This is a genomic window from Rhizorhabdus wittichii, from assembly GCF_017607425.1.
In the GTDB taxonomy this organism is placed as follows: Bacteria; Pseudomonadota; Alphaproteobacteria; order Sphingomonadales; family Sphingomonadaceae; genus Rhizorhabdus; species Rhizorhabdus wittichii.
In genome coordinates this window covers 5,421,251-5,530,488 of sequence record NZ_CP059319.1, presented here as the reverse complement: position 1 = coordinate 5,530,488, position 109,238 = coordinate 5,421,251, and the positions used below count along the sequence as shown (strand labels likewise).

Genomic DNA, 109,238 nt, shown 5'->3' with positions numbered 1-109,238 from the left:
ATCCTGGTCGCGCGCTGAGAATAAAAGAAAAACGGCGCCAGGTTACCAGACCTGACGCCGTCTCCCGCGGGTGCCGGGCGGTGGGAATGGCCGGCGCCCGAAGCCCTATTTGCCGAACGCCGCCGCACCGGTGAGGGTGGGGCCGCCATTGGTGCTGTTGATCGAGTAGCTCAACCCCACATGGCTCGCGCCGGGGCCGGCCAGGAAGCCCGTGATATAGGCCCCGCAGCCGGTGGACGAGCAGACCGGCCCGCCCGCCGCGACCGGAATGTTGTTGGCCTGGAAGCCCATATTGGCCTGCACCCCCATCTGGCTCTGCGCCGGATTGGCGACGCCGCCGTTGGTGGCGACGTCATAGGTGTGGCCGCCGATCGATACGTGCAGGTCGACGCCCACCGTCGGCGTCGCGCCGAAGGCCACCGCCGCGCTGCCGGTCAGCGAGCCGGGATCAAGCGACCCGTCGCTGATCGTCGGCTTGGTCGCGCCGACCAGGGCATAGCTGGCGGTGCCGCTGGTCGGCAGGTTGGTGGCCGGCGCACCATAGACATAGTGCATCCCCTGCTTGTCGGTGCGGTTGAGGACGCTGCTGTCGAAATATTTGCCGGCCGTGGCGCCGCCGGCCCAGCGCGTCCAGCCGATCACGCCGGCGACGCTGCCCGTCTCGAACCCGCTGTTGGTGCCGATCTCGGGCGATTCCTGCGTGTTCGTCGTCCACACATATTTCACCAGCTTGCCGCTGTCGTCGATCGTGGTCGTCGTCTTGTCGCGCAGGTCGATGCCCAGCCTGTCGCCGGCATAGGCGATCATCTGCCCGGTCCTCTCATTGCCCGTGACCGGCGCGGTCGGGGTCGTCGGGCCGGTGGGCGTGGTCGGAATCGTTGGCAGCACCAGCGTCAGGTTGGCGAGCAGCGGCGCGATCGCGTCGAAGGTGCCGGTCGCCGCGAGCAGGTTCAGCGCGTCGCGGATCAGCTGGATGGTCGGGGCCGGCACACCCGCGAACAGGCCGTTGTCGATCGCCAGGTTGATATATTGGCGGATCAGGTCGACCGTGATCCCGCTGAAGCCGTTCGGATTGCCGCCGCCCTTGAGGAAATCGATATAGGCCTGGAGCGCGGTGGCATAGCCGGGCAGCACCACCGGACCGGTGCCGGGATCGGTGCCCGGATTGGTTCCTCCGGGCGGCACGAACACGCCGGTGCCGCCGTTCGCCAGATATTGCGCATAGGCGTCGAACACCGACCGGTTGGCCTGCGCGATCGCGTCGACCAGCCCGCTCGACTGCAGGAAGGCGAAATAGGCGTTGATCACGTCCTGCGTCGCGCCGGTGAAATTGGCCGGCGCGCCGCCGCCCTTGATGAAGGCGATATAGGCGTTGACGACGTCGAGATAGCTCTTGGTGAAGTCGGTCGCCGCCCCGCCCGAGGACAGGAAGTCGAGATAGGCGTCGGCCAGCGCCCGGTTCTGCGCCGACAGGCCCTGCAACGTCCCCGTCGAGGAGAGATAGGCGAGGTAGCTGTTCACCGCCGCCTGGTTCGCCCCGGTGAAGCTCGCCGGGGAAGCGCCGGTGCGCAGCAAGTCGATATATTGGTTGATCAGCGCGGCATAGGTCGCCTTGAACTGATCGCCCGCGCCGCCGTTCGCCAGATAGGCGAGATAGGTCTGGATGATGCCGGGCTCGGCCCCCGCGAACAGCTGCCCGCCATAGGCCGACTGGAGCTGCGCCGCGAAATCGACCAGGGTCGCGACATCACCCGCCGGAAAAGCCTTCACAGCCGGATTGGTGGCCGAGGCCTCGACGTTGCGCGCCGCCTGCACGACGTCGCCCGACGCGCCGACCGCGGCCAGCGCCTCGCCCAGGTTGACGGGCACGCCGGCCGCTGCCGCCTGCGCCGTGTCGCCGGCCGGCTCGACCGCGTCGCTCGCCGCCGTCCGCGACGCGGCCGGGGCGGGATCGGCCTGGTTGGCGAAGATGCGCGAGGTGCCGCCGCCGGCCTGCCCCTGCCAGGCCGAGCCGCGGGTATAGACCTTGGTCTGGCCGTCGCTCTGGATCGCGACGTTGCCGCCCAGCGCATGGCCGGTGAAGCCGTCGCCGGTGACGGTGAAGGAGCCCGAGGGCGAAACGCCGGTCAGCCGCGCGGTGGCGCCGCCCGGAAGCCGCACATTGGTGCTCGAAGCGCCCGACTGCGTCGCGACGGTGACGCTGCCCGCGAGCACGGTGACGTCATCGCCGTCGATCCGTACCGCGCCGCCGCCGACCAGCGAGACGATGCTGCCATTGTCGGTCATGATCTGGGTGGTGCCGCCGCTGGTGCGGACCTCCTGCCCCGCCGCCAGCGTCGCGCCGGCCAGCGCGGGATCGTCGGAGAAGAGCAGCTTGCCCGCCATGGCGGGGGTGGCGAGGCCGGCGATCGACGCCGAGGCGAGGAGCCCGAGCGAAAGCCGGGCGAAGATAGTGGTGCTGGTCATGTTCAATTCCCCCGGAACTCGAAGCGGACGCCGAGGCTGGCGGTCCAACGCTTGAAGTCGTACAGCGCTATATTGCTGAAATTACGCGTGTAAGTGACACGCGGGCGGAGGTAGACCGATCCGGTCAGCAGATATTTGAGGCCGATCGAGGCGTCGATCTGCTCGTCCCTGCGCTTCTTGAGGAACAGCGGATCGGCGTCGTCGTAGCGGCGCAGTTCTCCCGAGACGCCGCCGACCACGTTGAGCCCCGGCGCGATCGAATATTCGAAGCCGAGATTGGCGTTGACGAAGCCGTTGGAGAACTGATCGCCCGCGTTGCGGCGCGCCTCCTCCTTGCCGCCCGACACGCTGGCGACGAGGACGCGGTCGGCATAGGAGACCGCCAGCGCATAGCGGTCGGCGTCGCGCAGCGGGTCCCTGTCATAGTCGAAGCGATAGAGCTGCGCGCCAACGCTGAGCGCCGCGCCATTGCCCATCAGGTGGGTATACTGGCCGATCGCGCCATAGGCAGTGCGATAGCCGTCATGGCCCAGCCAGAATTTCTGGGCCTGGCCCGACAGCGACAGCACGTCGCGGCTGGCGAAGCTGTAGGAAGCGCCGACCGTGCCGGTCAGGCTCGCCTGGTCGAAGGTGCGGTCGCCGATATTGTCGCGCCAGGTGCCGAGCAGGCTGCCGAACACGCGCATCTGGCGACTGGCCGGGGTGGCGACGCTGACGCCGCCCTGCAGGTCGTAATATTGCTTGTCGATCCGCCGCGCCGCGCCGCCCAGCGTGCCCGGGCCGAGGCCGGCGAACAGCGGGATGGTGATCGTCGACAGGTTGGTCGCACTGTTGATGTTGCTGTCATGGCCGGCCGAGGCGTCGAGGAAGCCCGATACGTCGGTGCTCCCGCCGGCGACCTCCCGGTCGAAGCGGCGGACGATGCCGTCGAAGCGCTGCCGCACCGGATCGGGCAGGGTCGGGTCCTGGACGACGGTGTTGAACTGGGCGCGCGCGGTGTCGACGTCGCCGCCCAGCGCATAGGCGCGGGCCAGCTCGGCGCGGGCCTGGCTGTTGCTCGGCTGGACCGACAGCACGCGCTGGAAGGCGAGGATCGCCTCGCCCGCGCGGCCGCTGTCGGCGGCGGCGAGGCCCAGCGCATAGTCATAGTCCGGATCGCCGGCGCGGGTCGCGACGAGCGGCGCCAGCATGTCATAGGCCTGCGCGGCCTTGCCCTGTTGCTGAAGGGCGAGCGCGCCCTTCACGGTTTCGTCCATGGCCGCCGACGCCGGCGCGCAGGCCAGCGCGACCGCCATCGCCGCGGCGGCGGAAAAGCAGATGCTACGTGTCACGATATCTCCCCTGTTACCCCGGCGCAGGCTCTGCCACGGACCGTCCGATTTGCTCCCTGACGTTTCCTGACATGCGCTGGCGGCGGCCCGTGCGCGCGCCTATGGAGAGGGGGTGATGCGACCGCGCTTCCTCCTCGCCGCGCTCGCGGGGGCGCTGCTGTCGGCGGCTCCCGCCGCTGCCGAGACGCGCGCGGTGCTGGTCGGCGTCTCGCATTTCTCCGATCCGCGCCTCGCCGCCTTCGCCCTGCCCGGCGCGGCCCGCGACGTCGAGCGGATGGCCGGCGCGCTCGCGACGCTGGGGGTCGATCGGGCGGCGCTGACGATGCTGACCGGCGACGGCGCCACCCTCGCCGCGATCCGCGCGGCGCTCGACCGGCTGGCCGCCGCGTCGGCCGCCGGCGACCGCGCCGTCATCTTCCTGTCGGGGCACGGCACCCAGGCCCCGGCCAGGACCGCCGACCTGATCGAGCCCGACGGCAAGGACGAGCTGTTCCTCGCCGCCGATGCCGGCGCCTGGGACCCGCGCAGCCGCACGGTGCCCGGCGCGCTGGTCGACGACGAGATCGGCCGCCGCATCGGCGAGCTGCGCGCGCGCGGCGTCGACGTGTGGATGGTGATCGACAGTTGCACCGGCGGCGGGCTGCTGCGCGGGTCGGGCACGCCCAAGGCGATCCCGCCCGCCCGGCTCGGCATCCCGGCCGGCGCGCCCCTGCGCGGCGCGGTCGATCCGTCGGGCTTCGTCGACGGCGGGCTGGCGGGCGGCGGGCGGCTCGTTGCCTTCGCCGCCGCCGGGCCGGGCGCGATCGCCTGGGACGACGGCGACGGCGGCGCCTTCACCACCGCGCTGGCCCGCGCGATCGCCCCCGATCGTCCCGCCAGCTTCGCCGCGCTCGCCGCCGGCATCAGCGGCAGCCCGCGCCGGGGCGGGACGATCGGCGCCTTCTGGACGGCGGGCGACCTGTCGGCGCCGTTGCTGTTCGACGGACGATCGCCCGACATGGTCGACTTCGCCCGCGCGCTGCCGCCACTGCCCTTCGCCACCACGCTGGCGATCGACCGCGCCGGGGCCTGCAAGGCGGACGGCGGCAACCGGCCGCGATCGGACGGCGGCGGCGACCTGACCCTGCTGCTGCATTGCGACCATGTCCGCGTCGACATGGCCGAACCGCCGCAACCGCTCCGCATCGAGGCCTGGTATCGCGACGCGGCGGGCGGCTACACCAGCCTCGCCCCGCCGCTCGGCCTGGTCGTGGCGCCGGGCCGCTGGGCCAATGTCGGCTTCACCTTCGTCACCCGCGACCCCGGCACCGGCCGCGAGCTGCCGAAGGGCGAGGAGACGCTGGTGCTGATCGCGCGCGACACGGACGGCAAGGCGATCGGCGCGCGGCTGCTCCGGTTCCGGGCCGCCTGACCGCCCCTCTCAATGCGGCAGGATGATCCCCAGCTCGCGCTCGATCTCGCCACGCGCCAGCAGGCCCGATTGCTCGACGCCCTTGGCGATGATCAGCAGGATCACCTGTTCGGGCGCGGAGATCAGCGTCGGAAAGTGGCCGTGCAGGCTCTGGTCGAGCGCGCGGGCGAACATCGATATCCGGTCGCGCAGCGTCATCTCGGCCGGCAGGGCCACCGATCGGCTGAAGGCGCACCAGCGCTGCGCCGTGAACAGAATCGCAGCGTCGATCGTCGCCGATGCATCGTCATCGCGCGATCCGGATTTTCTGCGGAAGGGCCACATCACCGGCCCAGCATGGCATGGTTCGAAGGGGTCGATGGTGATCCAGTTCACAAGCCGGGGCCGAACCGGGCTCATCCGCCGATCAGTTGCTGAGCACCACCACCCGGGTCGGCACCCGCCCGGCATTGCCGAGCATCACCCGATAGTCGGCGGGGCGCGGCGGCGACCAGCGGCACAGCGGATAATAGGCGTTGCCGCGTTCGTCGCAGACGGTGCGCCCGCGCTGGTCGGCGACGCTCAGGTGCAGGTCGGCGTCGCCGTCGCCGATCGCCGAGACGAAGGCCGGCTCGGCCCCGCGCGTCCGCACCGTCCAGCCGACGCTCTCGCCGGCCGGCAGCATCTGCCGGAACTGGAGCGGGCCGCTGCCCCAGCTTCCGCCGACGATGCCCTTGGGCCGCGCCCGGGCCAGCGCCTCCACCTCGGCGGCGACGCCCGCGTCGCCGGGCGCCATCAGCCGCGCCTCCTCCGCCAGCGCGGCGGCGATCGGCGATCGGTCGGGCAACCCCTCGCGCGCGACCAGCCGGCCGCCCTGAAGCTCCGCCTCGCGCAGGCCGCTCGCCGCGACGATCCGCGCCGCCGTCAGCATCTCGCGCGCGTCGCCGCTGCGCCGCGCATGATCGGCCAGCTTGAGGCCGAGCGCCGCGTCCTCGATCGCCGACGGCGCGGCGGCGCCGATCAGCAGCAGGGCGGCAAGGATGCGCAGGCGCTTCATGATCCCGGTCTATAATGGCCGCGCCCGGCAGGCCAGCGCGATGGCCTGAATTTATCTGACGGCCCGAAGCGTCCCGCTTTCCTTTCCCCGGCGGGCTGGCATGATGACGCCATGGGGCAAGAAGACGACATCATGATCGAACAGAGCTTCCGCAGCCTGTTCCTGGGCCGATCCGCGCTGATCCTGGAGGACGAGACCGAAGTCGCCGAGCTGCTGGCGACGGCGCTCGGCCGTGCCGGCTTCGCGCGGGTCGACGTGGTCGCCACCGGCACCGACGCGGTCGACCGGGCGAGCGCCGATCCGTTCGACGTGCTGATCCTCGACCGGCAGACGCCCGAGCTCGACGGGCTCGGCGCGCTCGGGCGGATCCGTTCCGAAGGCGGCCGATCGACCCGCGCCCCGGCGCTGTTCCTGACCGCGCTGGGATCGGAGCGCCACCGGATCGAGGGGCTGGCGGGCGGCGGCGACGACTATGCGGTCAAGCCGCTGTCGGAGATCGAGCTGCTCGCCCGGCTCGCCGCACTGCTGCGGCGGCGCGAATGGGACGGCGCCTCGCCGGCCGGGACCGAGCTGGTCTGCGGGCCGCTCAGGATCGACGCGGGGACGATGACGGCGTCGTTGTGCGGCACCCTGCTCGACCTGACGGCGCGCGAATTCTCGATCCTGTCGCTGCTCGCGCGCAACATCGGCCTGCCGGTGACGCGGTCGATGCTGTGGTCGGTCTGCTGGTCGACCTATAATTTCGTGCCCGCCAATTTCGCCAACACCATCGACGTCCATGTCTCGCGCCTGCGCCGCAAGCTCGAGGCGGCGGGCACCGACCTTCCCGCCAGCCTCAGCCCGCTGATCGTCGCGGTGCGGAGCCAGGGCCTGATGCTGCGGCGGCTGGACGCGCCCGCTTGAGACCATTGCACCTTTCCGCCAAGACGGCGCTGCTGCTGGGGGTCTTCTCGGTGCTGGCGCTGGCGCTCAGCCTCCTCGGCCTCGCCATGGTCGATCGCGACGCCCGCCGCATCGCCGCCGCCGAGGCGGCCCAGCATGATTATGAAGCGCTCGACGAGAAGCTGCCGGGGATGATGGCCGACCCCGCCGCCCAACCGCTGCTCGCCTCGGCGGTCGGCGAGATCGGCCAATATGCCGGGCGCACCGGCCAGCCCCGCATCGCCCTGTTCCGGGACGCCGACGGGCGGGTCCGCGGCACCTGGGCCCGCTGGCCCGGCGGGGTGCGCCCGTGGCGCGAAGGCTATGTCGCCGCCCGCGCGCCCGACGGGCATGGCGAGCTGATCGGCGTCGAGCGGCGGCTTCCGGGCGGCGCGGCATTGCTGATCGCCCGGCCGGTCGCCTCGGCGAGCGCGCTGCGCCGGTCGCTGGGGCTGTGGGGCGGCGGCATCGTGCTGGTGCTGATGGGACTGTCGATCGCGACCGCGCTGATCGTCGGCGGGCAGACCGCCGCGCGCATCCGCCGCCTCAACCGGGTCTGCGACCGGGTTGGCGAGGGCGACGTCAAGGCGCGGATCGCCGATCCCGGCCCGCCCGACGAGATCGGCGTCCTCGCCCGCCACATGAACGGCATGCTCGGCGAGCTCGAACGCCGCATCCACGGCCTGCGCGCGGCGTCGGACCATATCGCCCACGACCTGCGCACCCCGCTCGCCCGGGTGCGCGCGCGGCTGTCGACGATGGAGGATGCCGCCGATCCCGCTATCGCGACGCAGGCGGCGCGGGCGGCGGCCGAGCTCGACCGGCTGATGGCCGCGTTCAACGCGCTGCTCGAACTGCGCGAGATCGAATCCGACGTCAGCTCGCCGCCCGAGCTGTTCGACATCGCCCGCGCCGTCGAGGACGCGGTCGACCTCTACGAAGCCGTCGCCGAGGACGAGAAGCAGGTGCGGATCACCCGCGCGGTCACCGCCGGCCCGTTCGTCGGCGATCGCGAGTTGGTGATCCGGGCGCTCGCCAACCTGATCGAGAATGCGTTGAAGGTGTCGCCGCCGGGCGCGACCATCGCCGTCGCCGCGCAGGACGCGCGCCGGGACGGCGAGCCGGCGCTCGAACTGGCCGTCACCGATGAGGGGCCGGGCTTCCCCGAGCAGGAGGAGCCCGCGGAGCCCCGCTCGACGCTGGGCGGCCACGGTCTCGGCCTGGTCATCGTCCGCGCCATAGCCGAACGCCATCGCGGCGAGGTCCGCGTCGAGAACGGCGCGCGCGGGGCGCGGGTCACGCTGCTGCTGCGCACACCGCGCCTGCTCGCCGGCTATGAATAGCGGCCGGCCGGTGCCGCGGGCGGACATGCCGAGCCCGTTCGTTTATCGGCGGTTCAGCTAGGCCGGTTTAGCTTTCGCGCGCTAGACTTTACGAATGGAGGGAAACAACCATGCGTCTTGTCCGAACCGCGATGCTTGCTGGCCTGGCATCCGCGGCGCTTGCCGGAGCGGCCTTCGCCGCCGGCGACGACAGCAAGGTGATGCTGATCGCGATGCCCGACGGATCGGTCCAGCATGTCCGCTATCAGGGCGACGTCGCCCCGCAGGTCGTGCTGGTCGCCGCCCCCGCGCCGGTCAGCCTGTTCGACGTGGCGTTCGGCCCCGACTCGCCCTTTGCCGAGATGGACCGCATGTCGGCGATGATGGAGGCCCGCGCCCAGGCGATGATGCAGCAGGCCGCCGCGATGCAGGCGCAAATGCCAGCGGCCGCCGTCGATGGCGGGCCCGGCATCGTCATGACCAACGCGCAGGGCGAGCCGGTCGGCGTGATGCACTACAGCTTCGTGTCGAGCACGACGTCGGCCGACGGCTGCACCCGGACGGTCAGCTACAGCTCCGACGGCGCGTCCGCCGCCGGCCAGGCGGCCGACCAGCCCAAGGTGATCCGGACCAGCTCGGGAAGCTGCGGCTCGGCCGTTCCCGCGCCCAGCCCGGTGACGCCGACCGGCAGCGCCCCCAAGGCGAAGCCCGCGCCGAAGATCATCCCGGTCAGCGTGCCGGCCGAGCTGAAGGCATTCACCCCGTCCCGGACCTGATCCGCCCGGATCGGATGTCGACGAAAGGCCCCGGAGGATGCTCCGGGGCCTTTCCGCTTTTTGCGGCATGCACTGGCCTTTGCCCGCCGCACCGGCTATCGGGCGCGCATCCGAACAAGGCTTGAGGGATTATGGGTTTTCGCTGTGGCATCGTGGGGCTTCCGAACGTCGGCAAGTCCACCCTCTTCAACGCACTGACCGAGACCGCCGCGGCGCAGGCGGCCAACTATCCCTTCTGCACGATCGAGCCGAACATCGGCCAGGTCGCGGTGCCCGATCCGCGGCTCTACGAGATCGCCAGGATCGGCGGATCGGCCAAGATCATCGAGACGCAGCTCGCCTTCGTCGACATCGCCGGGCTGGTGCGCGGCGCGTCGAAGGGCGAAGGGCTGGGCAACCAGTTCCTCGCCAACATCCGCGAGGTCGACGCGATCGTCCATGTGCTGCGCTGCTTCGAGGACGGCGACGTCACCCATGTCGAGGGCAAGGTCGACCCGATCGCCGATGCCGAGACGGTCGAGACCGAGCTGATGCTGTCCGACCTCGAAAGCCTGGAGAAGCGCGTCCCCGCCTTCGCCAAGAAGGCCGCGCAGGGCGACAAGGAGTCCAAGGCCGCCGCCTCGGTGCTCGGCCAGGCGCTCGACCTGCTGCGCGACGGCAAGCCCGCCCGGCTGACCCAGCCCAGGGACGACGACGAGGCCCGCATCTTCGCCCAGGCACAGCTGCTCACCTCCAAGCCCGTCCTCTACGTCTGCAACGTCGACGAGGGCGCGGCGGCCGAGGGCAACGCCCTGTCGGCCCGCGTGTTCGAGAAGGCGAAGGCCGAGGGCGCCAAGGCGGTGATCGTCTCGGCCGCGATCGAGGCGGAGATCGTCACGCTCGACCCCGCCGACCGCGCCGACTTCCTGTCCGACCTCGGCCTCAAGGAGACCGGCCTCGCCCGCGTGATCCGCGCCGGCTACGAACTGCTCGACCTGATCACCTTCTTCACCGTCGGCCCGAAGGAAGCGCGCGCCTGGACGGTCGAGAAGGGATCGAAGGCGCCGCAAGCGGCCGGCGTGATCCATAGCGATTTCGAGCGCGGCTTCATCCGCGCCGAGACGATGGCCTATGCCGACTATGTCGCGCTGGGCGGCGAGGCCGCCGCGCGCGAGGCGGGCAAGCTCCGGTCGGAAGGCAAGGACTATGTCGTCCATGACGGCGACATCATGCTGTTCCGCTTCAATGTATAGACATTAGACGAAGATCCGTCATGCCGGCCTCCGCCGGCTTGACGCGAAAGCAGGAATGACCGGATGCGCTATTTCGAGGATTATCAGGAAGGCCAGGTCGAGCGCTTCGGCGCCTATCCGGTGACCCGCGAGGAGGTGATCGAATTCGCCTCCAAATATGATCCGCAGCCCTTCCATCTCGACGACGAAGCCGCCGCGCAGAGCGCGATCTTCGGCCGGCTGGCGGCGAGCGGCTGGCATAGCTGCGCGATGCTGATGCGCATGCTGACCGACCACTGGACCGAAGACGGCTATTTCTCGCTCGGCGGGACCGGCGTCGACGAGCTGCGGTGGACCAAGCCGGTCTATCCGGGCGATACGCTGAGCATCGAGGCGGAGGTGCTGTCGAAGAGCACGCCGCGCTCGCGCCCGACCATGGGCTTCGTCACCTTCCGGCTGACCGTGTTCAACCAGCATGGCGACGTCGTCATGACCCTGAAGGTCACCAACATCCAGCATCGCCGGCCCGCCGCCTGACGCGCGTTCTGGATGGAATGCGGATGCCTACCGGCCTAGGGAGACCAGGCGAGAGAGGGAGGGAACCGCATGGGCGGCGGAGAGGCTGACGATAATGCGCGCATGTTGATACGGACGATCAGGCTCAGCTTTGATGGATCGGGCCGTTCTCGACGAACGGAAGTCGTGTATTGGTACATCGCCACCGCACTGGTCGGCACCACATTCACTTTCGCTGCGACAACCGCGCTGCCATGGAAAGCAGGCCTCGTGGTCAGTGATCTCCTGCAAGCCATCTTATTTATCCCAGGGTTCGCGCTATTCGCCCGTCGTTTGCACGATCAGGATCGTTCCGGCTGGTGGGCGCTGCTCCTTCTGCTCCCCATCGCATTGAGCCTGCCCGATCATATCAGGATGCTCGCCCTCGAGCCCGCGGATTGGTTGGCCGCCGAAAGACAACCCGATGCCACGATCTGGGCCGCGATGCTGGCCGGTCTGATAATATTGGTGCTGTTGCTTTTGCCGGGAACCGTCGGCCCCAACCGGTTCGGTGACGATCCTCGACAAGCCGCTGCCGACTAACGGGACGTTGGTCGAGGGTCAGCCCCGGCCCGCCTGACGGCTGCGTCTATTTGCCGATCCGCGCGATGATGGCGTTCACGCCCGCGCTGATTCCGCCGGCCATGTCGCCCTTCCGAAAGCGCGGCAGGATCGTGTCGCGGATGATCGTCGCGCAGACCGGATCGCTGAGCGCTTTCTCCAGGCCGTAGCCCACCTCGATCCGCACCTTCCGCTCGTTCGGCGCGACGATCAGCAGCACGCCGTCGTCGATGCCCTTGCGGCCCACTCCCCAGCTTCGTCCGACCCTAGTCCCGAAATCCTCGATCCGCTGGCCGCGCAGGCTGGGCACTGTCAGCACAACGAACTGATGGCCCGTGGTCGCCTCCAATCGAGCGAGCCGCCGATCGATGTCGCGGGCGACGGCGGGCGGCAGCAAGCGGGCCTCGTCGGTCACCCGTCCCGTCTGCGCCGGCAGCGGCGGTCCCGCTTCCCACCAATGGGCTGCCGTCGCAGGCATGGGGTCCGCGACCAGAAGCAGCGCCGCGCACGACAGCGCGAGCCGCTTCATCCGAACAACCGGGGCAGCAGCGTCGCCAGCCGCCGTTTCGTCGCGGCGGGCCAGGCGGAAGGCGCCGTGATCACCGCGCCGTCGAGCGCATGGTCGCAGCCCTGCGGGCAATGGGTGCCGCCTTGCGTCCCGGCCGCGACCGCCTCCACCAGCGCCTGGGCGCGGGCGACATTGGCCTCCATGATCGCGATCACCGAGGCGACGTCGACATGGGTGTCCGACCAGGCGTCGTCGTCGGTCACCATCGCGACGCTGGCATAGCAAAGCTCGGCCTCGCGGGCGAGGCGCGCCTCGGGCAGGCCGGTCATGCCGACGACGTCGCACCCCCAGCCCTTGTGCAGCAACGATTCAGCGCGGGTCGAGAATTGCGGCCCTTCGATCACCAACATCGTGCCGCCGATCCTGTAGGGCCCGCCTTCTTCCGCCAGCGCGCCGGCCACGACCACGCCGAGGCGCGAGCAGGTCGGGTGGCCGAAGGCGGCGTGGGCGACGATGCCGTCGCCGAAGAAGCTGCGCCCGCCACGGATCGTGCGGTCGACATATTGGTCGACCAGCACGAAGCTGCCCGGCGGCACGTCCCCGTGGAAGCCGCCGACCGCCGACACCGCCAATATCTCGGTGCAACCCGCCGCCTTCAGCGCGGCGATATTGGCGCGGTAGTTGACCTCATGCGGGGCGATGCGGTGGCCCCGGCCGTGGCGCGGCAGGAACGCCACCTCGCGGCCCGCGATCGTGCCGAGCAGCAGCGCGTCCGACGGCGGGCCCCAGGCGGTGTCGACCGCGATCCATTCGCCGTCCGACAGCGCCGGCATCCGATAGAGCCCGCTGCCGCCGATCAGGCCGAGACGGTTGCTGGTCATGCGCCGGTCGTTCCCCTCATATAGGAAAAGGGCCGCCCGGTCGCCCGGACGGCCCCTTTTCGTTCATCGAACCGATCCGGCTCAGTGCTTGATGCCCGCCCAGATGTTCCGGTAGGACAGAAAGGCCAGGATCGTGGCGATCAGCAGGAAGCCGAGGACCGCGACGCCGGTGGCGTGACGCTTCTCCAGCTTCGGTTCCGCCGTCCAGATCAGGAAGGCCGAGACGTCCTTGGCCATCTGGTCGACGGTCGACTTGGTGCCGTCGGCATAGGTGACCTGCCCGTCGGCCGCGAGGGGCGGCGGCATCGCGAGGTTCAGGTTCGCGAAGTACGGGTTGTAGTGCAGGCTGGCCGGGGTCTTGGCATCCGGGAAGTGCTTGAGCAGTTCCGCGGGCTGGTCCTGATAGCCGGTCAGCAGCGAGTAGATATAGGCACCGCCGTCATGGCGCGCCTTGCTCATCAGCGACAGGTCCGGCGGCAGCGCGTTGTTGTTCGCGGCGCGGGCGGCGACCTCGTTCGCATAGGGCGCCGGGATCTTGTCGGCCGGGGTGCCCTTGCGGGTCGCGGGCTCGCCGGTCTCCGGGTTGATCGAGGGAACCTCGGTCGCCCAGTTCTTGGCGATCGCCTTCACCTCGGGATCGGTGAAGCCCAGGTCCTTCAGGTCACGGAAGGCGACCTGGTGGAGCGAATGGCAGGCCGAGCAGACTTCCTTGTACACCTGGAAGCCGCGCTGGAGCTGCTGGCGGTCGAACTTGCCGAGCGGACCATCCGACGCGAAGGAAACCTCCTTCGGGTGCAGGTGGAATTCATGCTCGACGGTCTTGGCCGGCGGCTCGCTGATGTAGGCGACGGCGCCCGTCACCAGCGAGAACAGCAGGACGAAGACGAAGCCGAGGCCGGCGAGGAATGCGATGGGACGAACCATTGTCTCTATATCCCCCTTAGGCCGCGGCGTTGCCGTGCTTTTCCAGCACCGCTTCGGTGATCGAGTTCGGCAGCGGCAGCGGACGCTCCATGCGCGAGACGATCGGAAGGATGATCAGGAAGTGCGCGAAATAATAGGCCGCGGCGAGCTGGCTGATCATGACGTAGGGCTCCTCGGCCGGCGAACCGCCGCAATAGCCGAGGATCAGGACGTCGATGACGAGCAGCCAGAAGAACTTCTTGAACGCCGGACGATAATTGCCCGAGCGGACCGGCGACTTGTCGAGCCACGGCAGGAAGAAGAGCAGGATGATCGAACCGAACATGGCGATCACGCCCCACAGCTTGGCCGGGAGGATGAAGTCGACGGTGAAGGCGCGCAGGATCGCGTAGAACGGCCAGAAATACCATTCGGGAACGATGTGCGCCGGCGTCGAGAGCGGGTTGGCGGCGATATAGTTGTCCGGGTGGCCCATCGCGTTCGGCGCGAAGAACAGCACCGCGCAATAAAGGATCAGGAACACGCCCAGCCCGAAACCGTCCTTGGCGGTGTAGTAGGGGTGGAACGGAACCGTGTCCTGCGGACCCTTCACGTCGATGCCGGTCGGGTTGCTCGAACCGGGGATGTGCAGCGCCCAGATGTGCAGGATGATGACGCCCGCGATCACGAACGGCAGCAGATAGTGCAGCGAGAAGAAGCGGTTCAGCGCGGCGTTGTCGGGGGCGAAGCCGCCGAGCAGCCAGGTCTGGATCGGGGTGCCGATGACCGGGATCGCGCCGAACAGGCCGGTGATCACCTTGGCGCCCCAGAAGCTCATCTGGCCCCACGGAAGCACATAGCCCATGAAGGCGGTGGCCATCATCAGCAGGAAGATCACGAGGCCGAGCAGCCACACCATCTCGCGCGGGGCCTTGTACGATCCGTAGAAGAGGCCGCGGAAGATGTGCAGATAGACGACGATGAAGAAGAAGCTCGCGCCGTTGGCGTGCGCGTAGCGCAGCATCCAGCCCGAGTTCACGTCGCGCATGATGTGCTCGACCGAGTCGAAGGCGACGAGGCCGTTGGCCGCATAATGCATCGCCAGCACGATGCCGGTGACGATCTGGATCGCCAGCGCCGCGCCCGAGAGCACGCCGAAGTTCCAGAAATAGTTGAGGTTGCGCGGCACCGGATAACCGGCGCCGACCGCGTTGTAGACCAGACGCGGCAGAGGCAGCCGGCTGTCGATCCACCGCATCAGCGGATGCTTAGGCTCGTAGTGATTTGCCCAGGGGAAGCTCATGTCTGTCTACCTCAGCCGACTTGGACGACGGTATCGGATTTGAAGGCGTATTTCGGCACTTCGAGATTCTTCGGCGCCGGGCCTTTGCGGATGCGCGCCGCGGTGTCGTAGGACGAACCGTGGCACGGGCAGAAATAACCGCCGAACTCGCCCCTGATCTCGCCTTCGCCGGCGCCCAGCGGCACGCAGCCGAGATGGGTGCAGACGCCCATGGTGATGAGCCATTGCTTCTTGCCGTCGACGGTGCGCTGCTCGAGCGTCTGCGGGTCGCGCAGCGTGCTCGGGTCGACCTTGTCCGCCGCCGCGATCTCGGCGCCCGTCAGGTGACGGACGAAGAGCGGCTGCTTGCGGAAGATCGTCTTGATCGCCTGGCCTTCCTTGATCGCCGAGATATCGACCTCGATCGAAGCCAGCGCGAGCACGTCGGCCGAGGGATTCATCTGGTTGATCAGGGGCAGCAGCACCGTGGCCGCGCCGACGCCGGCGAAGCTCACCGCCGCGAGATTGATGAAGTCACGGCGACGAACGCCGTCGCCGGCCCCTTCGCCGGGCGTTTCAGTAGTTTCGAGCGTCGCCATTCCGGAACCTTTGCGCTGCCACGATTTCGGCGCCTGCGCCAAAGGGTCCGACAAACAGCCTTTCCCCCCACGCATGCGCGGCCGCCCGCAAAATCCCCGGCGGCTGCGCGCTGATAGCGCCGCTTTGTCGGCTTTGCCAATCCCATTTTCCGATTATTGCGGCATTGCGATACATTAGCCTATCAGCGGGGTGATGCGGATCGCCCTTCACCAGCCCGATATTGCCGGAAATGTGGGCACGATCCTGCGCATGGCCGCCTGCTTCGGCGTTCCCGTCGACATCATCGAGCCGTGCGGCTTCCCCTTTTCCGAGCGTGGCCTGCGCCGCGCGGGCATGGACTATGCCGAGGCCGCCGAGATCAGCCGCCACGCCGACTGGGCAGCATTCGAATCCCGCGCGGCGGGCCGGATCGTGCTGCTCACCACCGCCGCCGATTTGACCTTGGACAAGGCCGGCTTCCTGCCCGACGACATAGTGCTGCTCGGGTCGGAAGGCGCCGGCGTGCCGCGCCCGGTGCATGACCGGGCCGACCTGCGCGTGCGCATTCCGATGCGGCCGGGCTTCCGGTCCTTGAATGTGGCGGTCTCGGCTGGCATCGCGCTCGCCGAGGCGCTGAGGCAGACCGGAGGATGGCCCCAATGACATTGCAGCTCGATGCGCAGCAGACGGCGGCGCGCGCATGGTTCGAATCGCTGCGCGACCGAATCTGCGCCGCGTTCGAGGCGATCGAGGCCGAGGCGGGCAGCGACGCCCGATTCGGCTACACCCCCTGGAACCGCGACGACGACCCCGCCGGCGCGGGCGGCGGCGGCGTCCGCGGCCTGATGAAGGGCCGCGTGTTCGAGAAGGTCGGCGTCAACGTCTCGACCGTCGGCGGCGCCTTCCAGCCGGAGTTCGCCAAGACGATCCACGGCGCGGGCGAGGACAATCCCGGCTTCTTCGCGACCGGCATCAGCCTGGTCGCGCACATGGCCAGCCCGCACGTTCCCGCCGTCCACATGAACACCCGCTTCCTGACCACGACGAAGCGCTGGTTCGGCGGCGGCGCGGACCTCAACCCGCCGATCCCCTACGACGCCGACACCGAGGCGTTCCACGCCCGGCTGAAAGCGGCCTGCGATCCGCACGGCGCCGACTATTATGATCGCTTCAAGGCCTGGGCGGACGATTATTTCTGGATTCCGCACCGCCAGGTCCATCGCGGCGTCGGCGGCATCTTCTACGACCATCTCGACGTCGAGGACGATGCCGGGTTCGACGCCCATTTCGCCTTCACCCGCGACGTCGGCGAGGCGTTCCTCGACATCTTCCCGAAGATCGTCCGCGCGCGCATGGACCAGCCCGCGAGCGCCGAGGACCGCCGGCGCATGCTCAACTTCCGCGGCCGCTATGCCGAGTTCAACCTTGTCTACGACCGCGGCACGTTGTTCGGCCTCAAGACCGGCGGCAACATCGACGCTATCCTGATGAGCCTGCCCCCGGAGGCGACGTGGGAATGATGATGGGGGGAACGATCCGATGCCGCTGACCGACGTCCCCTCGGAGATGGTGGCGACCGTCGTCACCTCGCTGGAGATGCTCGAGCGTCCCCGGCCGAGGCCGGCGCCCAACGCGCCCTTCCGCCTGGCGCGGTGGAAGACGCCGTCGACCGACAAATATCGCGCGCTGTTCCGCCGCATCGGCGAACCATGGCTGTGGTTCTCGCGGCTGGTGATGGCGGACGGGGAGCTGGCCGCGATCATCGGCGACCCGGAGGTCGAGATCCACGCGGTCGAGGATCGGCACGGGATCGAGATCGGGTTGCTCGAACTCGATTTCCGCCAGCCCGGCGAGGCCGAGATCGCCTTTTTCGGCCTCATCCCCGAACTGGCCGGCAAGGGACACGGCAACTGGCTGATGGCGCAGGCCCTGGCGCTCGGCTGGCGCAAGGACGTGAAGCGGATGTGGGTGCATAGCTGCACGCTCGACCATCCCGGCGCGCTCGGCTTCTATCGCCGCCACGGCTTCGTGCCCTTTGCCCGCGCGGTCGAGACCTTCGCGGACCCGCGCCTGGCCGGCATCCTGCCGCGCGAGGCCGCGCCGCACGTCCCGCTGCTCGATCAGCGCGGGGCGAGCGTCCGGTAGACCAGCGCCAGATAGACCGCGAGGCCCATCGACAGCAGCGCTTCGAGCGCGGCGTTGGCGACCATCTGGATCGCCGAGGCGAGGCCGATGTCGCCGATGCCGAGCTTGAGCAGCTCGGTCAGCGATCCGACCACGAACATCTCGATCATCGCCAGCACGATGCTGAGGAACAGCAGCAGCAGCCAGACGCCGAGCAGCCGCAGCACATTGGCCCGGCCGAGCGCCCAGGCCCGCCGGATCGCGTCGATCGCGCCGAGCGGCTCGACCGCGATCACCGTCGGCAGCAGCAGCAGGCGCAGCCACAGCAGGCCGATCGGGATCATGATCAGGACGAGGAGCTGGCTGGCGATCACCGGCGAGCGGGGATCGGCCTTGAAGGTGACCGCGCCCAGCGTCGCCGCGACGACGATCGCGAGCATCACCGCGAGGATGGCGACGCCGAGCAGCAGCATCGCCGCCAGCGCGGTCGGCAGCCGCCGCAGCCCCGCCGACAGCGCTTCGCCGACGCTGATCCCCGGCGCGATGACCAGCAGCGACACGACGAGATTGCCGAGCAGCATCAGCAGGCCGCCCGGCACGACCAGCAGCGCCTGCCACGACGGCACGGCCTCGGCCGCGCCGCGCATCGACATCAGCGCCTGCATGCCGACGTCGAACAGGAGCTGCGCCGGGCCATAGACCGCCAGCGCGACGGGGATGAGCAGCCCGCTCTCCCGGCGCAGGAAGGCGATCGTTTCTTCCCAGACCGTTCCCAGCGAGAAAGCCGTCATTCGATGGTTACTCCACACCCCGTCCGCGCCCCCTATCCGCCGGGCGGGTCGAGCGCAATCGCGCAACACTTGATCCGGCGCCGAAAGCGGCAATATGCGAAGGCATGACCGTGGACGACGACATCGAATGGCGGGTGACCCCCGGCCTCTCCCCCTATGCCGAGACGGTGGCGGAGATGGAGGCGCGCGCCGCCGCGATCCGCGCCGGCGAGGCGCGCGAGCTGATCTGGCTGCTCGAGCACCCCCCGCTCTACACCGCCGGCACCAGCGCCGAGGCGGACGAGCTGCTGCTGCCCGATCGCTTCCCGGTGTTCCGATCGGGGCGCGGCGGGCGCTACACCTATCACGGTCCCGGCCAGCGGGTCGGCTATGTGCTGCTCGATCTCGACAGGCGCGGGCGCGACGTGCGCTGCTTCGTCGCGGCGATCGAGAATTGGGTGATCGCGACGCTGGGCGATTTCGGCATCGCCGGCCGCAGCGAGCCGGGCCGGGTCGGCATCTGGACCGGCCACGGCCCCGACGAGGCGAAGATCGGCGCGATCGGCGTCCGGGTCCGCCGCTGGGTCAGCTTCCACGGCTTCTCGCTCAACGTCGATCCGGACCTGTCGCATTTCTCGGGGATCGTGCCGTGCGGGCTGGGCGAATTCGCCGTGACCAGCATGGCGCGGCTGGGCATCCCGGCCGAGATGGCGGCGGTCGACGCCGCGCTGCGCCGCCACTTCCCGGCGATGCTGGCGGGCCTGCGTTGCTCGACGCGATCTGACAAGGACTCTTGAGCGCCCGAGTCGTTGGCTATATCCTGCTCGCCGAGAGCCTGTATGCGGGGAGTAATCATGAAGCGTTCGATCCACCTCCTTCTCGTCGGCAGCCTGGCGATGGCTGCGGCGGGACTGTCGTCCTGCGGCAAGAAGGACAGCGGCGGCGAGACCAATATCGTCGAAATGAACGCCAGCGACGGATCGATGAACGACATGACCGCCGTCGAGAGCGCGACGCTCGACCAGGCGGGCGCAGCGGCAGCGGCCGACAACGGCGCCACCGGGGACAATGCCGCCAACGCGATGTGATCGATCAAGTGGCGGGGGGATGTTCGAGCACTGTCGGGCGGGCGGTTCTCTGAGGTTCGGGAGAGAAAGCATGGTTCGATGGTTGGTTTCGGGAATGGCGGCGATGCTGGCGGTGGGCCAGGCCGCCCCCGCTTCCGCCTATCTTTTCTGGGTGCAGCCCAATTTCACGGGCGGCCCGGTCACGGGTGACGAGGCCGGCCTCGGCCAGCCGATGCCCAAGGCGACGCCGGCGGAGCTCAAGGCGCATATGCTGTGGAACATGCGCGCCGGGCTCAACGTCGCGGCGCTGCAATGCCAGTTCTCGCCGATCCTGCTGACGGTGCCCAATTACAACGACCTGCTGTCGAAGAACGCGGCCGAGCTCAACGACGCCTACAAGACGCTCGGCGGCTACTTCAAACGGACCGGCGGCAAGACGTGGCAGAAGACGTTCGACGGCTATACCACCAGGACCTACAACAGCTTCTCGACCATGCACGCGCAGCTCGGCTTCTGCGAGACGGCGAGCGCGATCGGCCGCGAGGCCCGCAAGCTCGGCCGCGGCAAGCTGACCCAGCTCGCGATCGACCGGATGCGCGAATTCCGCAACAGCCTGATCCCGGCCGGCGACATGATCCACGCTCGCCGCCAGCTCTACGTGCCGATCCAGCCCGTCTCGATGGACAAGGCCTGCTGGACCAAGAAGGACCAGTTCAAGGCCGCCTGCGCCCCGCCGCCGGTGCAGCAGGCCAGCGCCCCCAACGGACGCGCGGGCTGAGATCATCGGACGGAACCGTCATCCCGGCGAAAGCCGGGATGATCATGTCAGCGAATCCCCACCACCTTGTGGGTCTGGGTCGACAGCCGCCAGCGGGGATGGTCCATCACATAGGCGATCGCCGCCGCGCGCGCTTCGTCGAGCTGGGCACCGTCCATCGGCTGGAGCAGGAAATGCTCGAAATCCCAGCCCTCCAGCGCGGCCGGGTCGATCCCCGGCTGCGGCCAGACCAGCTTGAGCTCGTTGCCCCGGCGCAGGACGATGTCGGTGCCCGCCTTGGGGCTGACGCAGATCCAGTCGATTCCGGCCGGCGCCGGCTGGGTGCCGTTGGTCTCGACCGCGGTCTCGAAGCCGCGCGCCTTGAGCGCGGCGACCAGCGCATCGTCGACCTGGAGCAGCGGCTCGCCCCCCGTCATGACGATGAAGGCGCCGGCCAGGTCGCCCCATAGCGCGATCGCCTTGTCGGCCAGCGCGTCGGCATGGGGGTAGCGCCCGCCATTGTCGCCATCGAGGCCGACGAAATCGGTGTCGCAGAAGCGGCACTGCGCATCGGCGCGGTCCTCTTCCCGCCCGCTCCAGAGATTGCACCCCGCAAAGCGCAGGAAGACCGCGCGCCGGCCGACCTGCACCCCTTCCCCCTGCAGGGTCAGGAACATCTCCTTCACGGCATAGCCGGCCATCAGGCGTAGACCGTCGGATCGGCCAGCCCGGCATCGGCGAAGCCCTTGGAGCGCAGCCGGCAGCTGTCGCACAGGCCGCAATGCTTGCCGTCCGGCGTCGGATCGTAGCAGGACCAGCTCATCCCCGCGTCGAGGCCGAGCCGCGCCGCCTCCTGCGCGATGTCGGCCTTAGTCATGTGCTGGAGCGGCGCATGGATGGTGAAGCCCTGCCCCTCCACGCCCATCTTCGTCGCGAGATCGGCGAGATGCTGGAAGGCGGCGATGAACTCCGGCCGGCAATCGGGATAGCCCGAATAGTCGAGCGCGTTGACGCCGAGGAAGATGTCGCGCGCACCGGTCGCCTCGGCGAAGCCCAGCGCCAGCGACAGGAAGATGGTGTTGCGCGCGGGGACGTAGGTCGACGGGATGCCCGGCATCACGCCGTCCTTCGGCACGTCGATGTCGTCGGTCAGCGACGAGCCGCCGAAGGCGCGCAGATTGAGCGGCAGGGTGACGTGCCGGTCGACGCCGAGCGCCGCCGCGACCCGCTTCGCGGCCTCCAGCTCGACCCGGTGGCGTTGGTTGTAGTCGATCGTCAGCGCGGCGAGCGCGAATCCCTGCTCGCGCGCGATGCCGCCGGAAACCATCGAATCGAGGCCGCCCGACAGCAGCACGATCGCGCGGCGGCCTTCCCTGTTCGCAATGTCAGACATGTCCCTGCGCATAGAGCCTGATCGTCAGCGGTGGAAGCGCAAACGCTTCCACCGCTGACGTGAATCAGGCTCTCATCATATGTCGAGTCCTTGATTCACGTTTCAGACTCAACCTGAAACGATCAAGGTCTTGGCCATTTTCGCCGCACGCGAAAGCCGGCCCGAGCGCCCCGAAAAACAAGCGTGGAATTCGCCGCCGATCCTTTATGATCGTCGCCGGTCGGGGAGGGCCGAGGGGAACGCCATGACCTATTGCGTCGGGATAATGCTCCGTGAGGGGCTGATCATGATCGCCGATACCCGCACCAATGCGGGGATCGACAATATCTCCACCTATCGGAAGCTCCACATCCTGGCCGAGAGCGAGGGCCGGCTCGTCGTCGCTGCAAGCGCGGGCAACCTGTCGGTGACCCAGCTCGTCCTCGGCATGCTGGCCGAGGGCCTGCCCGCGACCAATCCCGACGAGGGGCCCCGTCGGATCGAGGACATGCCGAGCATGTTCCAGGCCGCGCAGCTCGTCGGCGAGGCGGTGATGGCCGCCGGCGCCCAGCTCAAGCCCGCGCTTTACGCGGCGGGCGTGTCGTCGGGCATATCGCTGCTGCTCGGCGGGCGGATCGGCGGCGGGCCGCTCAAGCTGTTCCTGATCTACGATGCCGGCAACTTCATCGAGTGCCAGCGCGACAGCCCGTTCTTCCAGATCGGAGCCTGCCAGTACGGCAAGCCGATCCTCGACCGCGCGATGAACTATGACAGCACCCTCGACGAGGCGGTGAAGGTCGGCCTGCTGTCGTTCGATTCGACGATCCGATCCGACCTGTCGGTCGGCCTGCCGTTCGACCTGATGGTGATGCGCGCCGATCCCAAGACCCCCGTGATCCGGCGCCGGATCGAGGAGGACGATCCCTATTTCCGCAACCTGTCGGCCCGCTGGTCCATGCTGCTCAACGAATCGCGCGCCGCGATCCCCGACCCGCCCTTCCTGAACGGCGACGCCTCGGTGGTCGAGCTGAAGGCGACGGAACGATAAAAAAGAGGGCCGCCCGAGAGCGGCCCAGTGAGGCTATGCAGCCTGCTAAGGGAGGAAAGTGTGCCCAAAAGGGGAAGGCACGCGACTCATCTACCTCGGCAGGGTTAAACAAAGCATTAACCAGAGCCCGTTACTCACAACGGTTTTTCGATTTTCCGAAGTGCTTTTCCCGTTCATGCCTTGTTGGCACTTGAACATCGCCGAAGCAGCAAGCAAGCGCAAAGGCACTGGGCGTCACCCATCTTGTCCGCGGGGGCCGTAGGCGCCCACCAAGCCGGCGAGCAGGATCATCCCTACGAGGGCAGAGATGGCAACGCCTCCCCAGAGACCACGCTGGTAGAGAGCGTGGGCAACATAGGGAGCGGCATATATCAGGCCGACGAATACGATAAGCGTAACGAGGCGACGCAAAAGAATCATAGACAGAATCTATAGCCTTAGATCGTTCAAGGCCACTGGCGTATATGCGCCATCTCAGAATGATACCGAGGCAACAGCACTCGGTCTCCATCGAGGGACAAAGAAGCCGATGGAGAATTGCATTTGAAAGCCGAAAATCGGAGGATACAAGAGTGCGACACAAGTGGAGTATAGTGACTTGCAACCGACGAACTGGCTAAACATCACGAAATTCCTGTTTCGCAATCCTGCCAGATTCGGAGTGCTGGCCGGCAAGGTCACTGCTCGTGTCGCTGACGGCGCAAAAAATGAAGCAACCGACTCGTCTATCGGGTGGATCGAGCGCAATTCGCAGGATGCAGCTGCCATCGCTCTCACCATCGCACCGGAGCTATGGGAAGAGGCGGGGGCGTTTGCGGCCACGATGAATGCGCGCGGCACGGCCATCGTCGACAAGCTTCCGTTCAAGATCGGAGGTGGGGGAGATTACCGCTTTCTATACTGGCTTGTCCGACTGTATCAGCCCCGCGTGGTGGTTGAGACCGGTGTAGCTGCAGGCTGGACATCCCAGGCAATATTGTCAGCACTACACAAAAACGGCCAGGGCGAGTTGCACAGTTCCGACTTCCCGTATTTTCGGGTCAGTGATCCTGAAAAATACATCGGCTGCGTCGTGGATGCCGAACTAAAGCAGAAATGGAATCTCCATCTTGATGGAGATGCCAAAGCCCTTCCAAAGATTCTCGAAGCGGCCCCCGAGATCGACATCTTCCATTACGACAGCGACAAATCCTATAGCGGCCGGGCTACAGCAATTTCTCTCATTCGTCCGCATCTTCGGGCCGGTGGCCTTATCGTGATGGATGACATCGTCGATAATTCATGGTTCCAGGATTATGTAGAACGCGAGAAATTGCCGTTCACTATCATCGGAAAGCGTGTCGGGGTGATCGGCACGATCGCCAAACCCTCTGCCGGATAGAGCAGCCTGAAGCTCTTACTTCGGCCTCTTCCCAAAACAACGCATAACCAGCCGGCATGCATGCCGGCCTGGGGGATTCGACTTTCGGCGAATCGCTCGCCGTCCGGTCAGCGCTGGCGGGCCGCGGTCTGGCCGCCGCAGGCGCCGATCCGGCGGGCCTCGACGATATAGTCGAACGGCGCGTTGCGGGAGATGCCCTGGGTCTGGATCACGGCGGTCCGCGGCGTTTCCACCCGTACCGTCGTCCGTCCCCAGCCAGTCCGCTGGCAGCTATAATGGACGGTCGAGCTCTTCGGGCCGTTGGCGATCACGAAGCGCGAGCAGCCGGGCTGGTCATGCTCGACCTGCACCAGGGCTACCGGATCGGCGACGCAGACCTGGCGAGGGGCGCGGCCCTTGACGTCGAGCTGCCACAGGCCGGTTTCGAGCTGCTGGAGCGCGGTCAGCGACAGCGGCGCGGCCGAACCGCCGGGCGGCGACGCCGGATCGGCCATCGCCGCCGGCATCGTCGCGCCCGCCATCAGCACCATCACGCCACACCGCCACGCCCAAGCCATCATCTGCCCTCACGCCCTGTCAGGCGCCCCCGATCCCCCGATCGCCGTCGCCAGACCATCGCCCTTCGACCAACCGTCGATACATCAAGACCGGCGAAACCGATTCCTGAAGAATACTGTGTTCTTGTGGCAGGAATACGGAGACCCCCGCCGATCCGTTGCAAATCCGCTCAGATCGAATCGAGCGCCAGGGAAAAGCGCCTGGCGCAGAATTCGCAATCGACATGAATCTCGCCCCCCTCGTCGGCCATCTCGGCGCGCTCGTCGGGGGCGAAGCGGCCGATGACCGTGCGGATGTGCGCGGGGTCGCAGCGGCATCCGCGCGCGAGCGCGACGCCGGGATAGGTGCGGACCTCGTCCTCGTTGAACAGCCGCCACAGGATCGTCTCGATCGGCAGGTCGGGATCGGCCAGTTCGTCGGCCGTCACCGTCTGCGCCAGTGCCTGGACATGCTCCCATTCGGGATGGTCGAGCCGGGCATGGATGCGATCGCGGCCTTCCTCGCCCTCGGGCAGGTGCTGGACGAGCAGCCCGCCCGCGACGTGGCGGCCGTCGGGCAGCCGGCGGCTGGCGAGGCGGACGAGGCTCGGCAATTGTTCCGACTGGCCGAAATAGGCCTCGGCCGCCTCGGCGAGCGAACCGCCCTCGAGCGGCACGATGCCCTGATAGCGCTCGCCGGTGACGGCCTGGTCGAAGGTGATCGCCAGATAGCCGCGCCCGAACAGCGCGAACAGCGAGGGGTCCGCCGGAATCTCGGCCAGCCGCTCGGGATCGTGGCGGATATAGCCGCGCACCTCGCCGTTGCGGTAATCGGCGACCATCAGCTCGATCGCGCCGCCCTCGGCCTGCGCCTGCAGGGTGAGCTGGCCCTCCTCATGCTTGAGGGTGGAGCCGAGCAGCGCGGCGAGGACGATCGCCTCGGCCAGCAGCTTCTCGACCACCGGCGGATAGCCATGCGCGCCGAGCACGGCGTCGAGCGCCGGCCCCAGCCGGACGATCCGGCCGCGGGCATGACGTTCGGGAATGGCGAAGCCGACGGCGGTGTCGAGGATATGTATTTCGGAAGCCACGTGATTGTCCCATCGTCATCCGGACTGGTTCGCGGATGCCGAAACAAGGTCAGCATGACGGACGGCTATTTCAAGTCCGCCCGTCCGCCCGTCCGCCCGTCCGGATTCAGCCGAGCCTGCCCAGGCACCAGAGCAGCACCGCCTTCTGGGCGTGAAGGCGGTTCTCCGCCTCGTCCCAGATCAGCGAGCGCGGCCCGTCGATCACCGCGTCGACCACCTCCTCGCCGCGATGCGCGGGCAGGCAGTGGAGGAAGGCGGCGTCGGGCGCCGCCTGCGCCATCCGCGCCTCGTCGACCTGGAACGGCATCATCGCCGCCAGCTTCTCCTCGGCATGCGCCTGTCCCATCGAGATCCAGGTGTCGGTGACGACGACGTCGGCGCCGCGCACCACCTCGGCCGGATCGCGCGACAGCAGGATATCGCCGCCGCGCGCGCGCGCCTCCGCCAGCACTTCGGCGTCGGGATCATATCCCTCCGGGCAGCCGATCCGCACCGGGAAGCCGAGCAGGCTGCCCGCCTCGACGATCGAGTGGAGGACGTTGTTGCCGTCGCCGAGCCACGCCCAGCCGAGCCCCTCGACGCGCCCCTTATGCTCGAGGATCGTCTGTAGGTCGGCCATGATCTGGCAGGGATGCGACCGGTCGGTCAGCCCGTTGATCACCGGCACGTCGGCATATCGGGCGAGGTCGACCGCCTTCCGATGGTCGTCGGTGCGGATCATGATCGCGTCGACATAGCGGCTGAGCACGCGCGCGGTGTCGGCGATCGTCTCGCCGCGGCCGAGCTGCATGCTGCCCGCATCCATCACGATCGTCGTGCCGCCGAGCTGGCGCATCGCCATGTCGAACGACACGCGCGTCCGCGTCGAATTCTTCTCGAAGATCATCGCCAGCGTGTGGCCGGCGAGCGGCGCGTCGCGGTCGGGGGCGCCCTTGGGCAGGCCCGCCCGCGCCTTCTTCCGAGACACCGCTTCGTCGAGCATCAGCCGGACGCCGGCGGCGCCGGCATCGGCGAGGTCCAGGAAGCTCCGCGTCACGCCGAGGGCTCGTAGGTCCGCGCGCCGGCCGAGAGCTTCTCGATGCACTCGGCGATGTGGCTTTCCTCGATCACCAGCGGCGGCAGGATGCGGACGACATTCTCGCCCGCCGCCACCGTCAGCAGCCCGTGATGGTCGCGCAGATGCGCGACGAAGGCGCGCGCCTCGACCGCGTCCTTCAGCTTGATGCCGATCATCAGGCCGAGGCCGCGGACGCTGTCGAACACGCCGTCATGGTTGGGGATGAGCTGCTCGATCGCCTGGCGCAGTCGATCGCCGGTCGCGCGAACATTGGCGAGGAACTCGTCGTTGACCGCGACCTTGAACACCGCCTCGCCCGCCGCCATGGCGAGCGGATTGCCGCCATAGGTCGAGCCATGGGTGCCGAACACCATGCCCTTGGCTGCTTCCTCGGTGGCGAGGCAGGCGCCCAGCGGGAAGCCGCCGGCGATGCCCTTGGCCACCGCCATGATGTCCGGCGTGATGCCGTACTGCTCATGCGCGAAGAAGGTGCCGGTCCGGCAATAGCCGCACTGCACCTCGTCGAGGATCAGCAGCAGCCCCTGCTCGTCGCAGATCTGGCGCAGGCCCTTGAGGAATTCGGGCTTCGACGGGGTCATGCCGCCCTCGCCCTGCACCGGCTCGACCAGGAAGCCGGCGGTGGTGGCGTCGACCGCCGCCCGCGCCGCTTCGAGATCGTTGAACGGCACCACCTGGAAACCCGGCAGCAGCGGCTCGAAGCCGTCGCGCATCTTAGGCTGGCTGGTGGCCGAGATCGTGCCCAGCGTCCGCCCGTGGAAGGCGTTCGAGAAGCTGATGATCTTGGTCCGCTCCGGGCTGCCGTTGACATAATGGTAGCGGCGCGCGGTCTTGATCGCGCACTCGACCGCCTCGGCGCCCGAATTGGTGAAGAACACCGTGTCGGCGAAGGTCTTGTCGACCAGCTTCTGGGCGAAAGCCTCGCCCTGCGGGCTGCCGTAGAGATTCGAGGTGTGCATCAGCGTCGCCGCCTGGTCGGCGATCGCCTTGACCAGATCGGGATGACCATGGCCGAGGATGTTGACCGCGATGCCGCTGGCGAAGTCCAGATAGCGCTCGCCGCGCTCGCCGATCAGGTAGCAGCCTTCGCCTCGTACCGGACGCACGCCGCACCGCGGATAAACCGGCATGAGCGGGGTGATGGTCATGGCAAAAACTCCCTTTCCTTCCAAATCGGTGATCGAACTCCGAAACGCAAAAAGGCGGCCCTCCCGGCCGCCTGTCGGAGAGCGCATATAGTGATGTGGGCCGATGCTCGTCAAACGCTTCGTCGCGGACCGGCGGCGGGGCGCCCGGCGCGGCCATTGACGCGAATCCGCGAGACCGGTCTAACCGCGCCCATGGAGCCATCCCCGAACCACATCGAATGGCGCGGCGCGTTCACCAATGACGAGGTCAACGCGCTTCACGCCGAATGCTTCGACCACCGCCCGTTCGACGACGACTGGTGGTCGCAGGTCAACCGCTTCAGCCTCGGCTGGGCCTCCCTGCGCCACGCGGGCGCGCTGATCGGCTTCGTCAACGTCGCGTGGGACGGCGGCGTCCATGCCTTCATCCTCGACACCATGGTATCGACGGCGTTCCGGCGGCGCGGACTGGCAAAGATGCTGATCGACGAAGCGGTCGCCCAGGCGAAGCGGACCGGCTGCGAATGGCTGCACGTCGACTTCGACCCGCACCTGCGCCCCTTCTATTTCGAGGCCTGCGGCTTCACGCCGACCGACGCCGGGCTGGTCCCGCTGCGATAGGACCGCCTCAGCGGCGCAGCACCAGCTCACCGGTGCGCGGATCGACCAAGGTCACATTCTCCAGCGCCTGGAACCGCCATTCGCCGGCGCGGCGGGTGGCCACCACCATGATCAGCGTGTCGACAGGGTGCGGCCCCGCCGGATGGGCGGCGCCGGCGTTGAGGCGCGACCAGAAATGCAGGATCGCCGCGTCGTCCGAGATCGGATCGACGTCGGGCGCGTCGATCTCCAGGGTCGAATCGCTGTAGACCGACGCGTGGATGCCCGCATGGCCGGCGACGATCTGCTCGACGCCGCGCCAATAGGTGCCGAAGCGGTTCACGAAGGTCGCGTCGGCGTGGAACAGCCGGCCGAACGCGACCATGTCGTGCGCGTTCCACGCCGCCTCGAAGCGTCGGGTGAGATCGGCGGGCGTCATCGCGCATCCTTCGGGCCGGTTGCTCATGCTCCCTTCTTATCGGCGCCCATCGGGAAATTCCAACCGCTCGCATCAGCCGGCGGAGCCTTGCGCGGGGAAAGCTCGTTCGCTTCCGGTCCCATGAGAGAGGAATGATGGACAAGGCTCATCCCGATCATCACGGCGGCGGCCGATGACGGCCGGCGACGCTTCGCGGACGGGCGGCTGCCTGTGCGGACGAATCCGCTATCGGCTGGCGAGCGCGCCGTTCGATCCCGGCTATTGCCATTGCCGCATGTGCCAGCGCTTCGGCGGCGCGCCGGTGATGGCCTTCGCCTCGGTGCCGCTGGTCGATTTCCATGTCGAGGCGGGCGATCCGGTCCGCTACCGATCGTCGGAGATCGGCGAGCGCTGGTTCTGCCGCGACTGCGGCAGCTCGCTCGCCATGCGGGTCGATCGCGCGCCCAGGCTGATCGACGTCACCATGGCGACTCTCGACGATCCGACCTGGCTGCCGCCCGCCTTCCATATCTGGCGCGAGAGCCGGATCGGCTGGTTCGACACGATCGACGCGCTGCCCCGGCACGAACGCGAACGGCCCCGGGCCGTCGCGCCGAGTCCCGCCGTCGCCGGGCTGCCGCTTCCTTCCTGACGCCGGTCGGGCGGGGGCGGCGCGCATTTCGGAGGCTGATTTTCTTGCCGCGTCGGGCCTCGCCCGCTAAGGGCCGCCGGTCATGCAGTATGTCAGCACCAGGGGCTCGGCCCCGCGCCTCGGATTCGAAGACGTCACGCTCGCGGGACTCGCGGCGGACGGCGGCCTCTATGTGCCCGAACAATGGCCGGTCTTCTCGACCGCCGAGATCGCGGCGCTGCGCGGCCTGTCCTATGTCGACACCGCCGTCGCGGTGATGAAGTCGTTCGTCGCCGGCGCGCTCGACGATGCCGAGCTGAAGGAGCTGTGCGAGGCCGCCTATGGCCGCTTCGCCCATGCCGCGGTGGTGCCGCTCAAGCAGCTCGACCATCGGCAGTGGCTGATGGAGCTGTTCCACGGACCCACCCTCGCCTTCAAGGACGTCGCGCTCCAGCTGCTCGGCCTGCTGTTCGAGCGCTTCCTGGCGAAGCGCGACACCCACCTGACCGTGATCGGCGCGACCAGCGGCGACACCGGCTCGGCCGCGATCGACGCGCTGGCCGGCCGCGCCAAGGTCGACATCTTCATGCTCCACCCCAAGGGCCGCGTGTCCGAGGTGCAGCGCCGGCAGATGACGACCGTGCTGGCCCCCAACGTCCACAACATCGCGATCGAGGGCAGCTTCGACGACGCCCAGGCGCTGGTGAAGGCGATGTTCGCCGACGCCGACTTCGCCGGGCGCTTCAACCTGTCGGCGGTCAATTCGATCAACTGGGCCCGGCTGATGGCGCAGGTGGTCTATTATTTCTACGCCGCCGTCCGCCTCGGCGCGCCCGACCGCCCGGTCGCCTTCTCGGTCCCGACCGGCAATTTCGGCGACGTGTTCGCGGGCTATGTCGCGGCCAGGATGGGCCTGCCGGTCGCGCGGCTGATCGTCGCCACCAACGTCAACGACATCCTCCACCGCGCGCTGTCGGCCGGCGACTATTCGGTCGGCACGGTGACGCCGACCGCGGCGCCGTCGATGGACATCCAGGTCAGCTCCAATTTCGAGCGGCTGCTGTTCGACCTGCACGGCCGCGACGGCGCCGCGACGGCGGCGACGATGAAGGGGTTCGAGGCGAGCAAGCGGCTCGACATCCCCGCGACGATGCGGGCCGAGGCGGCCGGGCTGTTCTCGAGCGCCCGGATCGACGCCGACCGGATGCAGATCGCGATGCGCTGGGCGCATGACCGCGCGGTCGAGACGATCGACCCGCACAGCGCGATCGGCCTCGCCGCCGCGCAGGACAGCGACCTCGATCCGTCGATCCCGATCGTCACCCTCGCCACTGCGCACCCCGCCAAGTGTCGGCGACGCGGTCGAACGCGCCACCGGCACCTGCCCGACCCCTGCCCGCCCGATCGGCGAGCTGTTCGAGCGGCAGGAGCGCTACGCCGTCCTTCCCGCAGAGATCGGCGCGATCGAGGGCTTCGTCGCCGAACAGGCCGCGACGGCGGCCTGACGCCCATGACCGGCCCGCATCTCCACCGGCTGGCCAACGGCTTCACCATCGCCGCCGATCCGATGGCGGGGGTCGAGACGATCGCGATCGGCCTGCACGTCGACTGCGGCGCCCGGCACGAGGAGGCGCGGGCCAACGGCCTCGCCCACCTGTTCGAGCATATGGTGTTCAAGGGCGCGGGCGGGCGCAGCGCGCGGGAAATTTCCGAGGCGGTCGAGAATGTCGGCGGCTATCTCAACGCCTATACCTCGCGCGACCAGACCGCGTTCCAGGCGCGGCTGCTCGCCGAGCATCTCGACCTCGGCATCGAGCTGATCGGCGACCTGATCCGCAAGCCGCATTTCGATGCCGGCGACCTCGCCCGCGAGAAGGACGTGGTGCTGCAGGAACTGGGCGAGGCGCGCGACCTGCCCGACGACATCATCAACGATCATTTCCATTCGACCGCCTGGCCGGGACAGGCGTTCGGCCGACCGGTGCTGGGCGGCGAGGAGACGATCGCCGCGATCGCGGTCGACGATCTCCACGCCTGGACGCGCAAGCATTACCGGCCCGAGAACATGGTGCTGGCGGCGGCGGGCAAGATCGACGTCGACCGGCTGGTCGCGCTGGCCGAGGCGCGCTTCGGCGACATGGAGCCGGCCCCCCGCCCGGTCGCCGAGCTGGCCGCCTATCGCGGCGGCACCTTCGTCGAGCGCCGCCGGCTGGAATCGGCGCACATCCTGTTCGGCTACGAAGGCGTCAGCTATTTCGACCCGTCCTATTATCCGCTGCTGCTGTTCAGCCAGGCGGCGGGCGAAGGCAGCTCGTCGCGGCTGTTCCAGTCGATCCGCGAGGAACGCGGCCTCGCCTATTCGGTCGGCACCTCGGTCGCCGCCTGGCGCGACACCGGCATGCTGACCGTCTATCTCGCCACCGCGCGGCGCGAGGCGCAGAACGCGACCGACCTGTCGCGCGCGCTGCTGCGCGACGTGGCGGCGACCCTCACCCCGGTCGAGCTCGACCGCGCCAAGGCGCAGATCCGCGCGACCATCCTGATGGCGCTCGAATCGGTCCAGGGCCGCGCCGACCGGCTAGGCTTCCAGACGCTGGTCCACGGCGCGCCGATCGAGCCGGCGACGATCGTCGCCCGGATCGACGCCTGCACCCTCGACGAGGCCCGCGCCGCCGGCGCCCGCCTGCTCGAAGGCCCCGAGACGCTGGCGACGGTGGGCCCCGCGCTCAAGGCGGCGGCGTGACGCGCGACGTTCGTTCCCAAAGGCGTCATCCCAGCGAAAGCTGGGATCTCACTTCTTTCCGGCGACAGGAAGAAGGCAGGGAGATTCCAGCTTTCGCTGGAATGACGAACCAGGGCTGAGCGAAAGATCATGAACCTCACCACCCTGATCGCCGAGCCCTGGGCCGATTACGGCCTGGTCGATTCCGGCCATGGCCGGAAGCTCGAACGCTATGGCCGCTTCCGCTTCATCCGGCCCGAGCCGCAGGCGATGTGGGCGCCCGCCTCGCCCAACTGGGAGGCGGACGGCGACTTCATCGGCGCATCGGACGAGGACGGCGGCGGCCAGTGGCACCTGTCGCGCGACGTGCCGCGCGGCGGCTGGCACCTGCGCTGGGAAGAGGTGCGCTTCACCGCGCAGAACACTCCCTTCCGCCACCTCGCCTTCTTTCCCGACATGGCGCCGCAATGGGCATGGATGCGCGACCGGACGGCCGAGGGCGACGAGGTGATGAACCTGTTCGGCTATACCGGGGTCGGCACCCTCGCGCTGGCCGCCAGGGGCGCGCGGATGACCCATGTCGACGCATCGAAGAAGTCGGTCGAGGCGGCCAAGGCCAACGCCTTCCTGTCGGACATGGCCGACCGGCCGATCCGCTGGATGGTCGACGACGCCGCCAAGTTCACCGCGCGCGAGGTGCGGCGCGGGCGGCGCTATGACGGCATCTTCCTCGACCCGCCGAAGTTCGGGCGCGGCCCCAATGGCGAGACCTGGCGGCTGGAGGAGGGCCTGCCCGGCCTGATCGCCGATTGCCGCGGGCTGCTCGATGACCGGTCGAAGTTCCTCGTCCTGACCGTCTACGCGATCCGCATGTCGGCGCTGGCGATCGGCGAACTGCTCCGCCAGGCGATGGCCGACCTCGGCGGCGCCGTCGAGGTCGGCGAGATGGCGGTGCGGGAGGAGGAACGCGGCCTCTTGCTGCCGACGGCGATCTTCGCGCGGTGGTCGCGGGACTGATCCACGACTGACATCATCTGCGGGCTCTGGCATGCTCCCGTCATCACCATAGCGAGTGAACGATGCTGCACCACGCCAGAAGCATTCTAGCCTGCCTCACGCTGATATTGGCAGCCTCCGCAAGCGCTTCGGCCTATAAGGATCTCCAGCGCCTTATCGAGGGGCGGGCGCAGCAATATACCGAACGACGTCCCGCGCTGGAGCAACGTACCCAGCAATCGGCCGCGATTGCGGTTCGATCGATCCAGACCATCGAGCCATCAGCAGCGCAGGCACTGGATACGGCACTCGCGGACACCCGCCAGCTCTCCTATCTATACGGCCGCTATCAGACGCTCTGGGCGCTGCGCCAGCATATGGAAAAGAAGCCGCCGCTGGCCGCCAGCGAGGTGTGGCTGCAACGGCAGGTCGCGGCCATCAAGGCGAAGATGGCCGCTGCGGACTCGGCGGAGAACGATGTGCGGCGGACCGCCCCCGGCAAGGACGTGCCGCTGATCACATGGGTGGGTGCTATCGAACGCCTGGCCCAGGACCGAGGCTATAACGAAGGAGCCGTCGCCGAACTGAGCCTGATCAATGAAGATCTCCGCGCTTATTACGCGGCGCGCGCCGAAGAGCATGAGAGGGCGGTCCGCCTGCGCACCGCGCTATTGATCGCACTTGCGGCGACGCTGTCCAGCCAGCAGGCGGAAACGCGCGATCTGGGCGTGGATTCGGTGGCCAACGGCGTAACGATATGCCCCGACGGAACCTATGTCGGCGGCAAGACCTGCAACATGACTCCCAACGGGCGATATGTCGGCGGCACTCCGCAAATGACGCCCAACGGTGATTATGTGGGAGGCAAGCCTCGGATAGCCCCGGATGGCAGCTATGTCGGAGGATCGGGCAAGGTTACCATGTGCCCGGACGGAACCTATGTCGGCGGCGCCTGCAAGATGACACCAAGAGGAACTTATGTCGGCAATTGATCCGGCCCGCTTCCCCCGCGCATTGGATCATTGACGGTGCCCCTGACCCACCAGCGCCTCGATCGCCTCCGCCACATCGCCGATCCGGGCGGCATCGTCGAGGTAGGCGGGACGGCGGTGCGCGAGGGGGAATGCAGGCTGTTGCTGGCGATGCCCATCTTCGCGCGGTGGTTACGAGACTGATTGCCTCTCGAGCAAAAGCCTAATGTCGAGCTTTTTGAGAAGCCGTTCCGCACCCATTGGCAACGATCGGTTCCAGGCTTCTCCGCTGGTCTCCATTGCAAGCGACCTCCACGCTATGGTCGCCCACCTCCATCCGACAATTGCTCGGCATATGGGCCGTCATATATTCGAAGCCATAGCTCCGCGTCACACCCTCGCGCGTGAAGGTCACACAGATCACGCCTTCTCGTCCCTTTGCGGATGCCAGGCCGACGAACTGGCCAGGCGACAATCTGGCGACCCGTTTCGCGTCACCGGCGAAATCGACCGAAACGTCGGACAAAGATTCAGCGGACCGGTTATGAAGCGTCACCGATTTGGGAGAGATGTCCTTGCAGGCCGTCAGCAATAGACCGATCAGCGAAATCGCCAGGGCGCGCGTGGCGATCATTGGATTTCCCTTCCCGCAGATCATGGAACCCTTCAGCGATCCTCGTCGAACTGGCGTATGATCGCCGCCAGCAAAGGCAATCCAAGGAAGAAGAACCAGAACGCCCAACCGGGAGGCCCTTTATCGACACCGGATGGCGGATCACCCGGAAAACAACTCGGCGCCCAATAGGAAAAATAGACCAGCACGAATACCCAAAACAAGGTCCAGCGAAGGGTCTTCATTTTTGATTGCCTTCAGCATCCAAAGTCATGGAACCGAGGTGTCGCTCGTCCCACTCGCTTTCGGGATCGGCCAGAAACTATTTCCTTCGTTCGGCAGATAGGAGGTCTCACGCTTGCCAAACTTTGGATCGTCATCCGCACCACCATTATGCAGCCATGCCGGTGGCCCTTCATGGGGGAAATTAAAGGCTCGGATGAGCTTTTTCGTCTCGGTGTCGAAGCAAAGCGTCTGCGAACCGCTGATCCCCATGCCTCGCAACCCCACACAGGTTTCGTTCGGGAAATCGACTATACTCGGCCATGTATCGAGATAATAATCCTCATCGCTCATCGGAAACTGACTCTTCCTCGACAGCGTCACCGATCGCGATATTATGTCATTATCGCTGAGAAGGCCTTGTTTATATTCATTACACAAAGACTCCTTCCGATGACGTCCATATAACTCGTAAAATTGCCAGATATTGCCGAACGCCAGACAGAGAGCGATGATAACGATCCATCGCTTCGATCCCCATGCCTCACCCTTCTTCGGGAAGATCATGCCGTCTTCCTATTCCCCCGCATCCGGCCCGGACATTCAGGCCGATCCGGGAAAATATCAAGAACAAAATATAAACACCTGCGGATCGACCGCTACTCGGCAAGCGCCTCGATCGCCTCCGCCATCGCGACGTCGCGGTGCGACAGGCCGCCCGCGTCATGGGTGGTCAGCAGGATGTCGACCCGGTTCCAGACGTTCGACCATTCGGGATGATGGTCGTGTTTCTCGGCATAGAGCGCGACCCGGGTCATGAAGGCGAAGGCCGCGGAGAAATCGGGGAAGGTGAAGCTGCGGCTGATCGCATCGCGGCCGTCGTCATAATCCCAGTCGGGCAGGGCATCGAGCGCGTCGGCGCGCTCCTCGTCGGTGAGGGGTTCGATCGACATGGCATCCTCCGCTGGCGCGATCCGTTTCTGCTCTTTATGTCGGCCGAAGATGAACGAAGGTCAAACCCTGGCGCCCGGCGCCGACCGGATCGAGGCGATCGCGCGCGCGACGATCGCGAAGCTGCCGCCGGCCTTCGCCCGCCACCTGGGCGACGTCGTCCTGAAGATCGAGGAATTCGCCGACGACGCCACCCTCGACGAGATGGGGATCGAGAACCCGTTCGAGCTGACCGGCCTCTACACCGGCCTGCCGATCGGCGCGAAGTCGGTCGACCATTCGGGGACGATGCCCGACATGATCCACCTGTTCCGCCGCGCGATCCTCGACGAATGGGTCGAGACCGGCGTCACGCTGGAGGCGCTGGTCGCGCATGTCGTGATCCACGAGATCGGCCATCATTTCGGTCTGTCCGACGCCGACATGCACGCGCTCGAGGAGATGGCCGGCTGATGGCCGCACGGCTGGCGTTCGACCGGGTCGCCTGCCTGCGCGGCGACCGGCTGCTGTTCGAGGGGCTGAGCTTCGCCCTGGAAGCCGGCGGCGCGGCGCTGCTGACCGGCCCCAACGGCGCGGGCAAGTCGAGCCTGATGCGGATCGCGGCGGGCCTGCTCCCCGCCTCGGCCGGCGCGGTGGCGCGCGAGGGCGGGGTCGCCTTCGCCGGAGAGGCCGCCGCGCTCGATCCGCGCCTGCCGCTGGCCCAGGCGCTCGGCTTCTGGGCGAAGCTCGACGGTGCCTCGCCGGCCGATGTCGACGCCGCGCTCGACCGGATGGCGATCGCCAATCTCGCGCCGGTGCCGGTCCGCCTGTTCTCGACCGGCCAGCGCAAGCGCGCCGCGATCGCCCGGGTGATCGCCGGCCGGGCGGCGATCTGGCTGCTCGACGAGCCCGGCAACGGCCTCGACGCCGCTTCGATCGACCGGCTCGCCGAGGCGATGGCCGCGCACCGGGCGGCGGGCGGGATCGTCGTCGTCGCGACGCACCAGCCACTGGCGCTGCCCGGCGCGGTCGAGATCGCGTTGGGGATGCGCGCATGAGCGCCTGGGCCGCGATCGTCCTGCGCGACGTCCGCCTCGCCTATCAGGGCGGCGGGGCGCTGCTGCCGCTGATCTTCTTCCTGCTGGTCGCGACGCTGTTCCCCTTCGCGGTCGGGCCCGACGGCGCGCTGCTGGCGAAGGTCGGCGGCGGCGCGCTGTGGATGGCGGCGCTGCTCGCGGCGCTGCTGCCGGTCGACCGGCTGGTCGCGCCCGATGCCGAGAGCGGCGTGCTCGACCAATATGCGGTGCGCGGCCTGTCGGACGAGGGCGTCGCCGCCGCCAAGATCGCCGCCCACTGGCTGGGCTTCGGCCCGCCGCTGATGATCGCCGCCCTGCCCGCCTCGGCGCTGCTCAAGCTCGACGGCGCGACGCTTGGCCGGCTGGAGCTGGGCCTCGCCATCGGCACCCCCGCGCTCGCCGCGCTGGGCGTGATGACGAGCGCGCTGACCCTCGGCCTGCGCGGCGCGGGGGCGCTGGCGGGGCTCGTCATGCTGCCCCTCGCGGTGCCGCTGCTGATCTTCGGCGCGGGCGCGCTGGGACCGGACGGCATGGGCGCGCTCAAGCTGCTCGGCGCCACCGCGCTGGTCCTCACCGCGCTGGCGCCCTTTGCCGCCGGGGCGGCGCTGCGGGCAAGTCGGGACTAAGCCGGCCTGGGCGCCCACGGTGCTCATCATGCTGAACTTGCTTCAGTATCGGGAGACGCAACGCTGCGCGTCTTGCTCCGACGTTGCGTTTCTGGATCCCGGATCAAGTCCGGGATGACGAAAAGTCAGGCCCCCGCGCCGCCCATCTGCGTCAGCACGAACGCATAGGCCTCCGCATCCTCGCGCAGCGATTCGTAGCGGCCCGACTTGCCGCCATGCCCCGCGCCCATGTTGATCTTGAGCAGCAGCAGATGGTCGTCGGTCTTGGTCGCGCGCAGCCGGGCCGCCCATTTGGCGGGCTCCCAATAGGTGACGCGCGGATCGTTGAGGCCGCCGGTGATCAGCATCGGCGGATAGGGTTTCGCCGCGACATTGTCATAGGGGCTGTAGCTGCGGATCAGCTCGAACGCCGCCTTGTCGGTGATCGGATTGCCCCATTCGGGCCATTCGCCCGGCGTCAGCGGCAGGCTTTCGTCCTGCATCGTGTTGAGCACGTCGACGAAGGGCACGTCGGCGACCACCGCGCCCCATAGCTCGGGATCGGTGTTGGCGACCACGCCCATCAGCTCGCCGCCCGCCGAGCCGCCGTTGATCGCGATCTTGCCGGCGCGGGTGAGGCCCGCCGCGATCAGCCCCTTCGCCGCGTCGGAGAAATCGTGGAAGGTGTTCCAGCGCTGCTCGGCCTTGCCCTGCAGATACCAGTCATAGCCGAGGTCGTCGCCGCCGCGGATATGGGCGATCGCATAGGCCCAGCCGCGATCGACCATCGACAGCCGCACGGTCGAGAAGCCCGGCGGGATCGCATGGCCATAGGCGCCATAGGCATAGAGGAACAACTTGCCCGACCCGTCCTTCGGGAAGCCCTTGCGATAGACCACCGACACCGGGATCGCCTTGCCGTCGCGCGCAGGGACCATCAGCCGCTCGGTCGCGTAGAGCGACGGATCACAGCCCGACGGAATCTCCTGGACCTTGAGCGTCGTCAGCGTCCGTGCGGCGGGATCATAGTCGAACACCGTCTGCGGCGTGACCATCGACGCATAGCTCAGCCGATAGGCGGCCGGGTCATATTCGGGGTTGCTGCCGAGGCCGGCAGTGTAGCTCGCCTCCGGAAAGGCGATGCGGTGCTCGGCGCCGTCATAGCCGCGCAGGCGGACCTGATCGAGCCCGTCGACCCGTTCGGTCAGCACCAGATGCCTGGCGAAGGCGGTCAGCCCGCGAATGTAGACGCGGTCCGAACCGGCGATCACCGTCTCCCACCGGCCCGGATCGGCCGGATCGGCGCGCGCCACGCGAAAGTTCACATGGTCGTCGTTGGTCAGGATCCAGAGCGACCCATGCGCGCTGTCGACCGTATATTCGCGCTTCACCTGCCGCGCGCTGACCAGCAGCGGCGCGGCGCCCGGATCGTCGGCGGGGACGAGGCGGACCTCGCTCGTCTGGTTGTCGCCGGTGGCGATGACGATCCAGCGCTCGTCCTGGGTCTTGCCGACGCCGACGTTGAAGCCGAGCTCCTCGGTCTCCTCGTACAGCGTCCGGTCGGTCGCGGGGTCGCTGCCGAGGATGTGGAGCCGCGCGCGATAGGTGCGCCAATTGTCGTTGACCTCGGTGTAGGCGAGGCTGCGCGAGTCATTGCCCCAGGCGACCGCGCCGTTGGCGACCGTCGTGACCGTCTCGATGTCCTGCCCGGTGGCGAGGTCGCGGATGCGCAGCTCGAACCGCTCGGCGCCGCTGCGGTCGGCCGACCAGGCGGCGAGCCGGCCGTCGGGGCTGACGCTCAGCACCTGCAGGCGGAAATAGTCGACCGTCGCGGCCTCGGCCGGCTCGTCGAGGATCACCGTCCCGGTGACATCGGCATCGGCGCCGGCGGGCTTGCGATACCAGAGGCGATATTGGCCGCCCGGCTTGTAGGCCCACCAGTAGAGCCAGTCGCCGTCCCTCTGGGGGACGCTGGCGTCGTCCTCCTTGAGGCGGCCCTTCATCTCGGCGAACAGCGTCTCGACCAGCGCCGCGTGCGGCTGCATCGCCGCCTCGAAATAGGCGTTCTCCTCGCGCAGATAGGCGAGGACGTCGGGATCGTCGACGGTCGGATATTTCGGGTCCTTGAGCCAGGCCCAGGGATCGTCGATCGTGCGGCCGTGGCGGCTATAGCTGTGCGGACGGCGGGCCGCGACGGGCGGCGCAGGCAGGTCGTGGGTCATTTCCGGAACCTCGGGGATCAGGCGGGAAGCAGGCGGCGATCAGGCGGGCAGCAGCGCCACGAGCAGCGCGCGTTCGGCCTCCTGCAGCTCCTGGAGCTGGCCCTGCGCCTCGGCGATCGCGGCCTCGCTGGCCGAATCGCCGGCATCGACCGCCGCCTCGCGCCGCCGGTCGAGCTCGGCGAGCGCGTCGGCGACCGGCAGGCGGGCGATATCGGCGTTGCTATAGGCCTGCTGCCCGGCGACCCAGGCCTCGCTGCCCTCGGGCGCGGAGCGGCCCGCTTCGATCGCGGCGCGCGCCTTCTCGACCTCGGCGCGGAACGCCGCGTCGGCGCTGCGCGCGCCGGCGACGATCTGGGCGATGTCGGCCGAGGGCGCCGGCGGCGCGGGCGTGGCCGGCGGCGCCGGGGGCACCGCCTCCGCCTGCATCACCTCCCGCTCGATCGGGCGCGGCACCAGCGACGGATAGCCGGTCCGCGTGTCGGCGCAGCCGGCCAGGCCCGCGAGCCCGACGAGGCCGGCGAACCCCGCAAGGCCGATGCGACCGACGCGACCAGCGCGACCGACGGGGCCCGCGCCGAAGATAGGAAAGGCAGGGAAAAGGCGGCTTTTCATGGTCAAGCTCTAGGCCCGCGATAAAATCTGCGCAACGGGGTTGCGTCCGGCGCGATCCCCGACTAGATGCCCCCCTCACAGCGCGCCCGTAGCTCAGCTGGATAGAGCATCAGACTACGAATCTGAGGGTCGGACGTTCGAATCGTTCCGGGCGCGCCAACGGATTACTGCGGAAAAGCAGGCGGAAGCCGGGTCAAAAATGATCCGGCTTTTTCGTGTCAGCAATCACCGAGTAATCACCAAACTGTCTTTCGCGCATTCCGAGTCACGGCTAGCGCTTCGCCATTGGAGGGCCGCAATGGGCCTGAGCTGAACCCGGCGAACGACAACTGGAAAGCCAATCTGTGCGAGCTTCAATCAGAAGCAGTCACCTCTTTCTTCTGAGCTTCGAGCAAACTTAGCTCAGACGGTCCATTGCGGACCCGATCCGACTCGACTCTTACGCATGTTCAGGCATGCTGCGGCAACTTAGGGGGGCCTATGATCGACGCCGCGAGTCCACTCAAAACTAGTGGGATAACGATATGGACCGAAGGGGACGTGTTGGTTCTCAAATACGGCGTCCTATACTACGGCTTCCTGGGGACAAAACGCGTTCCTGCTGCAAACATCACCGCCCTAAACTGGCGAGAGCCGGGCGACTGGCTGGCAGGTTTCCTTGAAATATCGATTTTAGGCGAACAACCGCCATCGCCCATGGCTAGCCCAAACGTGCAAAATCAAAACCGGCTTAAGTACGAGCGTGCGGACCAACCTAAGTTTGTTGCACTGAAAGAATGGATCGAGGCTAGAATGGCCAAACCACAGGGTGGCCAACCAGCAGCTTCGTCGATTGCAGATGAGCTTGGCAAGCTGGCGGCGCTGCTCCGGGACGGCGTCATCACGCAAGACGAGTTCGACCAGCAAAAGGCGAAGCTACTCGCTTAACGCTGTGAGAGGGGGGGCATATGCAACTGCTGATGATCTTTGCGGCCGCCCTGATCAGCGCAGCCAGTGCGGATGTTTCGGTGGCCATGTGACATGCTGCGATGGCACTGCAAGCCCGAGTTACGGCTGCTGAAGCTCGGCAGAATTATCGCGCTGACCATCGCGCTAGGATTCTATTCTCCTGCCGTGGCAGAATGTGACCTCGGCGAGGTGGTGGGCTGGACTCTCATCGCTGAAAAGACGGTCGAGGGCTACGTGGAGGACGGCAAAAGGGACGATTCATACGAGGGTTGTGACTTCGATCGTGTCCTCATCTTCACCGACAATACGGCAGTTCGCTGCGCCGAATACGAATACAGCTACGCCTACCGGCCAACAGCGTACATCTTCGCCAATGGCAGCCTCTTGAAGGCCTGCATCGACGATGATTGGATCGACATATGGCCGCTCAGATAGGGGGACAAGGTGCATGTGGTGGCACGTTGCATGCGAAGCCCTACTAACAGGGCGCTGCCTGGAACTTCAATACGATGGCTTTTCACGCATCGTTGAGGTCCATGCGGTGGGAACGACGAACGAAGGCCATCCGATCATGCGCTGTTGGCAGGTGCGTGGTGGAAGCGCGAGTGGCGAAGCGGTGGGCTGGAAGTTATTTCGTCTCGACGAGGCACGCGGCGGCATCATTGCTGACGAATGCAGCCAGGCACCTCGGATCGGGTATAAGCGAGGTGATCGCCATATAGCGTTCATACGCTGCCAGATCTAAGCTGCCACAGTCGCAAGGCCCGGCAGGTAAGGCCGGTTCGTTGTTGGTCGCACAATCCGACCAGTGACCGGAGCAGGTCATCGTTCCCCCGAACGACGACGCGCGCGCTGATCTTCGTAGGCTGCCATCAAGTCAGGCTCGGCCAATAGCAATTGCCTCTTCGCCTGTTCCCGGAAGGTCTCGACGATTCGCCGGATCGTAATGCGACGAGCACCATCCGGCATGCGTGACCAGCCTTCTTCGCCCATCATGCGGCCGATCATGTCCTTTGCCGGACGCCCCGCCATATACACGAACCGCGCATATTGATCTGCCGACATTCGCTGCCGGCCAATGATTCTATCTGGCTTCGACAGCCGGACATCGAGCCGGCGAACCTCATTCATCACCGGGTCTTTACGTTCCTCGCTCACCCAGACGGGCGAAAGGATGTCAGGACCGGCGGCATTGCCACGTTCGATCGGATCGCCCCATAGATTCATCCGGGGCGGTATCTCATCCGACAGACCAGGCACGCGCGATTTGATGGTGTCCATCAGAGTGTCAGTCTCGCGCATATAGGGATCGAGTGCCGAATTCGTCTGAGTGACGATGTTCGGCACCGCAGCCGACGCCGCGAGATTCTTTGCATAGCGTCCAAGATAGCGATCAGGATCGCTCAACGCCTCGAACGCCGAGGCCGCCGGATCGAGGGTCGGCATCGTCGAAACATTGCGCGCGATGGCGAGCGCCAAGCTGGTGCCAATATTCTGGCGCTCTTCGTCCGTCATATATTCGCCGAACGTGGCGAAGTCGGCGGCCGTCGACAGGATACGTGCGAAAGGATCGATCCGCTGATAGCTATACCACCTGTCGCCGACCTTGACGGAGAATGGTTGCCAACCCGTATTCCGCAAGGCCTCACGCTCACGCGGATCGGTAGGGCCAGAACCGGAGAGCCTCCCATCGAGAGCCCAGGCTGTCGCTAGAGCGGCAAGTCCCGAACCCATGGACACGCGCGCCACCGCTTGATCTCGCGCCATACCGCCCTTCTGCATGGCCTCGCGAAACTCTTTCAGCACCGGGGCGGCGGGGCTGCGTTCGGTCGCATATTTCAACAGGTTTAGCGGGGTACGGACAAAGGGTAGAAACAACTTCATCGGCCCCTTGTTGGCAAGCATCTGGATTTGCACGCCGGGACCCTTGAGCGGTGTCCGCCGTCAGCGCCAATGGCACAGATTTGAGGTTGTGATGTAAGGAGGATTTGGGCTTCGTCGTAGTGACGAAGGAACGAAGATGAAGCCCAAATCCTCAAGCGTAAAATCGGCCCGCAAACCCAAGGCGTCGGCCGAACAGGTGGTGAAGGATATCCGGCGCGCGACACGCCGGCATTTCTCGGCGGAGGACAAGATCCGCGTGGTTCTGGAGGGCTTGCGCGGCGATGACAGCATCGCGGAGCTGTGCCGCAAGGAGGGCATTGCCCAGGGCTTGTATTATACTTGGTCAAAGGAGTTCATGGAGGCCGGGAAGCGTCGGCTGGCGGGCGACACCGCCCGTGCCGCGACGAGCGGCGAGGTACAGGATCTGCGCCGTGAGGCGCGTGCCCTGAAGGAGGCCGTCGCCGACCTCACGCTCGAAAACCGGCTGCTGAAAAAAAGCATGATCGCGGATGGGGGAGACCCCGAATGAGGTATCCGGGATCCGAGAAGCTGGAGATCATCCGCATCGTCGAGCAGTCGCACCTGCCGGCGAAGCGGACCCTCGACCAGTTGGGCGTCGCGCGGCGGACCTTCTACCGATGGTATGATCGCTATCTCGAAGGCGGCCCCGAGGCGCTGGAGGATCGTCCTTCCGCGCCGAGCCGGGTCTGGAACCGCCTCCCCGGCGCCATTCAGGACCAGATCGTCGAGATGGCACTGGAGCAGTCCGATCTGTCGCCCCGCGAACTGGCGGTGCGCTTCACCGATGAGAAGGACTATTTCGTCTCGGAATCAACGGTCTACCGCCTGCTCAAGGCGCATGACCTGATCACCAGCCCGGCCTTCGTCGTGGTCAAGGCGGCCGACGAGTTCCATCGCAAGACCAGCCGCCCGAACGAGATGTGGCAGACCGATTTCACCTACTTCAAGATCATCGGCTGGGGATGGATGTACCTCTCCACCGTGCTCGACGATTTCTCGCGCTACATCATCGCCTGGAAGCTGTGCACCACGATGCGGGCCGAGGACGTGACCGACACGCTGCAACTCGCGCTCGAAGCCTCAGGCTGCGACCACGCCACCGTCAGGCACAAACCAAAGCTGCTCAGCGACAACGGACCGAGCTACATCGCCGGCGAACTCGCCGACTGGATCAAAGCCCATGACATGAGCCATGTTCGCGGCGCTCCGCTACATCCCCAGACCCAGGGCAAGATCGAGCGCTGGCACCAGACCCTGAAAAACCGCATCCTGCTGGAGCACTACTTCCTGCCTGGCGATCTCGAACGGCAGGTCGAGGCCTTCGTCGAGCATTATAACCATCGCCGCTATCACGAGAGCCTCGACAACGTGACACCGGCCGACGCCTATTTCGGCAGGGCCGCCGCCATTATCGAACGGAGGAAACGCATCAAGCGAAAGACCATCGAACAGCGACGCTTGCTTCACCGCAAGCTCGCCGCCTAAACATCAACCCCAGACGAGGCCCGATCTCCTCTTCTCTGCGCAACCATCTGCGCCAAATGTCCCGACGACGGACACCTTGAGCGGGGCTTGAAACGTCTGATACTGTGCCGCCTTCACCGCCTTATCGATCATCGCATCGGTGGGATTGTCGCGAAGTTCCGCAAATCTCTTCTGCCTTGAAGCAGCCGAGCCGGGTAGTGAGAAAGCATGGCGTGCAGCCAACGCATTGATCTCCCCCCGATATGCGATGCTCTTGAAGAACTCGTCTTCTGCCATGAGGGCGCGCGTAGGCGTGCGGATGATACTGCCGATCTTGCCGGGAATTGCTCGGTATTGCTGTGCCTCCACCTGAGAAACGCCGTCAGTCGGCTCGCCAGTCATAAATGCCCTGCGCGCTAAGCGCAGGCCGTCCCTGGCTCCCTCGATCATGCCGACCGCGCGTGCGCCCACGTCGCGGAACAGCATCTTATCGTCGGATCTCGTCACTTTGCCGACAGCGGCGGTCGCAGCATGTTCGGGCAGCGACCACAAAGCCGTCAGCAGATTTGACCCTATGTTGGTAGCGTGCGTGCGCGGCCCTGATAAGAGGGCGTTGATCCAATACTCCTTCGCCACGTCCCAAGCTCCGGGCTTGATCACCTTGCGGGCGAACTCGTTCTTCGCGGCGGGCGTTTCTTCCAGATCCAGGATACGCTGCGCCACGTCTTCGATCTTGTCCCGGCCGCCGCCGCCTTCGATCACAGCCTTAAGCATTCGGCCTTTTGCAAGCGCCCCCTCCGCCCCCATGCGAAATTGCGCCAACGCCCGCCCGGCTTCCGCCGTGGCACCCGAGACCTGTTCTTGGATCGCGGCGTGACGCAGCAGGCCCGCGCGAAATGCTGCCAGCTCCTCGTCAGTGCCGCCCTGAGCCTTCCGCGCCAATTCCACTAGCTCATCGCCAGACTTGGCCAGGATGGCTCGCGCTGCAAGGGCTTGCTCTGCATTCAGTGCCTGCCCGCGCCGCCGCTTCAGCAGGTCGTCCGGCGTCATGTTTAATTCTTCCGCGAGCGCCTTCGTCTCGGCTTGAGCGATCTTCCCGCGCCGTGCTGCGTCGAAGCCGCCGAAGCGATTATCAACCGTCTGAAGCGCGCGGGAAATGTCGAGAGACGACCCGAGCTTATCCACTCGGATATTGCCCACCTTCCCGCCGATCGACGGCAAGTCCTCAAAGGCCGTTGCTGGGGGCTGGTTGGCATCCAGATCGGCCATGGTGGCAGGTTCACCAACGTCTTCAACAAGGGGGCGTCCCTCTTGCTCGGCGCGTTCAATCTCATTCCGGCTGCGCTGGGCCACACGGTAGGCATCCAGAGCTTCGTAATCGTCTGGGTGAAAGATACGGCCAGAACCACCCCTATGGGTGAGGTCCAGCGCATCGAGGAACTGAGCTGCCGATGGCGGTTCGTCGAGATCAGGAAAATAGCCCTGTTCCCATGCCCCGATTGCAGCATCGTCAATCGACATACCGTCATCGCGTACAAGCTTTCCGAGAAAGCCTTCCGACTTCGCGAACTCAATGCCCCTCGGCTTGTTGTCGATACCCAGATGCGCGAGTTCCCCACGATCATCGCGGATGCCGCCTTTCGTGCGTAGCCAACCCAGGAGATCAAGCGGATCACGGCGTTTCGGACCGGCACCGCCTATCTGGTAGCTCGGAAGCACCTCGCGCTCGTTCGGGGCCTTGATCAACTGGCGCGAACCCGGATTGGCGCGCATCGCTTCATCAAGCGACTCGATCTCATTGCGCGGGATCGGCAGTAGGGAGCCGGGATCAGTGCCCCGCGCGACATCCGCCATAGCTTCCGGCGACGGGCGCTCAGCCATTGGTGTCGGACGAGGCGACAAGGGGGGCTCGTCCAGCACGAAGCCAGCCGGGGCGGTCGGCGGGGCGCCATCGAGGACGAAGCCATGAGGCGCCTCGGGGCCGTTGGCTGTGACGGGAGCCATGCCCTCCGCCTCCATGGCAGCATCTCGCGCAGGAGATGCCCCCGAAATAACGGCGCCACGATTATTATCGATCTCGACATTCCCGGCCTGCTCGACAGCATCAGCCGCCAGGTCGTCGGCCCGGCTACCGCGTTCGGTCAGAAAGCGGCGAACCCCGCGAAAACCCTTTCCGACGCCCTCCGCCCCGAGGCCAAGCAAAGGAGCCGCAACGGCACCAATACCCGCGCCTAGCGCTGCGTCGGGCAGACGATCGACTACGCCGCCTTCACCAGCACCGGCGCCGGCCAACGCCCCTTCAATGCCGCCGGAGACGGATAGCCGAGCGGCTACCGCTCTACGCGCCGCCGCCTCCGCAGCCGCTCGCGTGCCGCCTTCTAGCAGAACCTTGCGTGCGGCGGCGGCCCCAACGCCTTCGACCGATATGCCCGGCGCGACAAGGCCACTCGCCACCTGTCCGCCAAATCGGGCGTAGGGATGGTTTTCCTCGTCATAGCCGATGACCGACCTGTTCTGATCGATATTCTGCCACAGCAGGTCACCAAATCTTTGATCAGGATTGTCCCAGATATTGGGACGCCCCTCCGTCCCACCCAGCGTGTCGACGACCGCGCCCAGCTCGTCGAGCATGTTGATCGGATCACCAATGCCACGCATAGCCGCACCGGCTGCACCATCGCCAGGATCAGTCAGGATGCGCGGGGCCTCAGCATATTCAAGCTGATCGGTCGGCTGCACCCCACTGTTGCGCTTGGCGATGCGAGCCCTGGCGTCGTCCATGTCGATCGAGAAGCCATTGGCCTTGGCGAAAGATGCCAGATCTTCCGCAGTGCTTTTTGGATCAGCGAATAGATCGACATAACGCTTTGCCACTTCAGGCTTGAGGCCTTGGAACGGCGTCGGCTCATCCGGGAAATATGCGATCCCCTTTCCGTCAGATGCCTCCTGCGGGGTTGCCCACGGCGATGGCGGAGCAGACACGCGGAGAGGCGCATCCAGTTCATATTCGGAAGGCAGTTCGTCGACCTCAAAGCCGGGCGGCGGTGTCGTCAACCCGAGCGTTCCCGTTCTGCGAGGCGCATCCAACTCAAAGCCTGGAGGGGGCGTCGCCATTACCGCACTGGCTCCCACCGGGCGCCGTTCCAGCGTACCTTTGCTCCGGTCTGCTTATTGGTAGCTGTCTGTCCCACCACAGGCCCGGTAGCTGCTGTTACGGGACGGGGCTGCGGCTGGGCTTGGGGGGTCGGCATAGCCGTCGGAGTGGGCAGGCCAGCAGTTGCGCCCAGCCCAATGCCCCGATCTACCGCATCAATCGATTTATAGGTGTTGAAAGCGTCTGCTTCGGCCGGGGTCAACTTCTGCCCAGTCGCGATCTTGTGCAGGATTTGCCCGATCACCTTCGATGGCGTCGGCCTGCTATCATCAGCCCGGCTACGAGCGTCGATCATGTTCTGGCCACGACGACGGTCGGCGGAATCCATGTTCTGTCCACGCGCAATCAAATTGCGGCGCTGGCCTCGGTCATAAATCCTGTCATCGGTTTCACGATCAGCGCGTGCGTTGTCGAGTTTATCGTCACTGATGTCCCATTCCAGCCGCTTCCGACCGCGAAGCTCAGCGAAATATTTATCGGCCTCCATTGCGTTTAGGCGCTGCGTCTCGACCCAATCCGGGTCGAACTGCTCCGGAGCGTCCAGGCTATCGGTATCTAGCCCAAACTGCCGGAGCTGTTGGCGCGCTCTGGACTTCGCCATTTCCCAAGATGCCTGATCTTTCGCCGTCGCGAGCAGCTTCAACTGCGCAGCGTTCACCTTGTCTGCAAGTTCCAGCCGGTCGCTATCGAACTTCAGCGCATCAATACGCATTTTCATAGCCGTTGCCGCATCGGCTTTTGCCAGACGAGTGAAAGCATCGGGCTGTGAATTGGCCGCACTCATTGGCCCAGACGGCAACGTGACGCCATTGAGAGGTGGCGGAAGGGTGATCTCTCCAGATGCTCCCGGGCTTGCAGTCGCTCCCACCAGCGAATTGTTGACCGGCTTGTCGGCCGCCGGGGAACCATAACGGGAAATGATATAATCGCTTTGGGCGCGCCGCGTCTGCTCATCTCGCGCCGCAGATCGGGCTTTGACGTAAAGGTCTGGGTCTCGATCGAGCAACTGCTGGGCGGCATCCTCGTCGTCGGGATTAGCGAGGTAGTTCGACAGCGCTTTTCGCTTCCGTGCCACGGCAAACGACTTCCCCGCCTCGCCGATAGCGTTCCCAAGCCTCGCACTGCTATCGGTGAGAAGATTCCAGTTGATGTCGAATGCCATCGGCGTGACCTTCCTAATGAAGCACAGGAAAAAGGGGCGCAGTTTCGGGCGTGCAGAGTTGGCGCGCCAACTCGGTCCAGCCTGCGGGACTGTTCACCCACAGACGATCGTCCGCATTGAGCAATAGAAACGCCCGCTCCGCATCGTCGAAGGATGCAGAGCAGTGACCAGCCAATGCTTTGATGAAATAATGCTGGGCAATTGCTTCGACAAAGCGAAAACCCGCCCCAAAATCTAGGGACGGATGCATATATGCTTCAATCGCGGTGGGGTCGGGCTGGGACGCAGAAATACTCTCGCTGTTAGCGAGTTCCGTCATCAGAGTGTGATCGGTGCGTTGCACGTCTATGGCCGCCGATTGTGATGCTAGGTCGGGGCGCTGGCGACGTGCCGAGCGAAAGAGGCTGAGCCTCGTTGCTGGTCTATATCACGACCGGTCATACTGCGCAAAGACTTTGGTATTCTGGTACCTGCGCTGCTCAGCAGCAGCCGCTTTGGTACCGGCGAGCAAATGTTATCGAGTGCTATGGTCGCTGATCATCCTCATCCCACATCACGCTTGGCCCGGTTCATCGATTGCGGGGAGGCGACTCACTCACACCGATGCCATGGCATCCCACCGACAGGGATGACCCACGAAGGAGGATGCCATGGCATCTGTATCGGCCGCCTCGGCGGCACCTTCCGTCCGAGTATGGAAAAACCAAGGTGACCAAATGCCTGACTGGCTTTCCAGCGCATTGATCGGTGCGCGAGAGCCCAACGGCACGTATCTCATCTCCACAGCCCTTGGCCGCCAGCGAGTACATCGCGGAGATGTTGTGATTGAGCATGATGGTAAGGTCTTTTCCTGTTCGCCATCGGATGCGGACGAGCGAATGCGCGAACTTCAGCAGCGTGTCCGAACGTCGCCGCGACCGGTCCAGCTAATCGGCCCGGGCAAATCCCTAGCTCCATTCCTCCCCCGCCGGAGAACAGCCATGAACGACGCGTCCAAACGCACCTATGCCCCGGTTCGCGGAACACCGCCGAGCATCGAGTTTATCCATGTTGATGACCTCAAGGTGGACATGGATTACCAGCGATCGATCGAAAATCACGCGTCTCGGCGCCTAATCGCCTCGATTGCCGCGAACTGGGATTGGCGACTTTGCACGCCGCTCGCCGTATCTAGGCGCGGTGACGAACGATATGTCCTGGATGGTCAACATCGGCTTGCCGCAGCCAAGATGCGGGGCGATCTTCCACACCTTCCATGCTCGGTTGCCAATTACGGAGGGCCAGCGGATGAGGCGGCGATGTTTGTTGCAGCTAATCGCGCTCGTCGAGCTATCAATCGCCTAGACGACTTTCATGCTGCCTTGGTTGCCGGCGATGAGGATGCCCTTGAAGTGCGTAAGGCAATCGAGGCTGCTGGGTTGAAGGTGGCACGGCAGACCGGGTCACAATCGTGGCTTCCCGGTGAGGTGGCCTTCACCAGCAGCGTTCAGAAAGTCATCGGAAAGCACGGCGAGGACATCGTGATCGAAGCGCTCACCGCGATAGCGCTTGCTTTCAAGGGCGAGGTTCTGAGCAACGGCGCGTCAATCTTCCTCGGCCTAACCCGTATCCTAATCTCGCCGCCGGATGGGCTCGACCGGCAGCGTTTATATGGAGCACTCACCCGCCATTCGATGAAGGACTGGGGCGGATACGTGCAAGGTATTAAGGGCGGCGATCTTCGGGCGCAGACAATGCGAGCTGCGATCATGAAAGCCTATGCCGACGCGAAACCCATAGCTCGCTGAAGCCAACTGGCGAGCCGGGGCGGCTCGCTTCGGTTCGCCAGCGCCGGCTGGAGGAGATGGGCGCGACGGTGTGGTGATCCCGACGCACTAAGCGCTGTCTAATTACGCGGCTTCTTGAACAGAACCCAAGTGCAGAAGGCGCGACGATCTTTCATCCGCTCCTTCGCAAAATCACGAATGACTTGCTCTGCAATGGCGATGTCCAGCGACACTTCTGATTTGGTTAGCCGGATGTAGGGATCGTAGTCCGCGCTATGGCGCTTTTCTTGCATCGTCACAAAGGCATTCCCAAAATCCTCGATCGCTTTTGGAAATAGACCCATTGTATGCCTGTCCGAGCACGCGTTCTTAGCAAACCCGTGCTCGAGTGCCCGGTAAACCTGCCGCCATGCATTAACGCCCCGCGATGCGCCTGAGCCGCCTAGCATTGTATCCGCGCAAGTGCGGGCGAGCGAATGGAACAGCGCGTAGTACGTGGTGCTAGCGGCGCGTCGGAGATTTGCCTGGGAAGGTTTGCCCTTCCCGGCATCTGTCAAGACCTTGGCGGTCGAGATCAGATCAAGCGGCTGCAGCCTGTAGCTTCTTCTGATCAGCCACAGATCGGAAGGCTATAATCGGAAAAGCCGGTTCATCTGCCTCTTCAAGAGTCGACCGCATATACCGAGCTAAACTTGCAGCTTTCGCGACATCCAGCGTCTTATTGAAGACTATCGTGACGTTGAATACGCGCTCGCCATCAGCGGCTACGCCATCGGTGATGGATACCGTCTCGATCTGCCCAGCGGCAAAACGATTACGGATCGCCTGCTCAAGTGCTGCCTTTAAATCGAGTGTCATCGCCCTATCTCAGCTCAGTAAGGCTAAGATAGTGCGTGAGCGCGCAATCTTCAACGGATTACGCGCCGGTGGAGCGTAATCCGAGACTTTCATTTTGTCAACGGTCGCAGGCAAGTTTCCGTAACGCTCGATGGCGAAGTCGGTTCGTACCATCGCGCACGACAGGTCAATATCGTCGACGAAGCACTGGACGACCTTTCGTCCATATCGGTCCAAATCGATCTGCCGGCATGCGACCGTTTTCCCGGCTGTCAGAGCGCGTAGATGATCGCGGGCGGCGAAGGGGGCGCCTGGAGTACATTGACGCTCTGGACGGCACGCGCCCGGCATTTCCGGGGCGTCGATCGCATATAGCCGCATCGAGCGCCCAGAGGCGCCGCACCGGATAGCGTCCCCGTCGTGGTGGTAGGGATTCGGACAAGGGAATAGGTCGAGAGGAGTATCTGCAGAATGTCGTGGAACCCTATCTCCCATCTCCGCACAGCCCACGATACCGAGCCCGAGCGCGCCCAACATACGAGGCCCCCCGTCAGAGATTTTGGTACGGGCGGATCATCAGGGCTGATTGGCGACGATGATCTCAACAACGGGCGCTGTGAGCGTCACGGCGGCCACGAAAATGCAAAATGCGACACCATTTGCAATTAAATGCTGCACCCGCTTTCTCTCTTCTGGGCTGTCGTCCTCTTCAATCGCTTCGAGCATGCCTGCACTGATACGGCCACGCGCATACATTGCTACGCACGCGCTAAGGATCGTGGACGCGATTGGTGGGACCGAGGCTCGCTGTTCAAGATATACCACCGCGCCGCAGACCAATAGCATTTCCGCTATCCGGAAAATTGCATCGCTTGTGGCCACGGCCCATCGCTGCTGCTCGGCACGATACTCTCGTGACGGTTTCGACGCATCAGGCAAAAACCACTTCAGCATTCAGCAAGTTTCGTCATGACCTTTGGGTTCCGGGCCATCATACGGGCAACGGCCTGCTTGGCGTTGAAGGTTTCACCAGTGGGCCGAGCTTCGCGGGTCGTGCGCTGGGATTTAGGAGGGATCATCAGGGCTCACTCTTTTGAGGCAATGGCTTGGTACAGGCCGTGCAAACCGGCTGAAAGGCGCGACGCAGCGTCCTTCAGCTCAGGATCGGTCCCAACAAAGGGATGATCCGCGACATAGCGGTCAAACATTTCCGCAACGATATGGGCAGTGTGCAGCGCTTCATGGCGGTGGAAGGCGTCCAACGGTTCGGCGCTAACCTGGTCGCTCGTCATGGAAGCTTCTCTCGAAGGATGGCGCGCACAGCTTCTGGCCGCGTAAGCTTGTCCGGCTGCCTTTCAATCCAGGCATCCAGCGACGCGAGCTGATCGGGTTGCAACCGCACCTGAATCGGAGTGCCTTTGCCGGTTGGGGCGGGACCGCGACGTTTCTGTGGTTGCAAGGTTTCTTGACTGTTCATAGAAACCGTGGTATCACAATAGCGAGCCGAGGGGAAGGTAGTAGCTCCCCACCCGGCTCTGACCAACAACGATCGATAGGAGATCGATATGGCTATCCATGATTTTACGCCCTCGCGGCGTTCGATACTAGGCGTCATCGCCACGGCGCCAATTATAGCGGCTCCGGCGGCAGCCAGTGCGATGGTGCCATCTGCCGGTATCAGCGCGCTCATCGAGCGGCATCGCATGCTGCGCGAGCAATCTCGCGTTTGGGGTGAAACTGTCCATGATGTGATTATGGATCGTTACGAGGCGGCGGTCGCGGCCATCCCCCATCAGACCACGAAGGCTAATTTCATGGGCTTTCATGAGACGACCGAAAGACAGTCGGCCGTGAGACTGGCTAGGGAGCTGGTAAATGGCGGCGGCGATGACTTCGACGGGCTTCGAAATAACGATGCCTACATGGTCCCGCAGCGAGAACTCGTCGAATTGGCGAACCTCCGCGACAAGGAGGTTGAACGTCTCCGGCATATGCACGGAGTGCCTGAGCTTCGCGAATATGAAGATCGCATTGGCGACGAAATTTATGATGCGCTCATGGCCGTAATTCTCGCAGAGGTCCACACGGCCGATGAGTTGGTAGCAAAGATCGAGTTCGCTCGCGATAATGACGAATGGGACAGGGAGTCTCTCCAAAACGCGCTGATCGCCGATATTCGACGCATCATGCCGCCCGCCCTCCAGCGTGAGGGAGGGCAGTAACATGACCGCTGCGATAATTCCATTCCCGGCCAAGGGAACCAACAGGGAAGAAACGCAGAGGGAGCACAGCATTGCCCTCTATCGTGCCGACATCGAGCGCTACCGCATGGCGATCGACATCAACACCGATCTTTTGAAGGCGTGCGAGAGCCGGTTGGCGCAACTGCTTGCCAAGGATGTGACCGCCAAACGTCAGCAGCCTAAGAACGGGAGGCGCTGATGGGTACCACCGAAACCACCCGCCGCTCCGCTCTCGGCATCCTTGCCACCGGCCCGCTCGCTATGCTCCCCGCACTGGCAGTGATGTCGTGCAGCCAGAAAGTCGAAGCCGGATTGATCAGCCCCGACGTGAGCAGCCGACTTGCCGCGTATCGCGAAGCCCAACGGGAGATGCAGCGATATTCCGCCGAGATTGCGACGCCGACTAGCGACGCATTCAAGAGGGCGGCGGGAGCTATCCCGCACCACAGGACGGCCAACAGCTTCGAGAACTTCGATGGTGGCCGAACGGCACTATCGACAAAAGACCCGGCCTCTGTCTCGATGGCTCGTAAGATCGTTGCCGACAACCTGTCATGGGCCGAGCGCGATCATGATTACATCGCCACCCTGAAAGATCTGATCGAAGCCGCCGATTGCCGCGATAGCGAGAGGGAGCGGCTCAGAGCCGAATGCGCCTTGGATTCAGTCCTTCAGCGGGAGGAGGAGCTAGGTGACCAGTGTTATGATGCGTTGATCGCGTTCATGAAAACACCCGCTCAGTCGATCCACGACGTGCTCGCGAAGATGGAGATCACCGAGGAGGAGGGGCGCTGGAAAGCGGCCAAGGATGATCTCATGGCCGACGTCATGCGCTTGGCAGGGAGGGCCTGACAATGCGCGATACCCTCACCCTGATGGCTCTGCTTGAAGAGGCTAAGCAGGATCTGGCGCGCTTCAAGGCCGCCGGCCCCGATCCAAGAGCGGTATTTCGGTCAACGCCGGGCTGCACGATCGGATGCGGCGCCTGCGACATCAAGTGCGCCATCCTCACCGGAAGGGTCTGCGCACTCAATGACGAGTTGGACGACGCTGTCATGACGCCCGCGCTGGCCTCGCTCGGTTCGTTCCACGTAGCCTACGAAGGGAATGCGTGACCACGACGAGAGAGCCCCTGAATAGCCTTGGACATATCTAGCCATCTGCCCCGGCCATCGTGCCGGGGTTTTTGTTGGTAGCTTTGCCATGAGACTAGGCGACCTGAGCTGGCCACTCGAAAATCGTCAGCTCACTGTGGTCGTCCAATGGAAGTACCACCTTCCAACGCCGGAAGCCGACATATTCGGACCAGTCGGGTTCTGGAAGATCCACTCCGTCGAGGCTAATCCTAGCGATTGCACCGTGCCAGATACCGATAATACCCCGCTCGCCTGACGAGATGAACATATCTCCACGCCGCTCAGACTCGACTTGAGGGCTGTAAGCGCTGTCCATGTCGACCTTGAATACGACCGGCTGTTTGCTTCGCAACCATCGAGAGGCAGTATTGGTCATAGCATCGATCGAGAAAGGGAATTGGCCCCCTAACGACATGTATACCCGAGTTTCATTTATATCGGCGACGAGTATCGGGTATGTTATTCCGTTAATACGGTGCAGCATGACAGCCCCCGGCTCGGCGCCGTCTATAGATTGAAGTTCGATCGCATCGATCGGGTAAAACATTGGACACCCCCGTGATTTGCCAAAGAGGTAGCATGTCGGGAGAGAAATAGCGGCGCGCATTTCCTCCAATCTGGAGGATTCTATTCGCCTACCTGGTTCCGGCGCCCCATTTCCTCGACGATGGCCTGTCTCGCATCTGTTTCCATCTCGGTGCCGACCTCGGCCGCAAAACGTTGCACCGTGGCGCAGAACTCCCTGTTGATGCCCAACGTCTCGATCGCATCGAAAAGCCCTTCCGGGCAATATGTCAGCACCTCTCCCAGCAAGTTTTCCAAGGGACGCGGCCAGTTGTTCATCAACGCTGCCAATTCGATCCTAGCAAGCTCTTCAGCGGAAAGGCCATCCTGGGCGGCGATGCCGGTCAGACGCTCGTCAAAGCTGTCGAGCAACAAGGATTTTCGGAGGGCAAGCGCTTCGTCCCGCCAAGCCCATAATGCCGCGTTGATACTGTTGATGACCGGTGTGGTAAGAGCCTCAAGCTGGGCGCGGTCCGCCGGTGTCAGCGTCATATCCCCTCCCTTTTCTGTCGCCGTATTTGCGCCAGCAACGCACGCAGTTCGGTCATCTCGCGAGACCGCAAACCGTGCTTGAAGGCGTTCTTATTGCCCTTGGGCGCTCCGGCTTTTCCGCCGTGAATGCGACACCGCCTTTTCCCTCTCATTGCCGGGCACTGGCAAGCTGTGCCTCGCCGGGTTTTCGCCAAGCAACGCGGGACCGATCGCATCGCATGCAGGCCCATAAGATTGACCGAGACTTTTTCCATTCTCACCCCCGGTTTGTACAGTTTCAGCGACGACAGCCTGTCCGCCGCGATTGTCGATGTAATTGTGGACGTGGCGCACTACCTGCTCACCGCCCCGCGCCACTCTGGCGAGCGTTTCCAGCGTGGACCGCGAGTTGGCCTGAGCTTTCAGGGCAAGCCGCATATATCGCTCGAACGCCTCTGGATGCTGGCCCATGCTGAGCCCGGCGCGACGGGTCAGCTCGGTAAAGATAGCATCGAGGGATGATGCCTGCGTCATGAGGAGCGCCATCGGCCCTTCCATGCCCACGGAGCCGGCGCCAGCCGTGGCGATCATCGTGTCCGCATTTTCCTTCAAGACACGCGCCGAATGCATCGGATCGAACTCGATCCCATCGAGGCCAGCGGCACCCCAGGCACCGGCTATCAACGCGTGGCGTAGATATGGCCGGTCGACGAGCTCTGCCTTGTATTGATCGATGGCTTGACCGGCGGCCACTTCGACCTTGGCGTTTGGCTTCGATTGCCCCGTCATACGCCGAGCCCCCTTCCTTGTTCGAAGCCCGCCACGGCGGGGTCTTCCTCGTCCATCCAAACAGGGCGATTTGCTCCACCTTGATTTTCACCCGGCGCGCTGCTCCGCTCCACCCCCCACCCCCTATAAGGGGTGGTGGTGGAGCAGGTTTCGGGGCGGATTTGCTCCACCTTGCTCCGCTCCACCTTTTGAGGTGGAGCAACATCATCGGCAGGGCGACCAACACGGACGAACTTGACCGGTTTGCGCCGGTCGTCCTTGCCCTCCTCGGCGATCAGCGCCCCATTCGCCACCCACGTCTTCAGCATGGCGCCGATCCGCTTCTTGTCCGCCTTGCTCTCGCTATCGAGGCCCAGCACCTCGGCCACCGCATAGCCGGCCCACTGTCCGCCGTCAGCGCCAATGGCACAGATTTGAGGTTGTGATGTAAGGAGGATTTGGGCTTCGTCGTAGTGACGAAGGAACGAAGATGAAGCCCAAATCCTCAAGCGTAAAATCGGCCCGCAAACCCAAGGCGTCGGCCGAACAGGTGGTGAAGGATATCCGGCGCGCGACACGCCGGCATTTCTCGGCGGAGGACAAGATCCGCGTGGTTCTGGAGGGCTTGCGCGGCGATGACAGCATCGCGGAGCTGTGCCGCAAGGAGGGCATTGCCCAGGGCTTGTATTATACTTGGTCAAAGGAGTTCATGGAGGCCGGGAAGCGTCGGCTGGCGGGCGACACCGCCCGTGCCGCGACGAGCGGCGAGGTACAGGATCTGCGCCGTGAGGCGCGTGCCCTGAAGGAGGCCGTCGCCGACCTCACGCTCGAAAACCGGCTGCTGAAAAAAAGCATGATCGCGGATGGGGGAGACCCCGAATGAGGTATCCGGGATCCGAGAAGCTGGAGATCATCCGCATCGTCGAGCAGTCGCACCTGCCGGCGAAGCGGACCCTCGACCAGTTGGGCGTCGCGCGGCGGACCTTCTACCGATGGTATGATCGCTATCTCGAAGGCGGCCCCGAGGCGCTGGAGGATCGTCCTTCCGCGCCGAGCCGGGTCTGGAACCGCCTCCCCGGCGCCATTCAGGACCAGATCGTCGAGATGGCACTGGAGCAGTCCGATCTGTCGCCCCGCGAACTGGCGGTGCGCTTCACCGATGAGAAGGACTATTTCGTCTCGGAATCAACGGTCTACCGCCTGCTCAAGGCGCATGACCTGATCACCAGCCCGGCCTTCGTCGTGGTCAAGGCGGCCGACGAGTTCCATCGCAAGACCAGCCGCCCGAACGAGATGTGGCAGACCGATTTCACCTACTTCAAGATCATCGGCTGGGGATGGATGTACCTCTCCACCGTGCTCGACGATTTCTCGCGCTACATCATCGCCTGGAAGCTGTGCACCACGATGCGGGCCGAGGACGTGACCGACACGCTGCAACTCGCGCTCGAAGCCTCAGGCTGCGACCACGCCACCGTCAGGCACAAACCAAAGCTGCTCAGCGACAACGGACCGAGCTACATCGCCGGCGAACTCGCCGACTGGATCAAAGCCCATGACATGAGCCATGTTCGCGGCGCTCCGCTACATCCCCAGACCCAGGGCAAGATCGAGCGCTGGCACCAGACCCTGAAAAACCGCATCCTGCTGGAGCACTACTTCCTGCCTGGCGATCTCGAACGGCAGGTCGAGGCCTTCGTCGAGCATTATAACCATCGCCGCTATCACGAGAGCCTCGACAACGTGACACCGGCCGACGCCTATTTCGGCAGGGCCGCCGCCATTATCGAACGGAGGAAACGCATCAAGCGAAAGACCATCGAACAGCGACGCTTGCTTCACCGCAAGCTCGCCGCCTAAACATCAACCCCAGACGAGGCCCGATCTCCTCTTCTCTGCGCAACCATCTGCGCCAAATGTCCCGACGACGGACAGTCGTCAGGCCGACCGATCCGCCCCAACGCGGCGCGCGTACCCAGAAATGCCTTGCTTCCCTCATCGGCACCGAGCAGCGCGGTATCGACCGGGCCGGGCGCGATCGCATTGACCCGGATGCCGCGCGGTCCCAGTTCCTGGGCCAGCGTGCGGGTGATCGCATCGATCCCCGCTTTGCTCGCCGCATAGACCGACTGGCCCGCCACGGGTTGGGTCGCGAGCACCGAACCGATGTTGAGGATCGTCCCTCCCGTTTCGGGGAAGAGCCGCAATGCCCGCCCGGTGCAGAACAGCGCCGCGCGGAGATTAACGTCGAGCACCGCGCCGATCCCATCCCACTCCAGATCGCCGACCCCACCCGCTCCACCGACGCCCGCATTGTTGACGAGCAAATCGATCCGGCCGTGGCGCGCGGCTATCAGATCGAACAGGGCAATGATTTCGTCCGGCCGGCGGATGTCGACGCGGATGGCCTCCGCTCTTCCACCGGTCGCTTCAATGTCCTGAACGGTCGCCGCCGCACCGGCTTCGTCGCTGGAGAAGGTCAGCACCACCGTCATCGATGGAGAGAGGCGACGCGCGATGGCTGCGCCGATTCCCTTGCTTCCGCCGATTACGACGGCGACCCTGGCTTGAGTCATAGAAGTCTTTCCTTCTGAAGAATGGGGACATGCGGCGCGCTCTTCCCAAGCGCGTGATCCGCCATATACTGAATGCAGTTTACGCAATGCAGCGGACCCGACGGCCTGGCGGCCCGGTCCTTCATCGGGGAATATGGGTGGGTGTCGTAGACCGGATTGCCGCTACCGAGGGAGCCGATCGGATCAGGGAAAGCGGTAATATCAGCGCCCAAGTCCACGCTCTTGTTCTCGAGCATGTCCAGCGCGGTGATCTCGCGCCGGACGAAAAGCTGGTCGACATCAACCTGGCCAAGCGCCTCAACATATCGCGCATGCCGGTCCGCGAAGCGCTCGTTCGCCTCGTCAACGAAGGCTATCTGGTGGGCACGAGCCGCGGCTTCGCGCTGGCACAACTCGATGCCCGCGCAATCGCGGACATCTTTGAAATTCGTCGCCTGATCGAGCCCCATGCGGCGGCGCTTGTCGCCAGCGCCATCGATGCCGCAGGCCTCGCCGAACTGGATGAAAGTTTCGCCTTGTTCGAAGGTTCGCGCCCTGGCGGCAAGCTGGACGAGATGCGCCGGGGCCTGACCGATTTCCGACTCGTCTGGACGCGCTACATCTCCAATTCCCGGCTGGCAGCGACGATATCCCGCTTCGCCGACCACTGCCAGATCGTACGCGCGGCGGCCCTCCACGATGGACCGACCCAAGCGCTGGTCGGTCGATTGATCGGCAATCTGCTGGAGAGTTTCCGCGCCCACGATCCTGCGGCCGCGCATCGCGCGATCACGGTCCTGCTCGACGAGTCCGAACGTCATCTCGCTTAGTGCATCGCCGCCACGACAGCACGCGTCTGTTCGGCAGTCTCGATGCGCGGCATCGGTACCCCGGCGGCGCCCGCGTCGGACACCAAGGAGTTCGATCGCCACCGGGTGAGGGATCGCGCGAAAGGGGCCAATGAGGGTGTCATCCGCATGCAGTCCTTGTCTCAACGCCACTACAAATTCCTGTCGGAAGAGGATCAGGGCCGCAGACCGGCCCGCTCCAGGAGCGGCAGAACCCGGTCGCAGAAATGGGGAAGCTCATAGGCATAGTTGACGAAGGACAGCGCGATGCCCCGGCAGCCGGTGGCGGCGATAGCAATGAGTTGGTCGGCGATCTGTGCCGGCGTGCCGACCAGCGGGGCGGTGCCTGCCCCGCCCGCGAAACGCTGGCGGTAGCGCTGATATTCGTCGGCGCTCGTATGGCGCGCCTTGTCCCGCATATGGTTGTCGACCGCGATCTCGTCGATCTGCTCGACGGTGACGCGCCGATAATAGTCCTCGGCTTCGGCGGCACTGCCCCGGCAGACGACATGGGCGGTGGTGAACAACCCGACCGATCGACCTGCCGCAGCAACAGTCTCGGCCTCCCGCACCTGCCGGGCAAGGTCTGCCGCGTCGATATAGACCGTGAAGAGCCGGTCGCAGCGCGACAGCGCGAATTGACGCCCGCGCGCGCTGAAGGCGGCATTGATCACCGGCGGGCGTGGCGCCTGCACGCTTGCGGGACGCGAAACGGCGCCGTTCAGCGTGTAGAAGCGGCCATGGTGATCGATCGGCCCGGAGGCCGTGTAGAGCCGCTCGATGACGTCGAGCCACTCCTCCGCCATGGCATAGCCATCGGCGTCGAGCGCGATACCGAACATCGCGAATTCCTCGGGGTTCCAACCGCACACAATGTTCAGCCCGGCCCGGCCATGCGCGACATGATCGACCGTCGCGAGTGCCTTGGCGACGTAGAGCGGATGGAGCACCGGTACGTGAACGGTCATCAGCACCCCGATGCGCTTGGTCACAGCGGCCAGCGCGGCCGCCCATGTGAAGGTTTCGAATGACCATTCGCGGGCCCGGATCTCACCCCCGAAACCGCGCCAGCGCGCAATGGGAAGCAGGAAGTCGAGACCGGCCCGGTCGGCGATCCGGGCCGCTGTCAGGCAATCGTCCCAACGCGCCTGCCAGCGCTCGGGCACGGTCGCGAGCGACAGGCCGCCATCGGCATTGCTGGCGAAGGTCCCGATCTTGAACCCCGTGCCGTCGATCAACGGGTTGGGCTTGATCATGCTGGCTCCCTTCGATCGGCACGGGGCACGGTTCGGCGATCCGCCGCGTGCAGCGGATCGCCGTTCCCATTCGGTGGCGGGGATGAAACGATGCGCGGCTTCACCCGCCTCGTTCGGGCGTTCGACTAGAGCGATTTCTAGGCAGATGGAAACATCTGCCGGCTCGGAAATCGCGGTAAAACAACAACCTAGATCGGCCGATCCGATGCAATCGGATCATGAACCGCTCTAGAAGCGATAACGCGCCGTAAAACCATATTCGCGCGGCGCGCCGACGGTGTTGCCCGCAAAGCCGACCGTCCCGACCGCCGCGACACTCTGGTCATACTTGCGGTCAAACAGGTTTTTGATCCACAGCGACAGCGACAGATTTTCGTTCGGCGCCCATTCTTCGGTCAGGTTGACGACGTAGAAATGCGGTTCCTTGTAGAGGTTGCCAGGCTCGACATAATAGCCGTCATTATAGACCAGGTTCGCATTGGTCGTGAACATACCCACCGAAGTCTCCAGCATGTGGTTCACATAGGCGGTGCTGGTGAACTTCGGCGCGAAGGACAGGTAATTGCCCTTCGCATTGGGGATCGGCGTCGGCACCAGCGGACCGACTCCGAAGCCTTGCGGATAGGTATAGCCGGGCGCGTTGGCGAAATCGGTGAACTTGGCGTCGAGCACCTCGCCCACGAAACCGATCGAGAGCGACTTCACCGGCTGGTAGATGAACTCGAAGTCGATGCCCTTGATCCGCGCGGCACCGGCGTTGAGCGTGCGGAGCTGGCCGTTCACATAGGTCTGCTGCTGTAGATTGGCGTAGTCATACCAGAAGGCCGCGAGATTGGCGCGGAAGTGGCGGTCGAACAGGTCGCTCTTCAGACCCACTTCATAGGCATCGATCTTTTCCGGATCGAGCGGGGGGTTCGCCGCCGCCGTGAAGCCACTGGCGTTGTTCGCGTTGAATGTGCCGGCCTGAAAGCCACGGTTGTAGGAAGCATAAACCTTGACCGTCTCGGTCACGTCGTGATCAAGCGCGATGCGCCACGTCGGTTTGCCATATTTGGCGGTCTGGCTACCCACCGTGAAGGGCAGGACACGTGGCGGATTGGTGCTCGGACCAGAGACCTGGCCAAAGCCGTTGATCTTCTTGGTGTCATGCGTGTAGCGCGCGCCGAGCGTCAGATGGGTATCGGGCAGAACAGTGGCGGTCGCTTGGGCAAAGCCTGCGAAGGAGGTCGCAGTCGGCTGCGAATAGACCTGATAGGCATCGCCCAGCGGAACGCCGAACGGCAGCGCGAAAGTCGGGAAAGGCGCGCCGAACTGGAACGGGGCGGTGTCGCCGCTCTGCCGAAGGAAGAAGCCGCCGACCGTCCACACCAGCTTTGAATCGCTGGGCGATGAAAGCTGCAGTTCCTGGGTGATCACACGATCGCTGGAGATGACGATGACCGGCAGAAAGCGGTCGGGGCCACCGTCGAAATCGACATTGGTCGTGTTCTTGTTCCAGCGCACCGCGGATATGCTGAGGAAATTCGCCCAGCCGAAATCCGAGTCGAGGCGGACGAAACCGCCATAGTCCTTCACCGTGTGGAAGGCGCTGCTGTCCTGGTTGGTGTCATAGAAGCCGGGAATGATCTGTTGGGTGTTGGTTACTTGATTCCACAGCTGAACGCCCTTCGCGGGGCGGATGGTACCGCCGGCATCACCCCGCACGCGGGAGAAGTCAGCGCCGATGCGGATCTGGGTCGCGTCCGACAGATTGAACAACAGCTTGCCGCGCACCGCGTAGATGCTGCGCTTGTGGGCATCCTTGCCGGTTGCCTGACTCTTGCCATAGCCGTCCATCTGGTCGTCTGTGATAGCCGCAATCGACGCGGCGAGCTTGTCGGTGATCGGCCCGGTCAGATAGACGCTGCCCACCGCATGTTGGTAATTGCCGTAGCTGGCACTGAACTCACCGCCGAGGTCGAACTTCGGGTCCTTGGTGCGGAACTGGATGACGCCACCAGTCGCGTTACGGCCGAACAACGTGCCTTGGGGCCCCTTGTCGACTTCAAGGCTCTCGATGTCGCCGAAACCCTGCAGCGCGCTGCTCGGGAAAGGCATGTAGACGCCATCGACGAAAGTCGCCACCTCGGCGGTGGTACCGGTGCTCACCTGCTGCGAACCGACCCCGCGCAGATAGTAGAGCTGGTTGGCGGCCGACGAACTGATCTGGAAACCCGGCACCGCGAGCGGCAGGTCATTGGTGTTGCTGATCCCCATCTGCCGGAGTTGGGTACTGCTGAGCGCCTGGATCGATATCGGTACCTTCTGGGCCGATTCCTCGCGTTTCTGCGCGGTCACGACGATCTCGGCGATACCGCCCTCATTGTCGGCTGCCGCCTGCGCCCAAACCGCCGTCGGCGCCGCCAGCGCCAGCGCGACGGCCGTCATCACCCAGCCGTTGCTTCCGAAAGATCCGCTCATGTCGTGCCCCCTTCCCTATCTCTCCGCGTGCGGCTTCATCCGACCATGGTCCGTCCCGATCTCTTCTGGGGTTCCGGTCCACCGCCATTGAAACTGTATTCTGTTTGATCCATCGGCAGGCGGCGACAACATCATGGCCGCAAACAATGATCGATGACTGCAACCATCACCGGCCCGAGGCGGACGGGAAGACCGGGTAAAGATCGAGCAACAGGAGTAACACCGGCGCCACCACGAACAGCCCGGCGCAGGCATAGAGCGCCGGTCGCGAGGATCAGGCAGCCGAGTGCGGCCAACGGCAGGACGATGCAGGCGGCGAGCGGCGCCCAGAAACGATCAATGCGCGCCAGCCGCCGCGCCGGAATTCCCACGGAACCGATCCAGCCTGGCGTTCATGCAAGTGGCCTCCACCCACCACGGGCGCCATCCGAGGGTGGATGGCGATGCCTCCAGTTTCTAGCGCCCCGGCGCAACGACTGGTCCTCCCGCGCACTCATGCGGTTTCGCTATCCCGCCAGGTCGTTGCGGCGAGGGGATAGGCTTATCGCGCGCGATAGACTTATTTGGGCATTCGCCATCCATCCGAATGGGAGCAGAGCCATGCCCAGCCGCTTTCGCGCCGCGACCTGCCTGTTGGCGATCACCGTCCCGATCATAGCCGCTTCCGCGCCGATCCATGTGCCTGTTGCACCGGCGCTCGAGACGGTCAAAGCCTTCGAGGATTTCAAGCTGATCGGCATCGCCGTATCGCGTGACGGTCGCATATTCGCGAGCGCCCCTGCCGCCACCGTCGGCGACAGAGTGATCGAGGTCGATGCCCGGACGAGCGCCGTCCAGTCATATCCCGACGAAACATGGCGCAAGCCTGATGCCGATGGCCGCGATCCCTGGTTCGCGCCACAGGCGCTCTGGATCGACGACGCCGACGACCTTTGGGTGCTGGACTCCGGACGACCGACCCTGCCCACCTCGGCGCCGACAGGCGCCCCCAAGCTGGTCCGCTTCGATCTTGGCTCGAACAAGGCCGTCCGCACCTATCGCTTCGACGGGGTCGTCGCTCCCGACGATTCCCTGAACGACGTCCGCATCGATCATCGGCGGGGCAAAGCCTATCTCGCCAATGTCGGCCGCCAGGGCAGCCTTGTCATACTCGATCTTGCCAGCGGGACATCGCGGCAGGTGCTGGTCGGCGACCGATCGACCCAGGCGGATACCAGCGAGCCTTTCCTGCTGGGAAATGAGCCGGCCATTCCCAAGGGCGGCCAACCAATGGTCGTACATGCCGACGGGCTGACGCTCTCGCCCGACGCCGAGTGGCTCTACTATCGTACCCTCACCGATCATAATTACTGGCGTATTCGGACAGCCGATCTGGCGAACGATCGCCTGTCTGATCACCAATTGGCGGAACGCACCGAATTTCTCGGCCGAGGGCCGGTAACCGGCGGGATAATCATGGATGCGGCCGGCACCTTATATGGCGGCGATCTCGAACATGGGTCCATCGTCGCGCTCACGGTCGACCCCGTCTCGGGCAGACTCCGCTCGCGAATATTCATCGAGGCGCCAGGCAAGCTGGTCTGGCCGGACGGCTTCGCCATCGCTGGCGGCTATCTCTATGTCGCCGATGCCCGCCTTTCCGAAACAGTCTTCGAGAACAGCCTGCCCAGGCGCGGCGTCCCCACGATCTTCCGGATCAAGCTTCCGACCGGATCCAAGACCCGCTGACAGAAGCCCGGACAATGATCAGCGTCGAGCGACGACGATACCGGCCTTGTCCCTGTCCCAGCTATTCGGTCCGACGCCGCGCTCGCGCAGCTTGAACTTCTGGACCTTGCCATTGTCGGTGCGCGGCAGATCCTCGACGAAATCGATGAAGCGGGGAATCGAGAAATAGGGCATGCGGCCATCGCAGAAGGCGATGATCTCCTCGGGCGTCACCGCTACACCGTCGGCGAGCTTGAGGGCCACCATCACCTCGTCCTCGGCAAGCTCGGAAGAGACCGGAAAGGCCGCCGCCATTGCGATCGCCGGGTGCATCAGCAGCACCTGCTCGATCTCGTAGGACGAGATATTCTCCCCGCGTCGGCGGATCGTGTCCTTGAGGCGGTCCACGAAATAGAAATAGCCGTCGGGGTCGCGAATCACGCGGTCGCCGGTATGGAGCCAGAGGTTACGCCACGCCTCTATCGTTTTGTCGGGCATGGCGTGATAGCCGATGGCCATCGCAAAGGGCTCCCTTGCCCGCAGCAGCAATTCGCCCGGCAGGCCATCCGCAACCGGCTGATCGTCCGCGTCCGCAACCCGAGCTTCGAAGCCGTCGAGCAGGACACCCATCGTACCTGGCCGCATGTCGTCGCGCGGGGATATGATGGCGACATTGCTCTCGGTGCTCGCATAGCCGTCGCTCAACCGGATGCCGGTGCGACGATGGAATTCGGCATGGAGAGCTGCGGGCACGCCGGGACCGGAGGCGATACGAACGCGGTGATCCTGCTCCTCCCCACTCTCGGGGCGTGACAACAACATGGGCACCATCGCGCCTAGCAGCGACACGATCGTGGCATCCGCCTCGCGGACCCCGGCCCAGTAGCGCGACACCGAGAATTGGGGCTCGATCACCAGACGGGCGTCATAGACCAGCGCCTGGACGAAGCTGCTAAGCGCATTGATGTGGAAAAGCGGCAGGGTGGTGTGCAGGACATCATCAGCGTGGGTGCCGAGCGCAATGCCGCAATTGATCCCATACCAGAAGAATTGCTCGTGCGGACAGATTACGCCCTTGGACGGCCCCGTAGTTCCCGACGTGTAGAGGATCGCAAGCGGATCGCCGGCCCCCACCGAGGCTGGCGGCAGAGCATGACTACCGGGGCTCAGGGGCTCGATCTCGAGAGCCGTTCTCCCGACCTCGCCTTCGCCTATGAGCAGCAAATGCGACAGGCCGAGGCCATCGATCGCAAGGCCGTCCAAGGCGGGCAGCAGACTAGGTTCGATGGCGAGAAGCCGGGGTTCCGAATTGCGCAGAATATGTTCGATCTGGGGTCCGCGCGAGGCGGCATTGATGGGCACGGCGATCGCACCGAGCCAGGCGCAACCGAGGAACAGCTGAAGGAATTCGACGCGGTTACCGCACAGGATCGCCACTCTGTCCCCCCGCCTCACCCCCTCTTCAGCCAGCCGCCCGGCAAAGCGAGCTGCGGCATCCCGACAATCCTGCGCGGTCCAGGCAGTTCCGCCACAGCTCAACACCGCCTTGGCGGTGCGTTCTGCGCATCGTTCGATAAGAGCAGGCAGGGACCGCCGGCCCGCTGGAAAATATACTATCGGATTACGGTGCTGGCTCATATCACGCCTCCATTTCGCGGAGATCCGGGCGCAGCAGCCGACCGCGATACCGCGCCGTAAGCCGCCGTCCACCTCGGCGAAGAGCCTCGATATGCGGCAAAGCGCATCGTGAAGGCCTTGATCTTCAACGGGCACGAGGGCCTGCTTAGCTCCTCGCGTCTCCGCGCGATAATTCATCGCTGCAATTCTCGTGCGCTGAGCGAAGTGCAGTCCGCTCCGCAAACCTCATACATGCAATGATTTTTACGTATTTTACAAACCCATCGGAACGAAGTAGAAACAGCGGCAAGGAGCTAAGCCGTCATGCCTGTTCTATCTCAGCTCCTTTTCCACGATGAGGCCGCTGCTTTCGAATATCTCGAAAGCGTGATCTGGGCTGACGATATCGTGTGCCCGCACTGCGGCGTTGTCGGCGGCCGCGTCTACAAGCTGGAGGGCGTCCGCTCGAAGCCCAGCAAGAAGAACCCCGAGGGCATTGTTCGCCACGGCCTCAAGAAGTGCGGCGAGTGCCGTAAGCAGTTCACCGCCAAGGTCGGCACCGTGTTCGAGGACGCCAAACTCCCCCTCCACAAGATGCTCCAGGCCGTGCACCTCATGATGTCGAGCAAAAAGGGCATCAGCGCTCACCAGCTCAGCCGCATTCTTGAGGTTCAGTATAATTCGGCGTGGTTCCTCACTCGTCGCATCCGCGAGGCCCTGCGCTCCGTTGAGTTAAATGTCCGGTGCACGCCAATTGCTCGATCGGTTAGACCAGCTCATTGCCCGCTATGATGGGTGAAGAGTTCAATGAGCGGATGAAGAAGCTGGTCGAGAAGAAGCTGGCGCAGGACAAGCCGGCGTGATCTCGCTCGTTCTTGCCATGGCAGCGGCGGCGATGCCGCCCGCCCCTCGGTTAACAGAAGAAGACGTTCGCGCAATTCGTGCCACGTGCCAGCTTCCGGAGACCTGGCTCCGGTACCGGGCGGGCGAGGTTCACATGACGCCGCCTAAGGATGCCTCCGACGAGAAACTGGGCTGCATGCTTCGGGAGGCCATCAAGAACTTCCCGAAAGTGGGTTTCGTGGGCAACGAACTCTAGCAGGCTTCAAATAGGTAATCGCCCCACAATATCGAACGCCCCCAGCAGATCGGTAAACTTTCGTTACTGATCTCCGTGTCTGACATCGCCGTTTACGGTAACACGGACAAATCCGGGGTGCGTTCGAACCAGGGACGAGCTTCCTCGAGTTGGACCGCCAGTGCGAAGATCGTCTCCTCGTCGCCGAAGCGGGCAGCGAATTGGGATCCGATCGGAATGCCCTGCTCGGTCCAGTAGAGCGGGATCGAGGCGGCTGGCTGACCCGTCACATTGTGGATCTGGGTGAAGGCCACCGATGCGGCCAGCGCGGCATCGAGCTGAGCCTGATCGGGGTTGGACGGATCGAGCACGCCGATCCGCGGCGCGACCTGCGCGGTCGTCGGCGACAGCACCAGGTCGAACATGTCGGACTGGGCGCGGAACGAGCGCGATACCTCGGTCATGCTCTCCAGCCCGGCGATGAAGTCGCCGGCGCCCGCCCGCCGCGCGTCGTCGACCAGCCGCGCGACATAGGTTTCGAGCTCCTCCATCCGCACCGGCCGGCCGGTCGCACGGGCATGCTGGTCGAGACTGTGCATGACCAGCATGGGCCAGACGATGAAATAGATTTCGCGCAGCCGGCCATGGTCGAAGCGCAGGTCGGCCTCGATCACCTCATGACCCAGCTCCTCGCACAGCCTGGCAGTCTCCTCGATCGCGCGGATGCAGTCGGCCTCGACCGGCGTGTCGTCGAAAGCGCGGCGCTGCAGCGCGATGCGCAACCGCTTTGGCCGGCTCTGCGTCGCGGCGAGGAAGCCCTGGCGCGGCGGCGGGGCGGCATAAGGCGCGCCGATGTCGGGCCCATGCGTCACATCCAGCAGCAGCGCGCTGTCGCGCACCGAGCGGCTGAGCACATGGGTGGTCGAGAAACCGAGGAAGGCGCCATGGGCGGGACCCGCCGGCACCCGTGCGCGGGTCGGCTTGATCCCGAACAGGCCGGAGAAGGAGGCCGGGATGCGGATCGAGCCGCCGGCATCGCCGCCCTGTGCGGCGGGAACGATCCCCGCCGCGACCGCCGCCGCCGCCCCGCCCGAGGATCCTCCCGCCGTCCGTGACGGGTCCCAGGGATTCCGCGTCGCCCCGAACAAGCGGGATTCCGCGCTCGCCGCATAGCCGAACTCGGGCGTGGTGGTGCGGCCGAACAGGACCAGCCCCGCGGCCAGATAGCGCTTCACCACCTCGCTGTCGAAGCTCGACACCTGGTCGCGCATCACCAGGCTGCCGCTGCTCATCGGCCAGCCCTGCCGATGGGTGGTGATGTCCTTCAACAGGAAGGGAACGCCGGCGAGCGGCGCCGACAAGGGAGCCGCCGCCGCGTCGGCTCGGCCGGCATCGTACATCGGATGGCAGATCGCGTTGAGCACCGGGTTGACCGCATCGGCCCGGGCGATGGCGGTTTCGAGCAGCTCGGCCGGGGTCACCTGGCCCGATCGGACCAGATCCGCCATGGCGACGGCGTCGAGCCCGCGATATTCGGAAAAGGAAAGGGCCATGCGCGCTCTGCTCGTGAGGATCGACGGGAAGTCGACGCAGGACTATCGGCCCCGCCGATCGTGGGGCAGGTGCGGATTGGCCACTTTGAGCCTCGTCTGCATGCCTCGCGATTGCTAGTCTCGTCGGCCGGAACACCGTCGGGAGATTTGCATTGCCGCTGGATTCTTGGGCTGGAAGAGGGATCGTCTACGATCCGGCGGTCGCCGCCAGGCTGCTGAAGCGCAAGGACAGCGAGCGCGAGAAATCGCGCAACAAGAAGATCAGCGACATATTGGCGGTGGCGGTCAATATCTTCGCGCAGGAAGGCATCAGCGGCTTCTCGATCCGCCGGATCGCATCGGAGGCCGGCATCTCGCTCAGCACGCTCCAGCATTATTTCGGTACGCGCGACAATCTGCTGGTGCTGACGATCAATTCGCTGCTGGCGGGCTATATCGCCGATTACACCGACATCAGCCGCGACACCCGCCTCTCCCCGCGCGAGCGGATGGTGAAGGTGATCGACGATCTGCTGCAGGTGATCGGCAACCCGCTGGTCTGCGCCTTCTACGTCAATCTATGGCCGACCGCGACGAAAACCGACCCGGTCGCGGACATCGTTCGCGAAAGCTACACCCAATATTATGAGGCGTTGACCACGATCATCTCGGGCATGCGGCCCGAACTGTCGCTGGAGAAGGCGTCGACGCTGAGCTGCCTGATCGGCTCGCAGATCGACGGCCTGGTCGTCACCCGCCTGATCGCGCCGCACGGCCTGCCCGACTGGGACGTCATCGTCGACCGTTCGAAAGCGGCATGGCTGGCGATCATCGACAACTTCGATGCACAGGAGGTCGCGCCGGCCCCGACGCCGAAGCCTGCGCGCAGGGCCCGCGCCAAGGATTAGAGGCGCGCCGCTCCTCGAGCGCCTCCCCCGGGCGGAGGCGATCGATCGACCATCACGATATGGCCAGTTCCAACCTTGGGAAGCCGTCGCTTTCCACCGATGGGTCATGCGGTGATCGATCCGGGAGCAAGCCCGGGCGACACGCCTTTCTTTCCTCCATCAAAGATCGAAGGACCATGTCGAAGCCCTTGACCTCATCGAATGACGCCCTCTGGGGCCGGCGGTTGGCGGCGGTGCCGCAGGGCGTCGCCACCGCCGCACCGATCTTCGCCGCGCGAGCGGAGAATGCGGAAATCTGGGACGTCGAAGGGCGGCGTTACATCGATTTCGCGTCCGGCATCGCGGTGCTCAACGTCGGCCATCGCCATCCGCGGATCATCGCCGCGGTGGAGGAACAGCTCGGCCGCTTCACCCACACCGCCTTCCAGGTCGTCGGCTACGAGCCCTATGTCCGGCTGGCCGAGCGGCTGAATGCGTTGGCGCCGGTCGTCGGCCCCGCGAAGACGATCTTCTTCACCACCGGCGCCGAAGCGACCGAGAATGCGGTGAAGATCGCGCGCTATGCCAGCGGCCGCAGCGCGGTGATCGCCTTCGTCAACGGCTTCCACGGGCGCACCTTGCTCGCGTCGGCGATGACCGGGAAGGTCCTGCCCTACAAGAAGGGCTTCGGCCCCCTGCCCGGCGATATCTACCACATCCCCTTTCCCAGCGAGGCGCACGGTATCACGGTCGAGCATAGCCTCGCTGCGCTCGCCAACGTGCTCAGCTCGGATGTCGAGGCGGCCAATGTCGCCGCGATCATCCTCGAGCCCGTACAGGGCGAAGGCGGCTTCCATGTCGCGCCGTTCGAATTCCTGCGCGCGCTGCGCAGCCTGTGCGACGAGCATGGCATCGCCCTGATCGCCGACGAGGTGCAGACCGGCATCGGCCGCACCGGCAAGCTGTTCGCGGTCGAACATGCCGGGGTCCGGCCCGACCTGATCACCGTCGCCAAGTCGCTCGGCGGCGGCTTCCCGCTGTCGGCCGTGGTCGGCAATGCCGCGCTGATCGACCGGGTGCCGCCCGGCGGCCTGGGCGGCACCTATGCCGGCTCCCCGATCGCCTGCGCCGCCGGACTCGCCGTGCTCGACGTGATCGAGCAGGACCGGCTGTGCGACCGCGCCGAGCGGATGGGACGGCGGATAACCGAGCGGTTGAGCGCCGTCGCCGCCCGCCGCGAGCTGCCGATCGGCCTGCCGCGCGGCCTGGGCGCGATGATCGCCTTCGACATCCGCGCCGGGTTGGATGACCTTCGTCCCGACGGCGCCGCCGCGAAACGGGTCTGCGTCCGTGCGCTGGAGCTCGGCTTGATCCTGCTGACCTGCGGCCAGCATGGCGAGGCGATCCGCCTGCTGGCACCGCTGACCGCGTCCGATGCCGTGCTCGACGAAGGGCTCGACATCCTCGCGCAGGCGCTGGCCGACACGCTGGGCACCGCATGATGTGCCGGCGCGGCGCATTGGCAGGCTGACCGGAGCGGGGAATGGATCGCAGGAAATTCCTTCCGCCCTTCGCTCCCCTGCGGGCCTTCGAAGCGGTCGGGCGGCTGCGCGGCGTCCGCAAGGCCGCCGAGGCGCTGATGGTCGATCATGCGATCGTCAGCCGCCACGTCCGTGCGCTCGAAGCCTGGACCGGTATCACCTTGCTCGACCGATCGCGCGGCGCCGGCATGCTCACCGAGCAGGGCGCCGTCTATCATGCCCGCATCACCGCCGCCTTCGCCGAGATCGCCAACGCCACGGCGGACCTGATGCATGTGCCCGACACCCGGCTGCTGCGGCTATGGTGCGTGCCGGGCTTCGCGTCGCGCTGGCTGATGCCCCGGCTCGATCGCTTCCATAAGCGCCATCCCGGCATCGAACTGGAGGTCCGGCCGAGCGATCGGCCGCCCGACTTCGCCGCCGACGAGGCCGACGTCGACATCCGCTATGTCCGCGACGGATCGCCGGCCCGGCAGGAGCGCATCCGGCGGATCGAACTGGCGCGCCCCGCCGTCTACCCGGTGATCAACCCATCCTTCCCGCTGGGCGGAGGCAGGTTGTTCGGCCCGCTGGACCTGTTGCGAGCGCCGCTGCTCCACGAGGAGGGCGATGACGAATGGCGCGCCTGGCTGGCCGCGCAAGGCGTCACGGTGCCAAGCCAGTTGCCGGGCGTCCGGCTGTGGCACGCCCATGTCTGCATCGACGCCGCACGCCAGGGGCAGGGCGTCGCGCTGGGCAACGACTTCCTCGTCGCGGCGGAGCTCGACGCGGGCGCGCTCCGCCGGCTGGAGCCGGCCGAGGCCGCTTTCCGGCCGGCGATCCTCGGCAGCTATGCGCTGATGGCGCGCGAGGATCGCTGGTCATCCGATCCGGTCGCCAAATTCCGCCGCTGGCTGCGCGCGGCGATCCGCAACGACATGCCGCCCGCCCCGGACGAGGCTGGAGCGGACATCGACTGATCAGACGAATCGCGCGCCCGTCCGCGCGCGGACATCTTCCAGCCCGATGCCGGGCGCGGTTTCCAGCAAAGTGAAAGGCGATTGCCGGTCGGATCGCGCGAACACCGCTAGGTTGGTGATCAGCATGTCGACGACATTGGCCCCGGTCAGCGGCAAGCTGCAGCGATCGCGGAACTTCGGCGCGCCGTCCTTGGAGACGTGCTCCATCAGCACGATCACGCGGCGGACGCCGGCGACCAGGTCCATCGCCCCGCCCGGCCCCTTCACCAGCTTTCCGGGGATCGTCCAGTTGGCGAGGTCGCCATCCTCGGACACCTCCATCGCACCCAGCACCGACGCGTCGATATGGCCGCCGCGGACCATCGCGAAGCTCTCGGCCGACGAAACATAGCTCGTCCGGTCGAGCTCGGTGATCGTCTCCTTGCCGGCGTTGATCAGGTCGGCATCGGCCTCGCCCGCCAGCGGAAAGGGCCCCAGCCCCAATATGCCGTTCTCCGAATGCAGCGTGAGGTCGACGCCTGCGGGGATATGGTTGGCGACAAGCGTCGGGATGCCGATGCCCAGGTTGACATAGAAGCCGTCCTCCAGCTCGCGCGCGGCGCGCGCGGCCATCTGGTCGCGGGTCCAACCCATCATGCCGCCTCCTCCCGCACGGTCAGCCGTTCGATGCGCTTCTCGTTGCTCGTCGCCAGGATCAGGCGGTCGACATAGATGCCGGGCGTATGGACCCGGTCCGCCTCGATCTCGCCGGGGTCGACCAGTTCCTCGACCTCCGCGACGGTCACCCGGCCGCAGGTGGCCACCACCGGATTGAAGTTGCGCGCGGATTTGCGGAACAGCAGATTGCCGTGCGGATCGCCCTTCCACGCCTTGACCAGCGCGACATCGGCGCGAAGCCCGCTTTCGAGCAGATAGGCCGTATCGCCGAACACCCGCACCTCCTTGCCTTCCGCGATCAGCGTGCCGACGCCGGTGCGTGTATAGAAGCCGGGAATCCCAGCTCCCCCCGCGCGAATGCGCTCGGCCAGCGTCCCTTGCGGGCAGAACTCCACCTCGACCTCCCCGGCCAGATACTGCCGCTCGAACTCGCGGTTTCCGCCCATGAAGGAGCTGATCATCTTCGCGACCTGCCGCGTCTGCAGCAGCTTGCCCAAGCCGAAATCCTCGATCCCGGCATTGTTGGAGATGATGGTGAGCCGCTCGACCGCGCTGCGCCGCACCTCGTCGATCAGCGTCTCCGGTATGCCGCACAGGCCGAAGCCCCCGGCGGCGATGGTGATGCCGTCGCGGAGCAGCCCGTCGAGCGCGGCGCGCGCGTCCTCATATATCTTCCGTGCCATCGTTACGCCGTCGCCTCGTGCAGGGCGGCAGCAGACCACCAGCGCCCCTTCAACCGCTCGCGCTGCGCTTCGGGGATATGGGCGAAGCCCGCCTCCCGCCCGCGCGACACCGCCGGCCGCGCCGACATCGCCACGAACCAGCGCATGAGATTGGCGAAGCGCTCGACCAACCGCCCGTTGAACCACACCCATCCCCAGCAGGCGATGTCCGCGATCGAATAGTCGCCGGCGATCCAGTCCCGATCGGCCAGGCGCCGGTCGAGCACGCCATAGAGGCGCTCGGTCTCCCGCACGAAACGGCTGGCCCCCAGCGCCGCGCCGGGACCTTCGGCGCCCAGGAAATGATGCGCCTGCCCCGAACTGGGGCCGAGCCCGCCGACCTGCCAGAACAGCCAGGCCAGCACGTCCGACCGGGCGGCGCCCGACGCCGGCAGGAAGCGGCCCGTCTTCTCGGCGAGATGGACCAGAATCGCGCCCGATTCGAAGATCGCGACCGGGCCGCCAGCCCCGTCGTGATCGACGATGGCGGGCACCTTGCCATTGGGGCTGATCGCCAGGAAGGCGGGGTCGAACTGCTCGCCCTTGCCGATGTCGACCGGCAGGATGCGACAGGGCAGCCCGCATTCCTCGAGCATGATGCTGGCCTTCCACGTATTGGGGGAAGGCGTCGTGTAGAGATCGATCATCGTCAGAAATCGAGCGGCAGCGCCAGATGGCGTTCGAAGATCATCAGGCGATGTGCGAGCAGCTCGTCGGATATCGACGGGGCGATGACCGGACCGACGCCGCCATAGATCGGCCGGATCGTCTCCGGCATCGGGTTCAGTTCATGCGGCAACGGCGCGATCAGGTTGGAGAAGGCCGCCCAGTGCAGGTCGGCGACGCTCAGCCGATCGCCGACCAGATATTCCGATCCGGCCTGCTTCTGGCGGCGCAGTTGCCCGGTCAGCCCGTCGAGGATGTGGACGATGCGCGCCGGCGCGGCGGCCATCGCCTCCGGCGAGATGCGATACTCATTGGCCAGCTTCGCCTGCACCGGCGGTGCGATCTTGCCATAGGCGGCGCTGATATCCTCCTCGGGCGTCTCCGCCAGGATCTGGTAGCGCCGATTCCAGCCCAGCCCGCCCGGCGAGCTGATCTCGCTGGTGATGCCGAGCGCCAGCGCGCGGTCGCGATAATCGTCGGGCAGCAGCGACGGGCCCGATCCGATCCGCTCGGCAAGATGGAGGATATCGAGCCAGCCGGCGACGGGATGCTCGTCATTGTAGATGGCGATCGGCGCGTTGCGGATGCCGGTCCATTCGACCAGCTCCTCATTCGCCTGGAGCGGCACCTGCTCGACCGGAAGGAACGGCACGTTGCGGACGTGCAGCACGGCCTTCGCCGCCTCGCCCCAAGGCCCGGGCAGGCCGGCCGACAGGACGAGACGCAGCCCCTTCATCGCGCGCGCCTCGGCAACACTCAGATATTTCATTCCCATTCCCCTTCCGGCCCATTCCCCTTCCGGGCAGTGCGACCCATCGACGGAAGGAAGGCTGGCATGGCGCGGGATCGCCCCGACAGGTTAACAGCGACCAAAACCGAAACTCGGCGCACCCGCGCGAAATGGCCAGCCGTCACATTGCCGCCCCGTGGCCGGCCACTACCCGATGGTCCCAGGGCCGCGACGGCCGGGCAGCATGGGCAACGACGATGGACATTCCTTCCGGTTTCGAAGGCGAGCTGATCGCGGCGGGCATGCCCGGCTATGACGAGGCCCGGCGCGTGTTCGACCGGCGCGCGGACAAGCGGCCCGGCGCGATCCTGCGATGCCGATCGGCCGACGATGTCCGCGCCGCGCTGCGCTTCGCACGCGACCGACGGTTGCCGATCGCGGTGCGCAGCGGCGGGCACGGCTTCACCGGCCGCTCGACGCTCGACGACGGCGTGCTGATCGATCTCTCGGCCATGAACGGCGTCACCCTCGACGCGGATCGGCGGACGGTGCGGATCGAGCCCGGCGCGCGCACCGGCCGGGTGCTGCGCGCCACCGTTCCCGCCGGGCTGGCACCGGTGACCTGCGCGGGCAACGACATCGGCTTGGTCGGCGCCGCCCTGTTCGCCGGGCAGGGCTATCTGTCCCCCCGCCACGGCAATATGTGCGACAACGTCCTGTCGCTCGATCTGCTGCTCGCCGACGGACGGATGATCCGCGTGTCGCGCGACGAGCATCCCGACCTGTTCTGGGCGATGCGCGGCGCCGGCGACAATTTCGGCATCGTCGTCGCGGCCGAGATGCGGGTGCATGCGGTGCCGCCCCTCATCCACGCCTGCGCTATTGAATATGACGGGCGCGATGCCGCGGCGGCGATGCGCCTCTACCGCGATCATCGCTGGGCCTCGCCGCTCCCCTGGCTGCTGGGCAGCCTGTTCCTCGACGCGGCGGGAGGCGAACCGCGCCTGTCCTACCTGTTCGCGCTGACCGGCAGCGAGGAGGAGGCCCGCCGCGATCTCGATGCGCTCGACCGGATCGTGAAGCCGCGCGCGTCGAACGTCGATCGGATGGACTGGGTCGGCCTGCACGACTGCCTGGCCTTCCCTCCCGACATCCGCTTCCATATCGCCCAGCGCGAGCTGCACGCGCTCGACGAGACCTCGATCGCGCTGATGCTCGACGCATTGCCCCGCCTCGCCGCCGATCCCGGCCGGCCGGCCCCGATCGACGGCGAGCCCGCGGCGATGATCCTCTTCTATCCCACCGACGCGGCGATGGAGCACCCGGCCGATCCGCCCAATGCCTACAGCCTGCGCGGCGGCTATGACCTGGAGGCGGTCGCGCTGTGGCGGGATCCGGCGCGGGACGCGCACCATGCCGGCTGGGCAGAAGGCGTGATCGGCCGCTTCGTCGCCGCCGGCCTCGCCACGCGCGCCTCGGTGCTGGCGAACAGCTTCGTGGACGAGGCGCTGTCGCGCAATTGCTTCGCCGGTGACTATGCCCGGCTCACCGCGCTCAAGCGGACCTATGATCCAGACGGGCTGTTTGGCTCGACCGCGATCATCCGCTCCACCTGATCAGCCCGCCACGCGATATTGGCCTCCCCCCACCTCGCGCCGCCCGCCGCCGCCGCGTGACAATCGTCCGCAGAGGGAGAGCGCGATGAAGATTTCGAAACGAGCCATGACGATGACCGGCGTGGCGGCGGCCCTGATCGCCATGGGCTGCGCGGCGGTCGGCGGGTCAAGGCCGCCGGTGCAGTGGGAATATCGCGGCGGCAATGCCGAAGGGCAGCATTTCAGCCCGCTGGAGCAGATCGACGAGCAGAGCATCGGCCGGCTCGGCCTGGCCTGGTACGCCGACATCCCCTCCCCCGACGGCCCGGTCGGCACGCCGATCGTCGTCGACGGGGTCAGCTACGTCATCAGCACGCTCAACATCGTCTATGCCCACGACCTGCGCACCGGCAAGCTGCTGTGGGCGTTCGATCCCAAGGTCCGCTTCGGCAGCGCGCTGCTCGCTTCCTGGGGCAACCGGATCACGCGCGGCCTGGGCTATGGCAATGGCAAGATCGTGCTGACCACCGGCGATTGCCGGGTGATCGCGATCGACGCCAGGACCGCGGCCAAGCAGTGGGAGGCGCGCGCCTGCCCCGATCAAGGCGATTATACGATCACCTCCGCCCCGCGCGTCGGCGGCGGCAAGGTGTTCGTCGGGCCCAACAATGCCGATCTTGGCACCGCGCGCGGCTATGTCGTGGCGTTCGACCTGGAGACCGGCAAGCGGCTCTGGCGCTTCGACACCATCCCCGACGGCCCCGACCCGACCGACCCGACCATGAAGATGGCCGCGAAGACCTGGGACCCGGTGTTCCTGCGCACCGCCGCGGGCGGCAGCGTCTGGGAGGACATGACCTATGATCCGGTCACCAGGCTGCTCTACATCGGCGTCGGCGGCGCCACCCCGTGGAACCCGATGAACCGTGGCGCCAGACGCGGTGACGAGCTGTTCACCAACTCGATCGTCGCGGTGAAGGCCGACACCGGCGCATATGTCTGGCACTACCAGACCACGCCCGACGACGGCTGGAACCTCGAGCCGACCATGCCGATGGTGATCGCCGACATGGAGATCGGCGGCAGGAAGCGCCGGGTGGTGATGGAGGCGCCGAAGAACGGCTTCTTCTACGTCCTCGACGCCCTCGACGGAACGCTGGTCAACAAGCCGAACAACTTCGTGCCGGTGAACTGGGCGAAGGAGATCGACGGCAAAACCGGTCGGCCGGTGATGAACCCGGAGGCCGAATATTGGAAGAAGGATGGCGGCGCCGTCGTCTTCCCCGGTCCGCTCGGCGCCCACAACTTCAACCCGATGAGCTATGATCCGGGCACGGGGCTGGTCTACATCCCGACGCTCGACCTGCCGACCCAGATGGAGATCGACAAGACCGCCTCGGTCGGTTCGTCGGTCGGCGGCGCGACCTACACCCGTTACCTGAGCCACATGGACCAGGCCAAGTGGCCGCTCGTCGCCTGGGATCCGATCCGGCAGAAGGCGCGCTGGCAGACCGCCGGCACCATACCGCTGGGCAGCGGCGTGCTGTCGACCGCCGGCAACATCGTCTTCCAGGGTGGCGCCGACGGCGTGCTGCGCGCCTATCGCGCCTCGGACGGCGTGCAGCTCTGGTCGTTCAAGACGGGGTCGGCCATCGCCGCCGCTCCGGTGACGGTCGACATCGACGGGGTCCAGACGCTGATCGTCGTCGCCGGCCCGCCCGGCACCTCGGCCGCCGTCCGCGCCTTTCCGGGCCTCTATGGACGGGCGGACACCAACGGCCCGCCCCGGATCTTCGCGTTCCGCCTCGACGCCAGGGCAGCCGCGCCGGCGATGGCCACGGCCTCGGCCAGGCCCTTCGCCAAGCCGCCCTATCCGCGCCCCGACGCGGCGCTGGCGGCCAAGGGCAGGATGCTGTTCGAAACCCGCTCCTGCGACCTGTGCCATGGCGCCGGCGCCCATGCGGTGACGGGATCGGTGCCCGACCTGCGACGCGCCTCGATCGCGACCTATGACGGGTTCGAGGGCATCGTCCGCGGCGGCGCGCTGCAGGACAAGGGCATGCCGATGTTCTTCGACCTGGTAACCGAGGAGGAATCGGGCGCGCTGCGCGCCTTTGTCCTCGACGCCGCCTGGGACGCCTATCAGGCGCAGAAGGGCCAGCCGACCGCATCGCGCTGAACCGCGTCCGCCTTTCCCCCGAGCGGATACGAAAAGCCCGCCCGATCATTGATCGGGCGGGCTTCCTTATTGGCCGGCGCGTCAGGCGAAATAGTCGCGGTTCTCGGCGATATAAGCGCGCAGCGATTGCGGCGGGCGACCCATCAGCCGCTCGAAGGTGGGATCGGGATCGACATTGCCGCAATGCCGTCGCTCGCAGCTTATGTAGGAGATGAGCTGCTCCGAGTTGGCGCCCGCGGCGCGGCGCAGGCCATCCTCGGTGTCGCGCAGCTCGACCGTCTCGCCGACCTCGTCGCTCAACATCGCGACCACGTCGTCGAAGCCGATCTTCTCGGTGCCGGTCAGCACATATTCCTGGCCTGCATGGGTGGCCGGCCCGTCGCTCAGCACCTTGGCCGCGACCCTGGCGATATCGCTCTCGGAGATCCAGGTGCGCCGCGCGTCGAGCCGCGCCGGCAGCGGAAGGTAGCGCTTGTCCTGGATGTCGGACTCGGCGAACCACATCAGGTTGAAGCCGATCCAGGCGGAAACGTTGATCAGCGTCGTCGGCAGACCGCTGCGACGATGGAGCGGGATGGTGACGTTCTTGAGCGCGCTGCCGGTGCGCGTCGCGAACCATTCCTCGGTGATGTCGGCATCGGTGACGCCGGGATAGACGGCGATGTGGCGGACGATCAGGTCGATCGGCGCGCCCTTGGCCGCTTCCAGGATGTTGCTGGTCGCCACGACCTCGTCGGTGATGAAGTCGGGGGTGATGATCAGCACCCGATTCACCCCTTCCAGCGCGGCCGGCAGGCTCGCCTGGTCGTGCCAGTCGGCCTTGACGACCTCGGCCTCGGGATAGAGTGCCTTGAGTTGCTCGACGCCCTCGTCGCGCGTGCTCGACAGCCGCAACTGGTGCCGGCCTTCCTCGGCTAGGATGGAGGTGACGATCGACGCGATGTTGCCGGTCGCGCCCAATATCAGAATTCTGGCCATTGCCTGTCCTCTTGAGAATATCCGCATCCCGCGCTTCGCTGCGCGGCGGCGGCTCGGGAAAGGTGCAATGGGGGCCGGTCGGCAGACAGGTCATCGAAGGCCAATCGCGGGGCCGGGGTCGTCGGCTCCCGCGCGATCAGAAGCCCAGGCAGATATATTTGATCTCGAGATACTCCTCGATCCCGTGGCGCGATCCCTCGCGACCGAGACCCGACAGCTTGACGCCGCCGAACGGCGCGACCTCGGTCGAGATCAGGCCGGTGTTGACGCCGACGATCCCGGCCTCGATCGCCTCGGCCACCTTCCAGATGCGGCCGATGTCGCGCGCGTAGAAATAGGCGGCGAGGCCGAACGGCGTGGCATTGGCCATCGCCACCACATCCTCGTCGCGTTCGAAGCGGATCACGGGCGCCACCGGCCCGAAGGTCTCCTCCCGCGTGACCAGCATGTCCTGAGTGACGTCGCGGATCACGGTGGGGACGTAATAGCGATCGCCGAACGGACCGCGCCGGCCGCCGGTGACGATCGCGCCGCCCTTGTCCAGCGCATCGGCGACATGCTCCTCCACCTTCGCGACGGCGGCGGCGTCGATCAGCGGGCCGATCTGGGTATCGGCGGCACGGCCGTCGCCGACCCTGAGCGCCGCCGCCGCCTCGGCCAGCCGCTCCACGAAGGCGTCGTAGATGTCGGCCTGGGCGTAGAGGCGGTTGGCGCAGACGCAGGTCTGCCCGGCATTGCGGAACTTGGAGGCGATCGCCCCTTCGACCGCCGCATCGATGTCGGCGTCGGAGAAGACGATGAAGGGCGCGTTGCCGCCCAGTTCGAGGCTCAACTTCTTGATGGTCGGCGCCGACCGGGCATAGAGCGCCGCGCCGACCTCGGTCGATCCCGTGAAGCTGAGCTTGCGGACCGCCAGACTGTCGAGCAGCGCCCCGCCGATATCGGCCGCGCCGCCGGTGACGACGTTGAGCACGCCCGCCGGAATGCCCGCCTCCTCCGCCAGCGCGGCGATGGCGAGCGCGGTGAACGGGGTTTGCGACGCCGGCTTGACGATCGCGGTGCAGCCGGCCGCCAGCGCGGGGCCGATCTTGCGGGTGATCATCGCCGCCGGGAAGTTCCAGGGCGTGATCGCCGCGACCACGCCGATCGGCTGCTTCAGGACGATGATGCGCTTGTCGGCGGCGTGCGGCGGGACAACCTCCCCATAGATGCGCTTCGCCTCCTCGGCATACCATTCGATGAAGGCGGCGGCGTAGCGTATCTCGCCCTTCGCCTCCACGATCGGCTTGCCCTGCTCGGCGGTCAGCAGCGCGGCCAGATCGTCGATCCGCTCGATCATCAGGTCGTGGAAGCGGCGCAGGATGCGGGCGCGATCGGCGGCGAGCAGCGCGCTCCACGCCGGCTGGACGCGCTCGGCCGCGGCGATCGCGCGCTCGGTCTCCTCCCGACCCAGCTTCGGCACACGGCCAAGGGCGGCGCCGGTGGCGGGGTTGTCGACGATGATCCAGTCGTCGCCCGACACCCATTCGCCATCGATCAGGCAAGCCTCGCGCTGCAACGCCATGCCCATGCCGGTCAGCCCAGCACTTCGAGGAACAGCGCGCGCATCGCCTCCCACGAGCGGCGGTCGGCATCGGCATCATAGGCATAGGCCTCCGATCCGAGCGCATCGGCGTCGCGGTTGGTGAAGCTGTGACGGGCGCGGCCGTAGAGATTCATCTGCCAATCGACTCCGCCGGCGATCATCTCGCCCGTAAAGGCCTGCAGGATCTCCGGCGTCACGAACGGGTCCTGCGCGCCGTTGCAGATCAGCAGCTTGCCGCGGATCGCGGCCGCATCGACGTGGCCGGTGCCCTGGAGGCCGGCGTGGAAGCCGACGACCGCCTTCAGGTCCGCGCCCGTCCCTGCCAGCTCGATCGCCGAGGTGCCGCCGAAGCAATGGCCGATCGCCGCCAGCCGGTCGGGGTCGACCATCGGCTGCTCGGCCAGCCCGCGCAGCGCGGCGGCCAGCCGGCCGTGCAGCTCGGCCGGATCGCCCAGCAGCTTGCCGATCCAGCCGAGGATCGCGTCCATGTCGCCCGGCGTCTCGCCGAATTCGTCCATCGCATAGGCGACATAGCCGAACTCTCGGACGATCCGCTCGGCACGCTCGATCGCGTGCTCGCCGAGGCCGGTGGCCTCGTGGATGACGAGGACGCCGGGCCGCTCGCCCGTCCGCGTCTCGTCCCAGATGAGCCGTCCGGTCAGGGCGGTTCCATTATGGACGACGGTAAGATCCTGGCTCTTCATGAGCGGCCTCCAGCAAGATAGCGCGGTTTGGAAAAAGGGACGCCGGCCGGCGGATCACCAGCCCTTGATCTCGGGCATCACCTTGTCGACGAACAGCTTCCGCGAGGCGTAGACGTCGTCATAGGGCATGCCGGCATAACCGAGCGAAACCGCGAGGTCGAAGTCGCCGATCAGCTCGCGCCGCTCGCGCAGCTTGTCGATGATCCGGGCGGGATCGCCCCACAGATTGGCTTCGAGATAGGCGTCGATCACCGCCTGCTGGTCGGTCTCGCGCAATGTCCTGGCCATTTCGGCATAGGAGGCATAGGCGCCGCCCGACTGGGCGAAATTCTCGCTGAGCAGCTCATAATGCTCCAGCACCTGGACATAATAGCCGGCCATGTAGGTGCGGGCCATGTCCTCGGCGCGCTTCAGGTCCTTGTCGACGAACATCAGGTCGGACGTGATCGGCGGCGGCGCGGCGGCACCGTTCGCAGCGCGATAGATGTCGCGGTGGCGCTGGACGTCGGCCGCCGCGACGGCCCAGGGCGCGTTCGAGAATTTCATGCAGCCCAGGCCCAGCGCGCCGGCGGCCTCGACCGACTGGGGCGACATGCCGACCATGTAGACGCGCCCCTTGAAGCTGCGCGACGGGCGCGGGCGGACCTCGATGCGCGGCTGCTTGTAGAAGTGGGTATCGGCCTCGACGAAGCCGGTCTCCAGGCCGTTCAGCACGATCTCGGCCGCCTCGTCGAAGCGCTGGCGCGATTCCGAGAAGGGCACCCGCAGCGCGTCGAACTCGCGCTTGGCGAGGCCGCGCCCCATGCCGATGATCACCCGACCGTCCGAGACATAGTCGAGCATGATCGCCTTCTCGACGACGCGCAGCGGATCGTTCCAGGGCAGGATGAAGGCTGCCGGCATCAACTTGATGCGCTTCGTCTTCCCTGCAATATAGCTTAGCAACTGGGCGTTGTCGGGCACCATCGCATAATCGAAGAAGTGATGCTCGACCGGCATCAGCATGTCGAAGCCCATGGCCTCGCCTTCGATCGCTATATCGAGTTCTCGACGATATATTTCGCTATCGTCCGTTCCAGGGCGCCCCTGGAACAGAAGCTGGATACCGATCTGCATTATGGACTCCAATGTCTTGGCTATGACTGGTCGATGGACAAGCGATGCAACGGGCGCCTGACAGCGGCGAGGTTAGGGTTGGCCAAAGGGCGCCCGCGGCTCAGCCCCGCCCCAGAATCCCGCCGATCCGGCGTGCCGCGCGGGCGCCGGATTCGATCGCTCCGGTCAGGAAGCCGGCGAATTGCGGGGCGAAGTCCGCCCCGGCGAAGCACAGCCGCCCGATCGGCCGGTCGAGCCGGTCGACGAAGCGGGCCATCTGCCCGAGCTTGAGCGATCCGCTGCCGCCCAGCGAGAAGGGCTCGCGGCCCCAGTCATGGCCAACGAAGCCGGCCAGACGAGCCTCCGGGACGAAACGGCGCAGCGCTGTCTCCAGCCGCGCCGCGCCGTCACGAACGCCGATCGCGCCCTCCATCGCATAGGCCGACAGCAACTGGCCGTCGTCGATGGTGCTGTGGGTGAAGGTGAACTCGAACGGCTCGATGCCGGCTGGCGCGAAGCTGTTCACCACCCCCGGCAGGTCCCGCACATGCAGGATGAAGTTACAGAGGCGCGGCGCGGCCATGCCCTCGGCCGCCGCCTGGCGATGATCGGCGGGAAGTTCTGGCGAGAAGCGGATCGCGCGCCACGCCTCGACCGGGGTGGCGACCACCGCGGCGCGGGCGGCGAAGGCCGTGCCGTCGGCGGTGCGGACCGAAACGCCCCCGGCGCCCTGCACCACCTGCGTCACCGGCGCGTCGAGCCGAAGATCGAACCCGCCGTCGGCACGGATCGCCTCGCACAGCGCACGCATCGTGCCGCGCAGCCGATAGACCGCGAACAGCGCCATGAAGCTCTCATAGGTCCATAGGCCGTTGGCCATGCGCTGCATCGCCCAGGCAAGACTCACCTGATCGAGCGGCCGGCCGAAATCGCTGAAGATCGCCCGCAGTGCGCTATCGTCGACCGGATCGAGCCGGATCGCGCGCAGTCGGTCCTCGACCGACATCCGATCGAGCGCGGCGAGGCGATCGCCGCTGGCCTGGACGGCGAAAGGGGTGGCGAGCGCCGCCTGAAGCGCGGGATCACCCCAGAAGGCGGCGAGGCCGCGCCGCAGTCGGCCGTCGAGTTCCTCCGGCGTCATCGCGCGGAAGGCGCCGCCGACCCCGATGAAATAGCGGTCGGCAACCGGCCGTTCGACCACCTCTAGTTCGTAGCGTTGCACTTCGCGCCAGATCGCCGCCTGGTGCCAGTGGAACCATGTCCCGCCGCTGTCGACCGCCTGCCCGGCAAGCTGATCCCAGGCGACCCGGCCGCCGAGCCGGGGCCGTGCTTCGAGCATCAGGACGCGATGCCCGTCCTTGGCAAGGTCGCGCGCGGCGATCAGACCGGCGAGACCGCCGCCGATCACCAGACGTCGATCGGCCGATCGGCCGCCACCGTCGACCTCGCCGAAGCCCCGCCAACAGCCCGACCCCGCCCGCGATCACCCGCGCCGGCCGACAACCATCCCGCCCATGCCAACCTCCCGGAAAAGCGCCCGGGCGCCATGCTGGCGTCGCGGGTGCGGTTTCACGAGGTGGGGGGAGGCCAAAGCACCGGGCGGCACCCCTCCCTTCTTCAGGCTCGGGCGGGCACCGGCAGCTCGCGCCGCGCGGACAGGGCCAAAGCGAGGCCGATCGCCAGCACCGCGATCGACAACAGCCCAATCGGCGCCCGGCTGGGCATCACCACCAGCAGCGCCGCCAGCGCCGGACCGGCCGCCGCGCCGAAATTGATAGCGCTGCCGCCCAGCGACGTCCCCCGCCCGCTCTCATCGAGACCGGCGAGCAGGCTCATCAGATAGGATGTCGTGAAGGGGGTGGTCATGTTGAAGACCATGATCCCGGCCGCATAGGCCTCGACCGACCTCAGACAGTAGACGGTGAAGGCGACGAACATCTGCACGCCGAAGCCAATCGCGAGCGGCAGCGCATGACCGAACCGGTCGCGCATCGCCGCGGCGGCGAACCCGCCCAACGGAGTGGTGAAAGCGGCGATGGTGAGCAGCAGCGCGAGATCGACCGCACCGAAGCCGACGCCCGTTCCCGCCTGCTCGGCATAGGCCCAGACCGCCGCTTGCGACAAGTACATCAGCGCGAGCGCGCCGAGCGCCCGCAGCAATCCGCGCGGCAGCCGGCTCGGCCCCCCGCCGGCCGCACCGGCGGAAGCGGCGACGCCAGGGGACAGAAGGAAACCCGCGCCGCCGACCGTCGCGAGCAGCAGCAGTTCGACCAGGAAGGTCGCCTCGCGACCCACCGGCGCAGCCAGGGTGCCGGCGCCATAGATCGACACGCCGAAGTTGATCGCGATCATGATCTGCATCCAGGCGATCGTCCGCTCGGGATGGCGCGCGAAGACCGACAGCGCGTTGGTCGCGGCCGCGATCAGGCCCGACCCGATCCCGAAGAACAGCCGCAGCGGGATCAGCCATGATGTGTCCGCGACGACGATCGATCCGGCCGAGGCGAGGAGCGCCAGCGCGATCCCGGCGAGAGTCAGCCGGCGCTTGTCGAGCGCGACGATGCGCGGGCTGATCGACACCACGGTGAGCGCGAGGGCAAGCAGTTCGCAAGCAGCGATCCAGCCGGCCGCCGACGGCCCCATGCGATAGTCGACCGCCAGCGCGGTGACCTCATAGGGCAGCAGGGTGATCGTGAGCCATGCGAGCGGGCTCACCACGATCAGGGCGACGTTCTGCGCCGGACTCAGCGCGGTGGAAGCAGTCATCGGCGGGCAGGTCCTTCTGCGCCGATGCCCCGCGCTCCGGGCCGGAACGGGAGCTGGCGGGTCCGGTCCGCCCGTGAACCAAGCTATGCCGGACCGCGGCGGGCGTAAATCGTCAGCCGCCGATGCCGAGCTGCGTCGACAGCGCGACCATGTCCCAATAATCGGCGAGATAGCTGATCTTGCCGTCTTCGAACCGCAGGAAGGACGCGCCGCGGATCTCGAAGCGCTTGCCGGTCGGCTTGCCCAGCAGCTCGGTTTCGCCGGTGAAGGTGCCCGACAGCGTCCATTCCGCGCCGCCGGCCCTGGCATCGGCGGTCGCGGCCACCAGTTTCATGGCGATGTCGGGAAAGGCGATGATGCTCGTTTCGTAGAATTCGCGGAACTGGCCATGACCCTTCATGACCTTGCCCAGCGGCACGTCGTCATAGACGACATCATGATGGAACAGCTCGAAAAAGGCCTGGCTGTCCCTGGTCTCCCAGGCGCCGATGACGCGTTCGACGAGCTTCAGATTGTGGGGATCGGACATCGGACTTTCTCCAACTCTGGATCGGACTCTTCGCTTCAGCATCATTCCGGCTCAGGATTTGGCGCTGCCCTGAGGGTCGTCGATCGCGAAGCGCCAGCTTCCGTCCGCCTGCTTGCGGACGACCGCGAGGGTGTGGAATGGTACGCTCATCGGCTGACCATCGGGCCCGGTGCCGTCGATCCGCCCCCGGGCCCGGGTGGTGGCGAGCTTGCCGTCGACGCTCTCGATCACCGCGACCTCGTCCAGCGCCACCTTCGGCTTCATCGCGATCAGGCCGCCGATCTCGGCGCGGATGTCGGCCGCCGAGTTGGTGACCTCGCCGCTGAAGCGGACGAAGGCGCAGCCCTCCTCATAGAGCGTCAGCGCCTCTTCGATGTCGCCTTCCTCGAACGCGCGCGAAACCGCGGCGTCGATCTCCCTGGGATCGAAAACCTTCATGGACAATCCTCCTGCCGGGCCGGCGGCGCCGGCGCGCGATGCGTCGCTCGGATGGGCGCCGGCATTGCGATGTTGCGTCAGAATTCGAAGCGTGCCTCGATGCCATATTCGCGGGGCCGGCCGCGCTGGGCGAAGTTGTAATTATAGCCGGCGCCCAGATCGGCGACGAAGTTCAGCGTCTTCTCGTTGAAGATGTTCTTCATCCAGGCCGACAACGAGAGGCGCTTGCCCGGGAGCTGCCAGGTCAACCGCGCATCGTGGAGCGAATTGGCCTTCTGGCTGATCAGCGGGAGGTTGAAGGCGCTGTAATAGACGCGCGAGGTGAAGCGGGAGTCGGTGTGCAGCAACAGGCCGCCGAAATCGCCTTCGGCCAGGCGCCAGTCGATGCCGCCGCTCAGCGTCCATTCCGGCGCCAGGATCAGCCGCTTGCCCGAAAGGTCGACGCCGCTGACGGTCACCTCCCGAAACTTGGCGTTGAGATAGGCGACGCTGAAGCGGACGGTCAGCGGATCGAGCGGCTGCGCCACGACGTCGGCTTCGACACCCCAGAGCCGCGACCTGGGCGCGCTGGTCAGGAGCTGGAGGAAGTTCGGCGTGACGTCGATGAACTGCTGGTCGCGGTAGATATAGTAGAAGGCGGCGGTGTTGATGCGCAGGCGCCGGTCGGGCGTCTGATATTTCAGGCCGACCTCCCAGGAGTCGAGCCGCTCGGGCCCGACCGCCGTCACCTCCTGCGCGGCGAAGAAGGCCTGGCCGTTGAACGCGCCGCCGCGCCAGCCGCGGCTGTAATTGGCATAGGCGAGCGCGCCGCCGGCGAACTCCTGCGAGACGCCGAGCTTCCAGCTCAGATTCTCCGACTTGAGCTTGTCGACGGGCGGCCGGTCGAAGATCACCGCGGCGTTGAGCACCTCCTGCCCGGTCGCCGGATCGAGATAGCGCAGCGTGCTGCGATAGGATTTCAGCCGGTTGTTGTCATGGGTGTAGCGCAGGCCGAGGGTAAAGCTGAGCCCGGAGTCCAGCTTGTAGCTGTTCTGCGTGTAGAGGGCGAGGCTGGTGCGGACCTGGCGCAGGGCATTGTCGTAGCCGCAGCCGGTCAGCCCGTCGTCGAAACAGTCAAGCTGGCCGTTGCCGTCGGCGTCGCCCGCATATTCATAGTAGAATTTGTAGGTCGTCCGGAAATCGACCTTGTCGCGATAATAATAGGCGCCGACCATCCATTGCAGCGGCCCGTCACTGGTCGAGGCGAGGCGCAGGTCCTGCGAATAGGCCTTGGCCCTGCTGTAGAAATCCGCTTCCTGGATGCGAAACGGCGTCGCGTCCGAGTCCTCCTGCGAGAACCAGCGGCCTTCGTCATAGGCCGACACCGCGGTGAGCGCGACGCTGTCGCTCAGGTCCCAGTTGGTGGTCAGCGAAACACCCTGGTTGTGGATGTTGATGACCCCGTCCCGATCCGATTCATTCTCGAAGAAGCCGAGGCCGGCGCGGGTATAGCCGGTGCCGAAGCCGACGCCGCCGGGCCCCGCCACGCCGATGTCCTTGGCGAGGCCGCCATAGGCATTATCGGGGGTCGATCGGGTCCGCGTGCCGCGCAACAGGAAGCGCAGCCCGTCGCTCGGCTTGTAGAGCAGGCTGGCGCGCAGGGCGAAATCGTCGATCGAACCCTGGTCCTTCTTGCCGGGCAGCCGGTTGCGCACGAAGCCGTCGACATTGGTGTAGGAGAAGGCGATCCGGCCAGCGAGCTTGTCCTCCACCAGCGGCACATTGGCGCCGCCGTTAACCTCGCGCCGCGCGAGGTTGCCGATGCCGCCCGACAGATAGCCGGTCCAGCCATCCCCGAGATCGGGCTGCTTGGTGAAGATGTTGACCGCGCCGCCGGTGGTGTTCTTCCCGAACAGCGTGCCCTGCGGCCCGCGCAGCACCTCGACCCGGTCGAGATCGAATATCTGGAGCGACGACAGGACCGGCAGGCCCTTATAGACCTCGTCCACATAGAGCGCGACCGGGCTCGACTGGTTATGACCGAAATCGAGCGAGGAGATGCCGCGGATCGAGAAGACCGGCAGGCCGTCGCTGAACGGACCGGTCACCTGCAGGCTGGGAATCTGCGACACGATCGAGGTGACGTTGCGGATTTTCTGCTGGTCGAGCTGCGCCGAGGACAGCGCGCTGACCGACACCGGCACGCGCTGGAGATTCTCCGATCGCTTCTGCGCGGTGACGATGATCTCGCCCAGGCCGCCATCGTCGGATGCTGCCTCCTGGGGTGGGGCGGCCGCGGGCGCCTCCGCCGTCTGCGCCATCGCCCGGCCGCCGATCGCGATCGTAGCCAGCGAGGCAAGGAGCACGCCCCGCGCGGTTGCTACCGTCATCATTCCCGCCCTTTCGTTTGTTTATCGTCGCGCATGCCGATCTTGCTGACCAGTCGGTCTCTGCGACGTATCCCGTCTATCGATGCTCGCCGGGGGCAGGCAGGTGCGGATTGTCCAAATCAGGGGGTGAGACTTGACCTTTTCGTACCGCCTCGACGAGGTCAAGCAATGATCGAGCGCCCTTCAATAGTCACATCGACTATTTTCTACGGATAAACTTACCAATATTGCCTGCATCCGGACTTCTTCTGTCCGCCCGACATGATCGAATTCAGCCCCGCGCCGCCAGCTTCAGCCCGGCCGGGGGATCGATCATCCGGTCGAGATACCAGTTCTGGAACTGCCAGATCGGCTTTTCGAGATGCGAGAAGCGGGTCGGCTCCCAGCCGTCGGATTCGAGCCCGGCCTGGACGCCGCGGCAGATCACCAGGTCCTCACTGTTGATCCGATCGATCCAGGCGCCCATGTCGGCGATATGTTCGGCGGCGCCCGGCTGATCCTTGGCCCCGTTCATCATGTACATCGTCCAGACGAAGCGCGTCTTCCTGTGCGCCACGATCTCGGTGACATAGGTGCTGACGCTGTCCTCGCTCACCGACATCAGGAATTGCGGGTGGAGCGCGAAGAAGGACAGCCGCTGCCCCGCCCATTCGGGCACGCCCGCGATCCTGGGACCCGCGACCATCGGCTCCGGCCCGGTATAGGGTGTGTAGAGATCGTGCCAGTTCCGCCCCCGGCCGTCTGACGAATAGGAATGCTCGGCGGGCGAGATGGCGTGGAACGAGTCGCGATGGACGGCGATGGTGTGATAATTCTCGTTGGCGTTCTCGAGCATCACCTTCCAATTATAGTCACCCTCGATCTCCGACCGATGGACCGGCTCCATCGCGCCGATGTCCCACGGGCTGATCAGCTCGATCAGGTCGGGGATCCTCACGGCCAGCGGCTCGGCATCGGCATCGAAATTGATGAAGATCATGCCGTTGACGATCTCGTGGCGGATTTCGGTGAGCCTGACCGCGCAGGGATCGAACCCCTCCGCCTTGCCCATGCCCGGCGCGACCTGGAGCTGACCCGTCGTGTCGTAGTTCCAGGCATGATAGGGGCAGACGAACGCCGGGGCGTTGCCCGCGCCGCTGGCCACCGCCATCGCGCGATGCTTGCAGACGTTGAAGAAGGTGCGGATCAACCCGTCCTTGCCGCGCACCACCAGCACCGGCTCCCCGACCACGGTCAGCGCGACATAGTCGCCCGGCCGCGCCACCGCGCCGACATGCGCGGCATAGAGCCATTCGCGCTTGAATATCCGCTCCCGCTCCCGCTCGAACACGGCGGGATCGAGATACATGCGCTTCGGCATCCACTGCGCAGTCTCCAGCGGCTTGCGGACGCGCTCGAAATCCTCGGCTCGGAAAATATCGGACATTGCCGCTCCTCTTGGATGTGGATCGGCCGCGCTGCGGCCCGTTCGTCAGGGGAATGCCGTGCCTTCCACCCGCCCGACAGGGGCGGGATGGCCAAAGCGGCGGCGCGGTCGGTGCGGCTCAGAGCTTGCGTATCTTCGTGCCGAACTGCTGCATCCGCTTCACGACATGGGCGGGATCGAGCAGCGTCTCCGGATTGTAGAGTCCGGGGCCGACCGGCGGGCCGCCGGCCAGACCCATCATCCGTTCCATGCACAGGACGGCCCCGCGCGCGCTCATCGCCGCATAGCCCGCCTCGTCCTCCAGTTCGTAGCGCTCGCGGGCGTGGACGCCGTCATGCCGTTCGCCCTCGATCTCCACGGATATTTCATGCGAGATGCCTTCGCCCCGGAAGGAGCGCGCGGTCTTGTCGAGCGCAAAGGCCATGTCGACCGACCGGGCTCCCGTCTCATTGGCGAGGGTGATGACGTCGGGCAGCGCGAAGCCATGCGCAGGCAGCGTGCGGCCGTCGCTGCTGGTGATGTTCAACGCCTCCGATCCGTTGCGGCGCCATTCCCACTTGCGGTCGCGCCGGACGAGGTAGGACGGCACGCCGAAATTGCCGGTGACCATGTTCGAGGAAGCGGAGCCGCCTCCGCCGAAATCGACCGGATCGAAGATAGCGCTGACCGTCAGCCTGTCGATCGATCGGAAACCCCTGGCGAGCTCGAGCGCCGCGACCGGCATCGATCCGCCGTGCAGATGGCCGAGCAGCAGCAGCGGGGCCCCTTTCGGATTGTGGATGTGCCGCGCGATGAACGGCGCGAAGTCGTACACATATTCGGAGAAGGCCGCGTAGGGGATATGCTGTTCCTCGGCCAGGGTCATGCCGTACAGGGCGCGATCCTTGATCATCGGGATGAAGCAACTGAAGCGCTTCCCCTTGGGAAGACCCAGCCCCGGCGTCATGATGTCGGCGGTCATCGCCTCGGCATGGCCGACCTCGGCCGCCAGTTCCTGCGCCTTTTCCAGCCGCCGTCCGGCGATCACGAAGGGAAGGTCGGGATAGAGCCGGCGCAAGCTGCGCGCCGCCTCGCTGCCGACCGGTCCATAACCGACGAAGAGCACCGGCTCCTTCGAAGACAAGCTCATTTCCGCGTCTCCTCACCTGACGCCGCCGCGGCGTCCAACAATGTCCGTATCGATCCGGACGGGGGCTTCAGGCAGCGACCTGGCTGAAATCGGCACCGAACTCGGCCAGGCGGCGAACCGCATCCTCCGGGTCGATCAGCCGCTCGGGCAGATAGAGGCCCGGCGTGGCCGGAGTTCCGCTCGCAAGGCCCAGCAGGCCTTCGAGCCCCAGCGCCACGAACAGCGCGGTCAGCGGTGCCTGGCCGGCCGGATGGACGATCCGGTGGACGCTGCGCCGCGGCACGCCATCCTTGCCGGTGCCGGCGATCTCGATGCCGATCTCGGTCGAATGATGGTCGCCGGCCCGGCGCGCCGGCGTCTCGCCGATCGCGAGATCGAGCCGGACCGAGGCCGCGCCGGTCGCCGCCGCAAGGCTGACCGAGTCGAGCGGCGAATAGGCCTGGGCCGGCACCTCGCGCCCCGCCGAGTCGACTAGGGTCGACTCGGCGAGCTCGCCGCCGACCCAGAAATAGTCGCCGTCGTGCCGGATCATCGCAAAAGGTGCGTGGCCGGTGATGCGCTCATAATCGGCATAGGCTGCAGGCCCACCCATGTCCCGCTCGTCGAGCAGCGCGGTGACCCGAATCGAATCGATCGCGGCATAGTCCCTGGCGGCATGCAGAGCCGGCAGCACCGCGGCGCCCGCCAGCCACTGGCTCGACAGCATCATCGCCGCCGCGCCGGGGTTTCGAATGTGGAGCGCGACCTCGGGAGCGATCTCGAAGGCCCCGCTGGAGATGCTGAGATAGGGAATGCGCCGCGCCTGCGCCTCCGCGGCGGCGTGGAGCCAGTCGTCCTTGACGAACAGCGCCAGGGCGCTGAAGCGCCGATCAGGCGACAGGCCCAGGTCGGGCCGCTCGAGATTGACCTGCACCGCCACGGCGCCGTCGATGCCGCTCGCGACCGCCTCGGCCTTGGCGATGTCGCGGCCGCCGATCGCGATCGGCAAATCCCGATACATCCGGCGCAAGATCGTCGCGGTGATGCTGCCCACCACGCCGGAACCGCCGATCAATAATATGGGCGCGTCGATGTTGTTCGCCATTGCCGATTTCCCTTCCGATGACCGGGCCGGCCAGGCCGTCGGCTCGTTCAGCCGACACTCCCGGAACGCCTCGCCCGACGGGGCCTAGCAACCGCCCTATCCTCCTGAACATGTGCGCAGTGGCCGTTTGCCATCGATCTCATTTTGGAGACATCGCCGACCGACTGGTGTCGAGGAGTCACCAAAACGGCTGCCGAATATCAAATAATATCATTATTTTTCAATATATTAATTAGATTTCCCTGCAATTTCGGCGTGAGAACAAGCGGTTTTGATTTGGTCGGTAACTTCGCATATTGTAGTACACATGACATATAAAAATTATGTCATAAGACTTATGGAGAGCGAGATGACCGCTTGGGCTCAGCAGATGCAACTCACCGCCGGCGATGCGGTCTTCACCGGCCCGGATGTCGCTCTGATGCGCACCCTGATCGCAGACGAGACGACGGACGCGCACGGCGGCCCCGGCCTGTCGCTGATGGACCAGGCGCGAATCGCCGCCGACGCGGCCGGCCCCGCGCTGATCGACCGCGTGTCGCAGCCGCTCGGCCGCTACGGCCAGGCCGGATCGGCGATCCTCACCTCCTCGACGCTGCGGGTCGCGCTCGCCTCGATGAACACGATCGCCCCGCTGCTGAACCTGCGACACGAGCTGGTGCTCGCCTCCTGCTCGGGCGACGGCGTGGTGCTGTTCCGGCCGTTCTCCGGGATCGACGCGGCGGCTCGGGACGCGCTGCTGCCGCTTGACGCGGCCAAGGTCGCGCTGTTTCTCGTCCAGCTTCTCGACGGCACCGACAGGACCGTCCGCCTCGTCGCCCCACCCCGCTGGATCGCCAGCTTCGCACGATCGCTGATATTGGCCGATCGGGTCGAACTGATCGAGGGCGACATGTTCGAAATCCGCGTACCCGGCCCGTCCGCAACCATGCCGTTGCCCGGCCGCTGCGTCGCCGGCCATGCCCGTTGGATGCGCGCCTGCATTCGCACCATCCGCGACATGGTCGAGGATCGGCTGCTGGAAAGCGTGCGGCGGCTGGTCAACACGGCGACCGACGACGCCCCGTCGTTGAGCGACGTCGCCGCGCGCCTGCATCTCTCGGCACGCACGCTGCGCCGGCGGCTGGCCGATCGCGGGGTCAGCTTCATGCGGATCGTCGACGAGGAGCGGCGCAGCCTGGCCCTACAATATGTGATGGGCGGCGAGATGACGGTGGAATCGATCGCCGAGCGGCTGGGTTACAGTGAGAGCGCCAATTTCCGCCACGCCTTCCGCCGCTGGACCGGCTCCTCGCCACGCAACTATCTGGCAAGCAGCCAGATGCTCGACGCCGTCCGAGCCTGATCGATCGGAGCTTCCCGAACGGTGGTCGGTCCCCTCTTGATGCAGCCGAGCCAGCTTGATGAAAATCAGAACTGCCGCCGCGATCTGTCCGACGGAGGAGGCTCCCGGCGGTGGGACGCAATCATCGAGATACGGCCCGTTCCGCGCGTCAATTTCCGAGTATGTTCAGCACCGCCAGCGTCATCGCCTCCACGCCCGTCCGGATCGTCGGCTCGGGAGCCGAGGCGTAATAGGGTGAATGATTGAAGGGCAGCGGCGGTCCGCCATTTTTGGCGGCCTGCACCCGGGCCGAGTCATAGATGCCGATTTCGAAGAAGAGCGAGTGCGACACGCCAGCCGCCGCGTAAGCCGAATAGTCTTCGCTCGCCGAGATGAAATCCGTTTTCGGAATCGCGTTCGGACCGAAGGCTTCTCGGAACACCGCCGCCGTCCGGTCGGTTAGATCGGGCTCGTTGACGACCGAGTCCGATCCATCGCCGATCTTGATATCGGGTTCCGGCGCGCCGGCCATCATCGCGGCCGCACGCGCGACACGCTCGACCCCGGCCACCAGCTTCGCCCGCACCTGTGGGTCGTAGTTCCGGATCGTGCCCTCCACCCTGACCTCGTCGGGGATGATGTTGCCCGCCGTTCCACCCTGGATGGCGCCGATCGTCACCACGCCGGGAAGCTGCGGATTCTTGTCGCGGCTGACCACCGATTGCACTTCGACGATGAAGCGCGCGGCGACCAGCACCGGATCGATCGCCTTGTCCGGGCTGGAGCCATGGCCCCCGCGCCCCTTGAAGGTAATCGCGATGCTGTCGACGTTCGATGTGAGCACGCCCGCCCGGTAGAGGACCTGGCCGGCGGCATAGGGCCCGGTGTGCAGCGCAAACCCGTAGTCGGGCTTGGGAAAACGCTCGAACAGCCCGTCCTTCAGCATCGCCTGCGCGCCGCCCACCGTTTCCTCGGCCGGTTGGGCGATGAACATCAGCGTGCCCTGCCAACGGTCCTTCATCGCCATCAGGGAACGGGCAGTGCCCACCCACGAAGCCATGTGGATATCGTGCCCGCAGCTATGGGCGACGAAGCTGGGCTGCCCCCGGTAATCCGCCTGAACGCGCGAAGCATAAGGCAGCCCGGTCTTCTCCTCCATCGGCAGGGCATCCAGTTCGGTTCGAACCAGCACGGTCGGCCCGGGTCCGTTGCGGACGATCGCGACCACGCCGGTTCCGCCGACATGCTCGGTCACCGTGAAGCCCAGCTTGCGCATCTGCGCGGCGAGCAGCGTCGCCGTGCGCGTTTCCTGGAAACCGAGTTCGGGATGGGCGTGGATGTCGGCATAGAGACGGAGGATATCCGGATAGCTCTGATCCAGATTGTGATCGATCCTGCGCTTGGCCGTCGCGACGTCCAGCGCCTGGACCGGTGTCGCCCAGGCGCAAAGCGCGAGCGAGAGCAGAAGGCCGGCACGCGGTCCGATCATGAGCATTGTCCTCCCTACATCCGAAAATGATGATCTCTGTCGGTCGCGTCGCTCATTCACCGCTGCTGGACAGCTCCGGCCCGTCATAGCTGATCGCCGCGGCCGCCTGGCCGGACATGATGAAGCCGATCGGCCGCTCGGATTCCTCCTGGAGATGGCCGATGAGTCCCGCGGTCCGGGCCAGCAGCGAGATGCCCTTGAGCGCGGCGAGCGGAAAGCCCACATCGAGCATCACCGCAGGGATCGCTCCGTTGACGTTGAGCGGCAGCGCCCGCCCTATCGCCTCGGGCAGCAGGCGCGCCAGGTCGTCGAGCAACGCGATATGGGGGCCTGCCGCACCCCGGCCACGGGCCAGATCGACGAGCTTGCGGGCGCGGGGGTCGCCCTCGCTATGCTGGGGATGGCCGAAGCCGGGCACCGTCTGCCTGGCCGCGCGAAGTTCCCTCAGTGCCGCGACGATGACGGCGTCGCGGTCGTCCGGCGCCGCTGCGATCCGCTCCAGCAGCGCCGCATAGAAGCGGCCGGCGACCTCGGCGCTCCCGAGCACCACCGAACCGCAGCCCAGCAGCCCCGCCGCGACCGCCCCCTGGAAGGCCTCCGGCGCGGCGGCGATCGTCATGCGGGTCGCCACCACGCTCGGCACCAGGCCATGTTCGGCGATCGCGGTCAGCACCGCATCGGCGAAGAAGCGCTGCTCGTCGCTGGGCATCGATCCGGCCACCAGCAACCAGAAATAGCTGGTGAAATCGACCTTTCCGATGATGTCCTCACACAGGTCGCGCCCCCGCACGGTGATGCTGTCCGCATCCGATCCGCAAATGGCGGTGAAGGGGGCGTCCTGTTTCCCAATGCGCATGATCCGATCTCCCTGCGCCGTAGCTATGAGGGGCTTCGTTTAAAAGCAACATAATTCGTTTGACGAATAACTCTTCGACATGCGAATTATGTTGTCGTTGAGAGAACCCGTTCCGGCAGCCGGACGGGGCACCCAAAGGGATCAAAATGCTCGAAGGCCTCGTCGTCCTTGATATGGGAACGTTCATCACCGGCCCGGCTTGCGGCATGCTGCTCGCCGATCTGGGCGCGGACGTCATCAAGGTGGAAAGGCCCGGCACCGGCGATCCTTTCCGCGAATATCAGGGCAGCCTCTATGCGGCGCACTACCAGACCTATAATCGCAACAAGCGCAGCATCACGCTCGACACGCGCGACCCCGACGATCTGGTCGCCTTCGACAAGCTGGTCGCGGGTGCCGACATATTCATCCAGAATTTCCGGCCCGGCGTCGCCGAAAAGCTGAACGTCGGTGCCGAGCGGCTGCGTGCGCTCAATCCCCGCCTGGTCTATTGTTCGATCTCGGGCTTCGGAACGTCAGGCCCGGAACGCGATCGCCCCGCCTTCGACACGGTAGCGCAGGCCGCCAGCGGCTTCCTCCGGCTATTGGTCAATCCGGCCGCCCCACGGGTGGTCGGGCCCGCCATCGCCGACGCGGTGACCGGCTTCTACGGCGCGCTCGGCATCCTCGCCGCGTTGCAGGAGCGCAACCGCTCGGGCCAGGGCCACCTCGTCGAGACCTCGATGTTCGAGGCGATGTGTCATTTCAACCTCGACGACTTCACCCATTACTTCTCGGCCGACCTGCTGATGAACCCGTTCAGCCGCCCCAGCGTCTCCCAATCCTATGTGTTCGAATGCCAGGACGGCCTCTGGATCGCGCTGCACATGTCGTCGCCGACCAAATTCTGGGAGAATCTTGCGGTCGCGGTAGGCGAACCCAGGATGATGGAACGCACCGAGTTCCGCGACCGCAACGCCCGCATCGCCAATTACGACAAGGTGGTCGACCATCTCGCGGTGCGCTTCCGCGAGGCCCCGCTGGCCTATTGGGAAGAGCGGCTGCGCGTCGGCGAAGTTCCCCATTCGCGCCTCGCCTCGCCACCCGACATCATCGCCTCCGACCAGGCCCGCCATCTGGGGATCGAGGTGGCCGCGGAGCATCCGGAAGGGGGCAAGTTCCGCACTATCCGATCGCCGCTCAGCTTCGACGGCAAGGCCCGAACGACGGTAAAGGCCCCGCCGCTGCTAGGCGCCGACAACCGGGCGATCCTCGGGCGCGGGGACTGATTTCCTCCGATCTGCGGCCGATTGTTTCGATTTGCGTACGCCATCAAAGCATTGCACAGCTTGGCCATGTCGAACGAAGACGAATCGAGCCGCAAGGATCCCGAATATCTCTCGACCCTGGAACGCGGCCTGACCGTCCTCCGGGTATTCGACGAGCGCTATCCGGAGATGCAGTTGAGTGAGGTTGCCGCGGCCAGCGGGCTCAACCCCGCAGTCGCGCGACGCTGTCTCAACACCCTCGTACAGCTCGGCTATGTCGCCAAGAACGGCCGCCGCTTCCTGCTACGCCCCAAGGTGCTCGAGTTCGGCAACGCCTTCCTGTCGTCGATGCGCATGGACCAGGTGATCGATCCTTTCCTGCAGCGGCTGCGCGACCAGACCGGCGACAGTTCGTCGATGGGCGTTCAGGCCGGGCATGACGTGCTGTACGTCGCCCACGCCTCGACCGACCGGCGCATCCGGATCGGCGCGCATGTCGGCGTGCGCTTTCCGGTGCATGCCACCTCGATGGGCAAGGTGTTGCTCGCCTTCCAGACGAACGAGGCGATCGACCGCTATCTTGCCGAAGCCAAGATGCAGGCCTTCACCGACCAGACCATCGTCGACCCGCAAGCCTTCTGGGCTCGCCTGAAGACGATCCGCTCGCGCGGCTATGATTCCGCGCTCGACGAGCTCGACTATGGCATCGTGTCGATCGCGGTGCCGGTCTTCGGCCCCGATCGCAGTGTCGTCGCGGCGATCAACTGCTCGACCCTGACCACCCGGATCGCCCAGGACGAACTGGTCGAGACGCGTCGCCCGCTGCTCGAGCAAGCCGCCCGCGAAGTGGAGGGCGCGTTGCAGCGCTACCCGACATTGCTCCACGCCCTGAAATCGAGTTGATTTCGATATACGAAAATATTTTCGTATATCATGGAAAATTAAGCTGCTAGTTTCCTCACGCATCATTCATTGGGGGAGCGATCATGGCTGCCAAGATTCCGAGCCGGCTGCACCACACGGCTTTCGTGACGAACGATATGGAGGCGACCCGTGCCTTCTATGAGGACGTACTGGGCTTTCCGCTGACCCAGACCTGGGCCGAGCGGGACGAATTGTTCGGCCGGGAGCGGGTCTATTGCCATTGCTTCTTCGGCTTGGCCGACGGCAGTGCGCTCGCTTTCTTCCAGTTTGTCGACCCCGAGGATCAGGCGCTGTTCGGTCCGGAGCTCGCCCCCTCCCCCTTCCGCCACATCGCGCTCAACGTCGACCAGGCTACCCAGCAGGAACTGGAGGCACGGATCGCCAAGGCCGGCATCGCCGCGCCCGACACCTATGTGCTCGAACATGGCTATTGCCGATCGGTCTATGTGACCGATCCCAACGGCATGATCATCGAATTCACCCACGACGCGCCCGAAGCGGTCGCCATGGCGTCGAAGCTGCGCGAGACGGCGCACGAGACGCTGCGCAACTGGCTGGCCGGGGACCACGCCTCCACCAACATGTTCCGCTGAACCGGGCCGTGGCTTCGGCCATGTCGGGCTCTTCCCGGGAAGCCGCGGGGTCATTCTCGGTCGCGGTCGATGGCGGTGCCATTCCGCTCGTCGTCCGGGGCGCGGGAACGTCCGCGCTGATCTTCCTGCACGGCTGGTCGCTCGATCATCGCATCTGGCTGCCGCAGCTCCGCGACGACGCGTTGGCAGACCACCACCGGCTGATCGCGATCGACCGGCGCGGCTTCGGCGTTGCCACCGCCCCGCCCGATCTCGGCCGCGAGCCCGACGATCTCATCGCGGTGCTCGACCGGCTGTCGATCGAGCGCGCGGTGCTCATCGGCCAGTCGCAGGCCGGCCGCGTCGCGCTGCAATTCGCCCTGGACCATCATGATCGGCTTGCCGGCCTGGTCCTGGTGGGGGCGCCGGTGGCGGGCTTCCACCTCCCCGCGTCCGAGGAGGACGTGCCCGTCGAACGCTATCGCGCGCTCGTCGCCGCCGGCTCGATCGAGGCAATGCGACGGGCCTGGGAGGCGCATCCGATGGTGGCCGACACCCCTGCCGCTGCCGCGATCCTGGCCGACTATGACGGGCGCGACCTGCTGGCGCCCCCGCCACCGGCCGGGCCGGACATCGCCCGGATCGGCACGATCGAGGCGCCGGCGCTGGTGGTGACCGGCGAACGCGACACACAATGGCGACGATCGGTGGGCGATGCCGCGGCGCGTGCCCTGCCGCGCGGCCGGCGGGCCGAACTGGCGGACGCCGGGCATCTCTGCAATGCCGATGCACCGCAGGCCTTCAACATGCTGCTGGCCGACTTCATCCGCAGCGCCGGCCTGTAAGACAGCGGGCGGCACCTCGGCCGCCCGCCCCGTCATCATCTTCAGCCGAACAGCTTGATCGCCGCCCTGGCGACCAGTTCGCCCTGGTGGCGCGCGCCTTCCAGCTCGGTCTCGCTCGGCAGGCGACTACCGTCGCTGCCGGTGATGGTGGTCGCGCCATAGGGCGATCCCCCGACGATCTCGTCCAGCCGGGTCTGGCCGCCATGACTATAGGGCAGGCCCACCACCATCATGCCGAAATGCAGCAGATTGGTGATCATCGAGAAGAGGGTCACCTCCTGCCCGCCATGCTGGGCGGCGGTGGCGGTGAAGGCGCCGCCGACCTTGCCGTTGAGCGCACCCCGCGCCCACAAGCCGCCTCCCTGGTCGAGGAAAGCTGCCATCTGCGACGAGATACGGCCGAAGCGGGTGCCGGTGCCGATGATGATCGCGTCATAGCCGGGCAGATCGTCGATGCTGGCGACGGGAGCAGCCTGATCGAGCTTGAAATAGGCGGCCCTGGCGATCTCCTCGGGCACCGTTTCCGGTACTCGCTTGATGTCGACCTCGGCGCCCGCCGCCCGCGCGCCTTCGGCGATCGCGCCCGCCATCGTCTCGATATGACCATAGCTCGAATAGTAAAGCACCAGCACTTTCGCCATGAAGGCCTCCATAAGGGTGGAACGTTCGATATCGGACGGCGCCCATGGCGCGGCGCCGACGACCTCGGCGGCGACTGATCAGGCGAACCAGCCCTCTTCGGTCAACTGGCGCCAGATGCGCTGCACCACCGCCGCGCCGCGCGCAATCACCTGCGCCTCGTCGTCCACGACCAGATGGCCGTCGCGCAGTTGCAGCCGGCCGCCGGTCATCACGTTCCGCACCGACAAGCCGTTGGCGTAGAGCAGGTTGTTGAGCGGCTCGGGCGGCGCGAAGCCCGGCCCGGTGAGGAAACCCGACAGGTCGATCGAGGTGAGGTCGGCCTTGGCGCCGACCGCGATCCGGCCGAGGTCCGAACGGCCGAGGCCATTGGCGGGATTGATCGTGGCAGCGGCGATCATGTCGGTCACCGTCGGCCGCTTGACCGGCACCGGCGAGGTCTTGGCGAGAAGATCGTAGCGCGCGCGACCATAGAGCAGCGCGAGCTTCATGTTCTCGACCATGTCGTTCGAATGGGTATCGATGCCGATCGCGCTGTTGATGCCCGATCCCAGCGCTTCGATAAAGGGCTGGTTGGCCTGGCCAGATCCGGCCCCCGCGCCCGACGGGCAATGCGCGAAGGTGAACAGCGGCTTCTTCGCGAGGAAGGGCGCGTCTCCGGCGGCATCCCAGCCGGTCATGTGCGCGCCGAACAGCCTCTGCTCGTAGAAGCCGAATTCCTCGATCCACTGGACCGGGCCCTTGCCCCACAATGCGCGGATCCGCTCGGAATCTGCCGCACCGGTCGCCAAATGGGTATGAATGCCGTTGCCGAGTTTCAGGGCCGCCTGGGCGACCGCGCGCAGCGTTTCGGGCGTATGGGTCTCCGGACCGTGCGGGGTCATCATCGGGCGGATCAGGCCGCCCTCGGCGCCGTTGACCGACAGGGCGAAGGCCAGGTTGGCGTCGATCTCCGCCAAGGTGTCGGCGACGCTGTCGAACAGGACCTTGTCGTCCTTGCGACGCCAGATCGGCATCAGCCGCGTCCAGCCGGGAACCATGCCGCCCGGGAAGCCGCGCACGCCCCAGCGGCGCGCGACGCGGACATAGGATTGCGCCTGCTTCAGCGACACCGACTGTTCGACCTGGGTGGTGCAGCCGCCGCGCAGAAGCTCGGCCAGATTATAGGCGGTCAGCGCATCGAGATCGGCATCGTCGAGACCGTCCATGATCACCAGCGGCCGGGCATAGGATCGCCCGCCGCTTTCGATCAGCCCGCGGGTCGGGGAGCCACAGGCGGTGTGGGTGTGGGCGGAGATCAGGCCTGGAACCAGCAACTGGCCCGGCATCGCGATCCGCTCATCGCGGCCGGGAACGCGGCCTTCGACGATTCGGGCGATGCTGTCGCCTTCGATCACGATCGAATGGTCGCGCAGTATCTCGGCCTTGCCCTCCTTCCAGACCAGCGTCAGGCTCGGTTCCAGGATCAACGGGCCGCGGCGCTGGGCGGCAGGGCGGGCCGTCCGCGCGACAGCCGCACGGGCCGGCAGCATCGCCATGGCCGATCCTCCGGCGAGCGCCGCCAGGATCAGGCGGCGATCGGGACCCTCGCCATGGTCGTGGGGGTGGACGTGACCAGATCCTGCCTGGCAGATCGCGCAGCCGTGGCCCGCGCCGTGCATGGTCTCATCATCCATCGTCCACCCCTCTCAAGATCATGCGGGAGGGGCCGAAGCCCCTACCGCCCGCCGGTCAGAAGTTGACCGTCGCGCGCAGTCCATAGGTACGCGGCGGTTGCAGGTTCACATAGTCCACCCGCGCCAGCGAGAAGGTGCCGGCCACGGTAAGGACCGCCTTGTCCTCGATATTGTTGACGAAGGCGCCGAGCGACCAGTGCTTCCCGGGAGCCATGTAGGTCAGCGACAGGTCGGTCCGCGTGTAGCTGTCCTGCTTGTGCTCGGGCAGGTAGAAGATCGAGCCCCAATAGCTGGTCGAGAAGCGCGACGAGACGTTGATCAGCACGGCGCCGTCGTTCGGCAGGTCGATGGTCTGGTCATAGGTCAGCGTGCCCGACCATTTCGGCGAACGCGGAAGCGTGCGGCCCGAACAGTTGACGTTCACCCGCGGTGCAGCGCCCGAGATGGCGCAGGCGCTGAACGGCACCGACGCCGGGGTATAGACGAAATCGTCCGCCGTCGCGTCCAGATAGCCGATCCGCGCGCCCAGCCGGATGCCGCTGGTGGCCTGGAAGGCGACGTCCATGTCGAGGCCCTTGATCGTCGACTTGCCGATATTCTCGGTGACGAAGACGCTGCCGAGCACGCCCGGCGCGACCTGGCCCGAGGACAGGAAGCCGACCTGCTGGCCGATATAATCCCAGTAGAAGCCCTCGATGTTGAGCTGCAGCCGGTTGTCGAGGAAGCGGTTCTTGATACCGATCGTATAGGCCGTCAGCTTTTCGGTGCCGAAGGTGTTCGGGGCGACGATCGGGCTGAAGCCGCCGCCCTTGTAGCCGCGCGAAATGTTCGCATAGGCCATCGAGCGCGGACCGACGTCGAATTCGGCGCCCACCTTCCACGAGATATTGTCGAACGACAGGTCGCCGGTGAAGGGCACGCGCACGTTCGGCACCGGGCAGAACAGCGACGAACAGAAGACCGTGCCGCGCTGCGTCTTGTCTTCCTTGGTGTAGCGGGCGCCACCGGTCAGGCGCAGCTCCGGCGTGATGCTGTAGGTGGCCTGACCGAAGAAGGCGAAGTTCTTGCTGTCGAGGTCGGCATAGACCTCCTGATTGAACAGGCCCTGGGTGTAGGAATAGAAGGTGTCCTGGGTCTCGTGGAAATAATAGCCGCCGACCACCCAGGTCAGCCGGTCGCTCTTGTTCGACAGGCGGGCTTCCAGCGAGCGCTGCTTGGCGACATCGTCGATCGCGCCCAGCACGCCGTTCGGATAGAAGATGGTGTCGACCTTCGACCGGCGATAGTCGGGCACCACCGTCAGGTCGGCGAAACCCAGATTCCAGGTCAGCGTCGCGCGGACGTCGATCGTGTCGTTGTCGACATAGCCATTGCCCTGCGGCAGCGGGATCAGGTTGCCGAGCGCCGGGCCATAACGGCCGACCGCGGCGGCGCTGAACAGCGCCTGCGAGCGCGGATCGCTCGGCCCGATCCAGTCGCCCTTCTGCGAGGCGATGGTGTAGCTCTGCCCCATGCCTTTCTGCCGGTAATAGTCGCTGGACAGCAGGATGCTGAAGTCGTCGGACGGCTCGAACAGCAGGTGGCCGCGCAGCGACAGGCTGTCGTCGTCGTTGTAACCGTCGCTCAGATAGCCGTCATGCTTGACATATTGGCCGGCGACACGGGCCGCGACGACGTCGGACAGCGGCACGTTGATGGCCGCATTCAGCTTGAACGCGTCGTAATTGCCGACTTCCACCAGGCCTTCGACCGACAACTCGCCGAGCTTCGGCTTCCTGGTGACGATGTTCATCGCGCCGCCCGTGGCGTTGCGGCCATAGAGGGTGCCCTGCGGCCCCTTCACCACCTCGACCCGTTCCAGATCGAAGAAGCTGCCACCGATGGCGGTGGGACGCGCGATATAGGCCTGGTCGAGGTTCACCGCGACGGCCCCCTCGGCATAGGAGCTCGAAGCATTTGCGCCGACGCCGCGGATATAGACCTGGGTGAGCGTGCCGGCGGAGGCGATCTCCAGGCCGGGGATCAGCTTGACGATGTCCGTCACCTTGGTGACGCCGGCGCGATCAAGCGCATTGCCCTCCACCGCGGTGATGCTGAGGGCGGACTTCTGCGTCCTGCTCTCGACGCGTTCCGCCGTGACGACGATATCCTCCAGCCCACCGCCGTCGGTAGCGGCCGAAGGCGCCGCATTCTGCGCCCCGGCGGCGCTGGCGCCACCCATGAGTACGACGCCCGAGACCGCGATCAGCATAGGCCGCTTCAACATATTCATAGCCTCCCCCCGTAATTGAAACCTGTGCCGACGCGCTGACACAAAGCGCATGCGTCCTGATGAGAATCGACCCATGCATTAACCGCATGAATTTTCGTATATCGAATTATTGTTCGCATAATATTTTAATCCTGAAAGCTGTCAAGCCTCCAGGCGATCGGTCCCGGGAGACGGATAAGCGCGCAAATTCGCAGCAACCATGCCGACGGTGTTCATGCTGGCGAGCCGAGCCTGCTGATCGACAAGGTCTGTGATGGTTTCGGGCGGTGGAGGCCGCCCTCCCACGGCACCAACACCGGCAAGCGCTATCGCTATTATGTCAGCGACAATCGCGATGCCCGGCTGAAAGTGTCCTTACCGAAACGGCGATTGAGCCAGCGCTCGTGTCGGTGCCGTCAACGCTCATCCGCCGGGGCAAGAAGACTCGGTTGGCGCTATCGCCCGACGAGCAAAAGATTGACGAGTGCGACCCGGCGCTGATCAAGCTGGTCGCCAAGACCCATATCGCCCGCGAGGGGCCAGTCGGGTGCACTCTCAATGATTTTCGTGATCGTGACCGTGTTGTCGGACTTCATCAGATCGCATTATCGATCAGTCAGGAAGACACAAGCCGACAAACGTGACATCCAGCACGAAGATCAGGATGCGGATACGCCGTTCGAAATATCGGAGATCGAGGACAATGCCGATGGTCCAAATTCGAGCCACTGACTACAATAAGTTATCATTAATTTGATCATTCAATTTCTGCCGGCTTTGCATCTTCATTGGTTCTGTTCGTATCCTGAATTAGGATTCAGAAGAAAATCTGTCCCGATACGAAACATATCGTAACGAGCGATAGCAGTAAAACCATCGCCGGCGCATCGGCTAGGAAGGTACCCTGGAAAATCCGTGTCTCATGCTGCCTCCCTGGCGTGTGCGCTCGAAGAACCACGGGGCGGTTGTCGCGCCTAGATGGGCCATTCGATCGGTTCGAAGGCCGCATCGCAGTTGGTGAGTTCGACACGCTTCATCCTGATCTTCAGCGAGGAGCCCGGAGCAAGGGCGAGGTGGTGGACGAACCTTCCGGAGAACGTACACTCCTTCTCCGCGTGATATTCATGCATGATGAAACGCGATCGAACCTCGATCAATTCGTCCTCTGTCTCGAGCCGGTCGATGCCAATGACATCACAACGTGACTGCTGCGATAGGGCGGCGCGATCGAGTGCTGGCGGGCATGGGACAGTCGGTTCAGCCGCACCGCGAGGATCGGCTTGCTGTTGTAAAGCAGCGAAATCACGCTCTCCGGGTCGACCTGCTCGATCGCCTTCACGCAAAGGGAAAGATCACCAACGGCTTCGGCTCGATTGCCGCGCATGTGAAGGTCTTGGTGGGGGCCTACGGAATCTACGATCTGTTCCGCCATTGGCAGGATGACCTGGCGCTCAACCCGCCGCCGGACGGCAATGTCGTGCGAAACCTGCTGGGTTGCGACCCCTTCGACAATCAACAGCGCTATGTCGATGCATCCCCGCTGCGCCAGATCAGCTACGCCGCGAACAAGGTCTCCGCCCTGATCGCTTGGGGCGGAGACGATGAATTCGTGAACCCGGCGCAGTCGGAGATTTTCGTTCGCGCGCTGCAACAGGCCCGATTCAACGTCCGCACCCACAAGGCCGTGGGGGCATCGCATTTCTGGGTCAACCACGCCTTGTCCGACCCGCTGGGCCACAGCGCGCGCTTCGCACCCGTGCTTGCTGAGTTTCTCGATTCCTTCCTGTGAAAATCTGGCGTCCTGCATGATCGCCGCGCCGATCCCTCGCCGGCGTCGGATCTCGTCGGCCATCGCATCTGGTCCGATCGGCTGGTTGTACGAAGAAGAGGGAAGCAGCTCCGCCGGTTCGCTCACTTCATCGCGGGGACCATGCGGATGATCTGTGACGGGAGGTTCATCGCGACATAGAGGCTTCCGTCCGGCGCCTCGGCAACGTCGCGGACGTTGCCGTGCCGTTCGAAGAGCAGTTCCTGTTCGGTCACCGCATCATGCTCGATCGTCAGGCGCAGCAGCTTCTGCTGGCGAAGCGAGGTGACGAGCAGGCTGTCGCGCCAGGCGGGGAATGCCGTGCCGGAATAGAAGAGGATCGACGATACCGCGATCGACGGCGTCCAGTGAACGACCGGGGCGATGAAGCCGGCACGGTCGATCGGGCGCGACGGCGCGGTCAGTTCGATCGCCGCCTGCGAATGGCCGAGCGGATAGGCCGGGTCGAACGGACGCCCGTCATAGCCCATGCCGAAGGTCGCGAGCGGCCAGCCATAATTGCCGCCGCGCCGGATCAGGTTGAGCTCGTCGCCGCCCCGCGGGCCATGTTCGGACGACCAGAGCCGGCCGCTGCGCGGATCGACGGCGAGGCCCTGGGGATTGCGATGGCCGAAGCTCCAGATCGTCGGATCGGCGCCCGGCACGCCGACGAACGGATTGTCCGGCGGAACATGGCCGTCGTCGGCGACGCGATGGATCTTGCCGTTGGGGGTGGCGACCTCCTGCGCCTCCATCGCCGAATAGGCCCGGTCGCCAACCGTGATGTAGAGCATCCCGTCGCTGCCGAAGGCGAGCCGGCCGCCGAAGCTCGGCGAGAGACGATAGCTTTCGGGCGCGGCCTGCCAGATCGTCGTCCGGTCCACCATCGCGTTGCCGGCGAGGCGGAAGCGGATCACCTTGAGCTGCGACGCGGTGGAGAAGCAATAGATCCGCCCGGCGCATTTCCGCGCCTCGCCGAACCGGTCGGGCATCTCGTCGGTATAGGCGAGGTAGAGATAGCCGTTGCGCCGATAGTCGGGATGCCGCGCCAGACCCAATATCCCGCCCTGCCCGAAATCATGGACGATGGCGGGGACGTTGGCGATCGGCGGGCCGACCTCGCCGCCGGTGGTGACGATGCGCAGCCGGCCCGGCCGTTCGCTGACGAGCATCCGGTCCGGCGACAGGAACAGGATCGACCAGGGCGTGTCGAGCCGCCCTTCGCCGACCACCGTCTCGAAGCGGAAGGCGGCGTGCGCGCTCGTCTGCGGACCGGTCGGGAAAGGCAGCGATTCGACCGTCCGCGCCTTGATATAGTCGGTCCCCTTCTCGCGGATCAGCGCCAGCAGGCCGAGCCGCTCATTCTCGGCCAGCGACGCGGCGAAGGCG

The 109,238-nt window shown here is 65.8% G+C and carries 113 protein-coding genes, 1 tRNA gene and 2 pseudogenes (2 of these 116 running past the window's edge); 51 read left to right on the top strand and 65 right to left on the bottom strand.

Annotated elements, in window-relative coordinates:
- On the top strand, positions 1–18 hold the 3' end of the coding sequence (locus HRJ34_RS26320; protein ID WP_208632912.1) for a CHAT domain-containing protein. 2,796 nt of this gene lie to the left of the window's left edge; only the last 18 of its 2,814 coding nucleotides appear in the window; the start codon falls outside the window, past its left edge; its stop codon occupies positions 16–18.
- A gap of 87 nt (positions 19–105) precedes the next feature.
- On the opposite strand, the gene HRJ34_RS26315 is transcribed toward HRJ34_RS26320, so the two are convergent.
- Together HRJ34_RS26315 and HRJ34_RS26310 are read right to left on the bottom strand one after the other, a co-directional pair.
- Positions 106–2,466: a hypothetical protein gene (locus HRJ34_RS26315; protein ID WP_208632911.1), complete on the bottom strand. Its 2,361-nt coding sequence runs from the start codon at positions 2,464–2,466 to the stop codon at positions 106–108.
- Positions 2,467–2,468: 2 nt separating this feature from the next.
- Complete coding sequence (locus HRJ34_RS26310; protein WP_226948965.1) at positions 2,469–3,797, bottom strand: surface lipoprotein assembly modifier; 1,329 nt, start codon at positions 3,795–3,797, stop codon at positions 2,469–2,471.
- A 115-nt stretch (positions 3,798–3,912) separates the two neighbouring features.
- Here HRJ34_RS26310 and HRJ34_RS26305 point away from each other — a divergent pair, with 115 nt between their 5' ends.
- Positions 3,913–5,208 carry a caspase family protein gene (locus tag HRJ34_RS26305; protein ID WP_011952225.1) on the top strand — a complete coding sequence of 432 codons (1,296 nt, stop codon included), beginning with the start codon at positions 3,913–3,915 and terminating at the stop codon, positions 5,206–5,208.
- A gap of 9 nt (positions 5,209–5,217) precedes the next feature.
- Here the strand turns inward: HRJ34_RS26305 and HRJ34_RS26300 are convergent, their stop codons facing one another.
- On the bottom strand, positions 5,218–5,532 hold the full coding sequence (locus HRJ34_RS26300) for a hypothetical protein (RefSeq protein ID WP_016746360.1): 315 nt from the start codon (positions 5,530–5,532) through the stop codon (positions 5,218–5,220).
- Positions 5,533–5,614: 82 nt separating this feature from the next.
- Positions 5,615–6,244 carry a hypothetical protein gene (locus tag HRJ34_RS26295; RefSeq protein ID WP_208632910.1) on the bottom strand — a complete coding sequence of 210 codons (630 nt, stop codon included), beginning with the start codon at positions 6,242–6,244 and terminating at the stop codon, positions 5,615–5,617.
- Positions 6,245–6,376: 132 nt separating this feature from the next.
- Between HRJ34_RS26295 and HRJ34_RS26290 the strand changes: the two genes are divergently transcribed.
- The 6 genes from HRJ34_RS26290 (at position 6,377) to HRJ34_RS26265 (ending at position 11,572) form a co-directional block, all read left to right on the top strand.
- Positions 6,377–7,147: a response regulator transcription factor gene (locus tag HRJ34_RS26290; RefSeq protein ID WP_226948964.1), complete on the top strand. Its 771-nt coding sequence runs from the start codon at positions 6,377–6,379 to the stop codon at positions 7,145–7,147.
- 5 nt (positions 7,148–7,152) lie between these two features.
- Positions 7,153–8,508: a sensor histidine kinase gene (locus HRJ34_RS26285; RefSeq protein ID WP_226948963.1), complete on the top strand. Its 1,356-nt coding sequence runs from the start codon at positions 7,153–7,155 to the stop codon at positions 8,506–8,508.
- Between the two features lie 110 nt (positions 8,509–8,618).
- Complete coding sequence (locus tag HRJ34_RS26280) at positions 8,619–9,263, top strand: hypothetical protein (protein WP_208632909.1); 645 nt, start codon at positions 8,619–8,621, stop codon at positions 9,261–9,263.
- 131 nt (positions 9,264–9,394) lie between these two features.
- Entirely contained in the window at positions 9,395–10,495 is a 1,101-nt protein-coding gene (gene ychF, locus HRJ34_RS26275) for a redox-regulated ATPase YchF (RefSeq protein WP_011952231.1), read from the top strand.
- 63 nt (positions 10,496–10,558) lie between these two features.
- On the top strand, positions 10,559–11,011 hold the full coding sequence (locus HRJ34_RS26270; RefSeq protein WP_011952232.1) for a MaoC family dehydratase: 453 nt from the start codon (positions 10,559–10,561) through the stop codon (positions 11,009–11,011).
- Between the two features lie 69 nt (positions 11,012–11,080).
- Positions 11,081–11,572 (top strand): DUF805 domain-containing protein, encoded by a 492-nt coding sequence (locus HRJ34_RS26265; protein WP_011952233.1) that lies wholly within the window; start codon positions 11,081–11,083, stop codon positions 11,570–11,572.
- 46 nt (positions 11,573–11,618) lie between these two features.
- Here HRJ34_RS26265 and HRJ34_RS26260 read toward each other — a convergent pair whose 3' ends face one another.
- The 5 genes from HRJ34_RS26260 to petA all read right to left on the bottom strand — a co-directional run bounded on the left by HRJ34_RS26260 (position 11,619) and on the right by petA (position 15,763).
- Positions 11,619–12,119 (bottom strand): TPM domain-containing protein, encoded by a 501-nt coding sequence (locus HRJ34_RS26260; RefSeq protein WP_011952234.1) that lies wholly within the window; start codon positions 12,117–12,119, stop codon positions 11,619–11,621.
- Complete coding sequence (mtnP, locus tag HRJ34_RS26255; protein ID WP_208632908.1) at positions 12,116–12,979, bottom strand: S-methyl-5'-thioadenosine phosphorylase; 864 nt, start codon at positions 12,977–12,979, stop codon at positions 12,116–12,118. The genes HRJ34_RS26260 and mtnP overlap by 4 nt, the downstream gene beginning before the upstream one ends.
- Positions 12,980–13,060: 81 nt before the next feature.
- Positions 13,061–13,903: a cytochrome c1 gene (locus HRJ34_RS26250; RefSeq protein ID WP_011952236.1), complete on the bottom strand. Its 843-nt coding sequence runs from the start codon at positions 13,901–13,903 to the stop codon at positions 13,061–13,063.
- Positions 13,904–13,919: 16 nt separating this feature from the next.
- Positions 13,920–15,185, bottom strand: coding sequence for a cytochrome b (locus tag HRJ34_RS26245; protein ID WP_011952237.1), 1,266 nt, complete (start codon positions 15,183–15,185; stop codon positions 13,920–13,922).
- Between the two features lie 11 nt (positions 15,186–15,196).
- Positions 15,197–15,763 carry a ubiquinol-cytochrome c reductase iron-sulfur subunit gene (petA, locus tag HRJ34_RS26240; RefSeq protein WP_011952238.1) on the bottom strand — a complete coding sequence of 189 codons (567 nt, stop codon included), beginning with the start codon at positions 15,761–15,763 and terminating at the stop codon, positions 15,197–15,199.
- A 193-nt stretch (positions 15,764–15,956) separates the two neighbouring features.
- Here petA and HRJ34_RS26235 point away from each other — a divergent pair, with 193 nt between their 5' ends.
- Genes HRJ34_RS26235 through HRJ34_RS26225 form a run of 3 tightly spaced genes read left to right on the top strand, consistent with a single transcriptional unit; the run spans position 15,957 to position 17,888 of the window.
- Positions 15,957–16,406 (top strand): tRNA (cytidine(34)-2'-O)-methyltransferase, encoded by a 450-nt coding sequence (locus HRJ34_RS26235; RefSeq protein WP_011952239.1) that lies wholly within the window; start codon positions 15,957–15,959, stop codon positions 16,404–16,406.
- The gene (hemF, locus tag HRJ34_RS26230) at positions 16,403–17,263 is read left to right on the top strand and encodes an oxygen-dependent coproporphyrinogen oxidase (RefSeq protein ID WP_016746370.1); all 861 of its coding nucleotides are present in this window, start codon (positions 16,403–16,405) and stop codon (positions 17,261–17,263) included. The genes HRJ34_RS26235 and hemF overlap by 4 nt, the downstream gene beginning before the upstream one ends.
- Before the next feature lie 19 nt (positions 17,264–17,282).
- On the top strand, positions 17,283–17,888 hold the full coding sequence (locus tag HRJ34_RS26225) for a GNAT family N-acetyltransferase (protein WP_011952241.1): 606 nt from the start codon (positions 17,283–17,285) through the stop codon (positions 17,886–17,888).
- On the opposite strand, the gene HRJ34_RS26220 is transcribed toward HRJ34_RS26225, so the two are convergent.
- Positions 17,864–18,658 carry a hypothetical protein gene (locus HRJ34_RS26220; RefSeq protein WP_011952242.1) on the bottom strand — a complete coding sequence of 265 codons (795 nt, stop codon included), beginning with the start codon at positions 18,656–18,658 and terminating at the stop codon, positions 17,864–17,866. The two genes, HRJ34_RS26225 and HRJ34_RS26220, sit on opposite strands and share 25 nt — an antisense overlap.
- Before the next feature lie 104 nt (positions 18,659–18,762).
- Here HRJ34_RS26220 and lipB point away from each other — a divergent pair, with 104 nt between their 5' ends.
- The 3 genes from lipB to HRJ34_RS26205 all read left to right on the top strand — a co-directional run bounded on the left by lipB (position 18,763) and on the right by HRJ34_RS26205 (position 20,482).
- Positions 18,763–19,434, top strand: a complete 672-nt coding sequence (lipB, locus tag HRJ34_RS26215; protein WP_011952243.1) for a lipoyl(octanoyl) transferase LipB — start codon at positions 18,763–18,765, stop codon at positions 19,432–19,434.
- A gap of 57 nt (positions 19,435–19,491) precedes the next feature.
- Positions 19,492–19,725, top strand: coding sequence for a hypothetical protein (locus HRJ34_RS26210; protein ID WP_016746373.1), 234 nt, complete (start codon positions 19,492–19,494; stop codon positions 19,723–19,725).
- 70 nt (positions 19,726–19,795) lie between these two features.
- Entirely contained in the window at positions 19,796–20,482 is a 687-nt protein-coding gene (locus HRJ34_RS26205; RefSeq protein ID WP_011952244.1) for a hypothetical protein, read from the top strand.
- A gap of 47 nt (positions 20,483–20,529) precedes the next feature.
- Here the strand turns inward: HRJ34_RS26205 and queE are convergent, their stop codons facing one another.
- Together queE and queC are read right to left on the bottom strand one after the other, a co-directional pair.
- Positions 20,530–21,162, bottom strand: coding sequence for a 7-carboxy-7-deazaguanine synthase (gene queE, locus HRJ34_RS26200; RefSeq protein WP_011952245.1), 633 nt, complete (start codon positions 21,160–21,162; stop codon positions 20,530–20,532).
- The gene (queC, locus tag HRJ34_RS26195; RefSeq protein WP_030091243.1) at positions 21,162–21,854 is read right to left on the bottom strand and encodes a 7-cyano-7-deazaguanine synthase QueC; all 693 of its coding nucleotides are present in this window, start codon (positions 21,852–21,854) and stop codon (positions 21,162–21,164) included. The genes queE and queC overlap by 1 nt, the downstream gene beginning before the upstream one ends.
- 244 nt (positions 21,855–22,098) lie before the next feature.
- Here queC and HRJ34_RS26190 point away from each other — a divergent pair, with 244 nt between their 5' ends.
- Together HRJ34_RS26190 and HRJ34_RS26185 are read left to right on the top strand one after the other, a co-directional pair.
- Positions 22,099–22,881, top strand: coding sequence for a peptidase (locus tag HRJ34_RS26190; protein WP_011952247.1), 783 nt, complete (start codon positions 22,099–22,101; stop codon positions 22,879–22,881).
- 598 nt (positions 22,882–23,479) lie between these two features.
- On the top strand, positions 23,480–24,262 hold the full coding sequence (locus HRJ34_RS26185; RefSeq protein ID WP_208632907.1) for an O-methyltransferase: 783 nt from the start codon (positions 23,480–23,482) through the stop codon (positions 24,260–24,262).
- A 107-nt stretch (positions 24,263–24,369) separates the two neighbouring features.
- Here the strand turns inward: HRJ34_RS26185 and HRJ34_RS26180 are convergent, their stop codons facing one another.
- The 4 genes from HRJ34_RS26180 to HRJ34_RS26165 form a co-directional block, all read right to left on the bottom strand.
- Positions 24,370–24,822, bottom strand: coding sequence for a hypothetical protein (locus HRJ34_RS26180; protein WP_226948962.1), 453 nt, complete (start codon positions 24,820–24,822; stop codon positions 24,370–24,372).
- 167 nt (positions 24,823–24,989) lie between these two features.
- Entirely contained in the window at positions 24,990–25,889 is a 900-nt protein-coding gene (hslO, locus tag HRJ34_RS26175) for an Hsp33 family molecular chaperone HslO (protein ID WP_208632906.1), read from the bottom strand.
- Between the two features lie 106 nt (positions 25,890–25,995).
- Positions 25,996–26,925 (bottom strand): ornithine carbamoyltransferase, encoded by a 930-nt coding sequence (argF, locus tag HRJ34_RS26170; RefSeq protein ID WP_030091245.1) that lies wholly within the window; start codon positions 26,923–26,925, stop codon positions 25,996–25,998.
- Positions 26,922–28,112: an aspartate aminotransferase family protein gene (locus HRJ34_RS26165; protein WP_011952251.1), complete on the bottom strand. Its 1,191-nt coding sequence runs from the start codon at positions 28,110–28,112 to the stop codon at positions 26,922–26,924. Before HRJ34_RS26165 ends, argF begins: the two co-directional genes overlap by 4 nt.
- A gap of 192 nt (positions 28,113–28,304) precedes the next feature.
- Here HRJ34_RS26165 and HRJ34_RS26160 point away from each other — a divergent pair, with 192 nt between their 5' ends.
- The gene (locus HRJ34_RS26160; RefSeq protein ID WP_226948961.1) at positions 28,305–28,712 is read left to right on the top strand and encodes a GNAT family N-acetyltransferase; all 408 of its coding nucleotides are present in this window, start codon (positions 28,305–28,307) and stop codon (positions 28,710–28,712) included.
- 7 nt (positions 28,713–28,719) lie between these two features.
- Here HRJ34_RS26160 and HRJ34_RS26155 read toward each other — a convergent pair whose 3' ends face one another.
- The gene (locus tag HRJ34_RS26155) at positions 28,720–29,130 is read right to left on the bottom strand and encodes an SgcJ/EcaC family oxidoreductase (RefSeq protein WP_226948960.1); all 411 of its coding nucleotides are present in this window, start codon (positions 29,128–29,130) and stop codon (positions 28,720–28,722) included.
- Between the two features lie 172 nt (positions 29,131–29,302).
- Here HRJ34_RS26155 and HRJ34_RS26150 point away from each other — a divergent pair, with 172 nt between their 5' ends.
- The 6 genes and pseudogenes from HRJ34_RS26150 (at position 29,303) to HRJ34_RS26125 (ending at position 34,633) form a co-directional block, all read left to right on the top strand.
- Positions 29,303–29,761 (top strand): GFA family protein, encoded by a 459-nt coding sequence (locus tag HRJ34_RS26150; RefSeq protein WP_208632903.1) that lies wholly within the window; start codon positions 29,303–29,305, stop codon positions 29,759–29,761.
- Between the two features lie 82 nt (positions 29,762–29,843).
- A pseudogene (gene thrC, locus HRJ34_RS26145) lies at positions 29,844–31,245 on the top strand (threonine synthase).
- A gap of 5 nt (positions 31,246–31,250) precedes the next feature.
- Positions 31,251–32,483: a M16 family metallopeptidase gene (locus HRJ34_RS26140; protein ID WP_011952256.1), complete on the top strand. Its 1,233-nt coding sequence runs from the start codon at positions 31,251–31,253 to the stop codon at positions 32,481–32,483.
- Positions 32,484–32,612: 129 nt separating this feature from the next.
- Positions 32,613–33,479, top strand: coding sequence for a class I SAM-dependent methyltransferase (locus HRJ34_RS26135; protein ID WP_208632902.1), 867 nt, complete (start codon positions 32,613–32,615; stop codon positions 33,477–33,479).
- A 62-nt stretch (positions 33,480–33,541) separates the two neighbouring features.
- Positions 33,542–34,450 (top strand): hypothetical protein, encoded by a 909-nt coding sequence (locus HRJ34_RS26130; protein ID WP_208632901.1) that lies wholly within the window; start codon positions 33,542–33,544, stop codon positions 34,448–34,450.
- A gap of 30 nt (positions 34,451–34,480) precedes the next feature.
- Entirely contained in the window at positions 34,481–34,633 is a 153-nt protein-coding gene (locus tag HRJ34_RS26125; RefSeq protein WP_016746390.1) for a hypothetical protein, read from the top strand.
- 19 nt (positions 34,634–34,652) lie between these two features.
- Here the strand turns inward: HRJ34_RS26125 and HRJ34_RS26120 are convergent, their stop codons facing one another.
- The 4 genes from HRJ34_RS26120 to HRJ34_RS26105 all read right to left on the bottom strand — a co-directional run bounded on the left by HRJ34_RS26120 (position 34,653) and on the right by HRJ34_RS26105 (position 36,217).
- On the bottom strand, positions 34,653–35,063 hold the full coding sequence (locus tag HRJ34_RS26120) for a hypothetical protein (RefSeq protein ID WP_152523658.1): 411 nt from the start codon (positions 35,061–35,063) through the stop codon (positions 34,653–34,655).
- 32 nt (positions 35,064–35,095) lie between these two features.
- A complete protein-coding gene (locus HRJ34_RS26115) occupies positions 35,096–35,287 on the bottom strand; it encodes a hypothetical protein (RefSeq protein ID WP_152523659.1) in 192 nt (63 codons plus the stop codon).
- Positions 35,288–35,312: 25 nt separating this feature from the next.
- Positions 35,313–35,831: a hypothetical protein gene (locus tag HRJ34_RS26110; RefSeq protein WP_208632900.1), complete on the bottom strand. Its 519-nt coding sequence runs from the start codon at positions 35,829–35,831 to the stop codon at positions 35,313–35,315.
- A 92-nt stretch (positions 35,832–35,923) separates the two neighbouring features.
- On the bottom strand, positions 35,924–36,217 hold the full coding sequence (locus HRJ34_RS26105; protein WP_011952261.1) for a 4a-hydroxytetrahydrobiopterin dehydratase: 294 nt from the start codon (positions 36,215–36,217) through the stop codon (positions 35,924–35,926).
- 49 nt (positions 36,218–36,266) lie between these two features.
- Between HRJ34_RS26105 and HRJ34_RS26100 the strand changes: the two genes are divergently transcribed.
- From HRJ34_RS26100 to HRJ34_RS26090, 3 genes are read left to right on the top strand one after another with little or no spacing between them, the layout of a single operon-like run.
- Positions 36,267–36,668 carry a metallopeptidase family protein gene (locus HRJ34_RS26100; protein ID WP_011952262.1) on the top strand — a complete coding sequence of 134 codons (402 nt, stop codon included), beginning with the start codon at positions 36,267–36,269 and terminating at the stop codon, positions 36,666–36,668.
- Complete coding sequence (gene ccmA / locus HRJ34_RS26095; RefSeq protein WP_208632899.1) at positions 36,668–37,252, top strand: heme ABC exporter ATP-binding protein CcmA; 585 nt, start codon at positions 36,668–36,670, stop codon at positions 37,250–37,252. Before HRJ34_RS26100 ends, ccmA begins: the two co-directional genes overlap by 1 nt.
- Positions 37,249–37,896 (top strand): heme exporter protein CcmB, encoded by a 648-nt coding sequence (locus HRJ34_RS26090; protein WP_016746394.1) that lies wholly within the window; start codon positions 37,249–37,251, stop codon positions 37,894–37,896. Before ccmA ends, HRJ34_RS26090 begins: the two co-directional genes overlap by 4 nt.
- A 125-nt stretch (positions 37,897–38,021) precedes the next feature.
- Here the strand turns inward: HRJ34_RS26090 and HRJ34_RS26085 are convergent, their stop codons facing one another.
- A complete protein-coding gene (locus tag HRJ34_RS26085) occupies positions 38,022–40,097 on the bottom strand; it encodes a S9 family peptidase (RefSeq protein ID WP_208632898.1) in 2,076 nt (691 codons plus the stop codon).
- Between the two features lie 39 nt (positions 40,098–40,136).
- Positions 40,137–40,709, bottom strand: a complete 573-nt coding sequence (locus tag HRJ34_RS26080; protein WP_208632897.1) for a hypothetical protein — start codon at positions 40,707–40,709, stop codon at positions 40,137–40,139.
- A gap of 82 nt (positions 40,710–40,791) precedes the next feature.
- On the opposite strand from HRJ34_RS26080, the gene HRJ34_RS26075 reads away from it, so the two are divergent.
- The 3 genes from HRJ34_RS26075 to HRJ34_RS26065 all read left to right on the top strand — a co-directional run bounded on the left by HRJ34_RS26075 (position 40,792) and on the right by HRJ34_RS26065 (position 42,092).
- A tRNA-Arg gene (locus tag HRJ34_RS26075) sits at positions 40,792–40,868 on the top strand.
- Positions 40,869–41,189: 321 nt separating this feature from the next.
- Positions 41,190–41,636, top strand: coding sequence for an SHOCT domain-containing protein (locus HRJ34_RS26070; RefSeq protein WP_208632896.1), 447 nt, complete (start codon positions 41,190–41,192; stop codon positions 41,634–41,636).
- Positions 41,637–41,729: 93 nt separating this feature from the next.
- Positions 41,730–42,092: a hypothetical protein gene (locus HRJ34_RS26065; protein WP_208632895.1), complete on the top strand. Its 363-nt coding sequence runs from the start codon at positions 41,730–41,732 to the stop codon at positions 42,090–42,092.
- Positions 42,093–42,479: 387 nt separating this feature from the next.
- On the opposite strand, the gene HRJ34_RS26060 is transcribed toward HRJ34_RS26065, so the two are convergent.
- A complete protein-coding gene (locus HRJ34_RS26060; RefSeq protein ID WP_208632894.1) occupies positions 42,480–43,562 on the bottom strand; it encodes a hypothetical protein in 1,083 nt (360 codons plus the stop codon).
- A 115-nt stretch (positions 43,563–43,677) separates the two neighbouring features.
- Here HRJ34_RS26060 and HRJ34_RS26055 point away from each other — a divergent pair.
- Positions 43,678–45,047, top strand: a protein-coding gene (locus HRJ34_RS26055; protein ID WP_150289884.1) for an IS3 family transposase whose coding sequence is annotated in 2 segments (ribosomal slippage) — positions 43,678–44,032 and positions 44,032–45,047 — 1,371 coding nt in all. Because the reading frame shifts where the segments join, the coding sequence is not laid out codon by codon here.
- Positions 45,048–45,050: 3 nt separating this feature from the next.
- Here the strand turns inward: HRJ34_RS26055 and HRJ34_RS26050 are convergent.
- Genes HRJ34_RS26050 through HRJ34_RS26040 form a run of 3 tightly spaced genes read right to left on the bottom strand, consistent with a single transcriptional unit; the run spans position 45,051 to position 49,661 of the window.
- Complete coding sequence (locus tag HRJ34_RS26050) at positions 45,051–48,080, bottom strand: hypothetical protein (RefSeq protein ID WP_208632893.1); 3,030 nt, start codon at positions 48,078–48,080, stop codon at positions 45,051–45,053.
- A gap of 59 nt (positions 48,081–48,139) precedes the next feature.
- Positions 48,140–49,342, bottom strand: coding sequence for a hypothetical protein (locus HRJ34_RS26045; protein WP_208632892.1), 1,203 nt, complete (start codon positions 49,340–49,342; stop codon positions 48,140–48,142).
- Between the two features lie 13 nt (positions 49,343–49,355).
- On the bottom strand, positions 49,356–49,661 hold the full coding sequence (locus tag HRJ34_RS26040) for a hypothetical protein (protein ID WP_208632891.1): 306 nt from the start codon (positions 49,659–49,661) through the stop codon (positions 49,356–49,358).
- A gap of 661 nt (positions 49,662–50,322) precedes the next feature.
- Here HRJ34_RS26040 and HRJ34_RS26035 point away from each other — a divergent pair.
- Positions 50,323–51,129: a DUF6551 family protein gene (locus HRJ34_RS26035; RefSeq protein WP_208632890.1), complete on the top strand. Its 807-nt coding sequence runs from the start codon at positions 50,323–50,325 to the stop codon at positions 51,127–51,129.
- A 98-nt stretch (positions 51,130–51,227) separates the two neighbouring features.
- Here HRJ34_RS26035 and HRJ34_RS26030 read toward each other — a convergent pair whose 3' ends face one another.
- The 5 genes from HRJ34_RS26030 to HRJ34_RS26010 form a co-directional block, all read right to left on the bottom strand.
- Positions 51,228–51,452 carry a hypothetical protein gene (locus HRJ34_RS26030; protein WP_208632889.1) on the bottom strand — a complete coding sequence of 75 codons (225 nt, stop codon included), beginning with the start codon at positions 51,450–51,452 and terminating at the stop codon, positions 51,228–51,230.
- Between the two features lie 235 nt (positions 51,453–51,687).
- On the bottom strand, positions 51,688–51,966 hold the full coding sequence (locus tag HRJ34_RS26025; RefSeq protein WP_208632888.1) for a hypothetical protein: 279 nt from the start codon (positions 51,964–51,966) through the stop codon (positions 51,688–51,690).
- A 9-nt stretch (positions 51,967–51,975) separates the two neighbouring features.
- Entirely contained in the window at positions 51,976–52,326 is a 351-nt protein-coding gene (locus tag HRJ34_RS29690) for a thermonuclease family protein (RefSeq protein ID WP_208632887.1), read from the bottom strand.
- Positions 52,327–52,521: 195 nt separating this feature from the next.
- On the bottom strand, positions 52,522–52,899 hold the full coding sequence (locus HRJ34_RS26015; RefSeq protein ID WP_208632886.1) for a hypothetical protein: 378 nt from the start codon (positions 52,897–52,899) through the stop codon (positions 52,522–52,524).
- 131 nt (positions 52,900–53,030) lie between these two features.
- Positions 53,031–53,237, bottom strand: coding sequence for a hypothetical protein (locus tag HRJ34_RS26010; protein WP_208632885.1), 207 nt, complete (start codon positions 53,235–53,237; stop codon positions 53,031–53,033).
- A gap of 273 nt (positions 53,238–53,510) precedes the next feature.
- Between HRJ34_RS26010 and HRJ34_RS26005 the strand changes: the two genes are divergently transcribed.
- From HRJ34_RS26005 to HRJ34_RS25990, 4 genes are read left to right on the top strand one after another with little or no spacing between them, the layout of a single operon-like run.
- The gene (locus HRJ34_RS26005) at positions 53,511–54,167 is read left to right on the top strand and encodes a hypothetical protein (RefSeq protein WP_208632884.1); all 657 of its coding nucleotides are present in this window, start codon (positions 53,511–53,513) and stop codon (positions 54,165–54,167) included.
- Position 54,168: 1 nt separating this feature from the next.
- On the top strand, positions 54,169–54,387 hold the full coding sequence (locus HRJ34_RS26000) for a hypothetical protein (RefSeq protein WP_208632883.1): 219 nt from the start codon (positions 54,169–54,171) through the stop codon (positions 54,385–54,387).
- On the top strand, positions 54,387–55,040 hold the full coding sequence (locus HRJ34_RS25995) for a hypothetical protein (RefSeq protein WP_208632882.1): 654 nt from the start codon (positions 54,387–54,389) through the stop codon (positions 55,038–55,040). Before HRJ34_RS26000 ends, HRJ34_RS25995 begins: the two co-directional genes overlap by 1 nt.
- A 2-nt stretch (positions 55,041–55,042) precedes the next feature.
- The gene (locus HRJ34_RS25990; RefSeq protein WP_208632881.1) at positions 55,043–55,303 is read left to right on the top strand and encodes a hypothetical protein; all 261 of its coding nucleotides are present in this window, start codon (positions 55,043–55,045) and stop codon (positions 55,301–55,303) included.
- A 94-nt stretch (positions 55,304–55,397) separates the two neighbouring features.
- Here HRJ34_RS25990 and HRJ34_RS25985 read toward each other — a convergent pair whose 3' ends face one another.
- The 5 genes from HRJ34_RS25985 to HRJ34_RS25970 all read right to left on the bottom strand — a co-directional run bounded on the left by HRJ34_RS25985 (position 55,398) and on the right by HRJ34_RS25970 (position 57,516).
- Entirely contained in the window at positions 55,398–55,871 is a 474-nt protein-coding gene (locus HRJ34_RS25985) for a hypothetical protein (protein ID WP_208632880.1), read from the bottom strand.
- A gap of 80 nt (positions 55,872–55,951) precedes the next feature.
- Positions 55,952–56,380, bottom strand: a complete 429-nt coding sequence (locus tag HRJ34_RS25980) for a hypothetical protein (RefSeq protein ID WP_208632879.1) — start codon at positions 56,378–56,380, stop codon at positions 55,952–55,954.
- Positions 56,377–56,532, bottom strand: a complete 156-nt coding sequence (locus tag HRJ34_RS29685; RefSeq protein ID WP_404947158.1) for a hypothetical protein — start codon at positions 56,530–56,532, stop codon at positions 56,377–56,379. The genes HRJ34_RS25980 and HRJ34_RS29685 overlap by 4 nt, the downstream gene beginning before the upstream one ends.
- Positions 56,471–57,148, bottom strand: a complete 678-nt coding sequence (locus tag HRJ34_RS25975) for a hypothetical protein (protein WP_208632878.1) — start codon at positions 57,146–57,148, stop codon at positions 56,471–56,473. The genes HRJ34_RS29685 and HRJ34_RS25975 overlap by 62 nt, the downstream gene beginning before the upstream one ends.
- Positions 57,145–57,516: a hypothetical protein gene (locus HRJ34_RS25970; RefSeq protein ID WP_208632877.1), complete on the bottom strand. Its 372-nt coding sequence runs from the start codon at positions 57,514–57,516 to the stop codon at positions 57,145–57,147. Before HRJ34_RS25970 ends, HRJ34_RS25975 begins: the two co-directional genes overlap by 4 nt.
- Positions 57,517–57,617: 101 nt before the next feature.
- Between HRJ34_RS25970 and HRJ34_RS25965 the strand changes: the two genes are divergently transcribed.
- A protein-coding gene (locus HRJ34_RS25965) for an IS3 family transposase (RefSeq protein WP_150289884.1) occupies positions 57,618–58,987 on the top strand; the annotation gives its coding sequence in 2 pieces (ribosomal slippage) (positions 57,618–57,972 and positions 57,972–58,987; 1,371 coding nt in all).
- Here HRJ34_RS25965 and HRJ34_RS25960 read toward each other — a convergent pair.
- Positions 58,984–59,703: an SDR family NAD(P)-dependent oxidoreductase gene (locus tag HRJ34_RS25960; RefSeq protein ID WP_208632876.1), complete on the bottom strand. Its 720-nt coding sequence runs from the start codon at positions 59,701–59,703 to the stop codon at positions 58,984–58,986. The two genes, HRJ34_RS25965 and HRJ34_RS25960, sit on opposite strands and share 4 nt — an antisense overlap.
- 137 nt (positions 59,704–59,840) lie before the next feature.
- Here HRJ34_RS25960 and HRJ34_RS25955 point away from each other — a divergent pair, with 137 nt between their 5' ends.
- Complete coding sequence (locus HRJ34_RS25955) at positions 59,841–60,512, top strand: GntR family transcriptional regulator (protein ID WP_208632875.1); 672 nt, start codon at positions 59,841–59,843, stop codon at positions 60,510–60,512.
- Positions 60,513–60,706: 194 nt separating this feature from the next.
- Here the strand turns inward: HRJ34_RS25955 and HRJ34_RS25950 are convergent, their stop codons facing one another.
- Complete coding sequence (locus tag HRJ34_RS25950) at positions 60,707–61,786, bottom strand: LLM class flavin-dependent oxidoreductase (RefSeq protein ID WP_208632874.1); 1,080 nt, start codon at positions 61,784–61,786, stop codon at positions 60,707–60,709.
- A gap of 228 nt (positions 61,787–62,014) precedes the next feature.
- The gene (locus HRJ34_RS25945; protein WP_208632873.1) at positions 62,015–64,246 is read right to left on the bottom strand and encodes a TonB-dependent receptor; all 2,232 of its coding nucleotides are present in this window, start codon (positions 64,244–64,246) and stop codon (positions 62,015–62,017) included.
- Between the two features lie 600 nt (positions 64,247–64,846).
- Between HRJ34_RS25945 and HRJ34_RS25940 the strand changes: the two genes are divergently transcribed.
- Entirely contained in the window at positions 64,847–65,974 is a 1,128-nt protein-coding gene (locus HRJ34_RS25940; protein WP_208632872.1) for an SMP-30/gluconolactonase/LRE family protein, read from the top strand.
- 18 nt (positions 65,975–65,992) lie between these two features.
- Here HRJ34_RS25940 and HRJ34_RS25935 read toward each other — a convergent pair whose 3' ends face one another.
- Positions 65,993–67,591 (bottom strand): ATP-dependent acyl-CoA ligase, encoded by a 1,599-nt coding sequence (locus HRJ34_RS25935; RefSeq protein ID WP_208632871.1) that lies wholly within the window; start codon positions 67,589–67,591, stop codon positions 65,993–65,995.
- A gap of 303 nt (positions 67,592–67,894) precedes the next feature.
- Here HRJ34_RS25935 and HRJ34_RS25930 point away from each other — a divergent pair.
- Both HRJ34_RS25930 and HRJ34_RS25925 read left to right on the top strand, forming a co-directional pair.
- Positions 67,895–68,305, top strand: a pseudogene (locus HRJ34_RS25930) (transposase); the annotation flags it as partial.
- A 124-nt stretch (positions 68,306–68,429) separates the two neighbouring features.
- Positions 68,430–68,669, top strand: a complete 240-nt coding sequence (locus HRJ34_RS25925; RefSeq protein WP_208632870.1) for a hypothetical protein — start codon at positions 68,430–68,432, stop codon at positions 68,667–68,669.
- Between the two features lie 92 nt (positions 68,670–68,761).
- Here the strand turns inward: HRJ34_RS25925 and HRJ34_RS25920 are convergent, their stop codons facing one another.
- Positions 68,762–70,201 carry an amidase gene (locus HRJ34_RS25920; protein WP_208632869.1) on the bottom strand — a complete coding sequence of 480 codons (1,440 nt, stop codon included), beginning with the start codon at positions 70,199–70,201 and terminating at the stop codon, positions 68,762–68,764.
- Positions 70,202–70,353: 152 nt separating this feature from the next.
- Between HRJ34_RS25920 and HRJ34_RS25915 the strand changes: the two genes are divergently transcribed.
- From HRJ34_RS25915 to HRJ34_RS25905, 3 genes are all read left to right on the top strand, one after another.
- A complete protein-coding gene (locus tag HRJ34_RS25915) occupies positions 70,354–71,088 on the top strand; it encodes a TetR/AcrR family transcriptional regulator (RefSeq protein ID WP_012050346.1) in 735 nt (244 codons plus the stop codon).
- A 176-nt stretch (positions 71,089–71,264) separates the two neighbouring features.
- Positions 71,265–72,569 (top strand): 4-aminobutyrate--2-oxoglutarate transaminase, encoded by a 1,305-nt coding sequence (gene gabT / locus HRJ34_RS25910; protein WP_012050345.1) that lies wholly within the window; start codon positions 71,265–71,267, stop codon positions 72,567–72,569.
- Positions 72,570–72,610: 41 nt separating this feature from the next.
- Complete coding sequence (locus HRJ34_RS25905; protein ID WP_029992379.1) at positions 72,611–73,567, top strand: LysR substrate-binding domain-containing protein; 957 nt, start codon at positions 72,611–72,613, stop codon at positions 73,565–73,567.
- Here HRJ34_RS25905 and HRJ34_RS25900 read toward each other — a convergent pair whose 3' ends face one another.
- The 4 genes from HRJ34_RS25900 to HRJ34_RS25885 are packed head-to-tail and all read right to left on the bottom strand — an operon-like array spanning position 73,568 to position 76,381.
- Positions 73,568–74,200: a 3-oxoacid CoA-transferase subunit B gene (locus HRJ34_RS25900; protein ID WP_208634427.1), complete on the bottom strand. Its 633-nt coding sequence runs from the start codon at positions 74,198–74,200 to the stop codon at positions 73,568–73,570.
- On the bottom strand, positions 74,200–74,907 hold the full coding sequence (locus HRJ34_RS25895) for a CoA transferase subunit A (protein ID WP_208632868.1): 708 nt from the start codon (positions 74,905–74,907) through the stop codon (positions 74,200–74,202). The genes HRJ34_RS25900 and HRJ34_RS25895 overlap by 1 nt, the downstream gene beginning before the upstream one ends.
- 2 nt (positions 74,908–74,909) lie before the next feature.
- The gene (locus HRJ34_RS25890) at positions 74,910–75,593 is read right to left on the bottom strand and encodes a glutathione S-transferase family protein (protein ID WP_208632867.1); all 684 of its coding nucleotides are present in this window, start codon (positions 75,591–75,593) and stop codon (positions 74,910–74,912) included.
- A 2-nt stretch (positions 75,594–75,595) separates the two neighbouring features.
- Positions 75,596–76,381, bottom strand: coding sequence for a glutathione S-transferase family protein (locus tag HRJ34_RS25885; protein ID WP_012050340.1), 786 nt, complete (start codon positions 76,379–76,381; stop codon positions 75,596–75,598).
- A gap of 218 nt (positions 76,382–76,599) precedes the next feature.
- Between HRJ34_RS25885 and HRJ34_RS25880 the strand changes: the two genes are divergently transcribed.
- Positions 76,600–77,958: an FAD-binding oxidoreductase gene (locus HRJ34_RS25880; RefSeq protein WP_208632866.1), complete on the top strand. Its 1,359-nt coding sequence runs from the start codon at positions 76,600–76,602 to the stop codon at positions 77,956–77,958.
- Between the two features lie 106 nt (positions 77,959–78,064).
- Positions 78,065–80,116, top strand: a complete 2,052-nt coding sequence (locus HRJ34_RS25875; RefSeq protein ID WP_226948959.1) for an outer membrane protein assembly factor BamB family protein — start codon at positions 78,065–78,067, stop codon at positions 80,114–80,116.
- A gap of 81 nt (positions 80,117–80,197) precedes the next feature.
- On the opposite strand, the gene HRJ34_RS25870 is transcribed toward HRJ34_RS25875, so the two are convergent.
- The 12 genes from HRJ34_RS25870 to HRJ34_RS25815 form a co-directional block, all read right to left on the bottom strand.
- Positions 80,198–81,094 (bottom strand): SDR family oxidoreductase, encoded by an 897-nt coding sequence (locus HRJ34_RS25870; RefSeq protein ID WP_029992373.1) that lies wholly within the window; start codon positions 81,092–81,094, stop codon positions 80,198–80,200.
- Between the two features lie 136 nt (positions 81,095–81,230).
- Entirely contained in the window at positions 81,231–82,664 is a 1,434-nt protein-coding gene (locus HRJ34_RS25865; RefSeq protein WP_208632864.1) for an NAD-dependent succinate-semialdehyde dehydrogenase, read from the bottom strand.
- A 5-nt stretch (positions 82,665–82,669) separates the two neighbouring features.
- Positions 82,670–83,383 (bottom strand): dienelactone hydrolase family protein, encoded by a 714-nt coding sequence (locus tag HRJ34_RS25860; protein WP_208632863.1) that lies wholly within the window; start codon positions 83,381–83,383, stop codon positions 82,670–82,672.
- A gap of 54 nt (positions 83,384–83,437) precedes the next feature.
- Positions 83,438–84,499: an LLM class flavin-dependent oxidoreductase gene (locus HRJ34_RS25855; RefSeq protein ID WP_012050334.1), complete on the bottom strand. Its 1,062-nt coding sequence runs from the start codon at positions 84,497–84,499 to the stop codon at positions 83,438–83,440.
- Between the two features lie 100 nt (positions 84,500–84,599).
- Positions 84,600–85,886, bottom strand: coding sequence for a flavin monoamine oxidase family protein (locus HRJ34_RS25850; protein ID WP_226948958.1), 1,287 nt, complete (start codon positions 85,884–85,886; stop codon positions 84,600–84,602).
- Between the two features lie 209 nt (positions 85,887–86,095).
- On the bottom strand, positions 86,096–87,244 hold the full coding sequence (locus HRJ34_RS25845; RefSeq protein ID WP_208632862.1) for an MFS transporter: 1,149 nt from the start codon (positions 87,242–87,244) through the stop codon (positions 86,096–86,098).
- A 112-nt stretch (positions 87,245–87,356) separates the two neighbouring features.
- The gene (locus HRJ34_RS25840; RefSeq protein ID WP_208632861.1) at positions 87,357–87,773 is read right to left on the bottom strand and encodes an ester cyclase; all 417 of its coding nucleotides are present in this window, start codon (positions 87,771–87,773) and stop codon (positions 87,357–87,359) included.
- A 51-nt stretch (positions 87,774–87,824) separates the two neighbouring features.
- Positions 87,825–88,211: a YybH family protein gene (locus HRJ34_RS25835; RefSeq protein WP_208632860.1), complete on the bottom strand. Its 387-nt coding sequence runs from the start codon at positions 88,209–88,211 to the stop codon at positions 87,825–87,827.
- Positions 88,212–88,288: 77 nt separating this feature from the next.
- Positions 88,289–90,580 (bottom strand): TonB-dependent receptor, encoded by a 2,292-nt coding sequence (locus HRJ34_RS25830; RefSeq protein WP_226948957.1) that lies wholly within the window; start codon positions 90,578–90,580, stop codon positions 88,289–88,291.
- 271 nt (positions 90,581–90,851) lie between these two features.
- Positions 90,852–92,006: an aromatic ring-hydroxylating oxygenase subunit alpha gene (locus tag HRJ34_RS25825; RefSeq protein ID WP_208632858.1), complete on the bottom strand. Its 1,155-nt coding sequence runs from the start codon at positions 92,004–92,006 to the stop codon at positions 90,852–90,854.
- Between the two features lie 118 nt (positions 92,007–92,124).
- On the bottom strand, positions 92,125–93,135 hold the full coding sequence (locus HRJ34_RS25820; protein ID WP_208632857.1) for a hypothetical protein: 1,011 nt from the start codon (positions 93,133–93,135) through the stop codon (positions 92,125–92,127).
- Positions 93,136–93,202: 67 nt separating this feature from the next.
- Entirely contained in the window at positions 93,203–94,219 is a 1,017-nt protein-coding gene (locus tag HRJ34_RS25815) for an NAD(P)-dependent oxidoreductase (RefSeq protein WP_208632856.1), read from the bottom strand.
- A 349-nt stretch (positions 94,220–94,568) separates the two neighbouring features.
- On the opposite strand from HRJ34_RS25815, the gene HRJ34_RS25810 reads away from it, so the two are divergent.
- Positions 94,569–95,564: a helix-turn-helix transcriptional regulator gene (locus tag HRJ34_RS25810; RefSeq protein ID WP_226948956.1), complete on the top strand. Its 996-nt coding sequence runs from the start codon at positions 94,569–94,571 to the stop codon at positions 95,562–95,564.
- Between the two features lie 148 nt (positions 95,565–95,712).
- Here HRJ34_RS25810 and HRJ34_RS25805 read toward each other — a convergent pair whose 3' ends face one another.
- Positions 95,713–97,038, bottom strand: a complete 1,326-nt coding sequence (locus tag HRJ34_RS25805; protein ID WP_208632854.1) for an amidohydrolase — start codon at positions 97,036–97,038, stop codon at positions 95,713–95,715.
- Positions 97,039–97,084: 46 nt separating this feature from the next.
- Positions 97,085–97,888, bottom strand: coding sequence for a citryl-CoA lyase (locus tag HRJ34_RS25800; protein ID WP_208632853.1), 804 nt, complete (start codon positions 97,886–97,888; stop codon positions 97,085–97,087).
- Positions 97,889–98,034: 146 nt separating this feature from the next.
- On the opposite strand from HRJ34_RS25800, the gene HRJ34_RS25795 reads away from it, so the two are divergent.
- From HRJ34_RS25795 to HRJ34_RS25780, 4 genes are all read left to right on the top strand, one after another.
- Positions 98,035–99,156 carry a CaiB/BaiF CoA transferase family protein gene (locus HRJ34_RS25795; RefSeq protein ID WP_208632852.1) on the top strand — a complete coding sequence of 374 codons (1,122 nt, stop codon included), beginning with the start codon at positions 98,035–98,037 and terminating at the stop codon, positions 99,154–99,156.
- Positions 99,157–99,222: 66 nt separating this feature from the next.
- Positions 99,223–100,038, top strand: a complete 816-nt coding sequence (locus HRJ34_RS25790) for an IclR family transcriptional regulator domain-containing protein (protein ID WP_208632851.1) — start codon at positions 99,223–99,225, stop codon at positions 100,036–100,038.
- A gap of 83 nt (positions 100,039–100,121) precedes the next feature.
- Positions 100,122–100,652, top strand: a complete 531-nt coding sequence (locus tag HRJ34_RS25785) for a VOC family protein (protein WP_208632850.1) — start codon at positions 100,122–100,124, stop codon at positions 100,650–100,652.
- 20 nt (positions 100,653–100,672) lie between these two features.
- Entirely contained in the window at positions 100,673–101,476 is an 804-nt protein-coding gene (locus HRJ34_RS25780) for an alpha/beta fold hydrolase (protein WP_208632849.1), read from the top strand.
- Positions 101,477–101,517: 41 nt separating this feature from the next.
- Here HRJ34_RS25780 and wrbA read toward each other — a convergent pair whose 3' ends face one another.
- From wrbA to HRJ34_RS25760, 4 genes are all read right to left on the bottom strand, one after another.
- On the bottom strand, positions 101,518–102,117 hold the full coding sequence (wrbA, locus tag HRJ34_RS25775; RefSeq protein WP_208632848.1) for an NAD(P)H:quinone oxidoreductase: 600 nt from the start codon (positions 102,115–102,117) through the stop codon (positions 101,518–101,520).
- Between the two features lie 78 nt (positions 102,118–102,195).
- Positions 102,196–103,791 (bottom strand): amidohydrolase family protein, encoded by a 1,596-nt coding sequence (locus HRJ34_RS25770; RefSeq protein WP_208632847.1) that lies wholly within the window; start codon positions 103,789–103,791, stop codon positions 102,196–102,198.
- Between the two features lie 55 nt (positions 103,792–103,846).
- A complete protein-coding gene (locus HRJ34_RS25765; RefSeq protein WP_208632846.1) occupies positions 103,847–106,057 on the bottom strand; it encodes a TonB-dependent receptor in 2,211 nt (736 codons plus the stop codon).
- A 440-nt stretch (positions 106,058–106,497) separates the two neighbouring features.
- Positions 106,498–106,638: a hypothetical protein gene (locus tag HRJ34_RS25760; RefSeq protein ID WP_208632845.1), complete on the bottom strand. Its 141-nt coding sequence runs from the start codon at positions 106,636–106,638 to the stop codon at positions 106,498–106,500.
- Between the two features lie 605 nt (positions 106,639–107,243).
- Between HRJ34_RS25760 and HRJ34_RS25750 the strand changes: the two genes are divergently transcribed.
- A complete protein-coding gene (locus HRJ34_RS25750; protein WP_226948954.1) occupies positions 107,244–107,831 on the top strand; it encodes an alpha/beta hydrolase family protein in 588 nt (195 codons plus the stop codon).
- A 122-nt stretch (positions 107,832–107,953) separates the two neighbouring features.
- Here the strand turns inward: HRJ34_RS25750 and HRJ34_RS25745 are convergent, their stop codons facing one another.
- Positions 107,954–109,238: the 3' portion of a PQQ-dependent sugar dehydrogenase gene (locus HRJ34_RS25745; protein WP_208632844.1), read on the bottom strand. The gene runs 308 nt beyond the window's last position; 1,285 of the gene's 1,593 nt are visible here — the last part of the coding sequence; the start codon falls outside the window, past its right edge; the stop codon is at positions 107,954–107,956.

What these genes read in the sequence shown, in the direction of transcription:
- HRJ34_RS26025 (WP_208632888.1), bottom strand. Translation starts at nt 51,966, where the DNA reads ATGACACTCGATTTAAAGGCAGCACTTGAGCAGGCGATCCGTAATCGT.
- HRJ34_RS25835 (WP_208632860.1), bottom strand. Translation starts at nt 88,211, where the DNA reads ATGAAGGTTTTCGATCCCAGGGAGATCGACGCCGCGGTTTCGCGCGCG.
- HRJ34_RS25980 (WP_208632879.1), bottom strand. Translation starts at nt 56,380, where the DNA reads ATGACGCTGACACCGGCGGACCGCGCCCAGCTTGAGGCTCTTACCACA.
- HRJ34_RS25870 (WP_029992373.1), bottom strand. Translation starts at nt 81,094, where the DNA reads ATGGCCAGAATTCTGATATTGGGCGCGACCGGCAACATCGCGTCGATC.
- HRJ34_RS26040 (WP_208632891.1), bottom strand. Translation starts at nt 49,661, where the DNA reads ATGACGGAACTCGCTAACAGCGAGAGTATTTCTGCGTCCCAGCCCGAC.
- HRJ34_RS25935 (WP_208632871.1), bottom strand. Translation starts at nt 67,591, where the DNA reads ATGAGCCAGCACCGTAATCCGATAGTATATTTTCCAGCGGGCCGGCGG.
- queE (WP_011952245.1), bottom strand. Translation starts at nt 21,162, where the DNA reads ATGGCCGGCTATGCCGTGAAGGAGATGTTCCTGACCCTGCAGGGGGAA.
- queC (WP_030091243.1), bottom strand. Translation starts at nt 21,854, where the DNA reads ATGTCTGACATTGCGAACAGGGAAGGCCGCCGCGCGATCGTGCTGCTG.
- HRJ34_RS26030 (WP_208632889.1), bottom strand. Translation starts at nt 51,452, where the DNA reads ATGGGTCTATTTCCAAAAGCGATCGAGGATTTTGGGAATGCCTTTGTG.
- HRJ34_RS25895 (WP_208632868.1), bottom strand. Translation starts at nt 74,907, where the DNA reads ATGGCACGGAAGATATATGAGGACGCGCGCGCCGCGCTCGACGGGCTG.
- HRJ34_RS26295 (WP_208632910.1), bottom strand. Translation starts at nt 6,244, where the DNA reads ATGAAGCGCCTGCGCATCCTTGCCGCCCTGCTGCTGATCGGCGCCGCC.
- HRJ34_RS26120 (WP_152523658.1), bottom strand. Translation starts at nt 35,063, where the DNA reads ATGATCGCCACGCGCGCCCTGGCGATTTCGCTGATCGGTCTATTGCTG.
- HRJ34_RS25785 (WP_208632850.1), top strand. Translation starts at nt 100,122, where the DNA reads ATGGCTGCCAAGATTCCGAGCCGGCTGCACCACACGGCTTTCGTGACG.
- HRJ34_RS25880 (WP_208632866.1), top strand. Translation starts at nt 76,600, where the DNA reads ATGGACATTCCTTCCGGTTTCGAAGGCGAGCTGATCGCGGCGGGCATG.
- HRJ34_RS26015 (WP_208632886.1), bottom strand. Translation starts at nt 52,899, where the DNA reads ATGCTGAAGTGGTTTTTGCCTGATGCGTCGAAACCGTCACGAGAGTAT.
- HRJ34_RS25945 (WP_208632873.1), bottom strand. Translation starts at nt 64,246, where the DNA reads ATGAGCGGATCTTTCGGAAGCAACGGCTGGGTGATGACGGCCGTCGCG.
- HRJ34_RS26300 (WP_016746360.1), bottom strand. Translation starts at nt 5,532, where the DNA reads ATGTGGCCCTTCCGCAGAAAATCCGGATCGCGCGATGACGATGCATCG.
- HRJ34_RS25810 (WP_226948956.1), top strand. Translation starts at nt 94,569, where the DNA reads ATGACCGCTTGGGCTCAGCAGATGCAACTCACCGCCGGCGATGCGGTC.
- HRJ34_RS25780 (WP_208632849.1), top strand. Translation starts at nt 100,673, where the DNA reads ATGTCGGGCTCTTCCCGGGAAGCCGCGGGGTCATTCTCGGTCGCGGTC.
- HRJ34_RS26290 (WP_226948964.1), top strand. Translation starts at nt 6,377, where the DNA reads ATGATCGAACAGAGCTTCCGCAGCCTGTTCCTGGGCCGATCCGCGCTG.
- HRJ34_RS26100 (WP_011952262.1), top strand. Translation starts at nt 36,267, where the DNA reads ATGAACGAAGGTCAAACCCTGGCGCCCGGCGCCGACCGGATCGAGGCG.
- HRJ34_RS25840 (WP_208632861.1), bottom strand. Translation starts at nt 87,773, where the DNA reads ATGTCCGATCCCCACAATCTGAAGCTCGTCGAACGCGTCATCGGCGCC.
- HRJ34_RS25770 (WP_208632847.1), bottom strand. Translation starts at nt 103,791, where the DNA reads ATGGATGATGAGACCATGCACGGCGCGGGCCACGGCTGCGCGATCTGC.
- HRJ34_RS26220 (WP_011952242.1), bottom strand. Translation starts at nt 18,658, where the DNA reads ATGACGGCTTTCTCGCTGGGAACGGTCTGGGAAGAAACGATCGCCTTC.
- HRJ34_RS25790 (WP_208632851.1), top strand. Translation starts at nt 99,223, where the DNA reads ATGTCGAACGAAGACGAATCGAGCCGCAAGGATCCCGAATATCTCTCG.
- HRJ34_RS26115 (WP_152523659.1), bottom strand. Translation starts at nt 35,287, where the DNA reads ATGAAGACCCTTCGCTGGACCTTGTTTTGGGTATTCGTGCTGGTCTAT.
- HRJ34_RS25990 (WP_208632881.1), top strand. Translation starts at nt 55,043, where the DNA reads ATGCGCGATACCCTCACCCTGATGGCTCTGCTTGAAGAGGCTAAGCAG.
- HRJ34_RS25820 (WP_208632857.1), bottom strand. Translation starts at nt 93,135, where the DNA reads ATGAGCTTGTCTTCGAAGGAGCCGGTGCTCTTCGTCGGTTATGGACCG.
- HRJ34_RS26080 (WP_208632897.1), bottom strand. Translation starts at nt 40,709, where the DNA reads ATGAAAAGCCGCCTTTTCCCTGCCTTTCCTATCTTCGGCGCGGGCCCC.
- HRJ34_RS25890 (WP_208632867.1), bottom strand. Translation starts at nt 75,593, where the DNA reads ATGATCGATCTCTACACGACGCCTTCCCCCAATACGTGGAAGGCCAGC.
- HRJ34_RS26150 (WP_208632903.1), top strand. Translation starts at nt 29,303, where the DNA reads ATGACGGCCGGCGACGCTTCGCGGACGGGCGGCTGCCTGTGCGGACGA.
- HRJ34_RS26000 (WP_208632883.1), top strand. Translation starts at nt 54,169, where the DNA reads ATGACCGCTGCGATAATTCCATTCCCGGCCAAGGGAACCAACAGGGAA.
- HRJ34_RS25815 (WP_208632856.1), bottom strand. Translation starts at nt 94,219, where the DNA reads ATGGCGAACAACATCGACGCGCCCATATTATTGATCGGCGGTTCCGGC.
- HRJ34_RS26250 (WP_011952236.1), bottom strand. Translation starts at nt 13,903, where the DNA reads ATGGTTCGTCCCATCGCATTCCTCGCCGGCCTCGGCTTCGTCTTCGTC.
- HRJ34_RS25845 (WP_208632862.1), bottom strand. Translation starts at nt 87,244, where the DNA reads ATGACTGCTTCCACCGCGCTGAGTCCGGCGCAGAACGTCGCCCTGATC.
- HRJ34_RS26155 (WP_226948960.1), bottom strand. Translation starts at nt 29,130, where the DNA reads ATGACGCCCGCCGATCTCACCCGACGCTTCGAGGCGGCGTGGAACGCG.
- HRJ34_RS25830 (WP_226948957.1), bottom strand. Translation starts at nt 90,580, where the DNA reads ATGACGGTAGCAACCGCGCGGGGCGTGCTCCTTGCCTCGCTGGCTACG.
- HRJ34_RS26090 (WP_016746394.1), top strand. Translation starts at nt 37,249, where the DNA reads ATGAGCGCCTGGGCCGCGATCGTCCTGCGCGACGTCCGCCTCGCCTAT.
- HRJ34_RS25985 (WP_208632880.1), bottom strand. Translation starts at nt 55,871, where the DNA reads ATGTTTTACCCGATCGATGCGATCGAACTTCAATCTATAGACGGCGCC.
- HRJ34_RS26190 (WP_011952247.1), top strand. Translation starts at nt 22,099, where the DNA reads ATGACCTATTGCGTCGGGATAATGCTCCGTGAGGGGCTGATCATGATC.
- HRJ34_RS25995 (WP_208632882.1), top strand. Translation starts at nt 54,387, where the DNA reads ATGGGTACCACCGAAACCACCCGCCGCTCCGCTCTCGGCATCCTTGCC.
- HRJ34_RS25860 (WP_208632863.1), bottom strand. Translation starts at nt 83,383, where the DNA reads ATGAAGAGCCAGGATCTTACCGTCGTCCATAATGGAACCGCCCTGACC.
- HRJ34_RS26235 (WP_011952239.1), top strand. Translation starts at nt 15,957, where the DNA reads ATGCGGATCGCCCTTCACCAGCCCGATATTGCCGGAAATGTGGGCACG.
- HRJ34_RS26165 (WP_011952251.1), bottom strand. Translation starts at nt 28,112, where the DNA reads ATGACCATCACCCCGCTCATGCCGGTTTATCCGCGGTGCGGCGTGCGT.
- HRJ34_RS26280 (WP_208632909.1), top strand. Translation starts at nt 8,619, where the DNA reads ATGCGTCTTGTCCGAACCGCGATGCTTGCTGGCCTGGCATCCGCGGCG.
- HRJ34_RS26085 (WP_208632898.1), bottom strand. Translation starts at nt 40,097, where the DNA reads ATGACCCACGACCTGCCTGCGCCGCCCGTCGCGGCCCGCCGTCCGCAC.
- wrbA (WP_208632848.1), bottom strand. Translation starts at nt 102,117, where the DNA reads ATGGCGAAAGTGCTGGTGCTTTACTATTCGAGCTATGGTCATATCGAG.
- HRJ34_RS26315 (WP_208632911.1), bottom strand. Translation starts at nt 2,466, where the DNA reads ATGACCAGCACCACTATCTTCGCCCGGCTTTCGCTCGGGCTCCTCGCC.
- HRJ34_RS25940 (WP_208632872.1), top strand. Translation starts at nt 64,847, where the DNA reads ATGCCCAGCCGCTTTCGCGCCGCGACCTGCCTGTTGGCGATCACCGTC.
- HRJ34_RS26305 (WP_011952225.1), top strand. Translation starts at nt 3,913, where the DNA reads ATGCGACCGCGCTTCCTCCTCGCCGCGCTCGCGGGGGCGCTGCTGTCG.
- HRJ34_RS26180 (WP_226948962.1), bottom strand. Translation starts at nt 24,822, where the DNA reads ATGATGGCTTGGGCGTGGCGGTGTGGCGTGATGGTGCTGATGGCGGGC.
- HRJ34_RS26110 (WP_208632900.1), bottom strand. Translation starts at nt 35,831, where the DNA reads ATGATCTTCCCGAAGAAGGGTGAGGCATGGGGATCGAAGCGATGGATC.
- petA (WP_011952238.1), bottom strand. Translation starts at nt 15,763, where the DNA reads ATGGCGACGCTCGAAACTACTGAAACGCCCGGCGAAGGGGCCGGCGAC.
- HRJ34_RS25920 (WP_208632869.1), bottom strand. Translation starts at nt 70,201, where the DNA reads ATGGCCCTTTCCTTTTCCGAATATCGCGGGCTCGACGCCGTCGCCATG.
- HRJ34_RS26270 (WP_011952232.1), top strand. Translation starts at nt 10,559, where the DNA reads ATGCGCTATTTCGAGGATTATCAGGAAGGCCAGGTCGAGCGCTTCGGC.
- HRJ34_RS26265 (WP_011952233.1), top strand. Translation starts at nt 11,081, where the DNA reads ATGGGCGGCGGAGAGGCTGACGATAATGCGCGCATGTTGATACGGACG.
- HRJ34_RS25800 (WP_208632853.1), bottom strand. Translation starts at nt 97,888, where the DNA reads ATGCGCATTGGGAAACAGGACGCCCCCTTCACCGCCATTTGCGGATCG.
- ccmA (WP_208632899.1), top strand. Translation starts at nt 36,668, where the DNA reads ATGGCCGCACGGCTGGCGTTCGACCGGGTCGCCTGCCTGCGCGGCGAC.
- HRJ34_RS26245 (WP_011952237.1), bottom strand. Translation starts at nt 15,185, where the DNA reads ATGAGCTTCCCCTGGGCAAATCACTACGAGCCTAAGCATCCGCTGATG.
- mtnP (WP_208632908.1), bottom strand. Translation starts at nt 12,979, where the DNA reads ATGACCAGCAACCGTCTCGGCCTGATCGGCGGCAGCGGGCTCTATCGG.
- HRJ34_RS25760 (WP_208632845.1), bottom strand. Translation starts at nt 106,638, where the DNA reads ATGAAGTCCGACAACACGGTCACGATCACGAAAATCATTGAGAGTGCA.
- HRJ34_RS25975 (WP_208632878.1), bottom strand. Translation starts at nt 57,148, where the DNA reads ATGACGGGGCAATCGAAGCCAAACGCCAAGGTCGAAGTGGCCGCCGGT.
- HRJ34_RS25805 (WP_208632854.1), bottom strand. Translation starts at nt 97,038, where the DNA reads ATGCTCATGATCGGACCGCGTGCCGGCCTTCTGCTCTCGCTCGCGCTT.
- HRJ34_RS29685 (WP_404947158.1), bottom strand. Translation starts at nt 56,532, where the DNA reads ATGAGAGGGAAAAGGCGGTGTCGCATTCACGGCGGAAAAGCCGGAGCG.
- HRJ34_RS29690 (WP_208632887.1), bottom strand. Translation starts at nt 52,326, where the DNA reads ATGCGGCTATATGCGATCGACGCCCCGGAAATGCCGGGCGCGTGCCGT.
- HRJ34_RS26135 (WP_208632902.1), top strand. Translation starts at nt 32,613, where the DNA reads ATGAACCTCACCACCCTGATCGCCGAGCCCTGGGCCGATTACGGCCTG.
- HRJ34_RS26210 (WP_016746373.1), top strand. Translation starts at nt 19,492, where the DNA reads ATGAAGCGTTCGATCCACCTCCTTCTCGTCGGCAGCCTGGCGATGGCT.
- lipB (WP_011952243.1), top strand. Translation starts at nt 18,763, where the DNA reads ATGACCGTGGACGACGACATCGAATGGCGGGTGACCCCCGGCCTCTCC.
- HRJ34_RS26045 (WP_208632892.1), bottom strand. Translation starts at nt 49,342, where the DNA reads ATGGCATTCGACATCAACTGGAATCTTCTCACCGATAGCAGTGCGAGG.
- ychF (WP_011952231.1), top strand. Translation starts at nt 9,395, where the DNA reads ATGGGTTTTCGCTGTGGCATCGTGGGGCTTCCGAACGTCGGCAAGTCC.
- HRJ34_RS25905 (WP_029992379.1), top strand. Translation starts at nt 72,611, where the DNA reads ATGGATCGCAGGAAATTCCTTCCGCCCTTCGCTCCCCTGCGGGCCTTC.
- HRJ34_RS25825 (WP_208632858.1), bottom strand. Translation starts at nt 92,006, where the DNA reads ATGTCCGATATTTTCCGAGCCGAGGATTTCGAGCGCGTCCGCAAGCCG.
- HRJ34_RS26160 (WP_226948961.1), top strand. Translation starts at nt 28,305, where the DNA reads ATGGAGCCATCCCCGAACCACATCGAATGGCGCGGCGCGTTCACCAAT.
- HRJ34_RS26130 (WP_208632901.1), top strand. Translation starts at nt 33,542, where the DNA reads ATGCTGCACCACGCCAGAAGCATTCTAGCCTGCCTCACGCTGATATTG.
- HRJ34_RS26060 (WP_208632894.1), bottom strand. Translation starts at nt 43,562, where the DNA reads ATGCTTGCCAACAAGGGGCCGATGAAGTTGTTTCTACCCTTTGTCCGT.
- HRJ34_RS26070 (WP_208632896.1), top strand. Translation starts at nt 41,190, where the DNA reads ATGATCGACGCCGCGAGTCCACTCAAAACTAGTGGGATAACGATATGG.
- HRJ34_RS26035 (WP_208632890.1), top strand. Translation starts at nt 50,323, where the DNA reads ATGAACGACGCGTCCAAACGCACCTATGCCCCGGTTCGCGGAACACCG.
- HRJ34_RS25875 (WP_226948959.1), top strand. Translation starts at nt 78,065, where the DNA reads ATGACGATGACCGGCGTGGCGGCGGCCCTGATCGCCATGGGCTGCGCG.
- HRJ34_RS26140 (WP_011952256.1), top strand. Translation starts at nt 31,251, where the DNA reads ATGACCGGCCCGCATCTCCACCGGCTGGCCAACGGCTTCACCATCGCC.
- HRJ34_RS25795 (WP_208632852.1), top strand. Translation starts at nt 98,035, where the DNA reads ATGCTCGAAGGCCTCGTCGTCCTTGATATGGGAACGTTCATCACCGGC.
- HRJ34_RS25865 (WP_208632864.1), bottom strand. Translation starts at nt 82,664, where the DNA reads ATGGGCATGGCGTTGCAGCGCGAGGCTTGCCTGATCGATGGCGAATGG.
- HRJ34_RS25765 (WP_208632846.1), bottom strand. Translation starts at nt 106,057, where the DNA reads ATGTTGAAGCGGCCTATGCTGATCGCGGTCTCGGGCGTCGTACTCATG.
- HRJ34_RS26105 (WP_011952261.1), bottom strand. Translation starts at nt 36,217, where the DNA reads ATGTCGATCGAACCCCTCACCGACGAGGAGCGCGCCGACGCGCTCGAT.
- gabT (WP_012050345.1), top strand. Translation starts at nt 71,265, where the DNA reads ATGTCGAAGCCCTTGACCTCATCGAATGACGCCCTCTGGGGCCGGCGG.
- HRJ34_RS26225 (WP_011952241.1), top strand. Translation starts at nt 17,283, where the DNA reads ATGCCGCTGACCGACGTCCCCTCGGAGATGGTGGCGACCGTCGTCACC.
- HRJ34_RS26065 (WP_208632895.1), top strand. Translation starts at nt 41,730, where the DNA reads ATGCTGCGATGGCACTGCAAGCCCGAGTTACGGCTGCTGAAGCTCGGC.
- HRJ34_RS26010 (WP_208632885.1), bottom strand. Translation starts at nt 53,237, where the DNA reads ATGACGAGCGACCAGGTTAGCGCCGAACCGTTGGACGCCTTCCACCGC.
- HRJ34_RS25900 (WP_208634427.1), bottom strand. Translation starts at nt 74,200, where the DNA reads ATGGGTTGGACCCGCGACCAGATGGCCGCGCGCGCCGCGCGCGAGCTG.
- HRJ34_RS25960 (WP_208632876.1), bottom strand. Translation starts at nt 59,703, where the DNA reads ATGACTCAAGCCAGGGTCGCCGTCGTAATCGGCGGAAGCAAGGGAATC.
- hemF (WP_016746370.1), top strand. Translation starts at nt 16,403, where the DNA reads ATGACATTGCAGCTCGATGCGCAGCAGACGGCGGCGCGCGCATGGTTC.
- HRJ34_RS26205 (WP_011952244.1), top strand. Translation starts at nt 19,796, where the DNA reads ATGGTTCGATGGTTGGTTTCGGGAATGGCGGCGATGCTGGCGGTGGGC.
- HRJ34_RS25885 (WP_012050340.1), bottom strand. Translation starts at nt 76,381, where the DNA reads ATGAAATATCTGAGTGTTGCCGAGGCGCGCGCGATGAAGGGGCTGCGT.
- HRJ34_RS25950 (WP_208632874.1), bottom strand. Translation starts at nt 61,786, where the DNA reads ATGATCAAGCCCAACCCGTTGATCGACGGCACGGGGTTCAAGATCGGG.
- HRJ34_RS25855 (WP_012050334.1), bottom strand. Translation starts at nt 84,499, where the DNA reads ATGCAGATCGGTATCCAGCTTCTGTTCCAGGGGCGCCCTGGAACGGAC.
- HRJ34_RS26260 (WP_011952234.1), bottom strand. Translation starts at nt 12,119, where the DNA reads ATGAAGCGGCTCGCGCTGTCGTGCGCGGCGCTGCTTCTGGTCGCGGAC.
- HRJ34_RS26005 (WP_208632884.1), top strand. Translation starts at nt 53,511, where the DNA reads ATGGCTATCCATGATTTTACGCCCTCGCGGCGTTCGATACTAGGCGTC.